Annotated in this window: 88 protein-coding genes (2 of these 88 running past the window's edge); 44 read left to right on the forward strand and 44 right to left on the reverse strand. The window is 72.8% G+C overall.

The window, feature by feature from the left end; translation table 11 throughout:
* Window positions 1–451, reverse strand: the 5' portion of a protein-coding gene (gene gpmI, locus WME98_RS31660) for a 2,3-bisphosphoglycerate-independent phosphoglycerate mutase (RefSeq protein ID WP_437945438.1). The gene continues 1,181 nt to the left of window position 1, outside the view; the window shows 451 of its 1,632 coding nt (coding positions 1–451); it begins with the start codon at window positions 449–451; the stop codon falls past the left edge of the window.
* A 234-nt stretch (window positions 452–685) separates the two neighbouring features.
* On the opposite strand from gpmI, the gene WME98_RS31665 reads away from it, so the two are divergent.
* From WME98_RS31665 to WME98_RS31675, 3 genes are all read left to right on the forward strand, one after another.
* Window positions 686–1,108, forward strand: a complete 423-nt coding sequence (locus WME98_RS31665) for a VOC family protein (protein ID WP_061623374.1) — start codon at window positions 686–688, stop codon at window positions 1,106–1,108.
* Window positions 1,109–1,143: 35 nt separating this feature from the next.
* Window positions 1,144–1,707 (forward strand): Uma2 family endonuclease, encoded by a 564-nt coding sequence (locus WME98_RS31670; RefSeq protein ID WP_020733487.1) that lies wholly within the window; start codon window positions 1,144–1,146, stop codon window positions 1,705–1,707.
* Between the two features lie 65 nt (window positions 1,708–1,772).
* A complete protein-coding gene (locus WME98_RS31675) occupies window positions 1,773–3,896 on the forward strand; it encodes a DUF2169 domain-containing protein (RefSeq protein WP_437945439.1) in 2,124 nt (707 codons plus the stop codon).
* 9 nt (window positions 3,897–3,905) lie between these two features.
* Here the strand turns inward: WME98_RS31675 and WME98_RS31680 are convergent, their stop codons facing one another.
* Window positions 3,906–4,571, reverse strand: coding sequence for a hypothetical protein (locus WME98_RS31680; protein WP_437945440.1), 666 nt, complete (start codon window positions 4,569–4,571; stop codon window positions 3,906–3,908).
* Between the two features lie 122 nt (window positions 4,572–4,693).
* Between WME98_RS31680 and WME98_RS31685 the strand changes: the two genes are divergently transcribed.
* Window positions 4,694–5,857, forward strand: coding sequence for a DUF2169 domain-containing protein (locus tag WME98_RS31685; RefSeq protein WP_437945441.1), 1,164 nt, complete (start codon window positions 4,694–4,696; stop codon window positions 5,855–5,857).
* Window positions 5,858–5,936: 79 nt separating this feature from the next.
* Here the strand turns inward: WME98_RS31685 and WME98_RS31690 are convergent, their stop codons facing one another.
* Genes WME98_RS31690 through WME98_RS31705 form a run of 4 tightly spaced genes read right to left on the reverse strand, consistent with a single transcriptional unit; the run spans window position 5,937 to window position 14,113 of the window.
* Window positions 5,937–6,389, reverse strand: coding sequence for a hypothetical protein (locus tag WME98_RS31690; RefSeq protein WP_437945442.1), 453 nt, complete (start codon window positions 6,387–6,389; stop codon window positions 5,937–5,939).
* A 16-nt stretch (window positions 6,390–6,405) separates the two neighbouring features.
* Window positions 6,406–10,620 carry a DUF6531 domain-containing protein gene (locus WME98_RS31695; RefSeq protein ID WP_437945443.1) on the reverse strand — a complete coding sequence of 1,405 codons (4,215 nt, stop codon included), beginning with the start codon at window positions 10,618–10,620 and terminating at the stop codon, window positions 6,406–6,408.
* A gap of 18 nt (window positions 10,621–10,638) precedes the next feature.
* On the reverse strand, window positions 10,639–11,649 hold the full coding sequence (locus WME98_RS31700) for a DUF2169 domain-containing protein (RefSeq protein ID WP_437945444.1): 1,011 nt from the start codon (window positions 11,647–11,649) through the stop codon (window positions 10,639–10,641).
* 43 nt (window positions 11,650–11,692) lie between these two features.
* A complete protein-coding gene (locus WME98_RS31705) occupies window positions 11,693–14,113 on the reverse strand; it encodes a type VI secretion system Vgr family protein (RefSeq protein ID WP_437945445.1) in 2,421 nt (806 codons plus the stop codon).
* Between the two features lie 190 nt (window positions 14,114–14,303).
* Here WME98_RS31705 and WME98_RS31710 point away from each other — a divergent pair, with 190 nt between their 5' ends.
* A complete protein-coding gene (locus tag WME98_RS31710) occupies window positions 14,304–14,780 on the forward strand; it encodes an RCC1 domain-containing protein (protein ID WP_437945446.1) in 477 nt (158 codons plus the stop codon).
* A 443-nt stretch (window positions 14,781–15,223) separates the two neighbouring features.
* Window positions 15,224–16,117, forward strand: coding sequence for a Uma2 family endonuclease (locus WME98_RS31715; RefSeq protein WP_437945447.1), 894 nt, complete (start codon window positions 15,224–15,226; stop codon window positions 16,115–16,117).
* A 40-nt stretch (window positions 16,118–16,157) separates the two neighbouring features.
* Here the strand turns inward: WME98_RS31715 and WME98_RS31720 are convergent, their stop codons facing one another.
* The 3 genes from WME98_RS31720 to WME98_RS31730 form a co-directional block, all read right to left on the reverse strand.
* Entirely contained in the window at window positions 16,158–16,763 is a 606-nt protein-coding gene (locus WME98_RS31720; protein ID WP_437945448.1) for a hypothetical protein, read from the reverse strand.
* A gap of 23 nt (window positions 16,764–16,786) precedes the next feature.
* Entirely contained in the window at window positions 16,787–16,954 is a 168-nt protein-coding gene (locus tag WME98_RS31725; RefSeq protein ID WP_437945449.1) for a hypothetical protein, read from the reverse strand.
* 897 nt (window positions 16,955–17,851) lie between these two features.
* Window positions 17,852–21,151 carry a S8 family serine peptidase gene (locus tag WME98_RS31730; protein ID WP_437945450.1) on the reverse strand — a complete coding sequence of 1,100 codons (3,300 nt, stop codon included), beginning with the start codon at window positions 21,149–21,151 and terminating at the stop codon, window positions 17,852–17,854.
* 404 nt (window positions 21,152–21,555) lie between these two features.
* On the opposite strand from WME98_RS31730, the gene WME98_RS31735 reads away from it, so the two are divergent.
* Window positions 21,556–22,026: an NUDIX hydrolase gene (locus WME98_RS31735; RefSeq protein WP_437945451.1), complete on the forward strand. Its 471-nt coding sequence runs from the start codon at window positions 21,556–21,558 to the stop codon at window positions 22,024–22,026.
* Between the two features lie 143 nt (window positions 22,027–22,169).
* On the opposite strand, the gene WME98_RS31740 is transcribed toward WME98_RS31735, so the two are convergent.
* On the reverse strand, window positions 22,170–22,646 hold the full coding sequence (locus tag WME98_RS31740) for an N-acetyltransferase family protein (protein ID WP_437945452.1): 477 nt from the start codon (window positions 22,644–22,646) through the stop codon (window positions 22,170–22,172).
* Window positions 22,647–22,948: 302 nt separating this feature from the next.
* On the opposite strand from WME98_RS31740, the gene WME98_RS31745 reads away from it, so the two are divergent.
* Window positions 22,949–24,085 carry a hypothetical protein gene (locus tag WME98_RS31745; RefSeq protein WP_437945453.1) on the forward strand — a complete coding sequence of 379 codons (1,137 nt, stop codon included), beginning with the start codon at window positions 22,949–22,951 and terminating at the stop codon, window positions 24,083–24,085.
* 182 nt (window positions 24,086–24,267) lie between these two features.
* On the opposite strand, the gene mdh is transcribed toward WME98_RS31745, so the two are convergent.
* Window positions 24,268–25,209, reverse strand: a complete 942-nt coding sequence (mdh, locus tag WME98_RS31750) for a malate dehydrogenase (RefSeq protein WP_437572033.1) — start codon at window positions 25,207–25,209, stop codon at window positions 24,268–24,270.
* Window positions 25,210–25,339: 130 nt separating this feature from the next.
* Here mdh and WME98_RS31755 point away from each other — a divergent pair, with 130 nt between their 5' ends.
* Both WME98_RS31755 and purS read left to right on the forward strand, forming a co-directional pair.
* Window positions 25,340–26,302, forward strand: coding sequence for a phosphoribosylaminoimidazolesuccinocarboxamide synthase (locus WME98_RS31755; RefSeq protein ID WP_437945454.1), 963 nt, complete (start codon window positions 25,340–25,342; stop codon window positions 26,300–26,302).
* A gap of 62 nt (window positions 26,303–26,364) precedes the next feature.
* Window positions 26,365–26,613: a phosphoribosylformylglycinamidine synthase subunit PurS gene (gene purS, locus WME98_RS31760; RefSeq protein WP_020733510.1), complete on the forward strand. Its 249-nt coding sequence runs from the start codon at window positions 26,365–26,367 to the stop codon at window positions 26,611–26,613.
* Between the two features lie 34 nt (window positions 26,614–26,647).
* Here the strand turns inward: purS and WME98_RS31765 are convergent, their stop codons facing one another.
* Window positions 26,648–27,571: a hypothetical protein gene (locus tag WME98_RS31765; RefSeq protein WP_437945455.1), complete on the reverse strand. Its 924-nt coding sequence runs from the start codon at window positions 27,569–27,571 to the stop codon at window positions 26,648–26,650.
* Between the two features lie 166 nt (window positions 27,572–27,737).
* Window positions 27,738–28,652: a hypothetical protein gene (locus WME98_RS31770; RefSeq protein WP_061629580.1), complete on the reverse strand. Its 915-nt coding sequence runs from the start codon at window positions 28,650–28,652 to the stop codon at window positions 27,738–27,740.
* Between the two features lie 295 nt (window positions 28,653–28,947).
* On the opposite strand from WME98_RS31770, the gene WME98_RS31775 reads away from it, so the two are divergent.
* Window positions 28,948–30,051, forward strand: a complete 1,104-nt coding sequence (locus WME98_RS31775; RefSeq protein ID WP_437945456.1) for a hypothetical protein — start codon at window positions 28,948–28,950, stop codon at window positions 30,049–30,051.
* Between the two features lie 141 nt (window positions 30,052–30,192).
* The gene (locus WME98_RS31780; protein ID WP_437945457.1) at window positions 30,193–32,835 is read left to right on the forward strand and encodes a HEAT repeat domain-containing protein; all 2,643 of its coding nucleotides are present in this window, start codon (window positions 30,193–30,195) and stop codon (window positions 32,833–32,835) included.
* 85 nt (window positions 32,836–32,920) lie between these two features.
* Here the strand turns inward: WME98_RS31780 and WME98_RS31785 are convergent, their stop codons facing one another.
* A complete protein-coding gene (locus WME98_RS31785) occupies window positions 32,921–33,553 on the reverse strand; it encodes a hypothetical protein (protein ID WP_437954041.1) in 633 nt (210 codons plus the stop codon).
* On the reverse strand, window positions 33,553–34,629 hold the full coding sequence (locus WME98_RS31790) for an AAA family ATPase (protein WP_437945458.1): 1,077 nt from the start codon (window positions 34,627–34,629) through the stop codon (window positions 33,553–33,555). Before WME98_RS31790 ends, WME98_RS31785 begins: the two co-directional genes overlap by 1 nt.
* A 79-nt stretch (window positions 34,630–34,708) precedes the next feature.
* Between WME98_RS31790 and WME98_RS31795 the strand changes: the two genes are divergently transcribed.
* A complete protein-coding gene (locus WME98_RS31795; protein WP_437611823.1) occupies window positions 34,709–35,161 on the forward strand; it encodes a hypothetical protein in 453 nt (150 codons plus the stop codon).
* Window positions 35,162–35,219: 58 nt separating this feature from the next.
* Here WME98_RS31795 and boxB read toward each other — a convergent pair whose 3' ends face one another.
* Both boxB and boxC read right to left on the reverse strand, forming a co-directional pair.
* Entirely contained in the window at window positions 35,220–36,659 is a 1,440-nt protein-coding gene (gene boxB, locus WME98_RS31800) for a benzoyl-CoA 2,3-epoxidase subunit BoxB (protein WP_437611825.1), read from the reverse strand.
* The gene (gene boxC / locus WME98_RS31805; RefSeq protein WP_437945459.1) at window positions 36,656–38,398 is read right to left on the reverse strand and encodes a 2,3-epoxybenzoyl-CoA dihydrolase; all 1,743 of its coding nucleotides are present in this window, start codon (window positions 38,396–38,398) and stop codon (window positions 36,656–36,658) included. The genes boxB and boxC overlap by 4 nt, the downstream gene beginning before the upstream one ends.
* Before the next feature lie 87 nt (window positions 38,399–38,485).
* Here boxC and WME98_RS31810 point away from each other — a divergent pair, with 87 nt between their 5' ends.
* Together WME98_RS31810 and WME98_RS31815 are read left to right on the forward strand one after the other, a co-directional pair.
* Window positions 38,486–39,364, forward strand: coding sequence for a helix-turn-helix transcriptional regulator (locus WME98_RS31810; RefSeq protein ID WP_437945460.1), 879 nt, complete (start codon window positions 38,486–38,488; stop codon window positions 39,362–39,364).
* Between the two features lie 29 nt (window positions 39,365–39,393).
* The gene (locus WME98_RS31815) at window positions 39,394–41,085 is read left to right on the forward strand and encodes a glycogen synthase (protein ID WP_437954042.1); all 1,692 of its coding nucleotides are present in this window, start codon (window positions 39,394–39,396) and stop codon (window positions 41,083–41,085) included.
* Window positions 41,086–41,178: 93 nt separating this feature from the next.
* On the opposite strand, the gene WME98_RS31820 is transcribed toward WME98_RS31815, so the two are convergent.
* Window positions 41,179–42,387, reverse strand: a complete 1,209-nt coding sequence (locus WME98_RS31820) for a DUF3829 domain-containing protein (RefSeq protein ID WP_437945461.1) — start codon at window positions 42,385–42,387, stop codon at window positions 41,179–41,181.
* A gap of 195 nt (window positions 42,388–42,582) precedes the next feature.
* Here WME98_RS31820 and WME98_RS31825 point away from each other — a divergent pair, with 195 nt between their 5' ends.
* The 3 genes from WME98_RS31825 to recN all read left to right on the forward strand — a co-directional run bounded on the left by WME98_RS31825 (window position 42,583) and on the right by recN (window position 47,923).
* Window positions 42,583–43,395 (forward strand): hypothetical protein, encoded by an 813-nt coding sequence (locus WME98_RS31825; protein ID WP_061624180.1) that lies wholly within the window; start codon window positions 42,583–42,585, stop codon window positions 43,393–43,395.
* Window positions 43,396–43,626: 231 nt separating this feature from the next.
* Window positions 43,627–46,191: a hypothetical protein gene (locus tag WME98_RS31830; RefSeq protein WP_437945462.1), complete on the forward strand. Its 2,565-nt coding sequence runs from the start codon at window positions 43,627–43,629 to the stop codon at window positions 46,189–46,191.
* Between the two features lie 70 nt (window positions 46,192–46,261).
* Window positions 46,262–47,923: a DNA repair protein RecN gene (gene recN, locus WME98_RS31835; protein WP_437945463.1), complete on the forward strand. Its 1,662-nt coding sequence runs from the start codon at window positions 46,262–46,264 to the stop codon at window positions 47,921–47,923.
* Between the two features lie 149 nt (window positions 47,924–48,072).
* Here the strand turns inward: recN and WME98_RS31840 are convergent, their stop codons facing one another.
* The 3 genes from WME98_RS31840 to WME98_RS31850 all read right to left on the reverse strand — a co-directional run bounded on the left by WME98_RS31840 (window position 48,073) and on the right by WME98_RS31850 (window position 51,178).
* Window positions 48,073–49,563 carry an FAD-dependent thymidylate synthase gene (locus WME98_RS31840; RefSeq protein ID WP_437945464.1) on the reverse strand — a complete coding sequence of 497 codons (1,491 nt, stop codon included), beginning with the start codon at window positions 49,561–49,563 and terminating at the stop codon, window positions 48,073–48,075.
* A gap of 206 nt (window positions 49,564–49,769) precedes the next feature.
* Window positions 49,770–50,588 carry a type I methionyl aminopeptidase gene (gene map, locus WME98_RS31845; RefSeq protein ID WP_061624554.1) on the reverse strand — a complete coding sequence of 273 codons (819 nt, stop codon included), beginning with the start codon at window positions 50,586–50,588 and terminating at the stop codon, window positions 49,770–49,772.
* Window positions 50,585–51,178, reverse strand: a complete 594-nt coding sequence (locus WME98_RS31850) for a hypothetical protein (protein ID WP_061624555.1) — start codon at window positions 51,176–51,178, stop codon at window positions 50,585–50,587. Before WME98_RS31850 ends, map begins: the two co-directional genes overlap by 4 nt.
* Window positions 51,179–51,539: 361 nt before the next feature.
* Here WME98_RS31850 and WME98_RS31855 point away from each other — a divergent pair, with 361 nt between their 5' ends.
* Window positions 51,540–52,391 carry a hypothetical protein gene (locus WME98_RS31855; protein ID WP_437945465.1) on the forward strand — a complete coding sequence of 284 codons (852 nt, stop codon included), beginning with the start codon at window positions 51,540–51,542 and terminating at the stop codon, window positions 52,389–52,391.
* Between the two features lie 196 nt (window positions 52,392–52,587).
* On the opposite strand, the gene WME98_RS31860 is transcribed toward WME98_RS31855, so the two are convergent.
* The 10 genes from WME98_RS31860 to WME98_RS31905 form a co-directional block, all read right to left on the reverse strand.
* Window positions 52,588–52,854 (reverse strand): NifU family protein, encoded by a 267-nt coding sequence (locus WME98_RS31860; RefSeq protein WP_020733528.1) that lies wholly within the window; start codon window positions 52,852–52,854, stop codon window positions 52,588–52,590.
* 178 nt (window positions 52,855–53,032) lie between these two features.
* A complete protein-coding gene (locus WME98_RS31865) occupies window positions 53,033–53,869 on the reverse strand; it encodes a hypothetical protein (protein ID WP_437336555.1) in 837 nt (278 codons plus the stop codon).
* Between the two features lie 98 nt (window positions 53,870–53,967).
* On the reverse strand, window positions 53,968–55,311 hold the full coding sequence (locus WME98_RS31870) for a hypothetical protein (protein WP_437945466.1): 1,344 nt from the start codon (window positions 55,309–55,311) through the stop codon (window positions 53,968–53,970).
* The gene (locus tag WME98_RS31875; RefSeq protein ID WP_437945467.1) at window positions 55,308–56,090 is read right to left on the reverse strand and encodes a hypothetical protein; all 783 of its coding nucleotides are present in this window, start codon (window positions 56,088–56,090) and stop codon (window positions 55,308–55,310) included. The genes WME98_RS31870 and WME98_RS31875 overlap by 4 nt, the downstream gene beginning before the upstream one ends.
* 104 nt (window positions 56,091–56,194) lie before the next feature.
* Window positions 56,195–56,677 carry a serine/threonine protein kinase gene (locus WME98_RS31880; protein WP_437945468.1) on the reverse strand — a complete coding sequence of 161 codons (483 nt, stop codon included), beginning with the start codon at window positions 56,675–56,677 and terminating at the stop codon, window positions 56,195–56,197.
* Between the two features lie 14 nt (window positions 56,678–56,691).
* Entirely contained in the window at window positions 56,692–57,663 is a 972-nt protein-coding gene (locus WME98_RS31885) for a DUF4349 domain-containing protein (RefSeq protein ID WP_437945469.1), read from the reverse strand.
* Window positions 57,664–57,823: 160 nt separating this feature from the next.
* Window positions 57,824–58,399 (reverse strand): CDP-alcohol phosphatidyltransferase family protein, encoded by a 576-nt coding sequence (locus tag WME98_RS31890; protein ID WP_061622798.1) that lies wholly within the window; start codon window positions 58,397–58,399, stop codon window positions 57,824–57,826.
* A gap of 136 nt (window positions 58,400–58,535) precedes the next feature.
* Window positions 58,536–58,970 (reverse strand): universal stress protein, encoded by a 435-nt coding sequence (locus WME98_RS31895; protein ID WP_061622799.1) that lies wholly within the window; start codon window positions 58,968–58,970, stop codon window positions 58,536–58,538.
* 214 nt (window positions 58,971–59,184) lie between these two features.
* Complete coding sequence (locus WME98_RS31900; RefSeq protein ID WP_437945470.1) at window positions 59,185–59,661, reverse strand: hypothetical protein; 477 nt, start codon at window positions 59,659–59,661, stop codon at window positions 59,185–59,187.
* Between the two features lie 8 nt (window positions 59,662–59,669).
* Window positions 59,670–60,026, reverse strand: coding sequence for a DUF4398 domain-containing protein (locus WME98_RS31905; RefSeq protein ID WP_437945471.1), 357 nt, complete (start codon window positions 60,024–60,026; stop codon window positions 59,670–59,672).
* Between the two features lie 815 nt (window positions 60,027–60,841).
* Between WME98_RS31905 and WME98_RS31910 the strand changes: the two genes are divergently transcribed.
* The gene (locus WME98_RS31910; RefSeq protein WP_437945472.1) at window positions 60,842–61,723 is read left to right on the forward strand and encodes a hypothetical protein; all 882 of its coding nucleotides are present in this window, start codon (window positions 60,842–60,844) and stop codon (window positions 61,721–61,723) included.
* 156 nt (window positions 61,724–61,879) lie between these two features.
* Here the strand turns inward: WME98_RS31910 and WME98_RS31915 are convergent, their stop codons facing one another.
* Entirely contained in the window at window positions 61,880–62,482 is a 603-nt protein-coding gene (locus WME98_RS31915; protein WP_437945473.1) for a TetR/AcrR family transcriptional regulator, read from the reverse strand.
* Window positions 62,483–62,588: 106 nt separating this feature from the next.
* Here WME98_RS31915 and WME98_RS31920 point away from each other — a divergent pair, with 106 nt between their 5' ends.
* The 9 genes from WME98_RS31920 to WME98_RS31960 all read left to right on the forward strand — a co-directional run bounded on the left by WME98_RS31920 (window position 62,589) and on the right by WME98_RS31960 (window position 73,663).
* Window positions 62,589–63,314, forward strand: a complete 726-nt coding sequence (locus WME98_RS31920; RefSeq protein ID WP_437945474.1) for an SDR family oxidoreductase — start codon at window positions 62,589–62,591, stop codon at window positions 63,312–63,314.
* Between the two features lie 4 nt (window positions 63,315–63,318).
* Window positions 63,319–63,918 (forward strand): 2-hydroxychromene-2-carboxylate isomerase, encoded by a 600-nt coding sequence (locus WME98_RS31925; RefSeq protein WP_437945475.1) that lies wholly within the window; start codon window positions 63,319–63,321, stop codon window positions 63,916–63,918.
* Window positions 63,915–64,877 (forward strand): NAD(P)H-dependent flavin oxidoreductase, encoded by a 963-nt coding sequence (locus WME98_RS31930; protein WP_437945476.1) that lies wholly within the window; start codon window positions 63,915–63,917, stop codon window positions 64,875–64,877. The genes WME98_RS31925 and WME98_RS31930 overlap by 4 nt, the downstream gene beginning before the upstream one ends.
* 261 nt (window positions 64,878–65,138) lie before the next feature.
* The gene (locus tag WME98_RS31935) at window positions 65,139–67,403 is read left to right on the forward strand and encodes a molybdopterin-dependent oxidoreductase (RefSeq protein WP_437945477.1); all 2,265 of its coding nucleotides are present in this window, start codon (window positions 65,139–65,141) and stop codon (window positions 67,401–67,403) included.
* A gap of 153 nt (window positions 67,404–67,556) precedes the next feature.
* A complete protein-coding gene (locus WME98_RS31940) occupies window positions 67,557–68,432 on the forward strand; it encodes a lysophospholipid acyltransferase family protein (RefSeq protein ID WP_437945478.1) in 876 nt (291 codons plus the stop codon).
* A 205-nt stretch (window positions 68,433–68,637) separates the two neighbouring features.
* Window positions 68,638–69,513 carry a 1-acyl-sn-glycerol-3-phosphate acyltransferase gene (locus WME98_RS31945; protein WP_437945479.1) on the forward strand — a complete coding sequence of 292 codons (876 nt, stop codon included), beginning with the start codon at window positions 68,638–68,640 and terminating at the stop codon, window positions 69,511–69,513.
* A gap of 628 nt (window positions 69,514–70,141) precedes the next feature.
* Window positions 70,142–71,245 (forward strand): fatty acid desaturase family protein, encoded by a 1,104-nt coding sequence (locus WME98_RS31950; RefSeq protein WP_437945480.1) that lies wholly within the window; start codon window positions 70,142–70,144, stop codon window positions 71,243–71,245.
* A gap of 34 nt (window positions 71,246–71,279) precedes the next feature.
* On the forward strand, window positions 71,280–72,437 hold the full coding sequence (locus WME98_RS31955) for a fatty acid desaturase family protein (protein WP_437945481.1): 1,158 nt from the start codon (window positions 71,280–71,282) through the stop codon (window positions 72,435–72,437).
* A 95-nt stretch (window positions 72,438–72,532) separates the two neighbouring features.
* Entirely contained in the window at window positions 72,533–73,663 is a 1,131-nt protein-coding gene (locus WME98_RS31960; protein ID WP_437945482.1) for a fatty acid desaturase family protein, read from the forward strand.
* 225 nt (window positions 73,664–73,888) lie between these two features.
* Here WME98_RS31960 and WME98_RS31965 read toward each other — a convergent pair whose 3' ends face one another.
* On the reverse strand, window positions 73,889–76,123 hold the full coding sequence (locus WME98_RS31965) for a cyclic nucleotide-binding domain-containing protein (protein ID WP_437945483.1): 2,235 nt from the start codon (window positions 76,121–76,123) through the stop codon (window positions 73,889–73,891).
* A gap of 857 nt (window positions 76,124–76,980) precedes the next feature.
* Here WME98_RS31965 and WME98_RS31970 point away from each other — a divergent pair.
* The 4 genes from WME98_RS31970 (at window position 76,981) to WME98_RS31985 (ending at window position 82,982) form a co-directional block, all read left to right on the forward strand.
* Entirely contained in the window at window positions 76,981–78,783 is a 1,803-nt protein-coding gene (locus WME98_RS31970) for a protein kinase domain-containing protein (RefSeq protein ID WP_437945484.1), read from the forward strand.
* Between the two features lie 102 nt (window positions 78,784–78,885).
* On the forward strand, window positions 78,886–79,878 hold the full coding sequence (locus WME98_RS31975) for a DUF362 domain-containing protein (RefSeq protein ID WP_437939444.1): 993 nt from the start codon (window positions 78,886–78,888) through the stop codon (window positions 79,876–79,878).
* A gap of 4 nt (window positions 79,879–79,882) precedes the next feature.
* The gene (locus WME98_RS31980; protein WP_437945485.1) at window positions 79,883–81,784 is read left to right on the forward strand and encodes a 4Fe-4S binding protein; all 1,902 of its coding nucleotides are present in this window, start codon (window positions 79,883–79,885) and stop codon (window positions 81,782–81,784) included.
* Window positions 81,785–81,836: 52 nt separating this feature from the next.
* Window positions 81,837–82,982 (forward strand): hypothetical protein, encoded by a 1,146-nt coding sequence (locus WME98_RS31985; protein WP_437945486.1) that lies wholly within the window; start codon window positions 81,837–81,839, stop codon window positions 82,980–82,982.
* Window positions 82,983–83,047: 65 nt separating this feature from the next.
* Here the strand turns inward: WME98_RS31985 and WME98_RS31990 are convergent, their stop codons facing one another.
* Window positions 83,048–84,781 (reverse strand): ABC transporter permease, encoded by a 1,734-nt coding sequence (locus tag WME98_RS31990; protein ID WP_437945487.1) that lies wholly within the window; start codon window positions 84,779–84,781, stop codon window positions 83,048–83,050.
* A 230-nt stretch (window positions 84,782–85,011) separates the two neighbouring features.
* Between WME98_RS31990 and WME98_RS31995 the strand changes: the two genes are divergently transcribed.
* From WME98_RS31995 to WME98_RS32010, 4 genes are all read left to right on the forward strand, one after another.
* Window positions 85,012–86,922: a protein kinase domain-containing protein gene (locus WME98_RS31995; protein WP_437945488.1), complete on the forward strand. Its 1,911-nt coding sequence runs from the start codon at window positions 85,012–85,014 to the stop codon at window positions 86,920–86,922.
* Between the two features lie 52 nt (window positions 86,923–86,974).
* Window positions 86,975–88,360 (forward strand): CCA tRNA nucleotidyltransferase, encoded by a 1,386-nt coding sequence (locus tag WME98_RS32000; protein WP_437945489.1) that lies wholly within the window; start codon window positions 86,975–86,977, stop codon window positions 88,358–88,360.
* A 379-nt stretch (window positions 88,361–88,739) separates the two neighbouring features.
* Window positions 88,740–90,065 carry a hypothetical protein gene (locus WME98_RS32005; RefSeq protein WP_437945490.1) on the forward strand — a complete coding sequence of 442 codons (1,326 nt, stop codon included), beginning with the start codon at window positions 88,740–88,742 and terminating at the stop codon, window positions 90,063–90,065.
* Window positions 90,066–90,372: 307 nt separating this feature from the next.
* Window positions 90,373–90,561, forward strand: a complete 189-nt coding sequence (locus tag WME98_RS32010; RefSeq protein ID WP_236644493.1) for a hypothetical protein — start codon at window positions 90,373–90,375, stop codon at window positions 90,559–90,561.
* Here WME98_RS32010 and WME98_RS32015 read toward each other — a convergent pair.
* The 6 genes from WME98_RS32015 to tsaA all read right to left on the reverse strand — a co-directional run bounded on the left by WME98_RS32015 (window position 90,549) and on the right by tsaA (window position 97,977).
* Window positions 90,549–91,853, reverse strand: coding sequence for a guanine deaminase (locus WME98_RS32015; protein WP_437945491.1), 1,305 nt, complete (start codon window positions 91,851–91,853; stop codon window positions 90,549–90,551). The genes WME98_RS32010 and WME98_RS32015 overlap by 13 nt on opposite strands.
* Window positions 91,850–92,461, reverse strand: a complete 612-nt coding sequence (locus WME98_RS32020) for an SH3 domain-containing protein (RefSeq protein WP_437945492.1) — start codon at window positions 92,459–92,461, stop codon at window positions 91,850–91,852. Before WME98_RS32020 ends, WME98_RS32015 begins: the two co-directional genes overlap by 4 nt.
* 90 nt (window positions 92,462–92,551) lie before the next feature.
* On the reverse strand, window positions 92,552–93,643 hold the full coding sequence (locus tag WME98_RS32025) for a formylglycine-generating enzyme family protein (RefSeq protein ID WP_437945493.1): 1,092 nt from the start codon (window positions 93,641–93,643) through the stop codon (window positions 92,552–92,554).
* 15 nt (window positions 93,644–93,658) lie between these two features.
* Complete coding sequence (locus WME98_RS32030; protein ID WP_437945494.1) at window positions 93,659–96,094, reverse strand: sulfatase; 2,436 nt, start codon at window positions 96,092–96,094, stop codon at window positions 93,659–93,661.
* 699 nt (window positions 96,095–96,793) lie between these two features.
* A complete protein-coding gene (locus WME98_RS32035; RefSeq protein ID WP_129573679.1) occupies window positions 96,794–97,267 on the reverse strand; it encodes a response regulator in 474 nt (157 codons plus the stop codon).
* A gap of 287 nt (window positions 97,268–97,554) precedes the next feature.
* Window positions 97,555–97,977, reverse strand: coding sequence for a tRNA (N6-threonylcarbamoyladenosine(37)-N6)-methyltransferase TrmO (gene tsaA / locus WME98_RS32040; RefSeq protein WP_437945495.1), 423 nt, complete (start codon window positions 97,975–97,977; stop codon window positions 97,555–97,557).
* 505 nt (window positions 97,978–98,482) lie between these two features.
* Between tsaA and WME98_RS32045 the strand changes: the two genes are divergently transcribed.
* The 6 genes from WME98_RS32045 (at window position 98,483) to WME98_RS32070 (ending at window position 103,971) form a co-directional block, all read left to right on the forward strand.
* Window positions 98,483–98,638, forward strand: coding sequence for a hypothetical protein (locus tag WME98_RS32045; RefSeq protein WP_437945496.1), 156 nt, complete (start codon window positions 98,483–98,485; stop codon window positions 98,636–98,638).
* A gap of 168 nt (window positions 98,639–98,806) precedes the next feature.
* Window positions 98,807–99,850, forward strand: a complete 1,044-nt coding sequence (gene trpD, locus WME98_RS32050) for an anthranilate phosphoribosyltransferase (RefSeq protein ID WP_437954043.1) — start codon at window positions 98,807–98,809, stop codon at window positions 99,848–99,850.
* Window positions 99,843–101,348 (forward strand): bifunctional indole-3-glycerol-phosphate synthase TrpC/phosphoribosylanthranilate isomerase TrpF, encoded by a 1,506-nt coding sequence (gene trpCF / locus WME98_RS32055; RefSeq protein WP_437945497.1) that lies wholly within the window; start codon window positions 99,843–99,845, stop codon window positions 101,346–101,348. Before trpD ends, trpCF begins: the two co-directional genes overlap by 8 nt.
* A 51-nt stretch (window positions 101,349–101,399) precedes the next feature.
* Window positions 101,400–102,593: a tryptophan synthase subunit beta gene (gene trpB, locus WME98_RS32060; RefSeq protein WP_437318684.1), complete on the forward strand. Its 1,194-nt coding sequence runs from the start codon at window positions 101,400–101,402 to the stop codon at window positions 102,591–102,593.
* Window positions 102,590–103,414, forward strand: a complete 825-nt coding sequence (trpA, locus tag WME98_RS32065; RefSeq protein WP_061626220.1) for a tryptophan synthase subunit alpha — start codon at window positions 102,590–102,592, stop codon at window positions 103,412–103,414. The genes trpB and trpA overlap by 4 nt, the downstream gene beginning before the upstream one ends.
* A 158-nt stretch (window positions 103,415–103,572) precedes the next feature.
* A complete protein-coding gene (locus WME98_RS32070) occupies window positions 103,573–103,971 on the forward strand; it encodes a hypothetical protein (RefSeq protein ID WP_437945498.1) in 399 nt (132 codons plus the stop codon).
* A gap of 49 nt (window positions 103,972–104,020) precedes the next feature.
* On the opposite strand, the gene WME98_RS32075 is transcribed toward WME98_RS32070, so the two are convergent.
* A complete protein-coding gene (locus WME98_RS32075; protein ID WP_437945499.1) occupies window positions 104,021–107,596 on the reverse strand; it encodes a POTRA domain-containing protein in 3,576 nt (1,191 codons plus the stop codon).
* Window positions 107,597–107,925: 329 nt separating this feature from the next.
* On the opposite strand from WME98_RS32075, the gene WME98_RS32080 reads away from it, so the two are divergent.
* Window positions 107,926–108,738 carry a phosphate/phosphite/phosphonate ABC transporter substrate-binding protein gene (locus WME98_RS32080; RefSeq protein ID WP_437945500.1) on the forward strand — a complete coding sequence of 271 codons (813 nt, stop codon included), beginning with the start codon at window positions 107,926–107,928 and terminating at the stop codon, window positions 108,736–108,738.
* A 17-nt stretch (window positions 108,739–108,755) separates the two neighbouring features.
* Here the strand turns inward: WME98_RS32080 and WME98_RS32085 are convergent, their stop codons facing one another.
* From WME98_RS32085 to ettA, 3 genes are all read right to left on the reverse strand, one after another.
* Window positions 108,756–113,174 carry a translocation/assembly module TamB domain-containing protein gene (locus WME98_RS32085; protein WP_437945501.1) on the reverse strand — a complete coding sequence of 1,473 codons (4,419 nt, stop codon included), beginning with the start codon at window positions 113,172–113,174 and terminating at the stop codon, window positions 108,756–108,758.
* Between the two features lie 103 nt (window positions 113,175–113,277).
* Window positions 113,278–114,399, reverse strand: coding sequence for an endonuclease/exonuclease/phosphatase family protein (locus WME98_RS32090; protein WP_437945502.1), 1,122 nt, complete (start codon window positions 114,397–114,399; stop codon window positions 113,278–113,280).
* A gap of 136 nt (window positions 114,400–114,535) precedes the next feature.
* Window positions 114,536–115,343: the 3' portion of an energy-dependent translational throttle protein EttA gene (gene ettA, locus WME98_RS32095; protein ID WP_020733565.1), read on the reverse strand. The gene runs 866 nt beyond the window's last position; 808 of the gene's 1,674 nt are visible here — the last part of the coding sequence; its start codon lies beyond the right edge, outside the window; the stop codon is at window positions 114,536–114,538.

Genomic DNA, 115,343 nt, shown 5'->3' on the forward strand with positions numbered 1-115,343 from the left:
GCACCTCGTGGAACTTCGCGAGCTTGAACAGCGCCAAGAAGTGATCGAGCGACGAGTGCACGCCGCCGTCCGAGACGAGGCCGAACAGGTGCAGCCGGCACTTGCGGTCCTGCGCGATGCGGAACGTGCGGTCGATGATCTCGTTCGAGCCGAGCTTGTTCTCGGCGATCGCGACGTCGATGCGCGAGATGTCCATCAGCGCGATCCTCCCCGCGCCGAAGTTCAGGTGGCCGACCTCGCTGTTGCCCATCTGCCCCACGGGGAGGCCGACGTCGGGGCCGCTCGTCCCGATCAGCGTCGTCTGCGCGTCGCGCTTGATCGCGTCGAGGTTCGGCATCTTCGCGAGGGCGATCGCGTTCTGGTCCTTTTCTTCGCGCTCGCCGAATCCGTCGAGGATACAGAGGACGAGCGGGCGGGGGCGTTGACTGGGAGAGGGTGCGGCTTCGCTCATGGCGGCGGAATCTACAACGAAGCCGCGGCGACCGGGGGGCTGCTCGGGCATTTTCGACCCGCCCCGGGGCGCCCCGGCCGGGGTCCCGGGGGCGTCCAGGGGCGGGCGGCGGCAGGCCCGCAGGCGGCGCCCGGCGGCGCGGAGGGGCCGGCGGGCGGCGCCGGCCCGGCGGCGGGCCTGTCCCGAGGCCGCCGCCTCCCCTACGATGGCGGGCGCCGCACAGGGAGGACCTCGATGACCCAGGCCCCGCCGTTCCACCTCGCCTTCCCGGTCTCGGACCTCGAGGCGACCCGCCGCTTCTACGTCGACGTGCTCGGATGCCGCGTCGGCCGCGAGGCCGACCGGTGGATCGATTTCGACTTCTTCGGCCACCAGATCTCGGCCCACCTCGTCGATGAGCCCGGCGCCGTGCTCCCCACGAACCCGGTCGACGGCAAGGACGTGCCGGTGCGCCACTTCGGCGCCATCCTCGAGTGGCGCGCCTGGCACGCGCTGGTCGAGCGGCTGCGCGGGCTCGGGGTCGCGTTCCTGATCGAGCCGCACATCCGCTTCGTCGGCGAGCCGGGAGAGCAGGCGACGCTCTTCGTCGTCGACCCGAGCGGCCACGCGCTCGAGTTCAAGTCGTTCCAGGACGCGCGTCAGATCTTCGCGACGTGAGCCGCTGCGCGCGGCGTGCGTGCTAAGTTCCGACCATGTCCGACGGTCGTCGCGCCACGTACCAGGATGTCCTTGACACGCCCCCCAACCAGGTGGCGGAGATCCTGAACGGCGTCCTCCACGCGACGCCGCGGCCGTCCCTGTCCTGCCGCAACGTCACGTCGGTCCTGGCCGGCGAGCTCTACCTCCCGTTTCGCCGGGGCATCAAGGGGCCCGGCCGGTGGGCGCTCCTGGTCGAGCCCGAGCTGCACCTCGGCACCGATCCGGACATCGTGATCCCCGACATCGCCGCGTGGCGCCGCGACCGGATGCCGCAGATCCCGATGCGGAACGCGGCCATCTTCCTCGCGCCCGACTGGGTGTGCGAGGTGATCTCGCCGTCCACCGAGGCGGTCGACCGCCGCGACAAGATGGAGATCTACGCGCGCGAGCTGGTGACGCACTACTGGCTCATCGATCCGCGGCTCCGGAGCCTCGAGGTCTTCCGCATCGACGGCGGGCGGTTCGCGCGCATGGGCGCGTGGGAGGGCGACGTCACCGTGCGCGCGGCGCCGTTCGACGCCGTGGAGATCGAGCTCGGCGTCCTCTGGCAGGAGTAGCGCCGGCGCGGCGCCGGGCGCATCGCGCGCCGTCACCGGCCGCCCGGGAGCGATAAGCTTCCGACGTGCGCGTCTCCTCGACCTGCCCGCTCCGCGTCGCGTCCCTCGTCTGGCGGCCTCGCCCCGAGGCCTTCGCGCTCACCGTGGTCTGCAAGGCGACCTTCGCGCTCGAGCCGGGGCGCTCGCGCCTCGCGCCCGCGCAGGAGGCGCCGTGGGAGGTGGACGTCCCGTGGGGCGACGACCCCCGGGCGAGCCTGTGGGCCGCGAGCGATCTCGCGCCGTTCAAGCGCCGCGTGGACGTGCTCGTGGTCGGCCACGCCCACGCGCCCCACGGCGAGCCCGCGGCCTCGCTCGTGGCGCGGCTCGCGATCGGCGCGATCGACAAACGGATCGAGGTGCACGGCCAGCGCGCGTGGACGGCGGGCGGGCAGCTCACGGCGGCCGCGCCGTTCGACAGGGCGTCGCTCCGGTGGGAGCGCGCGGCGCGCGGGCGCGACGGCTGGAACCCGGTGGGCATCCCCGCGAACGCGGCGCCCGACGCGCGCGGGCTCCGGCCGGCGCCGAGCCTCCTGCCGCCCGGCGCCGAGCTCCGCGGCCCGGCGGAGCCGCTGCCGCCCGCGGGCTTCGGGCCGATCGCGCCGTCGTGGCCCGAGCGGGCCGCGAGGCTGCGCCGGCACGCCGCCACGTTCGGCCACGACGCCTGGGCGGAGCGGCCGCTGCCGGAGGACATCGATCCCGGCTACTTCAACGCGGCGCCGCCCGACCAGCAGCTCGACCAGCTGCCCGCGGGCGAGCGGCTCGTCCTCGCGCACCTGCACCCGCAGCACCCCGAGCTCGCGACCGTGCTGGAGGGCGTGATCCCGCGCGCGTCGCTGCTCCGCGGCGACGCCGCGCCGCAGGAGATGCGGCTGCGCTGCGACACGCTGTGGATCGACGCGGATCGCGGGATCTGCACGCTGACGTGGCGCGGGGCGGTGCCGCTGCGGCACGCGGCCGAGGACGTGACGGTGGTGGTGACCGCGGAGCGGCCGGCGGCCGAGGCGGAGCTGGCGGAGACGCTGATGCCGGCGGTCGCCGCCAGCGCGCCGGAGCGGGGCGACGCCGGCGCGCCCGCGCCCGGGGCGACGGGCGGAGCTCTGCCGGCGGCGATGGTGAGCACGCTCGTGCCGGATCTGAGCGCGGCGGGCTCCTCCGGCGTGCTGCCGTTCGTTGCGCCGTCGGCGCTGCCCTTCGCGCCGGCGGCGCAGGGCGCGGCCGGGGAGGGGAGCGGCGCGCCCGCGCGGCCCTCCGGGGCGGCGCCGAGCGACCGGCCGTCGGCGCCGCTCCCGCCGGCGCCCGCCGAGCCGCGGCCGGGCGCCGCGGCCAGCGCCCTCGACGAGGGTGCGGACACCCTGGCGCCGCGCACGCTGACGCCGGGCACGCTGAGCGCGGGCCTCGTGCCTGTGCCCGCGGAGCCGCTGCCGTTCCAGGCAGCGCGCGCCGCGGCGGCGCCTGTCCCCGACCCGGGCATCGCGCCGCCGCCTCCGCCCCCGCTCTTCGGTCAGCCGCTGCCGAGCGCGCCGCCGCCTTCTCCGCCCCCGCTCTTCGGCCAACGGCTGTCGAGCTCGCTGCCGCCTCCGGCCGCGGCGCAGGCGAACGCACCGCCGCCCTCCGCGCCGCCGCCCTCCGCGCCGCCGCCCTCCGCGCCGCCGAGCTCGGCGACCGGCCTCGCGAAGGAGCCCCCGTCGCCGCTCGCCGCGCCCGCGCCCGCGCCGGAGCCGGCCGTGCGACCGGAGGACGTGCCGGTGGAGCGCTTCGCGGCGATCTCCGCCGAGATCGCCGAGCGGCGCGCGCCGCGGCCGGAGGTGCTGCGCGCGCACGGGCTCGGCGAGCGCGCCTGGGACGCGGTGGAGCGCCGCTTCCGGGCCCTCCTGGACAAGGACGCGCGCGCCGGCGGCCGGTTGCGCGCCGCGCACGACGCCGCCTACGTGGCGGCCGTGGAGGCGTTCCGCGGCCCGATCGCCCTGGAGGAGTACGCCCGGATCGCGGTGGGGCTGGAGCGCGGCGCGGCCGGCGAGGTCCTCGACGCGCTCGCCATCCAGCGGGCGGCGCTGATGCCGATCGTGCGGGTGTGGACGAAGAAGGCCGCGGGCAACATGGCGCTCTCCGCCGAGCTGATGGCGCTCCTGGACAAGCTGCGGACCGAGTGAGCCCGGCGCTCACCCCCCGGGGCGGGAGCGCTCGTCCGGCGCGCGCGGCGCCGCCTCTCCGGCGGCCAGTGCGGCGGGCTGCCCGGGGCCGCCGGCGAGCGCCTGGCGCGCGCGGAACTCCTCCCAGGACAGCGGCATCGGCGGATCCTCGGAGTTGAGCCGCACCCGCTCGCCGACGATGTCGACGTCGTCGTTGGCCCGGATCTCCACGCCGCCGGGCGACGCCTCGACCTTCACCTCGCGCGCCGTGGTGCGCGCGCTCCGGCCGGCCTCGCGCACCGCGCTGCCGCGCACCCGCTCGTGCAGGCTCCCGCCCACCTCGATGGCGGCGTCCTGCGCCGCCTGGATCTGCAGCGTGTCGCACGAGAGCGAGAGCGTCTTCGCGGCGGCGATCTCCAGCGACGCGCCGGTGAGCGACAGCACCGGCCCGTCGTCGGTCATCCGGATGGAGACAAGGATCTGCCCGGCCGCGGCGCGGATCTGGATCCGCTCGCCGGCGCCCTCCTCGGCGATCTCGATGGAGCGCCCCGAGGCGAGGGGCACCACCCGAGCGGGCGGCGCGAGCTCCGCGCCGGGCGCGGGCGCCAGGGCGCCGGCCTGCGGCGGAGGACCCTCCGGCGCAGGATCCTGCGGCGAGGGAGGCTGCGGGGGGAGAGGGGCGGGCGCGTCCGTCACGGTCGCATCGTAGCGCAGGGTCGGGCGCCGCGCGCGGTGAGCCGCGAGCGCGCGCCGGACCTCGCCCTTGCGTGCGCGCGTGGGCGGAGATACCCGTCGGACGCGACCCTGCAAGGAGCCCGATGAGCGCAGAGGCCTCCCCGCGTGTGACCCAGGCCGTGCGGTGCGCGAAGAGCCACGACGGCAAGGTGTGGATGGTCTGCGTGGCCAAGCGCACCTACTCCTTCGCGGGCGGCCGGGTGACGCTCGCGGACGAGCAGGCGCCGGTCGTCATCGACCCCGACATCGAGACCGACCAGCACGACCGCTACCGCACGCTGCGCGACGACATGGACCTGTTCCCGCCGAAGCCGGCCACCGACGTGGTGGTGACCGGCCGGGCGCACGCGCCGGGCAAGGTGCGCGAGCTCATGGTCGGCGTGGCCGCGGGGCGGAGCGCGCGCGTGCTTCGGGTGCTCGGCGAGCGCCGGGTGGAAGTCTCGCTCGAGGGGCAGGTGCGCTTCCCGGATCCGGCGCCGTTCGAGAGCGTGCCGCTGTCGTGGGACCTGGCCTACGGCGGCTACGACGCGTACGCCCACGACGAGCTCGACCCGCCCGAGCGCCGCAAGGGGCGGCGGGTCGAGCCCTCGCCGCGCGAGGAGGGCGTCTTCGCCTACCCGCGGAACAAGGTCGGGCGGGGGTATTTCCTCGACGTGGACCGGGACCGGGCCGACGGCGAGCTCCTGCCGCAGATCGAGGACCCGGGGGACCCGCTCGCGGCGTCGCGCTTCTTCGTGCAGGCGCCGCGGGCGTGGCTCGACGCGCCGGCCTCGGGCGGGCTCGGCTGGGTGGCGCACACCTGGTACCCGCGGATCATGCGGGGGCTCGGCGCCTTCCTGGAGCACGATCCGCCGGCGAAGCCGATCCGGGAGATGGCGTTCGCGGACGGGGCGGACCTCGGGGGGCCGTTCCGGAAGAACGAGGTGCTGCCGCGGTTCGCGCAGGGCGCGGCGCCGGGGCTGGCGACCGAGCGGCTGCGGGGCGACGAGCTCGTGATCCTGAAGTACCTGGTGCAGGGGCAGCCGGAGGTGCAGTTCGCGCTCCCCGGGGAGGCGCCGGCGCTGTCGGTGCGGCCGCCGGGAGCGCCGAAGATCTTCACGCCGGAGGCGGTGCTGCAGACCGTCCGCATCGACGGGGAGCGGCGGACGGTGTCGCTGACGTGGTGCGGGGCGGTCCGGCTCCTCGCGCCGATCGCGGAGGAGCAGCTCGCGGAGACGAAGCTCGGGGTGACGTGGGGGCGGTGGTGAGCCTCCGTGGCTCACGGTGCAGGTGACGGGGGCGTCGCCGCGAGCGCCTCGAAGGTCGCTGGGTCCGGGGCGTCGGTGATCAGGCGGCCAGCGGGTAGGCGATCCCCTCGAGTCGCAGGAGCGCCGGGCCGATCTGCAACGTCGACACGCTGTCGATGGCGTAGGCAGGAGCCACCAGCTCCTCGATTCGATGGGGCAGGAGCGTGTCGAGGACTTCCTGGATCAAGTACTTGGACAAGACTCGTTCCAGGAGCCCTGCGTCGAGGCGCAACAGATCCTCCAGGGCGGGCCAGTCGAGCGCCTGGAGAGCGCGGACCTCCTCCGACTCCGCGTCATAAGGAAGATCATCGATGAGCTCCTCCCGGAGCTGAGCGAGCTCCCTCCGCATCGCAGCAAGGAATCCGCCGGTCTCGGCCTCGATCCGGTACGCGTGCGCGGGGAGGCCGGGGCAGCCCTGCCCGAAGTTCATCGGGCGGCGGGTGAGCGACCCAGAGGCCGTGGGGTTTCCGTTCACGAAGCACCGCAGCTTCATGTGACATCCTCCAGCGTCAGCACCTGATCCTGCCGTCCACGATCCTGCCGTCGGGATGATACGCGATGTACCCGGATGGGACGAACCGCTCTCCGACGCGCCCAGGATCGGAACGGACGCCTTCTCGCATGAAGAACTCCTCTGGGCTCTCGATGACAGGAATGTTGCTGGTTCCGTTCCCCGGGACGATGCGCGTCGTCTCGATGCTCAGCGGGCCGAGCTCGTTGGCCTTGTCGATGACCTTGCCTGCCTGGGCCTTGGACAGCCCGCCGAAGCCCACGTCGAGATCGCTGTCCGGCCTGAAGTTCCCGCGTATCCTGCTTCCCCCGAAGACCGCGGACGAGTTGCGCTTGAAGGATTCGTTCATGATCAGACGCGCCTGATCTTCCGTGAGCCCAGGGATGTTCTTCACGGCGTGGTCGATCTGCTCAGGGGTCGGATCCAGCCCCAGCGTGTCGACGGCCCAGGTCGGCGCCGCGTTGAAGCCGAACGGGTCGCCTCCACCGGCGAGGCCCAACGGATCCGGACTGCACCACCTCCCCACCTCCGGGTCGAAGTACCGGAACCTCGTGAGGCAAAGCCCAGTCTCCTCGTCCGCGTACTGCCCGAGGAGGCGGAACGGCGACGCCACCCCTCGGCCGGCCTCGCCCTCGCGCCCCGGCCCAGCGAACGCCTCGATTTCCCGACCCCACGCCGAGTGCGCCGCCGACCATGCCACCCGCCCGTTCGCGTCGAGCAGCTCCTTGGGCACGCCGACGTGATCGTTGAGATAGCTGAACACCTCCCCCCGCTCGGACTGGAGCAGAGGCACGAACGTCCCTGGAGCGTGGACGAAGCAGCGGGATCCTTGCTCGCTGTCGATGTCGGCCGCCAGCACGTCACCGTCCCACAGAAAGCGCACCTCGCGCCGCCGATCGCCGCGCGCGTCGAAGACTTCCTTTCGCGTCCGCCGCCCGAAGGCGTCGTAGCTGAAGACGACCCTCTCTCCGGAGGGCAGCCGCACCTCTCGCAGGCGATCACGGCAGTCCCAAGCATAGTCCGTCCGCTCGGGCTCCTGCCCTTCCCCCTGCTGTACCTTCATGATCCGCCGCCCTCGCCCGTCGTAGGCATACCTCGCCCGGCAGGTGCGGAGGAGCAGGTCTCCCCGCCCGATCTCCCACGTCGCTCGTTGTGCGTCCGGCGCGCTCTGGTCGAGCCCCTCCAGCATCATCGACACCGCTCCGGCGGCGTCGTACTCGAAGACGTCGCGGTGTGACCCACGCCGAGCCTCGATCAGCTGTCCTATCGCGTCGTGGCGGTAGCTCGTCGCCCCCCAGCGGCCGTCCCTGACCTGCTCGACGCGGCCCAGCGGGTCGTATCGCCAGAGCCGCTGCACCGCCGCCGTGGGCGCGCCCCCTCCGGGCGCGCGGACGTCGGCGCGCTGCTCGATGATGCGGTCCATCGCGTCGTACTGGCTTCGGATCGAGACGCGCCCCTCCGCGTCGCCCCGCGACTTCTCCCGGCCGAGCGCGTCCCGCTCGATGACGAGCCCATGGCCGTCGTGCTCCACATGGACGAGATCGTTGAGCGCGTCGTAGGCATACCGCGTCGTCACCCCGTCGGGCATGACGCGCTGGACGCGGCGCCCGAGCGCGTCGTACCCGTAGCGCAGCGTCCCCCCGCCCTGCGTTTCCGACACGACCCGTCCGAGCGCGTCTCGTTCAAAGCGGGTCACGATGCGCTCCCCGCCCTGCTCCACCGCCGCGCCGAGCAGCCGCCCTGTGGAATCGCGATCGAACTGGATCGAGCCGTCCGTCGCGTCCTCCCGTACGACCTTGCCGAGCGGGTCGTGAGAGAACGACCGGAAGCCCCCGTCCGGGTAGTCGATCCGGGTCAAGCGCCCGCCCGCAGAATAGCTGTATCGGAGCACGCGCCCGTCAAAGGTCCTCTCCTCCGTCACCCTCCCGGCGGCGTCGTAGGTGAACTCGTACGCCTCATCTCTCGGGTTCGTGATGCGCTGGAGCTTCTCTCGGGCGGTGTACTTGAACGACCACGCGCGCCCGTCGGGCTGCTCGAACCGGGTGAGCACGCCCGTCCCGGCGTGCTCCAGCTCCGTGGTTTGCCCGAGGGCATCGACGATGCGGCAGAGGTTGCCGAGCGCGTCGTAACCCGACTGCGTTTCGGTTCCGTCCGGATACCGCACGACCAGCGGTCGACCGAGGCGATCGTAGGTCACCCTGCTCGTCCTGCCGAGCGCGTCGGTCCGCGATGCGACGCGCCCCAGCCGGTCATAGCCGTACAGCTTCCTCGAACCGCGCGCGTCGACCTCTTCGACGACGAGGTGCCGGCGGTCCACCACGAACGACACGAGCACCCCTTCATCGCCTCGGATCGCGCGCAGGTGTCCGCGCTCGTCATAGCTCAGCGCATAGCGCTGCCGCGACGGATAAACGACGCCTGTCAGCGACCCGCTGGCGTCGTGTTCGTACCTCGTCGCCAGCCCGTCGGGCCCGACGCACACGACCGGCAAATCATCCTCGAGCTCCCACTGGGTCACATTCCCCGCAGGATCGATCTCCCGGATCTTGTTCCCCCGCGCATCGTATTCGTACCGCGTCGCCTCGCCGGCGCCGTTCGCCTCGGCGACCACGTACTGGTCCTCGTCCACCTCGCAGGTCCTGAGGACGATCCCGTCCGGCGTCTCCTCGCGCACGACGATCCCGTCCTCGTTCCAGCGCAGGATCCGCGGCTCCTCGTTGCCGGTCAGCCACGTGATCCGCTGCTCCAGATCGACCCGGAGCTCGACCGTGTGCAGCCCGCCGTCGCCCCAGGTCTTCCTGCACCAGCCGGTCTCGGGATCGTAGTCGTAATAGAAGCTCACGCCGTTCTTCAGCGTGGTCTTCACCATGCGATGATCCTCGTCGTAGCCGTAATGCTCGGCGTGTCCGAGCGCGTCGGTCGCGCTCGCGAGCTCGCCCATCTTGGTATAGGCGTAATCGACCCACTGCTCGAGGATGCCCTCGGCCCAGACCTCGAGGCGGGCGATGCGGCCGCCGTGGCTCATCTTGACGCGGACCTCGCGGCCCGCCGTGTCGACGACGCGGTGGAGCCGCTCTCCCGCATACTCCAGCGTTATGGCGTTGCCGTGGGCGTCCTCGATCGCGCGGAGCCAGGCCCTGCCCTGCGGCGCGGCCGGCGCGAAACGTCGCGTGAGGCGCGACGCATGGTTGTAGACCGAGAAGCCGCCGCCCTGCTCGGCGCGCAGCGTCAGCCGGTCCGGCCGGTGGAACGCGCTCTCTCCCGCGGCGATGCGGGGAAAATAGACGTCGCGTCCCTGCTCGTCCCGGAGCGTGATGCGCTCCTCGTCCGCCTCGATCCATTGCTCGAGGCTGTGCGTCCACCCGCCCCGCCCCAGCGATGTTCGCTCGAGCGCGCGGGCCGACGAATAATGACGCTCCCAGAGGAGCGGGATCGCGCCGGGGAGCGAGAGGTCCACCTTGCGGTCCACGACCGTCCCCGAGGTGGCGTCCACCGGGTGCCCCGTGAAGAAGCACTTCGCGTTCTTCAACGCCGACGCCGCCTTGCCCTTGAGCGCGCGCGCCCCCTTCCCGAGGGCCTTCCCCGCCTTCCCCATCTGCTTGGTCGCCGCCCGCAGCCCCTTGCCGACGAGGTCCTTCCCCTTCTTGAACAGCGGCTTCAGCACCTTGCCGCCGAATTTCAGCAGCAGCCCGCCCGCGATCTTGGCCGCCCCCTCGAACAGCAGGTCGAGCACCAGGTCGATCGCCAGCGTCACCGCCCCCATCGCGAAGTCCCCGAAGGTCGGCGTCGTCTGCACCGTCCCCGGGTTGAGCACCAGCGAGGTCGGCCACCGGCCGATGTCCCAGCAGTCCGCGTTGAGCGACACCGGCCCGCCGATCACGCAGCAGGTCGCCTTCTCCCCGCAGATCTCCACCGCGCCGCGCGGCAGCCAGCACTTGTGCGAGCCGAACAGGATGTGGAGCGGCGTCAGCGCGTCTAGCGGATCCGGGACGATCCCGAGGTGCGGCCAGAGGAACTTGGGCTCGTGCTGGTGCGCCACCGAGGGCACGCCGTTGAACAGCACCGTTGGCTTCTGCTTGTCCCCCAGCGTGAAGGGGTGCAGGAGCACGAGCTTCAAGAACTTCATCGGCGCCGGCGGGAAGATGTGGAACCCCTGGTGCATCTCCAGGCCCACGATCAGCCAGCCATTGATGTCGTGGAAGTTGTGCGCCACGTCCGCCCCTCTCCTGCCTCACCCGCGCGGGAAGGCCTCGGTCGCCTCGAGCCGCGCGCGCCGGTGCTCCAGCTGCACCAGGCCGTAGCTCACGCTGGCGCGCCAGAGCAGCCGCACCTCGGCGGCCTCGGCGTCGATGTCGACCGCGTCGAGCGCCGGCACGAGCCGCTCGGACGCGCCGCCCACGGCCACCGTCACCGCGACGGGCGGCGCCGGCGCCTCGAACACCAGCGCCTCCCCGCCGGGCCGCATCCCGCCGAGCGCGATCCGCGTCCCGGGCGCGATCGCGTCGAACGTCGTCCGCGGCGCCGCTCGGCTCGCCAGCTTGCTCGCGCCGCTCTGGTCGAACTGCTGGTCGTGCCACACGTGCGCCGCGCGCAGGCCGCCCCAGAGCGGGTAGGGGGCGAAGCAGACCGGCTCGGGGCGGTCGTTCCAGCGCCGGATGAGCTGCTCCGGGTGCTCCAGCTGCGGCAGCGGCTGGTCCTGCGCGCGCGCCGCGTCGGTGATGAACCCTTTGCCCTCGAAGTTGTGCGGATACCCGCTCTCGTGCTCCGGGACGAACGCCTCGCCGCCGCCGTCGTCGTCGCCGAGCGACACCACCCGCGCCGGCTCCTGCACGACGCCGCCGTAGGCGTTGCGCCAGCTCATCTCGACCCGCTCGAACGCGAGCGGCGCGCTCGGCGCGAGCCCTCCGCCGACCGAGCGCTGCCACACGCGCTGCCCGTACGCCACGATCGCCGCGTCGCGATCGCCCACCCGCAGCACCGCCGTGGCCTCGCGCGCGCGCCCCTCCCTCGGGTAGACGAACCCCGTCGCGCACACCGACGCGACGCTCTTCTGGAGCATCCCGTCGTGCGGGTACGGAAGCGCCGGGTCGAGCAGGAGCGGCCGCTGGGCGGGCGCGAGGGCGAGCCGGCCGCCGGCGATCCGGTACGTGATCGCGGCCAGGAAGATCGCCGTCACCCGGTCGTCCTGCTCCGCGTTCGGGAGCATCGCCGCGGGCAGCGGCGTGTCGTTCGAGAAGCGCATCGCGGCCGTCGGTCTCGTCAGTTCCGTAGTTCCGTCAGTCCCGTCAGTTCAGCTTGATGAGCCCCGCCGTCACCTGGACCATCCCGCCCCCGTCCATCTCGATCGGCGAGCCGTTCACGGTGACCTTGCCGCCCTTGATGGCGATCTCGCCGTCCTCGATGACCACCTGGCCGCCCTTGATCAGGATCTGGCCGCCCTTCAGCTCCAGCGTCGAGCCGTTCACATCGAAGAGCGACGTGTCGACCTTCATCGTGCTCGACGCGTTCACCGCGAGGGTCGTCGACTTGAGCGCCTGCACCCCGTCGGCCTTGATCTCCTGCGACGGCGCCTCGATCTTCTGGCTCGCCGAGGACTTCAGCCCCTGAGGCCCGGTCGCCGCCACGGTCTGCTCGCCGCCGACGTTGATCTTCTGGCTCGCGGCGACGCTCACCTCGTGGGTGGCCAGGTACGACGTCGTCTGCGCCCCGGTCACGGTCACGCTCCGGGTCCCGGTGACCGTGAGCGTGTCGTTGCCGGTGACGTCGCCGGAGCGGTTGCCGGTGACCTTCTCTTCCTGGTTCCCCGTGATGCTCGCGCTCTGGTTGCCGGTGACGGTGAGGGTCTGGTTCGCCGCGACGGAGACCGTCTGGTTCGCGCCGATGGTCACGTTCTGGTTCGCGCCGACGGTGGTCGACTCGTTCGCGCCGATGAGCTCCGAGTTGTTCCCGCCGACCATGGTGCTGCGGTTCGCGCCGGTCGACTCGTTGCGGTTGCTGCCCACGGACGAGCCGCTGTTCGCCGCCACCTGCTCGCTCCGGTCGTTGCCGACCTCGCTGTTCCAGTTCATCGGCGTGTGCAGCAGGATCTGCTGGCTGCCGGCGGTGTCGTCGAAGCGCAGCTCGTTGTGGGTGCCGCCGCCGGGGCTCGTCATCGTCTTGAAGGTGCTCACGGTCGGCGCGCCGCCCGGCGGGCGGTTCTGGCCGTTGTAGACGCGGCCCACGACGATCGGCCGGTCCGGGTCGCCCTCCTCGAAGTCGACGATCACCTCGACGCCGACGCGCGGGTGGAACACCGCGCCCTCGCCGACGCCGGCGAACACCTGGTTCACGCGCACCCAGCACGAGGACGGCTCCTTCGCGAGCCGCTCGGCGTCCTGGTCCCAGTGGAACTTGACCCGCACGCAGCCGATCTCCGCGCCGGGCGGGCCGCCCACGTGGATCTCCGCGCCCTTCGCGCTCGGCTCCGCGGTGACGAACGCCGTCTGCGTCCCCTGCACGCGCGGCTTCGGCGTGACGCGCGCCGGCCGGAAGCGCGACTCGGCGACGCTCCCGTTCTTGCCGCGCCGCGCGCACTCGAACCGCGCCGTGAACGGCACGCCCTGCAGCGCGAAGCGCCCCGAGAGCTCCGGCGGCAGCGTGCCTTGCTGCTCGCCGCGCGACTCGACGCGGGTCACCAGGTACTCCCCGTCGTACCGCGCCATCGGGTGGTCCAGCGCGAACACGCTGCCTGCGCCGAGCATCCGCGCCGTGCCCTCGCCGACGGCGTAGCTCGCCTCCACGGTCAGCCGATCGAGCTTCGCCTGGGCGAGCGGCCGCCCCTGGTCGGGCGTGTCCGGGTAGCGCCCCGGGTACTCGTGGTCGACGAGCGCCTCGCCGTCCTCCTGGGCCGTCGTGGTGACGGCCATGTCGAGCGCGGGCTTCTTCCAGTTGTAGTCGACGAGCGACACCTTCTTGGGCCGGAGGCGCGCCCCGAGCTTCATTGTGGCGATCTCGCGGCCGAGCACCCCCGGGCCGAGCGGGGCGAAGGGGGCGAGGCGCGCCCTGCCGCCGTCGGCGTCGGCGAGGACGAGGAGGCACGTCTTGTCGCCGTGCTCGAAGTGGTAGCTGATGCCCTCTTCCTCGAGGAGGCGCGACACGAACGCGAGGTCGCTCTCGTTGTACTGCACGCAGTAGGGCCGCGTGGCCACGTCGTCGATGCGGGCGGGGTCGGTCACCCGCCATGCATAGAGCTCCCGCGCCGTCTGGAACGTGACCGCGTCGCCCCCGTCGGGCTCGATCGAGGCGCCGTCGTCGCGGTGCAGCGACGAGTCTCCCTGGAGCACGGCGTCGATGATCTGGCGCGTGGTCTTCTCGAGGAAGATCCGGCAGCGGGTGCGGTGCATCGAGCGCGCGAGCGGCGGCGAGAGCACCACGCGGTAGAGCATGCCGTCGTAGATCGGCGCGAGCTCTTCCGCCTCGGTGATGATGCCGTGCACCACGCGGTAGGCCGGCTCGGAGTGCGTGGTGAGGCGCAGGGTCGCCCGGGCCCCGATGAGCTCTTCGGGGTCCACGACCGGGGCCGGCTCGTGGGCGGCGAGCGTGAGCTCGTAGCGGTACAGGCTCGAGATCGCCTCGCTGCCGCGGAGCTCGACGACCTGCAGGTGTCGCCAGGGCCCAGCTGCTTCCGAGGCGCCCTCCCAGGCGAAGGCGAAATCGACGTCGTTCACGGCGCGGACCTCCCGTTGAAGGTGGGGTCACCCTAACCTGTCCGGGCGCCGGCTGGAACTGGGGGCAAAGTCACGGCGTTGCCGCTCGATGGGCCGAGGTCGGCCCGAGCGCGGCGCGCCGCGTGCGGCGCGATCGGCGTTCACCCGTCGGAGCGGACGCAGCGCGTGAGCCGCGCCGTCGAGCGTCCCCGTGACCATCGCCGGCCTCACCAGCGTCGCGATCACGGCCGCGGGCGCCTTGCACACGTGCGCCGCGCCGGCGACCGGCGTGGCCTCCTGCTGGGGCGAGGGCGCGCAGTTCCGCCTCGGGACAGGCACCGTGAACGTCGAGGCGGCGCCGCGCGAGATCCCGGACCTCGCGGGCGTGATCCGGCTCTCGCTCGGCGCGAGGCACTCCGGCGCGGTGCTGGCCGACGGACAGGTGCTGTTGTGGGGCGACAACACGAAGGGGCAGCTCGGCAACGGGACGCAGGACCCGGCCTTCACCCCGCAGCCGCTCGAGCTGACCGACGTGATCGAGCTGGCCCTCGGGGCGGACCACAGCTGCGCGCTCAGGCGCACGGGCGAGATGCGTTGCTGGGGAGACAAGCGGAACGGCGAGCTGGGCGACGGGACCAACGAGCCGCGGCTCGTGCCGACGCGCGTCGATTGGCCGGTGCGGCCGTGAGGGTGGCGTCGCTCATCGCGACCGGCTGCGGGCAGCTGCTCCCGCGGCTCGCCGTGACGATGGACGGAGGTGACGCGTAATACGCATCCTCGCGTCCAGCGGCGTGCGAGCGTCGCGTCGACGGGCGAGCCGGCTTCTGCATTACGAGCTGCGGTCGAGCGCGAGCCCTCCAACAGCCCTTCCGACGGGGCCGGCGAGCCGCCCGCCACCGTCGCCCTCCGCGACGTCGCCGCCCCGACGTCGAGGCCCAGGTCGCCCGCGACAAGGTCTCGCTCTCGGGGATCCCGCTCTCCGCCCTTGCAACGACGCTGCGCGCCCTGGCGGGCGTGACGATTCCTCGGTAGCTTTCTCCACGGCTCGTCCAACGCTGCTCCGCGCCGGAAGTGCTCCCGCCGGATCGAAAAACCGACATCATCGCGTGCGCCTCCCCGGAACAAGGAGGTATGAAACATCCCATGAGCGCGCCGCCCCGTTCCCCCGTGACCGCCGACCAGCTCCGCCCTGGCGATCCGTACGAGCTGTCCGAGGGACGCCTCGTCGAGTGCCTGCCGACCGGGCGGCGCGGCGGTCGGAGCAACCTGGTGGGCGGCGAGGTGCTGGACACGGATCCAGCGGTCGAGTCCGCCGGCGTGGACATCGGCATCTCGCCGAGGCCGGAGATGCTGCGGGCGCCGGACATCGTGGTGGGGAGCATCCCCGACGAGCCCGGGTGGGCGACGGCTGCGCCGCCGCTCGCGGTCGAGTACGCGGACACGGGCCAGGACGAGGCGGAGCTGCAGCGCAAGATCGAGGAGCTGCTGGCGGCAGGGACGCGCTGGGTCTGGGTGGTGCGGCTGCACGGGACGCGGCGGGTCGAGGTGCATGAGGCGGCGCCCGACGCACCCGAGCCCGACGCGGCGGCATCCGCGACGCATGCGGCGCCAGCGCCGCTCCCGGCTCGCGCGACGCCTCCGCTGGCGCCCGCCGCGCGAGCGGCAGCGCGCGCCTGGCCGCAGGTGCGGCAGCCGGCGCGCGTCGCGGTTGCCGGCGAGACGCTCGAGGCGCCCGGGGTGCTCCGGAACGCGGTTCCGGTCGAGGCGCTCTACGACCGGCGCGCCGCGCACGAGGCGACCCTGCGCAACCTGCTGCAGCGCAAGGGGTACGACGGTCTCGACGCGGTGCTGGACGAGGGCCGGAAGCAGGGGCGAGCCGCAGGCCTGCGCGCCGCCGTGCGGGACCTGTGTGAGCTGCTCGGCATCACGCTCTCCCCGGATCGCGAGGCGTCGCTCGGCGCGATGGACGAGGCCGCGCTAGGCGCGCTGCGTGAGCACCTGAAGCGCGACCGCCGCTGGCCGTGACGATGAACCAGGCCGAACCCCGGGCCGTTCCGCTCCGCTCCTATCTGTAGAACGCCACGTCGTCGATCCAGAGTTTGTATGGGCTGCGCGCGCCGAAGCGAAACTGGATGCCCCAGACCTTCGTCAGATCTACCGCCGCGAACGCCTGGCCCCACCCTGACTGCTTGAGCTCGGAGAACGCTACCTTGTACTGAGTCCAGCAAGGCGTCACCGTGACTATCTTGGTGAAATGGTCGTCGCACTTGGTGCAGACGCCGCCTTTGTTCCAGGTCTGCACGTCGACGACGTCCACGAGCACCTTCGTCGAGGAGCCGTTGTCAGCACGGGCGAAGAAGGTGATGCCACGGAACTCGGAGGCGTCGTAGACGCCCGGATTTGTCTCCGTCTCATTGCTGTTCAGACGAAAGCCGAAGAGGGCTCCCCAGTCGGTGAACTTGTCGTCCGCCTCGGAATACGCGGCGGACAGGCTGCTGCCGCGCGGTGGTTCGATGGACGTCATGAAGAACGTCTCGTTCCTTCCGGGCTCTTGCGTGCCGAGTCCATCGCTTCCCACGAACCAGGCCCCTCGCCGGGGGGTCTCGGCATCGTCGATGGGGATGATGGTGCCGTCGCCGTCCTCCATATCGTCGATCAGCGACAGGTCCATGGGTTCGCCCGTCGGCGGCTCTTCTACGCAACCAGCTCCAGCGCCTCCGCCTCCGCCGTCACCGCCCGCGCCCCCGCCTCCGCCTCCGGTCCCCGCGCCTCCGCCTCCGGTTCCCGCGCCCTCGCCTCCGGCGCCCGCGCCTTCGCCTCCCGCGCCCCCGTCGCCGTCGCCTCCCGCCCCTCTGTCTTCACCTCCCGCGCCCGCGCCTCCGCCATCGAGCCCGAGCCCGTAGCTCTTGTCGAAGCCGAAGATCTGGGCACACCCAAGCCCGAGCACCGCAATGGCGCACCCGCCGGACCACCGCGCAAAAGCCAGCATGCTGTTCAGGGTCATGACACCGCTCTCCGAGATGCATCAACAAGTCACGACGTTGGCGACGCGCACCGCACTGTGAAGCGCCGCGGCCGCGACGCGAGCTGCCGCGGCAAAGAACCGAGACAGCGTGTGACGGCACCTTTCCAGGCCAACCCCGCCGAATCGAAGCAGCTCGGCGATGCTGGGCGAGAGTCTCCTACATGAGATGCCGATATGCGGAGCATCCCGCCATCGGCTGCGGACAACTCGCTTCCCACGTGTGCCAAAGAAGTATCTCCATCATGGCAAATATCATACGAAGATTTGCGAGACTACCCGTTTCACCTCGAAAGAGCGCGCGGGGGCTCTTTCATCGCGCCGCGTAGCGCCGCATAGCGCCGCGATGCGATCGGGTACCGCCGAGAGGTGCGCTCCTGCCGGAATGGAGAAGGAGCGCTAGAAGAGCGAGGCGCGAGGCGATCACGAGACACGAGACGATGCGCGCCTCCGCGCGCACGAACCCGTCGAGCGCGGGCGCGACGCACGCGCTATGCTGTGCAGCTTGCGATCGACGACTGTCCGGCGCTGGGTGAGCGCCGGATGCGGCGAAGGGGAAGCCGACGTCCTGAAGGCCTCCGTCGATGTGCATCGCGGTGAGGTTCTGCCGCGCCACCTCGCGCTCCGTTCACGTGACCTCGGGGCCGCCGAAATCCACGACCTCGAGATTCGCCCGTCCACGGTGGATGACGCTGATCGCGCGCTCCGTGGGCACGGCGACCGTGTTGCTGCGGTTATCAGCACACCTGCCAGATCGTCACGGTGCGCGTCGCAGGCGCGGATCGGTTTCCTCCGGAGTCGATCGCCTGGAGCGTGATCCTGTGCGTGTCGCCGAAGCATTCCCCCGAGTACAGCCGCGCGACCACGCGGCTCCCCCTCCCGAGCTCCGCCGGCTGATCGTTCGTCCGGTCCGTGGTCCAGACCAGGCTCTCGCCGCTCAGGGGGCCGTCCTCGATGTCCATCGCCGAGCCGACCAGCGTCACGTCCTTGAACCACCTGGAGCGCTCGCTGTCGTAGCCGTCCCACGGTTCGAGCTCCAGGTCTCCGGCGGGCGCCACGATGCTCGCGGCGGGCGGGTCGTCCGTGCAGGTCCTCGCGGAGATGAGCACGCTGTCGAGCGGCGCCGAATCGTCGTAAGCGAGGAGCTCCACGCGAGAGGTCCCCTCCGCGAACGACGTCGTGAGCGACCTGCCCGTCCCGTGGCTCGCGCCGTTCGCGCGCCACCGGATCCGCGCGTCCGGCACGACCACCGAGCCGAACCCCGGAAACAGGACCTCGGCCATCAAGGTCATCTCCTCGTTCGCGCAGACCTCCACCGCGCTCGCCGGCTGGGTGATGCGCCCGACCGGCCGCGCCGGGATCGGCGCGGAGGCGGTGACCTTGTAGACGTTGTCTTCGCCCATCGCCGCCCCCACGGCGAACTCGATGCGCTCTCCCGCCTCGGCGACGACGCGGTACGTGCGCTGCGTCGACGTAGCGCTGACCGCCAGCAGCCGGCCCTGGACGATCGTCACATGACCGTAGGCGGTCGCGTCGGGCATCTCCAGCGTCACCGTGACCTCCTGCGGCGCGGCCGGGGAGGCCGGCAGCTGCAGCCGGTAGAAGTCGACGTCGGGGGCCGCGGTCACCGGTCGGTCGGTCGGCAACGTCAGGATGGTCCCGCTGACCGATCGCCCGAAGGGCAGCGGCGTCGCGGTCTCGGCGGTGTCGTTCCGCGCGAGGAGCTCGCTGAAGTTCAGCGACGCATCGGAGAACCCCAGGGCGGCCACGTCCGGCACGTCGGCCGCGGCCATGACCGCGGCGAGCGGGTTCACCAGCTTGCGGCGCCGATCGGGCTGGTCGGCGTAGCCGAGCGCCGTGAGCTCGGCGTTGCTGAACGTGTTGTCCGGCGACAGCAAGATCTCCTTGATGCGCGCGACGATCCGGGAGCGCTCCGCCGCGCTCAGGCCCTCGGATCGCGGGTTCAGGCGGCGGTTCGCCGCCTGCATGTTGGCGATGACGCCGGCGATGAACGGGGCGGCGGCGCTCGTGCCGCCGAGCTCGCGGCGCACCCGCGGAGCGTCGATGTCGTCGACGCCCTCGGGCGCGAGGTACGCCGTGCGGATGGGGGCCCAGATGTCGACGCGGTCTCCGTAGAACTCCGCGTTGTCGAGCCCCGCGCCGACGGCGCCCGCCACGATCGCCTCGGGGATCATGGCCGGGACGATGCCCCAGCGCTCCGTCCTCGGGTCGCTCAGGTCGACGAGGTCGCGCACCACCGCGGGGAGCGACCCGCGCGACAGCGCGTTGCCGGCGATCGTCACCACGGGGACGCCCGCGGCGGCCGCGCTGCGGACGCCGGCGCTGATCGGGCCCTTCAGGTCGCCGAACGAGAGCGTCGCGACGCAGGCCGCGGTGGCGACGGCGGCCGAGCCCACCGCGGCGGCGCACGCGATCGCGCCGACGATCGGGATCGCGCTGGCCGCCGCGCACGTGGCCGCGGCGGCGGCGTGCGCTCCCGCCAGGACGACGCCGCAGATCCCGAGGCGGCCTTCCGGCGCGCAGATGTCGACGTCGGGGCCGAGGTTCGTGAGGATCCGGCACGGGTACCCGCCGCTGATGTTCACGACCGAGGCCCCCTGGGACACGGCGAGCCTGACGCCGCGCCCGATCTCGAACGCGTACGCGGCCGCGTCGTACTTGTAGAGCATCGGGACGGCGACCTGGCCCGCCACGCCCGCCGCGCCGACGCCGTTGTTCACCTTCGCTCCGATCGTCGCGACCACGCCGGTCCCGTGCCACGATCGCTTGCCGAAGAAGCTGTTGCCGACGGTCGGCGGCCCCCACGCGGCTCCGGGCCCGCAGCGGACGCCGCCGAACCAACCCGCGGTCATGTCGCACGCGACGACATCGCCGCGGTCCGGCCAGCGGAGATCGTCGGTCGGCGCGAACCCCGTATCAAGGACGGCGACGTTGATCCGCTCCTCGTCAATCTCCCACAGCGCGTTGAACGCCCACACCGCCGGCACGTTCTCCACGCAAGGCCGGCTCGCGTCCCCCGGCACGCAGGGCAGCGGGCTGCCTCGCGCCGGGGTCATCTTCATCGAGTGCGTGAGGTGCCCCTCCTCCGTCGCCGAGATGACGGGCGCCCCCTGCAGCTGCAAGCGCGGGTTCACCCCCACCTGGTAGCCGTCGAGCTGCAGCTTCATGGCGAGCGAGGCGATCTGCAGCGCGCCCGCGTCGCTGGCGTACAGCGGATCGTCTTCCCCGAGCAGCGCCCGCAGCGCGGCCGCGTCCGAGGCCCGCTCGCGGCTCGGGTCGACCTCGACGAGCACCGCGTCGCGGCCCCCCTCCTCGTCGCTCTCGAGCGTCGCCTTGACGCTCCCGCCCGTGTCCCTCAGGAACGCCTCGAGCTCGTCGCCGTCGGCCGGGTAGAGGATGAGCTCCCGCGTCGCGATCTGCACGGGCAGCCCTCCCCTGGGGAGCAGGGTGCCGTGCGGCTTCGCGCCTGCGCGGCCCTCGTCGTCGCTCATCGCGACGCCGGCGTCGACGGTCGGCGCCGCCGCCGCGGGGTCCGCCAGCAAGGCGAAGTCGAAGACCACGTCCTCCTCGAGCGCGCCCTGCGGCGCCCGCGTCTTGTCGACGAAGTACTGCGCATAGAACAGCTTTCCGGGCCGCGCGCTGAGCACGCCGTCGTTGAGCGCGCCGCCCCCGTCGGCCTGGACGCGCAGGGGGGCCGTCGAGGCGAAGCCGGCGCGCGAGGCGACGAGCTCGAGGAGCTCCACGTCGCCCGTCTCGGGCGCCGCGAGGGCGATCGTCAGCGGCCCGGGGCCGAGGTCGACGCCCCCCGGGTCGAGCGTCGCCGACAGCGCGTCGCCCGCATCGTACACGACGCGGTCGAGGCGCAGCGCGAGCCTCGGCGGCCGCTCGACCTGGGAGAACGTCGCCTCGCTCGGCGGGCTCGGCGCGTCGCCGCGGCGCTCGCCGCCTCCGGCGCTGCAGGCCGCGACGGCCCCGCACGCCAGCGACATCCACCTGAAACACGGGCGCTTGAGCATGGATTCCTCCTCCTCCGGTGAGCTCGGCATTCGCGGAGAGCGCAGAGAGGCGCTGGGGCGTCCGCGAGGGCGGCGGGCGGCGACGCGGGCCGGCGCCGCGTCGACACGGCGGTTCCCGCGATGCGTTGTCCGACGCGGCGCTCCGCGCACGGCGTCGAGCCGTGCGCCGATCGCTCCGTCACAGGCGGTAGGAGCAAACGCGGTGCCGCCCGCTCGTGCCTCGATTTCACGGCCGCCGCCGTCTTCAGCGCGACGGCGGCGCCTAGAACCTCGCCTCGCGCGGGATCCGCGTCGAGGGCGAGCGCCTCCGCGGGGCAGCGGCCCGTCGTCGCGCCGCCCTGCGCCGCGGCGCGTGCATCTTATTTCGAGCGGCCTTTCCGGATAAGCTGTCGGCCGGAGCGATCATGTCCCGCACGCCGATTCCGACCTGGTGCTTCGCCGTCGTGCTGGTGAGGCTCCAGCAGCGCTTCTTGCTGGTGCACGAGCGCAAGCACGGCCAGCTCTGGTATCTGCCGGCGGGCCGCGTCGAGCCCGGGGAGACGTTCGCCGAGGCGGCGCGGCGCGAGGCGCTGGAGGAGACGGGCGTCCCGGTGGAGCTGGAGGGCATCCTGCGCGTCGAGCACAGCCCGAGCCGCTACGAGTCGCGCTTCCGGGTCATCTTCCTCGCGCGCCCTGCGGACGGCACGCCGCCGAAGAGCCAGCCGGACGAGCACTCGCTCGAGGCGCGGTGGGTCACGCTGAAGGAGCTCCGGGCCTTGCCGCTGCGCGGCCCCGACGCGGAGTCGTACTGCGCCGACGTGCTGGCCGGGGCGCAGGTGTTCCCTTTGTCGCTGCTCGGGGCCGAGGGGGAGCCTCTCCTCGTGGGCGGGCGGTGAGCGGGCGCGCGTCGGCAGGCCGCTGAGCCGGCGCCCCTGTTGCCGAGGAGCGCGGGCTCTCTCGTCTCGAAGTTGAAGCACGACTTGCCCTGCATGCGCTCCTTGAGCTCCGGGCTGATCCGCCGACAGCTCGACCGACGAGATCACGTGAGCTTCAGCTTCATCCCCTCGTGGCTCGCCACGAAGCCGAGCCGCTCGTAGAACCGGTGCGCCCGCCGCCGCACCTTGGTCGACGTGAGCTGCACGCGGAAGCACCCCCGCCGCCGCGCCTCGTCGATGACCCATCGCATCATCGCCTCGCCGACCCCGCGGCTGCGCAGGCTCGGATCCACGATCACGTTCTCGACCTGCGCCACCCGTCCCCCGAGGTACGCCACGTGCTGGATGATGGTCAGCTGGAATGCGCCGGCGACGCGCCCCTCGACCTCGGCGACGAGCAGCGCGTTGTTCGGATCCTCCGCGATCGCCGCGAGCGCCTCGCGGTAGCGCGGATCGAGCGGTGGACCGGGGTGATCCGTCTTCAGGATGCCCTCGTCCTGGATCGAGAAGAGCTGGACGACCGCCGGCAGGTCTGCCTCGGTGGCGCGGCGGATGGTCGGTGCGAGCTGCGGCTGACTCATGCCCGGCATTCTGCCTCATCCCGAGCCGGCGCAGGGCGCTGTGCAGCGCCCGCCCGCTCCCGGCGCCCGCATGACGCGCTCGCCTCGAGGAGCTCGGCGACGCGCCGCGTGAAACCATCCTCGCGGACCGGCCACGGCGCGCGAGCACGCGAGCAGGAGAGAAAGTGGCGTTGAATCGAACTACAGGCTCTCTCTCTTCTCTATGTCTCTGGGATTCGCTTCGTGGCCGTGTGCCGTCTGGACACGAGCGATCAAGCCGTGCAGAGTCACCGCATCACGAAGTCATCCGGAGGACAGTGTCGATGCGCGTAGTCAACACAGCCAGCATCCCCGCGATAGAGTCTCTCAAGGCGGATGAGCGCACCCTGCTCGGGCTGTTCAGGGATATCCGGAAACACGAGGAGCTCTCGGCTTTCCTGCCCGAGGCGTGCCGCCTCTCCCTGAGATGGGTGCGCCTCGCCCCGGGTCAGCCGATCAGGCCTCGTCAGCTCCCCGGCAAAGGCATGATCGTCATCACCGACGGTTCGGGCGAAGTCATCGGAGGCTCGGTCCGGAGGGTCCAGGCGGGAGACGTCGTGCTGGTGCCTCCCGGCGGGCTGCAGGGGCTCATCGGCGCGGCGCCGGACGGGCTCTCCGCGATATCCATCCACTTCGAGGGAGAGGACGCCGGCTGGGACACGCCGTGCCTGTGCGCGACGGCCGCCCCGGGCGGCGCTCCCCCGGATCGATCGGAGTCTCCTCTGGATCGCCTCGTCGAGGAGAACGAGGCCCACGCGCGGGAGTTCGCCGGCAGCCCCCTCATGCAGCTCATCCGATCGGAGCGCGCGCTCGGCGACGACGTGAAGCGACGGATGCTCGGCGCGCTCCAGATCTGGTCGAACGCCTTCCAGAAGGTCCTGTGTGCCAGGGTCGTGTTCGAGTCGCACCCCGCCGCGATCACGATCGCCGAGCGTCATCTGGCCGAGGAGGTCGGTCACAACCGGCGGCTCGCCCGGATGCACGGCCCGCCGTCCTCGCCGTCCTGGGACCGGGGCATCGCCGCGGCGTCGTCGTGGTTCATCGAGCGGATGGGCTCGGCGTCCACCGAGGAGCGGACCGTCCTCATCCACTTCGTCATCGAGCGCTGCGCCGACATCCTCCTCAGCGCCGCCCAGCAGATCTTCCCCGACTCGGACTATTTCGCCACGCACGCCGAGGTGGACGCGGAGCACTTCAGGCTCGGGTACGAGCTCCTGAAGAGCCTCCCCGGCCTCGACATCGCCCCGCTCCGGGGCGCGCTGATCGAGGGCTGGCAGATGATGAACCTGATCTGCCAGCGCATCAGCGACATCGCCGAGCGCGGCTGCGGCGCGGCGGCGGAGCTCCCGGCGCCCGACGTCGTCGCCGGCGACATCTCGCGCGGGCGCGCGGAGCTCTCGATGGCTCCCGCCGCGGAGTGAGCTGCGGAGATCTCGGATGTGAGGAGAAGATCTGCGGAGCGAGGAGAAGAGAGGAGCCACGGAGGCGCGGAGGACACAGAGGGAGAGATGAGAGCTTTTCTCTCATCGATGTCCTTCGTATCTTCTGCGCTCTCCGCGGTTTCTCCTCGTTCGTGAGCCCGTGATCGCCCGTGGACCCGGCGTCAGCTCGCGGCCTTCACCACGTCGGTGATGCCCTGGACGCTCTTCGCGCTCTTCGCGAGCATCTCTTTCTCTTCCGCGGTCAACGGCAGCTCGACGATCTTCTCGACGCCTTTGCCGCCGATGACGACCGGGACGCCCATGTAGATGTCCTTGTAGCCGTACTCGCCGTCGAGGTACGCCGCGGCCGGGAGCAGCCGCTTCTGGTCGAGCAGGTAGCTCTCGGCCATCACGACGGCGCTCGACGCGGGCGCGTAGTAAGCGCTCGTCCCCATCAGCTGCACGATCTCGCCGCCGCCCTTGCGGGTCCTCGCGATGAGCGCGTCGAGCTTCTCCTTGCTGATGAGCTCGGTCGCGCGCACGCCGTTGATCGTGCACGCCGACGGGATGGGCACCATGTCGTCGCCGTGGCCGCCGAGGACCATCGCGCGCACGTCCTTCACCGACACGTTCGCCTCGCGCGCCAGGAACAGCTGGAAGCGCGCGCTGTCGAGCACGCCCGCCATGCCGAGCACGCGCTCGCGCGGGAAGCCCGTGCGGCGCTTGAACTCGTAGACCATCGCGTCGATCGGGTTCGAGATGACGATCACCAGCGCGTTCGGGCAGTGCTGCTTCGCGCCGTCCGCCACGCTGCGGATGATCGGCAGGTTCGTCGCGACGAGGTCGTCGCGGCTCTGGCCCGGCTTGCGCGGGATGCCGGCCGTGATGATGAGGACGTCGGCGCCGGCGCAGTCGGCCCAGTCCGAGGTCCCCTTGATGGACGCGTCGTAGCCGAGCACGGCGCCGTTCTGCTCGAGGTCGAGCGCCTTGCCTTTCGCGAAGTCGGTCTTCTGAGGGATGTCGAAGAGCACGACGTCCCCGAGCTCCTTGCGCGCGATGAGGGCCGCGAGCTCCCCGCCGATGTTCCCGGCGCCGATGAGGGCGATCTTCTTTCGGTTTGCCATGGGCGGCCCCTTTACCACCCCCCCGGCCGGAGACCAACGGGGGTCCCGGCCGGGGCGCGGGGGGAGGAACTCGGCCGGGGTCTTCGGAAACCTGTCGACTCGGCCCGCGAGGCCGGGTAAGCCGCGCCCCATGGTCACCGAGGACGATCTGCGCACCGCGCTCGGCCGGGTGCTCGAGCGCACCTCGCTCGAGGGCCCCTTCGCCCGCTACGAGGGCAAGGTGCGGGACTGCTACACGACGCCGGACTGCCGGCGCCTGCTCGTCGTCACCGACCGCATCAGCGCCTTCGACCGCGTGCTCGGCACGCTGCCCCTGAAGGGGCAGGTGCTGAACCGGCTCTCCTCGTTCTGGTTCGAGCGCACGCGGGGCGTCGCGCCGAACCACATGATCTCCCAGCCCGACCCGAACGTCCTCGAGGCGATCGAGTGCACGCCGCTGCCGGTCGAGATGGTGGTGCGCGCCTACGTGACGGGCGTGACCTCGACCAGCATCTGGACGCACTACGCGCGCGGCGAGCGCGTCTTCTGCGGCCACCGGCTCCCCGACGGCCTCCGCAAGAACGAGCGCCTGCCGCGGCCCATCCTGACGCCGAGCACCAAGGCGCCGAAGGGCGGGCACGACCTCTCCGCCTCGCGCGAGGAGATCCTCGCCCTCGGGACGATCGCGCCGCGCGACTTCGACGCCGCCGCCGAGATGGCGCTCGCGCTCTTCGAGCACGGCGCCCGCTTCTGCGCGGACCAGGGGCTGATCCTCGTCGACACCAAGTACGAGTTCGGCAAGGACCGGAGCGGGAACATCGTCGTCATCGACGAGATCCACACCCCCGACTCGTCCCGCTTCTGGTTCGCCTCGTCCTACGACGAGCGCTTCGCGGCCGGCCAGGACCCGGAGTCGTTCGACAAGGAGTACGTGCGCCGCTGGCTCGCCGCGCGCGGCTTCCAGGGCGACGGGCCGATCCCGCCGATCCCCGACGAGGTCCGGATCGAGGCGTCCCGCCGCTACATCGAGGCGTTCGAGCGGATCACCGGCGCGGCGTTCGTCCCCGACCTCGAGGACCCGGCCGTGCGCATCCCGCGCAACCTGGGAGTGTAGGTGGGCGCGGCCTCGCCCGTGCCCGTGCTAGCGTCGCGCAGAGAGCGCTTGGAGCAAAGCCAGTGAAAGCCGTCGTCACCGTCCGACTGAAGAAAGAGGTCCTCGATCCCCAGGGCGACGCCGTGAAGCGCGCCCTCACCTCGCTCGGGTTCCCGGGCGTGAAGGGCGTGCGCGTGGGCAAGATCATCGAGATCGAGCTCGACCCCTCGCTCGGCAGCGCGCCCGATCTCGAGGCGCGGCTGAAGAAGATGGCGGACGAGATGCTGGCGAACACCGTCATCGAGGACTACGAGGTCACGCTCGCGCCGTAGCCCCGCCGCCGCGCGCCGCGGCCGCGGGCGGCGCTCACGCCTCGGGCGCGACGAGCTTCTTCGCCCAGAGGATCGCGTCCTTGCGGGCGCGGCCGACGACGAGGTGGCGCGCCAGCACGGCCGAACGGCGGAAGCCGTTCGCGAGCAGCGCGGCGCACAGCTCCTGGTCGTCGGCGGGGGCGAAGGTGAACGTGCTCACGGCCTTCTCCTCGACGAGGCGCTCGCACAGGGCGCCGATGGCCGCCGTCGTGGCGAGCCGCTCCGACTCGTGGCGCGGCGAGGTGAGGAGCTCGAGGAACGAGTTCCCGAAGCATGACTGCATCTCCCACGCCGCGTGGAGGGTGAAGCCGCCCCGCGCGGACAGCGCGTAGCCCGTCCGCACGGCGTCGCGCCCGAACGGCTCGAAGCCCGTGAGCGCCCGCCCGGCCCGCTGCGCCGCCGCGACCGCGCGCCGCAGCTCGGCGGCGCTCGCCGGCGCGATCTTGATCGCGGGCATCGGCCGCCCCTCGCCTTCCCGGAGCAGCCGCCTCGCGCGGGCGATGGTGCGCTCCGCGAGCAGGACCGCCGGCGACCCCGCCGTGTCCTCGCCCTCGGCGCCCTCCTCGCCGTCGCTCTCCTCGCGGAGCTGCGAGGACATCTGCGACACGACCGCCCCGAGGATCCACGCGTCGCTGCGCTTGTAGAAGCCGGGGATCGAGCCTTCCCGGACGAACCCGAGGCGGGTCCAGGTCGGCACCTCGTCGCGCTCGACCAGGGTGAAGATCTTCTCGACCCCCTCGCGCTTGGCGGCCGACAGGACGAAGTTCCGCTTCGACGGCGTCGGCCCCGCCCGGAAGTCGATGATGCGGAGCGTCCGGTGCCGTCGGTTGACCAGGAGACAGAGCGAAACAGCGTCGTTTCGGAACAGGAGCTCGTCGACACCGCTGCTCGACGTCGAAGACAAGTTTCTCGCTGCCATACCCCTCGTGCTCGGCGCAGGCGTGATGCCTCAGGTCACGCGGTCATTGCAGAATTGCAAATTGCAGATCTGAAACGCCCCCTAGCAGCCGGGGCCCACAGCGTCAACGATGTCGGTGAGGCCGTTGAATCGGGGGAGGGGGGAGGGGGGAGGGCGCGGAGAAAGGTCAGGGGGCCGCGGCGAGCCGGCCGGCGTCGGCGGGCTTGACCCCGAGCGCCACGAGCGCATCCTTGAGCTTGGAGCGCTGGAGGGAGATGCGGGTCGGCATCCCTCCGGAGATCTTGAAGGTCTCGAGGAAGTTCACCCCGCTGTCGAAGCGGGCGGCGAAGGTGACGCTGTCGTTGTCGACGACGACGGAGATGGGCGCGCGCTCCTGCCCGATGAGGAGGAGCAGGGTCTTGTCGTAGGGCCCGCCTCGCTGGGAGGCGTCGACGAGGACCAGGCCCGGCTCGACGCGCTCGTAGCGGAGCGCGATCCGGCGGGTCTCGGCCTCCATGACGGCGAGCTCGGCGCCGGCCGCGTCGATGGGGGTCCAGAGCGACGGGTCGGAGAGGCCGGACGCGAGGTGCCGGACGATGAGGCCGAAGAGGGCCTGGTCGCGGGGGCGGGCGCGGAGGGCGCGGTCCATGCGGGTGGCCACGGGCCCCGGGACGCCGATGCGGGTGTCGATGGCGCGGGCGTCGTCGTCGCAGCCGGGGTAGGGCTCGACGCCGCCGCGCATCCACTTGGCGCCGCTGGCGAGGCCGTCGAAGTCGACGTGGCAGACGAGGGTGTCGACGCGCCCGGCGCGGGCGACGACCTCGGGGGTGATCATCTCGGGGCAGGCGCCGTGCTCGGCCTTTGTCGACAGGACGAAGCGGGGGTCGCCCGCGAAGCGCGCGTGGTGGGCGCTGTCGTGGTGGTCGACCCAGGCGGCGAGCCGCGGCCCGAGCTCCTGGATGAGGGGGAGGGTGACGGTCTCGAAGCTCTTGCCCCCCGCCTCGGAGGCGAAGGCGATGTCGAGCACGGCGACGTTGCCGCGCAGATCGCGGGCGCGGGGGAGCTTGCGGGGGGAGGCGAAGGCGAGGTCGAATCCGTGCATGGCGTCGCTTCCGGGGAGGCGGGCACCGCCCCGCCGGGCTGCCCGGCGCGAGCCGCGTCGGGCGCCTTGCTCCATACACCCGAAATGGCGTAAGCGCTGCGGCGGAGGACCTTTCTCGGGCGGGCCCTGAATGATCCGCTAGGATGATCCGACCAACGGCAGGGATGGCTCGGCGCTCCCGGGCGTTCCAGCAGTGCGCCGCCGCGGAGGCTGGCGGCTCAGGCAGACGCGACAGGAGGGGACCGCGCCCGGGATCGCCGCGAGCGGGGCTGCCCGTGTACGTCGGAGGAAGTGGATGAGAAGCGACGTTCTGGGACTTGGTCTTCTGGCTCTTGGGGGGATGCTCTGCGGCGCCGGGCTCCCGGGCGCGCCGGCCGTCTCCGAGGCGAGGGCAGAGCCCGCTCAGGTGGCGGTGTCGGCCGCGCAGGCGACGGGCGCGGCGGTGCAGGCGGCGGGGGCGGCCGCGCCGGTGGTGACGGGGCCCGCCTGCAAGCTCAAGGGGACGGCGCCGGTGGGCAAGGGCGCCCGGCTCTACGACGCGCCGAGCGGCGGCCGGACGATCGCGAACTTCACCGGCGCGCTGGTCCCGATGACGCTGAGCGCGATCCCGGCGGACCCGCCTTCGGGCCGGGCGCGGCTGAGCACGTCGGACAGCGGGCCGGCGCTGCGGATCGACGGCTACGTCGCGCCCTCGGACGTCGCGGTCTACACGACGCGCGACATCCCGGTCGTCCAGGGGCACATCTGGATCTCGAGCGCGCACAAGGTGAAGCTCGTCGCGGCCACGGGCGACTCGCTGCGCGCGGAGCTCTCGATCTCCGGGTCCGAGGGGCAGACGGCGAGGGCCTCGGCCTCGTGCGACGCCTTCTCGCTGCAGCGCGGCGTCCCCGCCAAGATGGAGGTCCCCGGCAGCGCCCGCGGCTACCTGATGAAGACGTCGACGATCGAGCTGTTCGATCGCCCGAACGGCGACGTGATCTTCACGCTGAAGATGCTGGAGGGGACGGCCCAGCTCTTCTGGAGCACCGAGGCCAAGAACGGGTTCGTCCACCTGATGTCGCGGGGCGACCTCACGATCGACGCCTGGGGGCGCCTCAAGGACCTGGAGGCGCTGAAGAAGGGCGAGATGATGGACCAGTACATCCCGCCGACGACCGCGGTGGCCGGCGCGCAGCTCGCGCTCGACAAGGCGCCGCCGATCGTGAAGGCGACGCGGTCGATCCCGGTGCGCGCGCGGCGCGACGAGAAGGAGAAGCCGGTCGGCGAGATCGAGGCCGGCGCGGAGATCTACCTGCTCGAGACGGTCGCGGGCTGGACGAACGTGCTCCCGAAGGCGCTCGGGATGACGCCGCCCGACGAGGGCGGCTTCTGGATCCCCGCCTCCGAGACGCCGAAGTAGCGAGGGCGCGCGGGCCTGCGGCGGAGCGCGGGGGGCCCGACCGGACGACGCGCCGCAGCGCGGTCAGGGGCGCTGCGGCGCCCCGCTCGAGGCGCTCAACTCTCGAGAGCTCGGCCGCTCGAGGCGACTAGGATGGCGCGCATGAGCCGTTCGCCGTTTCGTTCCCGGCGGCCTCGCGTCGGCGCCGCCGTCGGGGTGATCGCAGCCTCTTCGACCCTCCTCGGCAACGCCGCGGCGCAGGTCGCGCCCGTGGTGCTCCCGCACGCGGCGGGCCAGCAAGCGCTCGCCGTCCGCGTCGATCCCGGCGGCATCACCGCCCGCGCCTGTCCCGCGAAAGCCGCTTGCGCGCCCGACGGCGGCAAGGTCCTCGCCGTGCCGCCCGAGGTCGCGCCGCTGCTCGGCGGCGCGCGCGTCGTGCCGATCGCGCTGGCCGACGGCAAGCACCTCGCGAAGATCGAGGCGCCGGCCGCGGGAAAGCCGGCTCCCGCGAGCGCGCCGGGCGCCGCGGGCGGCAGCTGGGCGATGCTGGTCGCCGCGCCGCTCGCCGGGAAGGGGACGGAGCCGATCGTGCTCTGGAGCGGCTGGACCGGCGTCGCGACCGGGGAGCACGGCGAGGGGCGGAGCGACGCGGTGGTCGTGGAGCCGCTCGGCAGCGGCAGCCGCGTGCTCGTCGGGCAGCTGCGCGAGGACGTGACGATCTGCGGGCGGCCGGCGCTGGTCGGCGCGAGCGAGGTCGATCCCCGGACGATGACGCTCCTCAAGGGGGCGAGCTTCCAGAACCTCCCGGCGGAGGAGCGCCGCGCCGCGGGCAAGCTTGTCGCGGAGCGCCGCGAGGCCGACGCGGCGGCGCCCGCCTTCCGGCTGCTGCGCCCGACCGCGGCCTCGAGCGCGGTCGGCAAGCGCTTCGCGGAGATCGCCGACGGCGACCCGAAGACCGCGTGGTCCGAGGGGAAGGCGGGCGCGGGCCGGGGCGAGTTCGTGTCGTTCTCGTCGGCCGACGAGGTCGGGATCACGGGCCTCGGCCTGCGCATCAAGCCGCAGGACGGCGTCGACGGCGGCGCCGCGCCGCGGACGCTCTTCGTGGCGACGCCCGATCGGCTCTTCCAGGTGAGCCTGCCCGAGGACGCGTGGCTCAAGGAGCCCGCCGGCTACGAGGTGAAGCTCCCCGAGGAGATCAGGGCCTCGTGCCTCGCCGTCGTCCTCGACGAGGCGTACGCGCCGCGGGGCGCGGGCGACCGCGGCGCGCCGTCCGGGCCGGAGGTGCGCGTCACGATCGCCGAGATCACGGCGCGCACCGCGTTCGACGGGCAGGGCTCGGGGGCGCTCGTGGGCGCGCTCGCGGGCGGCGGCGAGCGATCCAGGGCGGCGGCGGCGCTGCTCGCGCGCAGCGGGCCGGAGGCCGTCGACGCGGCGATCGCCGGTTACGACAAGCTCGACGCGGCGGGCAAGCAGCTCGCTCGCGGCGTGATCGACACGGCGCCGTGCGTGGTGCAGATCCCGTTCTTCACCGCGCGGCTCGCGTCCGGCGCGGCGGCGGCCGCGTCCGGCGCGGCCGCCGCGCGGTCCACGTCCGCCGCGCCAGGGCGCGCCCCTCGCGCGGCGGCGCCCGAGCCCGATCCGGAGCTCCACCACGCGCGCGATCGCATCCGCCGCTGCGGGCGCGCGGCCGCGCCGGCGCTCGCGGAGATCGTGAAGGGGGGCGCCGCCACGGCCAAGGTGGCGGCGGCCCGCGAGCTCGCGCTCGTGGCGCCGGCCGAGGCCATCCCGGCGCTGCTCGACGCCCTCGCCGGCGCGCGCGGCGCGACGCGGCGGGATCTCCGGTCCGCGCTCGCGCTGGCGGCGCGGAGCGAGCGGGCCGCGCCCGTGGTCGAGGAGGAGGTGCAGCTCGATCGGCTCCGCGCCCGCCCGGAGGGCGCGCAGCTCGATCTGCTGCGCGCGCTCGGGCCGGCGCTCGGGCGCGTGAAGGGCGGCGGCGCGGCGTTCCAGGCGCTCGCCTCCGCGGCGCCCGCGCCCTTCGAGCGGCGCTACCTGCTCCAGGCGCCGGCCGCGGCGCTCGCCCGCGTCGGCGAGGCGCCCGCGGAGGCGTACCTCCGCGCGTCGCTCCGGAAGGACGCGGACCCGCACGTGCGCCTGCGCGCCGCCGAGGTCGCGGCGGAGGTGCCGGCCCTCGCGCCGGACCTGCTCGCGGCGGCCTCCGATGCAGACGTGCGCGTGCGCGAGGCGGCGATCGTGGCGCTCTCGCGCGCGGCCTCCGCCGGCGCGAAGCTGCCGGCCGGCGCGGCCGAGGCGCTCGCGGCGCGGCTCGCCTCCGACCCGTGGACGTTCATCCGCGGCGGCGCCGCGCTCGCGATCGGCGCGATGCCGGCGACGCCTGCGGGCGACCGGGCGCTCGTCGGGGCGCTCGCCGACCCGTCGCCCGAGGTGCGCCGGCACGCGCTCGACGGCCTCGGCGCGCACCGGGCCACCGCGCACATCGAGGCCGTGCGCGATCGGGCGGAGGACAAGGAGGAGGACGTCGAGGTGCGCGCGCGCGCGATCCTCGCGCTCGGGGCGATGTGCGACGCGAGCTCGGTCGACCTGTGGACGCGGCTCGCGCTGCGGGCGAAGGCGCCGATCGGCGAGCGCGATCAGCGGCTCGGCTCGGCGGCCCTCGCGGCGCTCGGGGCGGTGCACCCGGCGGATCTGCCCGCGCGCCTCAAGCCGCTGCTCGACAAGGACACGCCCCACGGCCTGCGCGAGACGGCGAGGGCCGCGCTGGCTGCGGCGCCTCAGTGCCGCCGGTGAGGCCATCAGGCCGGGCGCACGGCCGACGGCGCGACCCACGACGCGGGTGATCGGGCGTCGAGCGCCCGCCCGCGCGGAGCTCACCTCATCGCGCGCCGCGGCCGGCCCGCCGCGGCAGCACCGCGCGGGCGCGCGCGAGCCACTCCGCGAGCGAGGTGGCGTCCGGGGGCACCGCGTCGAGGTCGGCGTCCTCCGCGACGCGCACCATGGCGGCGCCGTCGTCCGGCATCATCCCTTTCGCCGCGAGCATCGCCTGCGCCCGGAGCGGCGACAGCTCCTCGGTCGCCTTCTCGCCGAGGAGCGCGAGGATCCAGCCCTCGAGCGCCGGCGCGGCCACGCCGCCGATCACCTCGGGCGGCGACGAGAGGCTCGACGAGACGCGGCGGATGCCCTCGGCGATCGCCTCGCGCCGCGCCGGATCGCGGTCGATGTCGCGGGAGAACGCGAGGACGTCGCACCCGGCCTCCTTCGCGTCGAGGGCCGCGCCGAGCACGTGGTGCGTGTCCTCGTGGGCCGCGCCGCGCGCCTGGTACTTCCGGATGCTCTTCCACTCGCGGGCGCCGCCGACGACCCACCCGTTCGGCTGGACGCGCGAGAGCAGCGTGAAGAGCACGCCGGGGTGCTTGTCCGACTGGTAGGCCGGGGCTCCGGCGCGGCTGCCGAGCTCGTTCTCGCCCTCGCCGACGAGGAAGATCCGGGTCCTCTCCAGCGGCTTCATCACGGCCGCGCGCCTCCTCCGAGGAGCGGCGCCTCGTCCGCGCCGTTGGCGTAGCTGAGCCAGAGCTCGCCGAGCGCGTACACCCGCGCCCGGTCCTCGAAGCCCGGCGTGTGCAGGATGCGCGTGGCCCTCATCCCCTGCTCGCCGGCGCGGGTGATGACCGTGACCTCCTCGGGCTGGAGCTCGTTCACGACGAGCGGGCTGTGCGTCGCGAGGAGGACCTGGGTCTTCTCGGAGACGAGCCGCAGCGCGCGCATCACGTCGGCGATGCGCGCGGGGTGGAGCCCGTGCTCGGGCTCCTCGACGAGGAGCAGGGGCGTCGGATCGAGGTGCGGCAGCGCCGCGAACGCGAGGTAGTAGAGCATGCCCTCGCTCATCAGCGCCGCCGGCACGACGGCGCCGCCCTCGAGCTTCACCCCGATGGCCTTCGTGGTGGAGCTCGGGTTGGCGAGGTGGATGCTGCGCACGCTGGGAAAGAGGCGGGTGAGCTCCGCGTTCAGCTCGATGTAGGCCGACAGGTCGCGGCTGATGACGGCGTCGTAGAGGGCCGGCAGGCCGGTGCCGCGCTCGTCGGCGAAGCAGAGCGGATGCCCGTCGGGGATCAGCGGGTGCGGGGCCCGCAGCGCGTCCGGGTCGAAGCGGAGCGTCTGCGTGCCGCGCAGGGCCTGGACGATGTCCGGGGCGGGGCGCTCGGGGCTCGGACCGCCGCTCGCGTCGTCGTCCTCGTCCGCGTCGTCGAGCAACGAGGGGGGCTCCAGGTCCCTGGGGAACGACGTCGAGCGGACCCGCCCCGCGGCGTCGAGCTCCACGCGCCACGTCGTGGTCGCCGCCGACACCTCGAACACGGCGCCGCCGAGCGCCCTGCTCGCCGGGGCGCCGCGCCCGAGCGGGTCCGGCGCCGGCGCCCCGAGCGCCCGCTCGAGCACGGAGGAGAGGGTCCGGAGCGCTCGCAGCACGGTGCTCTTGCCGCTGTCGTTCGGCCCGATGAGCGCGTGCAGCGGCGTGAGCTCCAGGGTCGTATCCTGGACGCAGCCGTAGCCCTGGATACGGAGCTGCTCGACGTAGGGTCGGTCCATCGACGTCGACGCCAGCATACCCGCGCGCGCGCCGGCAAGAAACTTGGCCCATCGTCGCCGGCCCCTCTACGCCGCGGTCATGCGCCGCCTCCCGTCGATCGCGGTCCTCCTCGTCGCGCTGGCCGTGCCCCTGGCCGGCGGCCTCGGCGCGCGGCACGCCAGCGCCAGCGTCGCCTACGCGTCGCCCTACACATTCGAGCAGACCTTCGGCACGGCGCTGCGCCTCGTGCGCGTCGATCTCGGCTTCAAGATCGTCGAGAAGGACGTCGCGAGCGGCTACTTGCTCTTCGAGTACAGGAGCCCGGAGAGCGGCGGCAGGGCGACGCAGGGCGCGATCGAGGTCGTGAACGGCCGCGCCGGCGTGCACGTCGCCGTGCAGCTCCCCGCGATGCCGCAGTACCACGAGCAGGTGCTCCTCGACGCCCTCGTGAAGAAGCTCGCCGCCGAGCACGGCGATCCTCCGAAGAAGGCGCCGCCGCCGCCCGCCGACTCGGGCGCGCCGCCCCCTCCCGACGCGGGCGCGGCCCCCTGATCGCTTCGTCCTTGCTCCCGCGCGGACCGCAGGCCCTCCGAGGGCCGGGCAGCTCGCCCTAGCCGCTGCGCCGCACGTACTCGAAGTCGACGGGCTTGCCCTTGAGCCCCTTCGCCGGCGCCGCGATCCAGTTCGCCATCTGCTTCGGATCGAACACCGGCTTCTCCATCAGGCTCTTCACGTACGCCTCGTCGCTCGCGGTCGGCAGCCACGCGTCGCGCTGGCGCTCCCACGCCTCCTTCGAGAGCGGGTTGCCGTCGACGTCGAAGTGGAGCCCCGCGTAGATCCCCGAGCTCCGGTGGAACCGCCGGCTCGGCAGCCTCAGCCTGAACGGCACGCCCGCCTCCTCGATCACCCGGTTCATCTTGTCGATCCCGCGCTGCGAGTCGCTCACGTACTCGTCGCGCAGCACCTCGTTCATCGCGTTGCGGAGCGGCACCTCCTCGCGCCGCCACCCGGCCACCGCGCCGCCCGCCGCCGCCACGGGCACGTCGAGCCGGTACACGCCCTCGACGGCCCGGTGATCCTCGTACGACTCCTCCTTCGCGCGGCCCTTCACGCTCGAGGCGAAGAACGACGCGGCGTTCGAGGAGATCTCCCCGCCGAACAGATCGAGCGACAGCGAGTACCAGAGGTTCAGGTACTTCTGCATCGTCGGCAGATCGACGCCGCCCTCGGCGCGCGCGTCCTCGTTCTTGTTGCGCTTCATCAGCTCGCACGTCCGCTGGACGACGCGGAGCAGGCCCGTCTCGCCGACGAACATGTGGTGCGCCTCCTCGGTCAACATGAACCGCGTCGTGCGCGACAGCGGATCGAAGCCGCTCTCCGCGAGCGCGAGCAGCTGGTACTTGCCGTCGCGATCCGTGAAGTAGGTGAACATGAAGAACGAGAGCCAGTTCGTGCACGGCTCGTTGAAGGCGCCCAGGATCCGCGGCTTGTCCGGGTCGCCGCTCCGCCGCTCCAGGAGCGCCTCCGCCTCTTCCCGCCCGTCGCGGCCGAAGTGGCTGTGCAGGAGGTACACCATCGCCCAGAGGTGCCGCCCCTCCTCGACGTTCACCTGGAACAGGTTCCGCAGGTCGTAGACGCTCGGGCAGCTCTGGCCGAGCAGCCGCTGCTGCTCCACGCTCGCCGGCTCCGTGTCCCCCTGCGTCACCACCAGCCGGCGCAGCATGTTCCGGAGCTCCCCGGGCACCTCCTGCCACGCCGGCTCGCCCAGGTGATCGCCGAAGCCGATCTTCCGGTCCGGCACCCGATCCGCGAGGAAGATGCCCCAGCGGTACTCGGGCATCTTCACGTAGTCGAAGTGCGCCCACCCCTCGTGGTCGACGCTGATCGCCGTGCGCAGGTAGATGTCGTCCGCCTGGAAGCCCTCGGGCCCCGTCTCCCGCCACCAGTCGAGGAACTTCGGCTGCCACGCCTCGAGGGCGCGCTGGAGCTTCTTGTCCGACGCGAGGTCGACGTTGTTCGGGATCCGCTCCGAGTTGATGACCGCGCTCACGTCCGCCTCCAGTCGAATTCGGGGCGCTCCGGGCGCCCGTACATGGTCAGCGCGCCCCGCTGGCCCACCGCGTTCGGGCGCTGGAAGATCCAGTTCTGCCAGGCCGACAGCCGGGAGAAGATCTTCGTCTCCATCGTCTCCGGCCCGCAGAAGCGCAGGCTCGCCTCCATCCCGGTGAGCGCGTCGGGCGACAGGCTCACGCGCTCCTCGATCGCGAGCCGCACCTCGTCGTCCCAGTCCATCGCGTCCGGCGCGAAGGTGCAGAGGCCCTCCTCCAGCGCCTCCTCGGCGGACAGGAGGCCCGTCCGCTCCTTCAGCGCGGCCACGCGCTCCGGCGCGCCCAGGAAGCGCGACGCGAGCCGCGTCAGCCCGTTCGACATCGCGAGCGGACCGAAGTTGAGCGAGCCCAGCGCGACCGTCGCGGGAGACGCGCGCGACGCGTCGTCGTCTCCCCCGTCCAGCATGTAGGACCGGTCCGCCGCGAGGGCGAGCTCGAACAGGCTCCCCGCGAAGCACGAGCCCGGCTCGATCAGCGCGAACACGCTGCGGGCCGTGAGGTCGAGCCGCTTGAGCACGCGCCGCATGTGGAGCAGGACCTCCTTGACGAACCAGTCGTCCCGGGCCGCCCACAGCGCCTCGTCCGCGGCCCGCACCGCGTCCGGCGAGCCGGCCGTCCGGAGGAGGACGAGGCCCACCGTGGGGTGGTTGAAGCGGAGGTCGAGGAGCGCGTCGTCGAGCTCGCGGAACGCGCGGAGCGCCCACAGGTCCGCGCCCGCCCGGCGCATCCCGGCGGCGTCCGACGGCCCCTCGCCGTCCGGCCCGAGCACGCGGATCTCCGCCGTCCGCGCGGCGCGGTCGACCTTCAGCGACACGTGGCGGTAGTCGCAGGTCGACACGTCGCCGTCCTCGGCGCGCCGCGGCTCGAGCGGCGCGAGCTTCACCCCGGGCCCGGGCCGGTCCGGCGTCGCCGCCGCGAGCTCCGCGGCGCGCTGGGCCACCGCCTGATCGAAGCGGCTCCGCGGGATCGCGCGATCGACGAGCCCCCACTCCTGCGCGCGCTTGCCGCGCACCCCCTCGGCCAGCGTCGAGAACACGTCCGCGAGATCGCGCCGCACCTTGCGCTTGTCCACGAGCCGCGTGAGCCCCCCCGTGCCCGGGAGCACGGCGAGCAGCGGCGTCTCCGGGAACGACACGGCGCTGCTCCCGTCGTCGCAGAGGAAGATCTCCTCGCACGCGAGGGCGAGCTCGTAGCCGCCGCCCGACGCGACGCCGTTCAGCGCCGCGAGGTAATGCTGCCCGCTCTCGGAGCACGCCTCCTCCAGCGCGAGCCGCGTCTCGTTCGTGAACTTGCAGAAGTTGACCTTGAACGCGTGCGACGACGACCCGAGCATGTAGATGTTCGCGCCCGCGCAGAAGATCCGCGGCTGCGCGCTGGTCACGACCACCGCCTTCACCTCGGGGTGCTCGAAGCGCAGCCGCTGCACGATGTCCGCGAGCTCGATGTCGACCGCGAGATCGTAGCTGTTCAGCTTCAGCTGGTAGCCGGGCCGCATCGGCGCGTCCTCGTCGACGTCCATCGCGACGCGCGCGATCGCCCCCTCGAACGAGAGCTTCCAGTGCCGGTACCGGCCCGGCGCCGCGTCGAAGCGGACGGGCGAGCCGTCGGCGGACGAGCCCTCTTCCCGGGCTCGGGGCTGCGGCGACGGCGCCGCGGAAGGAGAAGAGGTGGTCGCTTCCATACCGAGAGCCCACCACCGCGACGGGCTTCAGTCAAGCAGTATAGTTCTTGATGACCCGCTTATCATGAAATATATTGCAGTGTAGAGATGCCACCCCGTCAGACATCGCCTCGGGAGCTCCCCGGGCAGGGCCCGGAGGCCGGCGCGGGCGACGCCGGCGCGCCGCCGATCCTCGCGCACCTCGCCGGGCGGCTCCGGCAGCGGCGCCAGGAGCTCGCGCTCACGCTGCGCGAGCTGGCTGAGCTCGCCGGGGTGAGCGAGCGCTTCCTGGTCCTGCTCGAGAGCGGGCGGGCGAACGTGTCCGTGGTGAAGCTGGAGGACATCGGCCGCGCGCTCGGCACCTCGGCCGCCGCGCTGCTCGCGGAGGGCGAGCTCGCCCCGGAGGAGGCGCCGCGCGGCCCGGCCTCCGGCGAGGCGGGGGCGGGCGGGGTCCTCGTCGCGCTGCTCGGCCTGCGCGGGGCCGGCAAGACCACGATCGGCGGCCGCGCCGCGGCGCGGCTCGGGGTGCCCTTCCTCGAGCTCGACGGGCTCGTGGCCGCGCGCGCGGGGATGAGCCTCGCGGCCCTGTTCGAGATCCACGGAAACGCCTACTACCGTCGCCTGGAGCGCGAGGAGCTCGCGCGGCTCGCCGACGCTCGCGCCCACGGGATCATGGCCACGGGCGGGGGCCTCGTGACCGATCCGGCGACCTTCGAGCGGCTGCGGCGCTGCGCGGTGACGGTCTGGCTGCGGGCGAAGCCCGAGGACCACTGGCTGCGCGTGGTCGAGCAGGGCGACGCGCGCCCCATGGCCAACCGGGCCGACGCCATGAAGGAGCTCCGGGCGCTCTTCCAGGCGCGGCGCGCGCTCTATGAGCAAGCCGACTTCGTGGTGGACACGTCGGCGCTCGGACTCGCCCGCTCTGTCGATCGCGTGGTCAAGATCGCTCGTGAAGCTGGTAGAAGGGACGCGACGCGCTCGCCTTGAGCGGGGGCGCGTTCCTCCCTCCCATGTCCATGCCGCGCATGAAAATTCTCTTCGTGGTGTCCGAATGCGTCCCCTTCAGCAAGACCGGCGGCCTCGCCGACGTGGCGGGCGCGCTGCCGATCGCGCTCGCCGCGGCGGGCCACGACGTGCGCGTCGTGATGCCGGCCTACCGGGTCGCCAAGCGTTACCTCGCCCGTCAGATCGAGCGCGCCGAGCAGCAGGCTCCTGGCAGCGGGGCGGTCGCCGCGCCGGCGGTGGCTGCGGCGGCCGCCGGCCCGTCGGCCGACGTTGTCGAGGCCGCTCCCCCGGCGGATGCCGCGGCGGCGGCCGCCGCGCCGGCCGCCGCGCCGGCCGACGCGCCGGCGCTCGCCGCTCCGCAGGGCGGGGACGTGCCGGCGCCGGCGGAGCGCTTCATGCCGCGCCGGCTGCCGGAGCCGCTCGGCATCCCGCTCGGCACGGGCGAGGTGTGGACCGCCGTCTGGGAGACGCGCCTCGATCCCGAGACCCCCGGCGCGCCCGCGCCGCGCGCTTACCTGCTCGAGCACGACGTGCTCTACGATCGCGACGGCATCTACGGGGACGCGCACGGCGAGTTCGGCGACAACCTCGCCCGCTACGCGCTCCTGTCGCGCGGCGCGCTGCAGCTGTGCCACGCGCTCGGCTTCTGGCCGGACGTCGTCCACGTCCACGACTGGCAGACCTCCCTGGTGCCGCTCTACCTCAACGTCCTCGAGCACCGGTCGCCGCTCGCGCGCGCCGCGTCGGTGCTGACGATCCACAACCTCGGGTACCAGGGCTGGTTCAACAAGCATCAGCTCCCCACGACGGGGCTCGGCTGGGATCAGTTCCACAGGTTCTGCCTGGAGGCGTACGACAGCATCAACCTGCTCAAGGCCGGCATCTACAACGCCACGCTCGTCTCCACGGTCTCGCCCAGGTACGCGCAGGAGATCCAGACGTGGGAGGGCGGCGAGGGGCTCGACGGCGTGCTCCGGGATCGCGGCACCGACGTGATCGGCATCCTCAACGGCATCGACGATTCGATCTGGAACCCCGCGACCGACCCTCACATCGCGGCGACGTACTCGGCCGAGGACCTGAGCGGCAAGCGCCTCTGCAAGGCGGCGCTCCAGCGCGAGATGGGCCTCGAGGAGCGCCCCGACGTCCCGCTCCTCGGGCTCATCAGCCGCCTGGCGACCCAGAAGGGGATCGACATCCTCGCGGGCGCGCTCGACCACATCCTCTCGCTCGACGTCCAGCTCGTGGTCCTCGGCTCCGGCGAGCGCTGGGCCGAGGACCTCTTCTCGCGGATCGCCGGCTCGAGCGACCGCTTCCGCGTCTACGTGGGCATGAACGAGGGGCTCGCCCACCGCATCGAGGCGGGCGCCGACCTCTTCCTCATGCCGTCGCGCTACGAGCCCTGCGGCCTGAACCAGCTCTACAGCCAGCGCTACGGGACGCTGCCGGTCGTGCGCGCCGTCGGCGGCCTCGACGACACCGTCGAGAACAACGTCACGGGCTTCAAGTTCGAGGAGATGTCGTCGATGGCGCTCGGGAACACCGTCGCCTGGGCGGTGCACCTCTACCGCGCCGACCCGGCCTACTTCCGGACGATGCAGCTGCGGGCGATGAAGAAGAACTCCGGCTGGGCGCAGGCGGCGCGGCAGTACGAGGCCCTCTACCGCCTCGCCATCTCCCGCCGCACCGGTCGCCCGTTCTGATCGCGCCCGCGCCCCCGACAGGAGGCGCGGCGCGATCGGCGGCCGCGCGGCCGCGGGCGCGCCTCCCTTCCGGGGAGCGCCGCCCGGGGCGCGCTACTCCTTCTGCGGCTCGGCCGCGGGCGCGGCGGGCGCCGCCGGCTGCGCGGCCCCGGCGGCCTCGCGCGTCGCCGCCTGGCCCTTCGCCATGAGCGAGCGCGAGAGCGCCCGGTGCTTCCCCTCGACCACCGACACGAAGCTCGTGACGACCGGCAGGAACAGGGCGGGGGAGGAGATCCCCTGGTCGGTCAGCTTCGGCTCGGCCGCCTTCACGTCGCGGACGAAGCCCTCGAGCGCCGGGGTCATGATCTTGGCCCACGGGTCGGTCTGATGGCTCGTGCCGTGGGTCTTGAGCGCCGCCGTCGACGTCTCCACCTTCTGGAGCGCGGTCTTCGCCGCCGCGGGGTCGACGTTCTTGCTGGCGAGGATCACCATGAGCGCGCGCGCGTCCTCGAGGGCCGTGATCGCCGCCTTCTGGCCCTCGTCCGCCTTCGAGAGGTCGGGCAGGTGCGACGAGTGCCACGCCGACACCGCGAGGCCGAGCTTGTCGGAGTGCGCGTCGAGCTTCTGGAAGTCGGCGATGAGCTTCGCGTGAAGCTCCTTGCCCTTCGCGAAGCTGTCCTTCTTGTACTCCTCGCGCTGGTAGTAGTTGGCCGCCGTGGCGATGTTCTTCGCGAGCTCGGTCGCGAACGGCGCGTACTCGGCGAGCGCCGCGTCGACGTCCGGCATGGCCGGCTCCTTCAGGCTGAGGGCGACGGTGCAGGCCCGCGCGTTGCGCTCGTGCGGGGCGCGCGCGCTGAAGTTGAACGGCCGGCGGTCGTCCTTGCCGGGCGGCGTCGGCCCGGCCTTGGCGGCGCCGGCGGCTGCGCTGCCGGACGCCGCGGCCGCGGCCGCGCCGGGCACGGGCGGCTTGGCGGGGAGCAAGCCCTTCGGGGCGTCGCCGGCCTTCGCCTGGTCCTCGGTGCCGAACTTCGGGATCTTCTTCTCGCTGGGCTCGTCCTTGCCGAGGCTCGCGAGGTACGCGTCGCGGGCCTGTTTCAGCGAGAGCGTCCCGAAGTAGCAGACGTCGACGCGGTACTCCTTCATCGACTGCGGGTCGACCTTCGCGATCGGCGACACGGGCGTCCGCAGGTTCTTGCCCTTGTTCGCCGCCGCGGAGCTTGCCGGCTGCTCCGGCTGGGGGGGAGGCGGGTCCTCCTTGCAGCCGGCGACACCGCTGGCGACGAGCACGAGCGCGATGGAACAGAGAGACCTGACGGAAATCATTCGAAGTGCCTCCTCGGCTGGCGCAGGAACGGGCGCATCATGCCTAAGCCGGCGGCGCTTGCAACACCGGCCATGGGCGGGAACGTGCGGCGCTGGTCGGGAAAAACCCGGCTCCGGCCCCAAACACGCGGGCTCTCCGGGTTCTTCCTCGCCTCCGCTGTAGCTGATGGAACGATCCGGGTCTAAGGTCGCCGCGTGAAGCTGCGAAGCCTGACCCTGGACGAGCTCACCATCGACGACGAGCGCTCTTTCCGGCACGTCGCGCTGTACGACGATCTGAAGCAGGTCCTCCGGCGCGACGGGTACCGCTTCCGCGTGCCCGAGGGCGAGGCGAGCTGGGACCGGGTCGTCTTCCTGAACCTGACGTTCTGGAGCCAGAGCGAGCAGGGCGACCTGATCGCCAGCGATCACCTCGCCGCGGACGTGGTCGCGCACGTCGCGTGGCACCACCTCGCCCACCGCGCCCTCACGGCCGCGAGCGCCGGCGCTCCGCCCAGCGCGGAGGCGCTCCTGCTCGCCGAGGCCATCGCGAGCGCCTTCGATCTGTACCTCGTCGGGCGCCTCCTTGGGCACGCGCCGAACGCCGAGTTCCTGGCCACGCAGGTGCCGGCGATGGCCGAGGCGGCCGAGGCCGCCGGGCTCTCCGACGACGGCTTCGAGGCGCTCCTGGAGAGCGTGTCCGCGGATCCGGAGCGCGCCTTCGAGGACCTCCGCGCCCTGCTCTTCGACGTGACCACCGCGCTCCTGCCCTGCGATCGCCTGAGCCGCGCGGCCGAGGTCCTCTCCGGCTTCGACGCGCACCGCTTCGCCCCGCTCCTCCACCACTACGAGCTGTCGAACTGGATCCTGTCGACGCGCGCTCCCGGGTCGCCGCCCGCCCCCGATCCGGTCGCCCGGGCCGTCGACGCGGCCCTGCGGAGCGCGCCGGTCTCGCTGGCGTGGTTGGAGCAGCGCTGGGTGCGCCCCCCCGCGCCGCTCCCCGTGCGCGCCGGAACACCCTCCGGCTGAGGGCCGAGCCTCGCGGAAGGTCCGGGTGGAGGGGGAGCCCCGCGGAGCGGAGCGGGCGAGCCCGAGGGCGGCCGCCCCGGTCAATTGCCAAGAAGATTGCGCGCCCAGACGAGCTGCGCGATTCTCTTCATCAAGGTGCAACTCGCCTGCTCTGTCTGCAGGGCCTACGTGGAGATCGGGGTAGGACGCGAGATGCGTCCGTCGTTGCCGTTTGTCTGCAAATCCTGCCGCATGCAGAGCAAGCAGTCGGCGTCCGACCGGGGCGAGCCGCGGTCGTCCCCCTCGATCGTTCCGAGCTCCGCGAGCGGGCGCGACCGGCGCGAGCCGCCGAGCGAGCCGGAGCGGGCGAAGCCGTCCTCCGGGCGCGCGCTCGAGCGGGAGCCCGCGCTGTCCAGCGACCTGCTGGACGCCGAGACGACGCTCCCGGGCGCGGGCATCCAGCGCAGGGCGGCGCCGGCGCGCGACCCGGAGCGGCGCGCGGCGTCGGCGGCGTCGGCGCCCCCCGCGCGGCGGCGAGGGCTCACGCTCGCGGAGCGGATCGCGCAGCAGGAGCTGGAGGACGCGCCGGCGTCCAGCCCGAGGCCGCACGCGCTCGACGCGCTCGACGCGGCGGCGGAGGCCTCGCTCGAGCACGCGGTGGTGACGCCGGACGGGGGGCTGGGGCGGCGCGAGGTCCAGATGCGTCCTCGCACGTTCGCCGGCGTCTCCTGGGACGACGCGCGCCGCAGCGTCGCGGCGCCGCCGGCGGCCAGCCGGAGCCCGTCCGCGCTCCCTCCTGCCGACTCCGATCCCGTCTCGATCCAGGACCTCGCGCAGATGCTCTCTCCCGGGGTCGAGCCGCCCTCGCTCTCCTTCGGGGCGGACGCCGCCGAGGACGAGCGCGCGAGCCAGCCCGCGCCAGCGCCCGACGCGCCCCCGAGGCCGCGCGCCGTCCCGCGGACGCCGGTCCCGGTCCGCCCGCCGGCGCGGCGCGAGCACCGCATCACGGCGGCGCCGGCGGCGATGCGACCGCGGTCGGCCGCGGCCCCGCGCGCGGGCGCCTCCCCGCGGCCCGTGGCGCCGCCGTCCGAGATGCCGCCGGCGCCGCTGTCCGAGCTGCCCCCCGCGCCGCTGTCGATCGACGAGGGCCGGCCCTCGTCGCACCGCTCGTCGCCCGAGCTCCGCCTCCAGGACGTGCAGGCCATGGCGGCGCTCGCCCCGCAGCCCCTGCCGTCCACGCGCCGCGCCCGGTCGGGCCCGGGCCCCGCGGCGCCCGCCGACGCCTCTCCGGCGGATCTGGCCCTGCTGGGGTCGCTCGCTCCATCGCCGACCGCGGGCCCGCCGCCGTTCCCGAGCCCGCCGCCGACCGCGGGCCCGCCGCCATTCCCGAGCTCCCGGCAGACCGCGGGCCCGCCGCCGTTCCCGAGCCCGCCGCCCGCCGCCGAGGCGTCGCGGCGAGAGCGCGGCAGGCCGAGGGCGTCCGGGGCCCCGGGCGCCGCGGAAGGGCTGCGCGAGCAGGGAAGCGACGAGCGCCCCTCGCGCGAGCCGCCGGCGCGCGCGAGCAGCGCCCCCAGGGCGACCGCCCGCTCGGCGGGCGACCGGATCAGCCAGACCGACCTGCGTGGGCGCGCCGGTCGCAAGGAGGACTCGGGCCTGATCGACCTCCGCAGCATGGCGCCGCCGCCCGGCGCGGAGGACGGCGCGCGCCGCAACGAGGACCGGGCCGACGACGAGATCCTGAGCATTAGCGGCGGGCTGTTCGAGGGGGCCGCCGCTGAGCGCAGCTCGTCCCCGTCGTTCCCGGCGCAGCCCGTCGAGCCCGACCTCGTCGCCGTCGAGGGGAACACGTCCGCCGAGGACGCCGGGGAAGAGGCGCCGCCGCGCACCTCGAGCACCGCCGGCCCTCTCCTGCGCGTCCTCTCGACGCCGGCTGCGCGCCAGTACCTGGCGATCGCCGGCTGGGTGACCGTGGTCTTCGTCGTGTTCGGCGCGGCGCTGTACCTGGCGCAGGCCCGCGGCCGCTCGTCCACCGCCGCGGCGGATCACGCCGCGCCGGCGAGCAGCAGCGGCGCGCTCGCCGCGGCCCCGCCGGAGGCGGCGGCTCCGCCCGAGGTGGCGCCGCCGCCCGCCGCCCCTGCCCCTGCCGACCAGGCCGCCGACCGGGAGCCGTCCCTCGACGACGAGCCGGTCGCGGACTCGCCGTCCGCCGCCCTCGGCGCCGCCGCCGAGGCGCCGGCCGCATCCGCCGCGGCCATGCCGACGGGCGAGCCGGCCGCGCCGCCGCCGTCCGAGCCGGCGAAGGCGGGCATTGCGCCCGGGCCGGCGCCTTTGCCGAGCGCCGCGCCCGCGGCGGCCGCTGCGCCGGCGACGACCGCTGCTCCGGCGACGGCCGCTGCGCCGGCGGCGGTCGCCGGCCCGCAGGCCGGCGAGGGGTCTCAGGCGGCCGAGAGGCCGGCCCGGGCTGCGGCGCCGAGCGCGCCCGAGCGCGCGAAGCCGGCGGCCAAGCAGCCGCCGGCGACCTCGGCGCTCCTGCCGGCGAAGGACGAGCCGGCCCGCTTCGATCAGAGCGCGGCGACGAGCGCGCTCGCGTCCGCGGCCGCCGCCGCCGCCGGGTGCACCGGCGAGGGGCTCACGGGCACGGCGCGCGTGGCCGTCACGTTCGCGCCCTCGGGCAAGACCATGTCGGCCCGCGTGGAAGGGGGCGACCTCGTCGGGACCGCCACCGCCGCGTGCATCGCCGCCGCGTTCCGCAGCGCCACGGTGCCGCCCTTCGAGGGCATCCCGGTCACCGTCATGAAGCAGGTGAAGATCCGCTGACGACGGGCCGAAAGCTTCCTATCCTCCCGCCGCTGTGCTGGTCGCCCTTCGGGTCAAGAACTTCATTCTGATGGATGCCCTCGAGCTCCGGCTCGAACCTGGGTTCAACGTGCTCACCGGCGAGACGGGCGCGGGCAAGTCGATCGTCGTGGGCGCGCTCTCGCTGGTCCTCGGCGGCCGCGCGAGCGCGGAGCAGGTCCGGCCCGGCGCCGACGAGGCCGAGATCGAGGCGCTCTTCGACGTGCGCAGCTCGGATCGCGCGATGGCGATGCTCGACGCCGCCGGCATCGCGAGCGACGGCGAGCTCGTGATCCGCCGCGTCGTCCAGGCGACCGGCCGCTCGCGCGCCTACCTGAACGGCCGCCTCTGCACCGCGGGCGAGCTCCAGGCGTTCGCCCCGGAGCTCGCCGACGTCGCCTCGCAGCACGAGAGCGTCGCGCTCACCGATCCGTCGACGCACCTCGGCTACCTCGATCGCTTCGGCCGCCTGGTGCCGGCGCGCAGCGAGCTCGCGGCGGACGTCGGCGAGCTCGAGGCGCTCTCCGCCCAGCTCCGGGCCGCCCGCGAGCTGGAGCGCGGCCGCGGCGAGCGCGAGGCGTTCCTCTCGTTCCAGCTCCAGGCCATCGACGCGCTCTCGCCGCGCCCCGGCGAGCTCGCCGATCTCGCGGCCGAGCGCAACCGGCTCCGCCACGCGGGCCGCCTGCACGACATCACGCGGCGCGCGGCGTCCCGCCTCGATCAAGGGGACGACGCCATGTGCGACGAGCTCGCGCGCCTCGCCTCGGAGCTCCGGGCCGCCGCGGAGATCGACCCCGCGCTCGACGACGTCGCCCGCGCCGTCGACGGCTGCTGGACGGAGCTCAGCGAGGCGGCCCGCCAGATCGCCCGCTACGCCGAGCGCGCGGAGGCCGATCCGGATCGCCTCTCCGAGATCGAGGACCGCATGTACCGCCTCGAGGGCCTGCTCCGGCAGCACGGCCCGACGCTCGACGACGTGCTCGCCGCGCGGGCGCGCCTCGCGGCCGAGCTGGAGCACCTCGCGGGGGTCGAGAGCCACGTCGCGGAGCTCGAGCGGCGGCGCGACGCGCTGCTCGCCGTCGCCGCCGAGCGCGCCCGCAAGCTCTCGGCGAAGCGGCGGAAGGCCGGCGAGAAGCTCGGCGCCGCGATCTCGGCGGAGCTCGCCGACCTCGGCATGGGCGGCGCGCGGGTGGTCGTGGACATCGAGCCGCACGGCGGCGACCGCGCCGAGCTCGTGGTCGACGGCGCCCGCCTCGGCCAGGACGGCATCGACCGCGTCGAGTTCCTCATCTCGCCCAACAAGGGGATCGAGCCTCGCCCGCTGCGCCGCATCGCCTCGGGCGGCGAGCTGTCGCGCGCGCTGCTCGCGCTCAAGCGCGTGCTCGCGGAGTGCGGGCCGGCGGGGCTCTACGTCTTCGACGAGGTCGACAGCGGCGTCGGCGGCGCCGTCGCCGACAAGATCGGGCGGGCGATCGGCGACGTGGCGCGCCACCACCAGGTGCTCTGCATCACGCACCTCGCGCCCATCGCGGCGTTCGCCAGCGCTCACTTCGTGGTCGCCAAGGAGAACGCGGGCGGCATCGCGAAGAGCTCGGTGACGCGCGTCGACAAGAAGGATCGCATCGCCGAGGTGGCGCGGATGCTGTCGGGCGCGAAGGTCACCGGCGCGTCGCTCAGGGCCGCGACGGAGCTCATCGAAGCGGCGCGCCTCTAGAGCGGCGGGCACCCGCTTCGGATACGGGCCCACCTCGACGTTTTCGGTGCTCAGCGCACCGGAGTGCGCTTGCGCGCCGAAAACGCCGATCTGGGCCCGTCTCCTGTGCGGGTGACCGCCGCTCTGCGACGGCGTACCCAAGGCGCGGATCAGCTCCGCGCGAGCGCGTAGTCGTTCAGATCGACGCGGATCATGTCCTTGAGCCACGGGTGCACCGTGATCGCGGTGCGGTACAGCCCCTGGGCGATGCGCCGGTAGCTCGTGTGCCCCTGCTTCGCCGAGCGGAGCTCGATCACGTGGAAGAGCTCGCGCAGGTTGAGCGTCCACAGGGTCCGCACGCGGAAGCCGAGCGGCACCGCGTACTGCGCCTCCAGGGGGTAGCGCTCCTCCATCGCGTGCCAGGCGTCGCGCGCGGCGAGCATCGCGTCCTGGTAGGCCTCGGCGTGGCCGAGGTCCGACAGGGCCTGCGGAGTCTCGAAGCCGAGCCGGCAGGTGAGCCGCTGCGTCGCGGGCGTCAGCATCCGGTGGCGCTGCAGGTCGCGGTACGCGCCGTAGTCGAGCATCAGCTCGAAGGTCATCGTCGACGCCTCGAACGCGCGCGGCGGCGCGTCGTAGGGGCCGCGCTTCGCGCACGCCGCCTGCGCGATGGCGATGAGCTCCGGCAGCGTCGCCCGGCGGAGCGCGTCGCCGAGGTTGTAGGCGTGCACGCCCGGGTCGCTGCCCTCGTACGCGAGCGCCAGCGCGATGCGCTCCAGCGCGTCCTTGTCGTAGCGCACGAGCCGGACGGGCTGGTTGATCACCATCGTCGCGCTCACGCCCTCCTCCGGCGGCGTGTAGACGCGCTTCATCGCCTCGGCGACGGTGGCTTGCAGCCCCTTCCGAAGCTCGTTCGGCGCGGCGTACTTCACCAGCGTCGGGGTCACGGCGAGCGCCGCCGCGTGCATCTCGCGGGCGACCCTGCGCACCTCCTCGAGCGGGTGCGACAGCATCTTCGTGAGCAGGATCTCGAGCGCCCGCGCGTTCGCGGTGAGCCCGATGTTCGTCCGCGTCCCCGCCGGCAGGAGCCCGCGCAGGAGATCGCACGCCTGCGCGCGCAGCGCGCCGCGGTAGGCCGCGTCCGACATCTTCTCGGGCTTCGGCTCGCGCGCGCTCAGCCGCTCGGTCACCTTCGGCACCAGGTCGAGGTAGGTCGCGAAGAGCCGCTCGCTCGCGGCGCGGTACCTCGCGCCGTGCTCCGGATCGAGCTCCGGCAGGTCGACGAACGAGTGCTGATCGAAGACGACGTAGCGCGTGCTCTTCTCCGTGTAGGAGCCGAGCCGCAGGTCCTCGATCACCTTGGAGGCGACGATGCTCACGTTCTCGATCGCGAGGTGCACCACGGCGTGCTCTGCGACCGACGCGTGGCCGTAGCCGACGACCCACTTCTCGTGGAAGCTCCGCGCCTTGTCCGACGCGAACGCGAGCCCTCGGTGCGGCCGGTCGCCGGCGCCGGGGGCCACGTCGAGCTCCTCGTCGCCGAGCAGGCGCGCCAGGTTGGTGCGCAGATCGTCGCGGCTGCGCGAGTAGTACGCGAACAGGACGGCGATGACTTCTTCCGGCAGACCCGACAGCGAGAAGACGTCAGCCGTCAGGCTCGACACATACGGCGCGATTCTGGCACGCGACGCTTCGTCCAAGGCCATGCCCTGCTTCTACCCCTAATCCTCGGCCGATCGGTCGAGAAAACTCGGTTTCCACTCGTCGGCGCCGGTCCACCTCGGCCCTCTGGCCGCGGCCGGCCGGCGCGCGGCGCCCTACGTTCGCGGGGCGCGGCGCGCCCCACCTTGGCGCGGCGCCGGCGCGCGCCTCAGAGCGCCCGCGCCTCGGAGACGGCGAACGGATCCGGGAAGATCTCGCTGTTCGCGAGCGGCCTGCTCCGCCGGGTCAGCACCTCGCAGCCGGTCCTCGTGACCACGATGGTGTGCTCGAACTGCGCCGACAGCGAGCGATCGGCCGTCAGCGCGGTCCACTTGTCCTCCTGGATCTCGACCTCGTACGTGCCGAGGTTGATCATCGGCTCGATCGTGAAGCACATGCCGGCGCGGAGCCGGGTGCCGCTGCCGTACTTGCCCACGTGCGAGACCTGCGGCGCCTCGTGGAAGCGCCGCCCGATGCCGTGGCCGACGAAGGCCCTCACCACCGAGCAGCCCTCGGCCTCGGCGAACTCCTGGATGGCGGCCCCGATGTCGCCGAGGCGCGCCCCGTCCCGGACCTGCGCGATGCCGAGCTGCAGGCTGCGCCGCGAGACCTCGGTCACGTGCTTCGCCTCCGGCGACGGCTTGCCGATGTAGAAGGTCGCGGAGGTGTCCCCGTAGAAGCCGTTGTAGATCGTGGTCACGTCCACGTTGATGATGTCGCCCGGCTCGAGGACGCGATCGCACGGGATGCCGTGGCAGACCACCTCGTTGATCGAGGTGCAGACGCTCTTCGGGAACCCGTGGTAGTTGAGCGGCGCGGGGTAGCCGCCGCGGCGGAGGGTGTCCTCGTGGACGAAGGTGTTGATGTCCTCGGTGGTGATGCCGGCGCGGATCATCTCGCCCACCCCGAGGAGCGTCTCGGCCGCCATCTGGCAGGCCACCCGCAGGGCGTCGACTTCCTTGACCGTCTTGATGCTCACGTTGCTCACGGCGCAGACAGCTCCCCGAGGACGACGGCCTCCTTGACGGCCGCGGCGACCTCCGCTGTATCAGGTGAAAGGTGCCAGTGGATCTCCGGCTCGCCGTCCACGCCGGCGAAGCGCCGGATGAAGGCGATGAAGATGAGCCCTCGGAGCCGCGCGTCGATCGCCTTGGCGATGGCGAACGCGCGGCTCTGCGGGCGGATGTGGAGCTCGAACGTCCGATCCGGCACCCGGGGTGTAGCTAGGGGAGGGTAGCCGACCTGGATCCCGAGGTGATAGGTGCTCTGGTCTCCGATCGAGTCGACGGTCACCGTGCTCACGCGGACCCGCGCGACGACGTCGGCCGTCTGCGCCCTCTCGCGGAGGAACGGGTCGGACCTGGGGGAGGGGCCGTCCAGGGAGAAGCCCACGGCGGCGGGCTCGATGTTGTCGTCGAAGACCTCGCGCGCGTGCCCCTCCCACGCGGGCGCCCCGCCCAGCGCATCGGCGGACGTCGCGGCGCGCTCCTGGTCGGCGACGCAGCCGCCGGCGGGGCCAACGGTCGCCAGCGCGGCGAGCGCGAGGCGAAGCGGAGCAGCACCGGTGGCGGAAATCATCTTTGGGACCGGAGCTCGTAGCACGTCGGCTCGCCCCTGTCAGGACCCCACACACATCGGCCACAAGCGCTGTTGAGGCCGTTTTCCCTCGTCGTTCTCCCTGTACCGCGCGCCGCGCGGTGCTTCGTGCGCCCAGCGTTGAATCGTCTCGTCGTCCTGTGTTCGTCCTTCACCGGTTTCACGGCTTCCATCGACGGGGCGGAGCCGCCGTCCAACGTCAGCGGGCGGCCCCGGTCGGCGGGGATCCTATTCTCCTGTCCTACCGCAGGTGCTAGCGTTCCCGGGCTTGCCGGGCTGGGTTCCTAACTTTTGCGATTGCAGAGCGCGCAGGGACAGGGCCTGCGCCGGCTGGAGGAAGAACATGAAAGCGAAGAGGCTCCTGGGAGCAGCGTTGGCCGTTGGGCTGGGCCTTGCGGCGATCACGAGCACGACCGTGGTGGCTGCCCAGCCGAAGGGGAAGAGCGGGGCGCCGGCCGCGGCCCCTGCCCGGCCTGCCGAGCCGCCGTCGACGAAGAAGACGATCGCGCTGACCCCTGCCGGGCTCGCGTGGGGGATGAGCACCAAGCAGGTCGCGGCGTTGATCGACAAGATGCTCGATGAGGCGTACGTGCCGCGGTACAAGGCGACGTCGCCCGGCGTGAAGATGAAGGCGCTCGACGCCGAGCTCGCCGAGGAAAAGAGCGCGTTCCGCCGCAGCCGCATCGACTTCGGCAAGCTGCCGACGGGCATCGACGCGACGCCGCTCAAGGGCGAGTACACCTACCTCAACAAGGAATCGATGATGACGCTGGCCCGCGCCGACGGCGGGAAGCGTTACTTCTTCTTCATCCAGGACAAGCTCTGGAAGATCATCGATGAGCATGGGCTGGGCGAGGGCAACCCGCGCGGCAAGGACTACCAGTCGGCGGTCATCAAGCTCGCGACGGCGTTCGGGGTGCCTGGCCGCGTGACCCCGCCCGAGCCGGAGAAGGGCCGCTACGTCACCGAGGTCGACTGGAAGGACGCGGCCACGCATTTCCGCGCGATCGAGCGCAGCGAGAGCGAGATCGCCTTCGCCTACGAGGACCTGGTGACGCTGAGCAGCCTCGATTCGCTCCGTCCCAACAAGCCGGTCGACGCGAACGCCATCGACCCCGCCGTCGCCTCCGCCGTCCGCAAGGACGAGCCCCCCCCGGCCCCCCCTCCGACCGACAAGGCCGGCAAGAAGAAGTAGCCCTCTCCGTTCTTCCCCCTCGGAGCCCCTCCCGCGGGCTCCTCCTTCCGCCCCCTCCCATCTCCAGAGCCACGCTTGCGGCGGTCGCCCGCACAGGAGACGGGCCCAGATCGGCGTTTTCGGCGCGGAGGCGTACTCTTGTACGCCGAGCACCGAAAACGTCGAGATGGGCCCGTATCCGAAGCGGGCGCCCGCCCTACGAGATGAGGGAGGCGCCGTCGGGGACGCGCATTCCGTTGGTCACGACGACCCGCGCGGACGGCGCGACCGCGAGCACCGCCGGCTCGATCACCGCGCGCGCGGTGAGCATCGCCCCGGGGCAGCCCGAGCATGCGCCGGCCAGGTGGAGCGTCAGGTGGTCGGGCTCGACCGCCACGATGTAGAGCTCACCGCCGTCGGCTCGGACGAGCGGCGCGATGACCTCGCGGCAGACCTTGAGAAGCTGATCGATGGAAGCCGGCATGGGGGTGAGCTCGCAGCGCGAGCCAGCTGCGAGCCTAGCACGGCAGCGCTCGATCGCGGGAGATCGCCCCGACCCCCCCGCGCCGGTCGCCCTGGCCGCGGCCCGGAGGGCCCGCGCCCGGCGCTCGCCCCCACAGCCTGCCCGGCGCTCGCCCTCGCCGGTTGCCCGGCGCTCGCCCTCACAGCGTCGAGACGAGCGCGGCGACGCCCGCGTCGGCGGCGAGCTCCGGCGTGCGCTGCGCCGCGGCGCCGAAGGTGCGCCCGGCGATCTCGACCGTCCCGCTCCACGGGCCCGAGGCGGTCTTCGACGGCAGGTCGAGCTTCTCGAGCGCCTCGGTGTTGACATCGGGCGTCACCGGTCCTCCGTAGGCCTTCGCGCCCTTCCACGCGAAGACGTAGAGCAGCGGCGTCGACTTCAGGCCGTCGCGCTTGGCGATCTCGGCGATGTCGCGCTTGGCCGCCTCCTGCAGCCGGTACGCGTAGGCGCGGAACGACCAGCCCGTGACGAAGAGGCCCTTGAGCTCGCCGTCGCTCGCCTTGACCGGGTGCACCGCGACCCACTGGAGATCGGGGCCGTTCCGGACGCCGCGCATCTCCTGCATCTCCCCGAACGCCTCGACCAGCCCGCTGCCCGGCGCCAGCACCTTCCTGAGATCGGGGAACGAGGCGAGGACGGAGCGGTTGGCGAGCATGTCCGGATCGGCCTCGCTGCGCAGCACCGTGCCGCTCGGATCGGCGAACGAGAAGAAGGTGCTCTTCGCGAACTCGAGCTCCTTCACCGAGGCGCGCGCGCCCGCGATCGCCCGCTGGAGCCCGAGCAGGTTCGCGCCCGGGTCGGTGTCGATCAGCGCCGCGAGCTTCTGCGAGCCCGCGGGGAGGCCCGTCCGCACCTGGCCGACGTCCTCCGCCACGACCGGCGCGAGCTTGGCGCAGAGCTCCGCGGCCTGCTTCTGCGACGTCTTGCCGTCCTCCTGACATGCGCTCGCGAGGGCGGCGACCAGCGCACACGTGAGCACGACGGGCTTGTTTTCGCTTCGGGCGAGGGTTGAAGAGCGCATCATCGAGAACGACTCTCCACGGGGAGCGGAGTTCCGTCGGCCGGGACCATCGCTCCTCAAAGGGTTTCCGGGGTTACAAAGACGATCTCGACCCGGGCGTTGCGGCCGCGCTCGCTGCCGCCCGGGTCGACGACCGGGGCCGCGGAGCCCGCGAGGAACGGCGCGATGCGCGGGGCCTGAGGGGCCGCAGCGGCGCTCGCGCCTTGCGCCGGGTCGAGGGCGCGGACGATGGCATCGGCCCGCGCGGCCCAGGCGGGCTCTTCCCTGGCGCTGATCTCCCGGTCCGTGTGCACGACCACGGCCACGGGGAACGCGGGGTGCGCGGCGGCGACCCGCGAGAGGTCGCGGAGGCGCGCCTCGCCGGTCTTCGTGAGGGCGTTGCCGGCGAACAGGCCGCGCAGCGTGACCACGACGCCGCGATCGTCGCGGGCGGGCGACCAGGTGCCTGCGGCCGAGAGCTCTGCGAGCAGCGCGTCGCCGGCGCCGGGCGCGCGGGTCACCGGCGTGGCGGCGCGGCGGGCGGCGGTCAGCGCGGCGAGGCAGCCTGCGCGCGCGCGGGAGGCCTGGTCGATGGGCGCCGGGATGGCGCGGCCGGCGACGCCCGCCTCCGCGAGATCCGCGTCGAGCTTCTTGATCGCGGCGGTCGCCTCGTCGAGCTGCGCCGCAAGGCTGGCGCTTCCGGGCTGCGCGGCGGCGGGCTGCACGGCGGCGGGCTGCGTACCGTCGGGCTGCGCGGCGCCGGGCTGCGTACCGTCGGGCTGCGCGGCGGCGGGCTGCGCGGCGCCGGGCTGCGCGGCGCTGGGCTGCGCGGCGCCGGGCTGCGTACCGTCGGGCTGCGGATTCCCCGCCGGCGCCGGCGCGGTCAGGAGGCGCGCTGCGCCGCACAGCAGGCGGGCCTGGAGCGCGAGCGAGCGCGCCGCGGCGAGGCGCGCCTTCTCGCGATCCGCGTCGGCCTTGCCCGAGGGGACCACGGGCTGCGCGTCGCGGGCGACCTTGATCCGCATGTCGAGCGCGTCGACCTCGGCCGCGACGCGCGCCTGCTCCGCCTCGAGGCCCGCGAGGGACGCCTCGCCGGCGGAGCGCTGCGCCTTCGCCTCGGCCTCGGCCGCCTCGGCCCGGGCCACCCGCGAGATCGCGTGCGCGTGCGCGTGCGCGGCGACCGCCTGCTCGCCGAGGATCTGCGCCCCGGCGCGATCCTTCTCGTCGAGCGCGGCGAGCGCGTCGCCGCGGAGCTTCTCCGCCCGGGCGAACGCGCCCGGCGCGTACCGCTTCGACTCGGCGGCGGCCGCCCCGGCGCGGACGTGATCGAGCTCGTCGAGCACCGCGGGCCGCGGGATCGGCGCGCACGCGGCGAGGACCACCCCCGCGACGGCGACGGTTGCGAGGCGGCGCGCGCTCACGGCGTGCCCTCCTTGCCGGCCGGCGCCGCCGCCTTGCCGGCGTCCCGGCTGCCCTTGGCCCCGGCGCCCTGCGCGGCGGCCGGCGCCCGCTCCGCCCGCGGCGTGGCCCCCCTGGTAACTGCCTTCTTGCCGGCCTCGATCCGCTGCGCTTCCACGATGGTCGCCGCCCTGGTCGCCTCGCGCGCCTCGGCCTCGATCCGCTCGAGCTCCGCCGCGGCGCGGCCCCGGCGCGCCTGCGTCTCTTCGAGCAGCGCGCGCGCCCGCTCGAGCTTCGTCTCGACCTCGCGCGCCTGCTTCGCCGCCTCTGCCGCCGCTGCCTCCACCGCGGCGGCGCGCAGCACCGCCCTCGCCGTCTCGGCCCACTCGAGGGCCACCGCGTCGAGCCGCCGCGCGTTCGTCGCGTCGCCCGCCGCGCGCGCGCCGTGCGCTCGCTGGAGCGCCCGCTTCGCTTGCGTCACCGGCTCGGCCACGACCTTCGCGGCGTTCCTCGCGGGCCCTCCATCCGCCCTGCCGCCGCCGTCGGCCTTGCCGCCGCCGTCGGCCTTACCGCCGCCGTCGGCCTCGTCGCGGGCGGCGGGCGGGGGCGCCGTCGCGACGCTCCCCTCGATCTCGCGGAGGATCTGCGCCGCCTTGGCGCCGTCGCCAGGCGGCGGCGCGGGCACCGTGGCGAGCGGCCTCTCTCCTTCGCCATGCGCCAGGGCCTCGCCGCTGCCCAGCGAGGCCGCGAGGGCGAGGAGCAGCGCTTGGCTCGACCGGCGCCGCCGCGCGTCGCAGAGCATGGGGCGGGAACGCACGTCCGCCAGGTAGCAAACAGGGCTTCCGCGAGCAAGCGCGGCGGCCGCCGGCCGAGAACGCCGCGCGGCGGCCGCGGGCAGCGCGCGGATCAATCCGGCAGGAAATTGCGGATGGACCAGTCGATCTGCTGCTGGTGGCGCTCGACCAGGTCCTTCTTGCCGCCTGCCTCGTGGAGGAAGACGTGATCGTCGTCGACGAAGACGGTGAGGTAATAAAGGTGCGCCTCCTTGCCCTCGTCGTGCCCGAAGCGCAGCTGGACGCCCGGCAGGCCGCTCCGGCTCTTCACGTCGGCCTTGCCGAGCAGCGCGTAGCCGCCGCCCTCGCGCAGCCGCTTCTCGACCACGCGGGACCAGAACGCGAGGTCGCCCTCCGGATCGTTGTCGAAGGCGCGGACCCCGAGCACCAGCCCCTCGGCGGTGGTCGCGCGGTACTCGTCGTCGCCGTAGCGATCCCCGAGGTCGACGAAGCCCGGCGGGGTCGCGGGCACGAAGGGCCGGCCGCAGCCGAGCGGCGCCGCGGCGCCGGCGAGCGAGGCGATGAGGACGAAGGCGTGGCGGAGGGAGTGGATCATCGGAAGCGCCCCGGTCACAGGTTGAGGAGCCGCGAGAGGCCGAGCTCGTTGAGCCAGTCGATCGGGAGCCGCGGGCCCGACGGGGTGATGGTCTCCGTCGAGCGCGGCTGGAACGAGACGGTGAGCGTCGAGAACGCGACCCGGTCGCGCAGGAACTTGAGGCGCCCCTCGAGGCGCTCGAGCTCGCTCGTGACGCGCGCGAGCTCGCGCTCCAGCTGGATCGACTCCTCGACCTTCGCGGCCTTCTCGAGGAGCTTCTCCAGGCGGTCGCGCACGACCCGCGCGTTGCGGATGCGGACCCCGAGATCGAGGAACTCCTCGGTGACGTCCTCCGCGACCACGTTGCGCTGGAGGACGTCGCCGAGGCCCTCCAGGCGCTTCAGCGCCTCGTCGAACCTGGCGGCGGGGACGCGGATGGTGATCGCCCGGTCGTCGCGGCGGGCGAGGAAGCCGCCGAGGTCCCGCGCGAGTTCCTCGACCTTGCCGAGCGACGCGCCCACCTCGAACACCGCCATCGCGACCTGCGCCGTGTAGACGAGGAGGGGCGCGGGCGCCGCGCTCGCCTCGGCGGCGCCCTGCTGCGCGCCCTGCGGGCCGGCGGCGGCCGGCGCCGCGCCGGGCTGCGGCGCAGGGCTCGTCGGCGCCGGCCTGCTTGTCGCCGCGGGCTGCGCGGGGCCGGGCGCCCCCCGCCCGGGCGCCGGCGCTGCCACGGGCGCTGGCGGCGCGGCCTTGGCGAGCGCGACCGAGCTCGTCGACGTGTCGACGTCGATCGCCGCCTCCTCGCTGATCCTCACGGCGGATATCTCCCTCCCCGTGGTCGGATCCGGCGGCGGCGGGGCCGGAGCCTGCGTCGCCGCGTACATCGGGGCGCTCCCGGGGTACATCGACGCGCGCGCGGCGTCGCCCGCCTTGGAGCTGCTGGATGCGCAGGCGACGGGGCCTGCGAGCACGGCAAGGAGAGCCCAGGCGGGCAGCGTTCTTCGCATGGTTCCTCGGAGCGTGGAGCCGGTGACAGGCGCAGAACGCGCCGCCCCGGCCGACCTTACACCATGGCGAGGCGCCCGCGCCGTGGCGCGCGGCGCGCGCGCTCGCCGGGGGCCGGGCAGCGCGGCAAGACCTCCGGCAGCCGAGGAGGGGCGCGGCGAGCTAGCCGCCCGCCTCCGGCGGGCCCTTCGCCGCTCCTGGAGCGCGCCGGAGCTGGCGCGCCCAGTACGAGACGCCCGCCGCCGCGCCCGCGCCCGCCGCCGCCGCGAGCGCCGCCGGCAGCGCCCCGGGGAGCGCGATCGCGGCGAAGACCGCCCCGAACTGCACCGCCGTGGCGAGCTTGCCGGGGATGTTGGCGCTCGCGGTCGAGAGGCGCGCGCCGCGGAAGCGGCGGCTCACCGCGATCCAGAGCGCGAGCGGCAGCTCGAGGAGCTCGCGGGCGAGCAGCGCCGGGATGCCCCAGAGCGGGAGCGCGCCGCTCTGGAGCAGCGTGGCGACCACGGCGAGCGCGAACACCTTGTCCGCGATCGGATCGACGATCGCCCCCGTGCGGGTCACCTGGCCGGAGCGGCGGGCCAGCCAGCCGTCGAGCACGTCGGTGAGCCCCGCGCAGCAGAGGACGGCGAGGGCGAGCGCGGGGCGCGTGGCCACGATCGGGAACAGCGCCGCGAGCGGCAGCCGGGCCAGGCTCATGAGGTTCGGCGGGAGCGCGAGATCGCGTGCAGACAGGGTCGACATGCGAGGAGCTCCATGCGGCGCAGGCGCGCCGCGTAAGGGGGTGGTCCTTGCTCACGTCGAGCGCGATCGAGCCCGCCGCGCCCTGGCCGGCGGCACCGCCGGCCGCCCTAGAGGAGACGCACGCGCGCGTGCGCGATCAGCTGGGCACGCGCACGGTGAGCACGGGGACGCTGCTCTTCCGGATCACCTGCTGGGCGACGCTGCCGAGGAACAGGTGCGAGATCCCCCGGCGGCCGTGGGTCCCCATGACGATCATCGCCGCCCGCTGCTCCTCGGCGGCGGCCAGGATCTCGGTCGCGGGATCGCCCTCGCGCAGCGCCGTCTCGAGCCCGCCGGTCTGCGCCGAGAGCTGCTGGACCGCGCGCGACGCGGCGGCGCTCACCTCGGCGTGGAACCCGGGCATCAGCGCCGGCTCCAGCCCGGGGTACGTGTAGACCGGGAGCTGGTAGACGTGCAGCAGCACGACCTTCTGCCCCAGCCTCTGGCCGAGGTCCTTCGCGAGCTCGACGGCCTTCATCGACGCCGCCTCGAAGTCGACGGGGACCAGTATCACGTTCGCGCCTTCCTTCATCGCGCTCTCCTCGCACGCGGGACCGAGCGTCCCTTCGATCGTGGACCTTCGACCGCTGCCCGCCCCCCGGGACGCTTTCGCCGCCGGCGGAGGCGTGCCGCGCGCATCTTGGATCCAAAAACCGGTCAGTCCCAGGAGAAACTGCTCCGCCGAGGGGGAGCTGACGCCCGGGGCGGTACGCCGCGCGCGACGCCGCGCGGGACCGCGGCCGCGATCACCGGGCGGGTTGCTGGGGCCGTGCGCGCGCGCGGTCGACGTCGGGCTCGAGGTCGACGTCGTCGGGAAGAGCGGGGGGAAGATCGCGCGCCGCGGGCTCAGGCGCGCCGCTCGCGCCTCGCGCGCGGAGCTCTTCGAGGGTCTCCCACGTCTTCCGCGTCTGCCGCGCCCGCGCGAGCGCGCTCTGGTTCGCGCGCACGAGCGACGCGAGCAGCGAGCACTGCGCCCGCCGCCGCGCGACGTAGGCGGCGTCGCGCGCCGCGGCGGAGCGCGGGCGCTCGCGCGCCTCTCGCTCGGCGATCGCGAGCGCCTGCTCCGCCTGCTTCAGCTCGGCGACCGCGAGCGGCGAGAGCGGGTTGTCCTGCGCCTGCACGACCGCGGCTCGCGCGGTGGCGAGCTCGGGGGGTGGCCCGGCCGCGCCCCGCGCGCAGCCGGCGAGCGAGAGGGCCATCGCGAGCGGAGCTCCGGCGCGCATGCGGCCTCCTACCGTGCCCCCTCGGCGAGCGTGCTCGCCTGGTCCAGCGTGCGGCCCGCCGCGTCGCGCAGCCCCGCCTCCCTCACGATGAGCGTCGAGAGCTCCGCGTCGACCTCGGCCCGCCGCAGCAGCCAGCGGGCGGCTTCCAGGTCGCCCACCGACAGCCGCCGCCTCGCCTGGGCGAGCTCGCTCCGCGCCAGCGCGAGGTGCATGGCCGCGCGCCGGTCCGCGCCCGCGCCCTCCTGCGTTGCCCCGCGGATCGCCGCCTCGGCGCGGGCGAGCTCGGGCGGCGGCGCCGGCGGGCGGATGGCGGCGCACCCGGCGAGCTCCAGAGACACCATCACGAGCGCGATTCTGGCGAGCATTTGCGTGGATTCCCGATCTTGCAGCGCTCGAGTGCAACCGTTGCTCCCGGCGCGCGTCCGGGACACGGCAGTGCATCGAACAGGCCAGTAAGCGCCCTGCGCGCGAGCTGCTCGTTGCGGTGGGGGCGTTCCGCTGCGTGGCGCTGGCGGCACCATGCTGCTGGCCCTCGTGGTCGCGCGTATCGCCACTTGCGCAAGGGATTGCGTACTTGCGCATCGGACGACGATGGCCTTCGGTCCCGCGCTCGAACACGCGCACCTCCCGCAGCGAGCGGCGCTCCGGAGTCGACAGCTCTCGCCGTAAACTTCCAGGAGGGCAATCCGAGCGGAGCGGTGACGACCGCGGCGCGCTGCTCGTCGCGAGGTGCCAGGGACACGATCTGGATGGTCAGGGACAGGACGCGCGCCGCCAGGGACAAGTGCCCGAACCGAGCGCGACAGGCAGCGTCCTCGCCAGGGACACGGAGCCAGTCGCCAGGGACATGCGGTGAGCCGCCAGGGACACGGAGCCGGTCGCCAGGGACAGGAGGTGCGTCGCCAGGGACACCCCGGCGCGTCTTCGCGTGTCCCTGGCGCGGCGCCCCCTGGGCACGGCGCTTGAATCTCCGTCGCCCTGTCGCGCAGCTCCCGCGTCCCGCGCGCTTCGAACTCCATCCTGGGCTGCTTGCGGGGCGAGAAAGATCGAGAGTTACGCGATCGGGTCCTTGATTCAGGTCCTTGAGAAGAGGGGAGCCCCGCCAGGGCTCTCCGGAATGGATGCCCGGGATGGCGGGGCCGGACGGGATGGCCGGCGCCGCAGCCCAGGGGAGGTCGACATGACGAAGAAGAGTGATATCGAGCGGTGGTCCGACGTCGTGCAGCAGATGAACGCCGCCGAGCTTCCGGCGAACACGGTGCCCTTGCACGTGCTCCTCGGGGAGGCGGTGGACGTGGCGAAGTTCTTCGAGAAGTACTGGAAGACCCAGGTCGACGCCCAGAAGCGGGTGACCCGCCTGGGCCTCGAGTCGGCGGTCCCGAAGGACAGCAAGAAGGGCGACGCGGCGCGCCTCGGGCCGAAGACGGCGGAGGAGATCCTCTCGCTCCAGCGCGCGACGCAGGAGGCGCAGACGCGCTATCTCCTGACCGTCGAGAAGAACAAGAGCCCGCGCGAGCGGGGGAAGTTCCTGCTCGGAGAGATCTGGGCGACGCTGAGCTTCTATTTCGACGACGGCGTCGAGGACGAGCGGGACGAGATGCTCGCCCGGATCGACGCGGCGCACGCGGGGGATCCCGACACGGCGGACGCGCTGGCGAGCGCGCTCCACGACTACGCGACGCTCGGGGAGAAGCACCGCGACGCGCTCGACGGGCTCGGCGGCTTCAAGGCGGAGTACCTGGACGAGGCGCGCGCCGTGGCGGCCGAGCTGCGGAGCCTGCCGGCGCAGGCGGAGGCGATCTCCCGGCAAGCGCAGGAGGCCCTGCTGCTCCGCAACAAGCTCGCGGCGCTGCTGATCGAGCGCATGGGCCTCGTGCGGTCCGCGGCGCGCTTCGTGTTCCGGAGCCAGCCCGAGATCGTGCGCGAGGTGACGAGCGCCTACGAGCGCCGCAAGCGCGCCGCGGCCCGGCGATCCAAGGCGCAGCCGAGCCCGGCGGCGCCCCCGGCGCCTTCACCCGCAGCGCCCTCGCCGGCGGCGCCGGCCGCGCCGCTCGACGGCTGAGCCGCCGGCGCCTCCGTGGGGGGGCGGAGCTTTTCCGTCGGCGAGGGCCCTGTGGGACGCTTGCGTCATGAGCCGAGCCGCGCGCTGCGAGCGAAGGTACAGGGCGGCCGGCCGCCGCGGCTCTCGCTCCGGTAAGCGGCCGGCGCCGCGGCGAGATCAGCGCGACGACCCCGGGACGGCCCATCGCACGCACGCGCGCAGGATCTCATCGCTCACCGGATGACCGCGGAGAGCGCGCGCGAGCGTGAGCCCGCCGACGCAGAGCGCCATCGTCGCGAGCGCGCGCTCCCGGGAGGTCGCGGCGCCGTGCGCAGGCGCGCGCGCCTCGATCTCCCGTACCGCCGCCTCGAACGCCTCCACCACCGCCGTACGGGTCGCCTTGTCGGCGCGGGTGAGCTCCGAGAGGGTCGACGGCAGCGGGCACCCCTCGGCGATGCCGTCGCGGTGCGCGGGGGACAGATAACGCCGCACCGCGCGCGCCAGCCACGCCTCGCCCTCGCTCCCTTCCAGCCCACGGAACCACGTCGCGCGCACGTCCACGAGCGTTGCCTTCAGCACCTCGGCATCCAGCGCCCGCTTCGATCGGAAGTGCGCGTAGAAGCCGCCCACCGTGAGGCCCGCGCCGCGCATCACGCGAGGGACGCTCGCCGCGGCGAGGCCGCCCCGCCGCATGAGCTTGCTCGCGGAGGCCACGATGCGCTCGTGCGTCGCCGCCTTCTGCGCCGCTCGCTGCGAGGGCGCGGTGCTCTTCCTTGTCATACGCTACGAATGAATGATATGAAGGCCATCATATGAAATCAAGGACACGCCCTCGATGCCTGTCCGGGTCGAAGGAGCAGGGCGAGGAGACGACCGGAGGGGTGCCATGAGTGACCGTGTTGCATGGATCGTGGGCGCCGGCGACGGCACGGGCGGGGCCGTCGCGCGTCGCTTCGCGCGGGAGGGCTTCGTCGCCTGCGTGTCGCGCCGCAGCGCGGACAAGCTGCAGCCGCTCGTCGACGCCATCGCCGCGAGCGGCGGCCGCGCGCACCCCGTCGGCTGCGACGCTCGCAAGGAGGACGAGGTCGTCGCGACGGTCGAGCGCATCGAGCGCGAGGTCGGCCCCATCGAGGTCTTCGTCTTCAATGTGGGCGCGAACGTGCCGTGCAGCATCCTCGACGAGACCTCCCGCAAGTACATGAAGATCTGGGAGATGGCCTGCCTCGGCGGGTTCCTGACGGGGCGCGAGGTGGCGAGGCGGATGGTGCAGCGCGAGCGCGGCACCATGCTCTTCACCGGCGCGACCGCGAGCGTGCGCGGCTCGGCGGGCTTCGCGGCGTTCGCCGGCGCGAAGCACGCGCTGCGCGCCCTCGCCCAGAGCATGGCGCGAGAGCTCGGCCCGCGGGGCGTCCACGTCGCGCACGTCCTCATCGACGGCGCGATCGACACGGCGTTCATCCGCGACAACGTGCCCGCGCTCTACGCGAAGAAGGATCAGGGCGGCATCCTCGACCCGGACCACATCGCGGAGAACTACTGGCACCTCCACGCGCAGCCGCGCGACGCGTGGACCTTCGAGCTCGATCTCCGGCCGTGGATGGAGAAATGGTGAGGCGATGGCGAAGGCGGTGACGTTCTACTTCGATTTCGGCAGCCCGACCTCGTACCTCGCGTGGACGCAGCTCCCGCGCATCGCGGAGGAGACGGGCGCGACGATCGACTGGCGCCCCGTTCTGCTCGGCGGCATCTTCAAGGCGACGGGGAACCGCTCGCCCGTCGAGATCCCCGCGAAGGGGGCCTACATGCTCCGCGACATGCAGCGGTTCGCGGCCCGGTACGGCGTGCCGTTCACGATGAACCCGCACTTCCCGGTCAACACGCTGACGCTCATGCGCGCGGCGGTGGGGGTGCAGCTCCGCCACCCGGAGCGCTTCCTGCGCTTCATCGAGGCCGTGTACAAAGCGCTCTGGGTGGAGGCGAAGGACATCGGCGATCCGGCCGTGGCGGCCGGGGTGATCCGATCGGCTGGGCTCGATCCCGGCGAGGTGATGGCGCTGACGAACCACCCGGAGATCAAGGAGAAGCTCCGCGCCGAGACCGACGCGGCGGTCGGGCGCGGCCTGTTCGGCGCGCCGACGATGTTCGTCGGCGACGAGATGTTCTGGGGGCAAGATCGGCTCGATTTCGTGCGCGACGCGCTCAAGGATGCGGCGTGACGTTGCCCGCGCTGCTCCGCGGCCGCCTGCGCCTTCCGGTGATCGGGGCGCCGCTCTTCATCCTCTCGCAGCCCGCGCTCGTGCTCGCGCAGTGCAAGGCCGGCGTCGTCGGCGCCTTTCCGGCGCTCAACGCGCGCCCGCCGGAGCTCCTCGAGGCGTGGCTAGCGCAGATCACCGCCGAGCTCGCCGCGCACGACGCGGCGCACCCGGGCTCGCTCTCGGCGCCGTTCGCGGTGAACCAGATCGTCCACAAGTCGAACGATCGCCTCGCGCGCGACCTCGATCTGTGCGTGAAGTACAAGGTCCCCATCGTGATCACCTCCCTCGGCGCGCGGGAGGACGTTAACGCGGCGGTGCACTCGTACGGCGGCATCGTGCTGCATGACGTCATCCACGTGGCGCACGCGAAGAAGGCGCTCGACAAGGGCGCCGACGGGCTCATCGCGGTCGCGGCCGGTGCGGGCGGCCACGCGGGGACGCTCTCGCCGTTCGCGCTCGTGCAAGAGATCCGCGCGTTCTTCGACGGCCCGCTCGTGCTGGCGGGCGCGATCGCGAACGGCCGCTCGGTCCTCGCGGCGCAGGCGATGGGCGCCGACCTCGCGTACATCGGCTCCGCGTTCATCGCGACCGAGGAGGCGAACGCCTCTCCGGACTACAAGCAGGCCATCGTCGACGCCTCCTCGGCGGACATCGTCTACACGAACCTCTTCACAGGCGTGCACGGCAACTACCTGAGGTCCTCCATCGTCCGCGCCGGGCTCGACCCGGAGAACCTGCCGGAGAGCGACCCCTCGAAGATGGACTTCGGCTCGGGCGGCAACGCGCCGGCGAAGGCCTGGCGCGACATCTGGGGGTGCGGGCAGGGCATCGGCGTCCTCCGCGACGTACCGCGCGCGTCGGCGCTCGTCGATCGGCTCCTCCGCGAGTACGAAGAAGCCAGGCAGCGCCTCCTCGCCTGATCCGCGCGGCGGCGCCTCCGCGTCCGCTTCGGGCATGAGGCGGCGTCTCCGCGTTCGCGCCGGGCGTGCGGCGGCGCCGCCCCCCGTGCGCTCTGGGGGCGATCGGCGTCGTGGCTCCACCTCGCGGAGGCGCGAGGCGCGCACGCCGATCCAGGTCGCTCGCGCGCTTCCACCGTGGCTTCACCTTGCCGGTCACATGGGACCCTTCATATTAAGGTCATCATACGGGAGCGATCGCCTGCCCTTCCGAAGGAGACCGACGTGACCGACGGCTGGAAGAAGACCGCGTGCATCCTCTGCAGCCAGAACTGCGGGATCCTGGTAGAGCTCGATGGCCGCCACCTCGCCCGCGTCCGCGGCGATCGCGAGCACCCGGCGTCCCAGGGGTACACGTGCGAGAAGGCGCTCCGGCTCGATTACTACCAGAACGCGCGCGGCCGCCTGACGTCCCCGCTCCGCCGCCGTCCGGACGGATCGTTCGAGGCGATCGGCTGGGACACGGCGATCCGTGAGATCGCCGAGCGGCTCCGGGCGCTCCGCGACGCGCACGGCGGAGAGTCCATCTTCTATTACGGCGGCGGCGGGCAGGGGAACCACCTCGGCGGGGCGTACAGCCGCGCGACGCGCGCGGCGCTCGGCTCGACCTACGCCTCGAACGCCCTCGCGCAGGAGAAGACGGGCGAGTTCTGGGTCGATGGGCAGCTCTTCGGAAAGCCGCGCTGCCACACGTCGGGCGACTTCGAGCACGCCGAGGTCGCGGTGTTCGTCGGGAAGAACCCGTGGCAGTCGCACGGGTTCCCGCGCGCGCGCGTCACGTTGAAGTCGATCGCGGCCGACCCGGCGCGCGCGCTCGTGGTGATCGATCCGCGCCGCAGCGAGACGGCGCAGATAGCCGACTACCACCTGCAGGTGAGGCCGGGTACGGACGCGTTCTGCCTCGCCGCGCTCCTCGCGGCGCTCGTGCAGGAGGATCTCGTCGACCACGCCTTCCTCGCCCAGCGGGCGTCCGGGTACGAGGCCGTGCGGGACGCCCTCGCCGGGGTCGACGTCGCCGCGTACGCCGGGAAGGCGGGCCTCTCCGAGCAGCTCGTGCGCGACGTGGCCCTGCGCCTCGCGCGCGCGAAGAGCGTCGCCATCTTGGAGGATCTCGGCGTGCAGCAGGCGCCGCACAGCACGCTGAACTCGTACCTCGAGAAGCTCCTCTACCTCCTCACCGGGAACTTCGCCAGGCGCGGCGCGATGAACATCCACTCGCGCTTCGTGACCCTGGTCGGCGGCAGGGACGGCGACCGCGCGACGCCCGTCACGGGGCACCGGGGCATCACGGGGCTCGTGCCCTGCAACGTCATCCCCGACGAGATCCTCACCGATCACCCGAAGCGCTTCCGCGCGATGCTCGTCGAGAGCGCGAACCCCGCGCACTCCCTCGCGGACAGCCCGCGCATGCGCGAGGCGCTCGCGGCGCTCGAGTGCCTCGTCGTGATCGACGTCGCGATGACGGAGACGGCGCGCCTCGCCCACTACGTCCTCCCCGCGGCGTCGCAGTACGAGAAGTGGGAGGCGACGTTCTTCAACCTGGAGTTCCCGGAGAACTACTTCCAGCTCCGCGCCCCGCTCTTGCCGCCGCTCGAGGGGACGCTGCCCGAGGCGGAGATCCACCGGCGGCTCGTGCGAGCGCTCGGCGCGCTCTCGGACGATGACGGCGCGAGCCTCAGGGCGGCAGCCAGGGAGATCCCGACCGCGGGCAGGCTGCCGTATGCGATGGCGTTCTTCGCCGAGGTCGCGACGCAGCCGCGGCTCATGCCGCTCGCGCCCGTGCTGCTTTACGAGACGCTGGGCCCGACGCTCCCCGACGGCGCGGCGGAGGCCGCGGTCCTCTGGGGCGCGGCGCAGACGTGCGCGATGTCGTTCCCGGAGTCGGTACGGCGCGCGGGGTTCGAGGGCGACGGCCCGGCGCTCGGGGACCAGCTCTTCGAGGCCATCCTGACGCGCCGCTCCGGCGTGACGTTCACCGTCGACCCGTTCGAGGAGACGTTCCGTCGCATCGAGACGAAGGACGGCCGCATCCACCTCGAGGTCCCCGCGCTCCTCGGCGAGATCGCGCGCCTCTCGGACGAGAACCCTGCGACGAGGGACCCGGCGTTCCCCTTCGTGCTCTCCGCCGGGGAGCGCCGCTCATCGACGGCGAATACCATCTACCGCGACCCTGCGTGGCGGAAGAAGGACGGGCTCGGCGCGCTCCGCCTCTCGCCGGACGATGCGACGCGGCTCGGCATCGTCGACGGCGGGCGCGCCCGCATCACCACGCGCGCGGGGAGCGCCGTCGCGGTCGTCGAGATCACCGACACGATGCAGCCTGGCCACGCGTCGCTGCCGAACGGCCTCGGGCTCGACTACCCCGACGAGGCGGGGCGACCCGTGGTGCACGGGGTGGCGCCCAACGAGCTCACGTCATCGGCGGATCGCGATGGGTTCGCCGGCACCCCGTTCCACAAGCACGTCCGCGCCCGGATCGAGGCGGCGTGAGCGCAGGCGCCGGCGCGTCCATCCCGGGAGGATCCGTCGAGCTTTCAGCCTCTCCCGCGCCGTGGTAGGCGTCCGGGGCGCTCTGCCGCACGGCGGCATGAGCGTCCGGATCGTCGACGGGAAGCGCCGTGTGCACGCGGGAGGGGTCGCAGGATGGATGAGGTTTCAGAGGACGCTTCGCACACCCAGAACGCCGGTGCGTCGCCATCGGATCCCCGGTCCTCCGCGAGCGCCGAGCGCCCGCGCGCCCGCGATCTCACGACGTGGAACAAGCTCGTGTTCCCGTCGCTCCGGGCGCTCATCAAGCTGGGGTACTTCTCCTTCAGCGTCGAGGGCGCGGAGCGCGTGCCGCAGCGCGGCCCGGTCGTCTACGTCGCGAACCACGCTGGCTGGTTCACGATCGACACGCTCTTCATCGGCCTCACGTTCACGGATCACGTGCACGTCGACTACGACCGGCTGCCCTGGGTCGCCGTGCAGGATCAGCTCTACCACTTCCCGACGCTCGGAGACTTCTGGGCCAAGGCAGGCGGGTTCCCGTCGTCCTGGCTCAAGAACCCCCGAGCCATCCCCCGCGAGTACCAGGCCTTCTGGATCTATCCGGAGGGCACCGAGGGCAACTGCAAATCCTTCTTGCACGCCTATCAGATGCGGAAATGGCGGACCGGCTTTCTACGCCTCGCCATCGCGCGAGGCGCGCAGATCGTGCCGGTGGCGATCGTCGGCAGCGAGGAGTGCATGCCCTCCGTCGCGCCGCTTCGCTTCCTGAAGCCGATCCTGGGGACGATCTATCCCCTGCCGCTCACGATGGTCCCGCTCCCCTCGCGCTGGAAGTTCATCTTTCACGACCCCGTGGACATCCGCGAACTCGGGCTCGGGCGCGAGGGGGCCGAGTCGGAATCTGCGAAGCAGCGCCTGGAAGAGGTCGCGGAGAGCATCCGCGGGCGCGTCCAGCGCACGCTCGATGAGGAGACGTCGCACCGCGCGCTCGTGCGGCTCTCGAGGCTCGTCACGCGGTCGCTGGGTTGACGACGGCCATTCTCGTCTTCGGGTCATGAGCCCCTGATCGTCAGCACGCGAGGGGGCATGTCGCCCCGGTCGCAGCGGACCGAGCGTGCGAGCTCTTGTGAGCGAGACCGCACCGTGGTAGCGATTCCCAGGTTCCGGCGCGGGGCGGCACGAGGGCTCGGATCCTCGACTCCGCGGGCGCCGACGAACGCTGGGGAGGTGCAGGATGGATCAATCGGTACAGCAGGCCAGCGGCGCCCGGCGCCGCGGCGGGGCGCCGGCGGCTCGATCGCGCAGGCCGGAGGCTGAGCCGTTCAGAGAGCCGGATCTCACGACGTGGAACACGTTCGTGTTCCCCGCGCTCCGGGCGCTCATCAAGGCAGGATACTTCTCTCTCTCGGTAGAGGGCCTCGAGCACGTGCCGCGGGGCGGGCCGGTCGTCTATGTCTCGAACCACGCCGGATGGTTCACGATCGACACGCTCTTCGGCGGCCTGACGTTCGCGGATCACGTGGGCATCGACAGGATGCCCTGGGCCGCCGTTCAAGATCAGCTGCTCGCCCTCCCGATGCTCGGCCCGTTCTTCGGCAACGCAGGCGGATTTCCAGCGTCCTGGCTGCGGAAGCCCGAGGTGATCCCCCCGGAGATCCAGGGCATCTGGATCTACCCGGAGGGCGCCGAGGGCAACTGCAAGTCGTTCGTGCACGCCTATCGGATGCGCCAGTGGCGGACCGGCTTCCTCCGCCTCGCGCTCTCCCGCGGCGCCAAGATCGTGCCGGCGGCGATCATCGGCAGCGAGGAGTGCCTGCCCTCGCTCGCGCCGGTTCGCTTCCTGAAGCCGCTCATCGGGACGATGTTCGCTTTGCCGCTCTCGCCGGTGCCGCTCCCGTCGCGCTGGAAGTTCATCTTCCATGAGCCGGTGGACCTCGGCGGCACGGGGCTCCGCTTCGAGGATGAGGACACCCCGGCGCAGAGGAAGCGTCTTCGAGACCTCGCCGCCGGCCTTCGGGAGCGCGTCCAGCGCACGCTCGATCGGGAGACTTCGGACCGCAAGCTCGCGCGCTTCTCAAAGCTCGTACAGCAGGCGCGCTCCATCGGGTGAAGCCCAGGATTGCGCGGCGAGATGTGTAGCCCGCGTGTCGTTCATGTTTCATCGCGTGCTCAGGTGCACTCCATGGAGCGACGCCAGCGCGATCCCGTGCCAGCGAGCGAGGCAGTCGAGAGCAGCCGCGCGCCGCGCCTGGTTGAGCCTGGCATTGCTGTAAAAATCACTTTGTGCTCCTGCGTACTTCTGATAGAGCGGAGAACGGGCCGTGTGATGCGGCCGTGAGAGGGCAGGGGGAGCGCTGCGCGGATCGACCGTCGACGCGCCTTGTACATACCTTGCGTGGTCGTCGCGTCATGGGAGCACCTGCATGGCGCTCCGGTGTTGCTACACGCGAGGCGTGACAAGCCGCTGAACCGGACACGGCGGCGACGCTGGTCGTCGCAGCTGGATGCGGCAGTGTTTGTGCTGCCGGTCGTGTGAGCGCCCTGACCGGGGGGCAAATTACGGGCAGGGGGGATGTCAGGCAAGGACGTCTGGGGCGGCCAAGGGCTTCGCTGCGTCTCGCAGGTGTCTCGCCGGCGCTGGCTGGCGGAGCGCAAGTCGACGATCGGCAGCGCACGCCAGGCGTATTGAAGGAGAGGATAGACCCGCCATGATTCTCGAAACACAAGCGAATCCGGCTGTGAATGGCAAGCGAAACGGCGCTGTCTCCGACGATCACCGTGACCTCGAGGCGTTCGCGAGGGAGGTCGACGCGCTGATCGAGAAGTACAAGAGCAAGATCGGCCACGAGGACGTCGACTTCATCGAGCGCTGCTTCGATTACTGCGACAAATCGGAGATCGTGGGCAGGCTCCTCATCCACTTCAGCCTCGATCCGTTCACCTGGCTGCTCGGCTCGACGTTGCTGGCCTACCACATGGGCAGCAGGGGTGCCTTGATGCACATGGTGCACCATGGCGCGTACGACAACATCCCCAACGTGCCCAGCCGGTTCGTCTCGGAGAAGACGAAGTACAACAGCGCCATCGCGCGCCCGCTGTGGAAGGTCTTCCACGTGCGGCACCACGCGTACTCGAACCAGCCGGAGAAGGACCCCGACTGGGGCTACGGGCTGCTCAGGTGGTCGGGCGAGACCAAGTGGTATCCGTTCCACCTCTTCCAGGTGCCGGGGATGGTGCTCACGACCATCGGCCCGTTCGGCGGCATCATGGGGTGGTACGCCGTGTTCCAGAGCGGCTTCATGGAGTTCTTCGTGCCGAAGGGCCTCATCAGCGCCGGGCGCTTCTACGACAAGCACGACTGGGAGACGTTCAAGAAGAGCTTCGCGTGGATGATGGAGGGGCTCGGCCCCTACCTCGCCAAGAATTTTCTGATCTACCCGGCGCTGGGCGGCATCTTCTGGCCCAAGGTGCTGCTCGGGAACACGCTCGCCCACTTCATGGCGGGCACGGTCGCGTGGCTCCACACGGTCTCCGCGCACATCGGCCAGCCGGTGTTCGAGAAGAAGCCCGGGAGCAGGGCCGAGTGGTACGTGCAGCAGATCGAGGGCACGGCCAACCTGAAGGTGGAGAGCGAGATCATGCGGATCTTCACCGCGGGCAATCACCAGCAAATCGAGCACCACGTGTACTCGAAGTTCCCGGTGAGCCGGCTCTGGGAGATGGCCCCCGAGCTCGAGGCCCTCTGCAAGAAGTACGGGGTCCGGTACACCTCCGAGAGCTGGGCGCAGCGGACGAAGAAGGTCTTTAAGACGCTCCTGAAGTACAGCTTCCCCGTCTCGTGATCCTCGCGCCCAGGCGCGCGCTGCCCCCGAGGTCATGATGGACACCGATTGCGCTCCCGTCTCGCACCACAGCCGGGCGTCTCATGCCCCAGAGCAGCTCGACCCGAAGGAGCGCCTGCGGCGCTTCGGCGAGGCGATCGACGCGATCCGCGCGCGCGTCGAGGCCGAGCTGGGCGAGGAGGACGTCGACTACGTCCGCCGGGTCGACGCCTTCTCCCGGGCGATGGAGATCGCCGGTCGCGCGCTCATCCACGTGAGCCTGGATCCCGTCACCTTCTCGCTGGGCGTCCTGGCGCTCTCGGTCCACAAGCAAATCCAGGCGCTGGAGATCGGGCACACCGTGCTCCACGGCACGTACGACAAGATCGCGGGGGCGGAGGCGTTCCGCGCCGAGGGGTTCTCGTGGGACCTGCCCATCGATGAGGAGTCGTGGCGCGACAACCACCAGCGCCACCACAGCTACACCAACATCGCGGGCAGGGACCCGGACATCCACCTCGGGCCGGTGCGGCTCAACGAGCACACGCCCTACTTCGCCCTGCGCCACCGAGGGCAGCTCCTGTTCCTGCTCGCGGTGCTCGCCCCGAGCTTCTGGCCGCTCGTGAACCTGCAGGTCACCGGGGTCCACGACCTGTACCTCGGCAACGGCAGGGGGCAGCGCTTCGACCTGCTCCCCGACGCGTCCTGGGAGAGCGTCAAGCTCGCCCACGTCAAGATGCTCCGCAAGTATGGGCCGTATTACCTGAAGAACTACGTCTTCTATCCTCTCCTCGCCGGGCCGATGGCCGGCAAGGTGCTCCTCGGCAACTGGCTCGCCGAGACGCTGCGCGATCTGTACTCCACGGCGACGCTCCTCTGCAGCCACGTCGGCGACGACGTGCAGAGGTACGAGGAGGGGACCCGCGCGAAGAGCCGCGGTGAGTGGTTCGCGATGCAGGTCGAGTCGACCCACAACTTCGAGGTGAGCCTGCCGATCTCGATCCTATGCGGCGGGATCGACCGGCAGATCGAGCACCACCTGTTCCCGCGCCTGCCGACGAACCGGCTCCGCGAGATCGCCCCCGAGGTGCGCGCAGCGTGCGAGGCGCACGGCGTCGCTTACCGCTCGGAGCCCTGGGGCCGCAGGCTGAAGAACGTGCTCTGCCAGATCCACGCGCTCAGCTTCCGCGATGTCGTCGCCGCGATGGCGTGACCCGGGCTGCGCGGCCACGCAGCGCGTCGAGGCGCTCCAGGGGGTTCGCGGCGCCACCTCTCCGTTCGCACCCGAGAGAAAGGACAGACCTGCTCATGGAACCGACGGCACAAGCGAGCTCGGCGACGTATGGAATGAAGAACGGCGCAGCGCAGGAGCCGCGCGATATCGAGGCGTTTGGGCGGGAGGTGGATGAGCTCCTCCAGAAGTACAGGAGCAAGGTCGGCGAGGAGGACATCGCCTTCGTCGAGCGCTGCTTCGACATCAACATCAAGGCAGAGGTCGCGGGCAGGCTCCTCCTTCATTTCAGCCTCGACCCGTTCACGTGGCTGCTCGGCTCGACGCTGCTGGCCTACCATATCGGCCAGAGGGGGGGCCTCATGCACGCGATCCACCACGGGATGTACGACGGCATCCCCGGTATACCGAGCCGGTTCACGTCCGACAAGACCACCTACAACTGCCCGATCTCGGGCCAGCTATGGCAGCGCTTTCACGCGAAGCACCACGCGCACACGAACAACCTGCACAAGGACACCGACGTCGGGTACGAGGTCCTGCGGTGGTCGGATGAGGTCCCCTGGCAGCCGTTTCATTTGATCCAGCTACCGGCGATGCTGCTCACGTCGCTGTTCCCGTTCGGCGGCCTCATGTTCTGGTACCCCTTTTACCAGAGCGGGCTCCTCGAGTACGCCTTCCCGAAGCGCTTCCGCACGTCTGCGCCGTTCCATGAAAAGCATGACTGGGAGACGTTCAAGAAGATCTTCGGGTGGGCCATGGAGGGCTTCCTCCCCTATATGGCCAAGAACCTCCTGCTTTACCCGGCGCTCGGCGGCATCTTCTGGCCGAAGGTGCTGCTCGGGAACGTCGTCGCCCATTACTTGGCGAGCGCCGCCATCTGGCACCACGTGCTCACGCCGCACATGGGCCAGCCGGTGTACGGGCGAAAGCCACGGAGTAAAGCCGAGTGGTACGTCCAGCAGATCGAGGCGACGTCCAACCTCAAGGTGGAGAACGAACTCCTGAAGATCTTCTGCGCAGGCAACCACCAGCAGATCGAGCATCACGTGGCCCCGAAGCTCCCGATGAGCCGGCTCTGGGAGATGGCCCCTGAGCTCGAGGCCATCTGCAAGAAGTACGGGGTTCGCTACAGCTCCGAGGGCTGGAGGGAGCGCACGAAGAGGGTCGTTTCGCTCCTCCTGCGCTACAGCCTTCCCGGGGGATGAACGGCGGTGGACTTCACGATACAGCGGGGCAAGGCTCCGCGGATCTCCCCGGCCCGGGCGCGGCCGTTCTGACCAAAGGTCCTGCTCGGCACGGGGGCGCTCCTGTGTCCCTTGCGGCGCAGCGTCCCCTGTACGTGACCAGCCCGCCGCGGCCGGGGAGGCCGGGCGCGGCGGGGGGCACGGACCGGGAGCGGTGACGGGAGCGCGTGCCGCCGCCCGCGCGCGTCAGTAGTCGCGGTTGCGCAGGAACGCCTTGTACTTCTGCTTGACGAGCTCGACGAAGCGCGGCAGCTCCGGCTCCGCCGCCGCGGCGATCTTCTTCGCGGCGGCGAAGTCGATGAGGTTGAACTCGCCGAGCGCGGACGGCGCGAACGTGAGGTGGGCGGCCGCGGCCTGATACGTGCCCGACTCGCGCATCATCAAGAACATGGACCGGAGGGTGTCCTGCATCCGCCCGAGCGGCGAGATCTGCGACAGGAACACGGTGAGCGGCGTCTTGTGGACCTCCCGCGCGCGCCGGCTCGGCGGCGGGATCACGTTGGACGCGATGATGAAATCAGCCCCTTCCTCCACGAGGCAGTTCACCGGCACGTTGTTCGCGATGCCCCCGTCCACATAGCGCACCCCGTCGAGGATCTCGGGGACGACGGCCGCCGGGACCGCGGAGCTCGCGAGGGTCGCCTGGAAAGCCGGACCGTGGCGGAAGACGCGCGCCCGGCCGGTCTGGATGTCCACCGCGACGGGGAACGTCGGGAGCGGCAGATCCTGCAGGTACTGGTGCGCCATGAGGCGGTCGAACATGCGCTTCAAGGGCTTGCGCGTGATGGGCGCGGACGCGAACCGCCACGCGAACTCCGGCCCTGCCTCGAGCAGCTCGTTCAGCCCTTCGACGCCCCGGCTCCCGTACAGGACCGCGACGACGCTGCCCATGCTCGTCCCCGACACCATGTCGATCGGGATACCCGCCTCGGTCAGCGCGCGCAGGAACGGCACGTGCGCATAGCCCCACGCGGCCCCACCCCCGAGGGCCACCCCCACCGACTGGTGCGTGAGCGTCCGCGAGAGGCGGTGCAGCGCCGACCGGCTCGCCGCCGGCAGCTCCTGGATGCGCAAATCCGAGCCCGACGCGGCGTCGATCAGGAGGCGGATCGAGCCGCTCCGCACCATGTGCACGTCCGCCTTGTTGTTCGACGGCCGCACCTCGACGTACTGCACGGGCGATAGCTGGGGTGTCTCGAGAGGGAACGCCTGCCGCAGGTCGTCCGTGAAGTAAACGGTCGACGAGACGCGCCGATCGATGAGCTTGTCCCACACCGGCCCGGAGAGCCATTCCACGGCGTTGTCGATCCCGGTGAACAGGAGCACGTACCGGCTGCCCAGCTTCCGCACGTGCTCGTCCAGCGCGTCGAGGGCGCGCGCCGGGTCTCTCGGGAGCTGCAATCGCTGGCCCGCGTCGGCGACGGCCGCCCCTCCTTCGGGTACAACCTCCTGGATCGCCACGCGGTTCTCCCCGATCGCCGAGAAAGCGGACCGGAGCAGCGAGGCGACGTCGCGCGTGCCATAGCGCGTGCGGTTGACCACGAGGATGACATCCTGCGGCTTCGTCGGCGCCTTGCTCGACCCGGCGCGCGCGGCGATGGCTTGGCGGAACGAGCCGCAGGCGCGCTCGAGCGCCTCGATGTCGATGCGGTCGATGGCCAGCACCTCCGTGTCGATCTTCGCCTCGGCAGACTCCGTGCGCGGGACCGACGCGAGGAGATCCCCTTCGCCGAACACGCCGCCCCGGCCATGCTGCGTGAGCGTCTCCCGCTCGCCCTCCGGCGTCGCCCGGGTGATCTCCACCTCGCCGCTGACGACGAGATAGCAGCAGCTCGCCGGCGTGCCCTCCTCGTAGATGAACGCCCCCGCGGGGAACGACATCAGCGTCGTCTCTTGCAGGAGCCGGTGCCGGAGGACCGCGCTCGTGTTGCGCAGGAGGGGAGCGTTCCGCAGGATATCGGACAGCTCGGTCAGACGGCTGTCCTTCGAGAGGCGGATGGAGAGCTGCTCGCGCAAGCCGGGCGCCGTGGCCTCGGCGCGACGGAGGGCCTCGTCGCTCCAGCTCGCGACCACGGTGTCTCGCTCGGCGCCGTAGTTGAAGATGTTCGGCTCTCCGATGAGCAGGTTGCCGCCGAAGACGCCGCCGCGGGCGATGATCGTGATGACCTCCCGCAGGAGCTCGCCCAGGAAGACGGACACTTCTCCCTTGAGGATGAGGTGGAGGTGCTGCGCCCTCTTCCCTTCGTGGCCGATCACGTGCTCGGCCGCGACGCGCTCGATGCGGGCTGTGCGGAGAAGCGCATTGAAATGCTGCCGGCTCAGCCCGCGGAAGCTCGGGGCGATCGACATCACCTCCAGGAGCTCGGCCTCGTCCGCCGAGCTGGTCGATGAGGGCTGCACCCTGCTTTCTGTGTGGTTCATCTCTACCGTGCTGAGCGTCATGAGATACTCCCGTTTCGGAGGTTGACAGCAAACGAAGGCTGTGCCGAAGCGCGCGACCGGCGTCTCCTCGCCTTGATGAGGTGTGGACCAGCCGCCCCCGCTCACGTGCTCCCGGCAGTCCGAGGTCAACGGCCCTCTGAGACCAGGAAGTGGCGCCATCCTAAAGGATCGACCCGGGTTCTGGAAGAGGGGGTGACGAACCGCGTTGAATCGATCGTGGACGGAACCGGAGAGGCCGATGTCCGGCAATGTTTGTCCATGGGATAGGATCCGAGTGACATCCTGAATCCACGTCATTGTCCAGTACGACCTTGGTCCCATGGCGTGGCCATCGTCATTGTGGATGAGGCCGACTGGCGCTCGCGGGGCGGCGACTCGCGGCTCGCCTTCAGGGGTTGGCAAGCGGCTTGTGCCGGCACGCGCTGGCGCAGCCGAGCGGCGACCCCGCGCGCGTCACCTCGCTCGTCGCAGCCGCGGCGCGCGGCGTGTGGTGGAACGTGGGCGCGATGGCCAGCGCCGGCTCCTTACTCCTGCGCCTCCTGCGCTCGTCGCTTCCGCTACCCGGCGACCGCTCCTCCGCTGGCCGACCCGGGGACCGCCGCGCCACGATCGTCCGCGGGTTCGCCGTCACGGTGGGCGCCGTCACGGTGGGCGCCGTCACGGTGGGCCGACCTGGCTCGCCTGGATGACGCGCCGGCGGCGCCGACGGCGAGCGCACGGGGAGGGACGACCTGGCGCTTTCGCCCGGCTCCGCGAATAAACTCCCGGCGCCGGCCGTCTTCCGCTTGCCGGCTTTTTTCTCTGCGCTCGCCGCTTCCGCTACCCTGGCAACCGCCGTGCCGCCCGCCGATCCGAGCCTCCGCACCACGATGGTCCATGCGTTCGCCGTCACGGTGGCGGACCCGTCGAGCCTGGTGCGCACCACCTCGCGCGGGGGCACCGACGACCCCGGAGCCAGCAGCCGCGGCCCCTCGATCCTCCCCGACGTCGGCCAGATCGTCGGCGGGCTCTACCGCCTCGGGCGCCTCCTCGGGCAGGGCATGTTCGGCAAGGTCTACGTCGCCCAGCGCGTCGACGTCCCCGAGCACCAGGTCGCCCTCAAGCTCATGCCCCGCTCGCTGTACGCGATGCGGAACGTGGAGCGCGAGCTCGTCATGCTCGCCACCGTCGGCCACCCGCACGTCGTCCAGCTGAAGGACCACGGCATGAACGCCGAGTACGTGTGGCTCACCATGCCCGTCTACGAGGGCGAGACCCTCGCGCAGCGCCTCGAGCGCAGCCCCCTCGGCATGCGCGAGGCGCACGACATCTTCCTGGCCGTCGCGCGCGGGCTCGAGGCGCTCCACGCCGCAGGGCTCCGCCACCAGGACGTGAAGCCCGACAACATCTTCCTCGCGAGGTTCGCCGGCCGCGTCCACCCGATCCTGCTCGACCTCGGCGTGGCCGCGGAGCGCGAGGCCTCGTTCTGCGCGGGCACGGCGCTCTACGCCTCGCCCGAGCAGATCCGCGCGCTGAACGGCTTCCCCGGCGTCGTGCCGCTCAGCGAGAAGATGGACACGTACGGGCTCGCCACGACCCTCCTCTACTCGCTCGTCAACCCGCGGGACTTCCCGGGCGAGTCCGCGCAGACCCGCACCGAGCTCGCCGCGTCCCACGACGTCCGCGCCGACAAACCGCTCGCCGACAACGCGCTGCCCGACCTCACCGGGCGCCCGCGCCAGATGTTCCAGGACGCGCTCCGGCGGTGGCTCGCGATCGACCCGAACGAGCGCCCGTCGATGACCCAGCTCGCCGAGGAGCTCGACGTGCTGCTCGAGCCGGAGCGCGAGGCCGAGCGCGAGGCCGAGCGGCTGCGGATCAAGCAGAAGACCTCCTACCTGCGCGTGCGCATCGCGGCCGGCGCGATGACCCTCGTCGGCTGCGCGGTCGTGCTGCTCGGCTTCTCGAAGCGCGAGACCCTGCGGCTCGCCAACGAGCTCGAGCACGCCCGCCAGAAGGGCGCCGAGTCGTTCGACAAGCTCGACACCTGCGTCGCCTCCCACCAGATCGCAGAGGCGGAGAAGAACGCGTGCCGCACCGCCCGCGAGCAGGATCGCGTGGAGTTCAACGAGACGCTCGCCACCCTCCAGAAGAGCGGCTCGATGACCGAGGCGGAGCACGCCCGCCAGATCCAGTCGCTGCACGCGACCCAGGCGGCGCGCCTCAAGGCCTGCGAGGACGACGCCGCCGCCGCGCAGAAGGCCGCCATGGCGGACCGCGAGCGGCTCGCCGAGGCCGAGAAGGCGCGCGCGGCGATGGCCGTCGAGCGCGACGAGGCCAAGACGCTCGCCGAGCAGCGCGCCGCCGAGCTCGCCGTCGCGACGCAGCTGCGCGCCGCCTGCGACGCGGAGCGCGCGAGCTGCGCCGCCGAGCGCGACCGCCTGAGGGCCGAGGCGGCCGATCCCTACGACGCGCCGCCCTCGCCGGGGAAGCCGGCGGCGCCCGCCGCGAGCGGCGCGCTGCCGCAGCTGCCGCCGCCGCCGGCGAGCGCGGGCGCGCCCCCCGCGGCGGGCGCGTCCCCCGCAGGGGGCGCGTCCCCGGCAGCGGGCGCGACGGCGGCCCCGGCGGCCTCGCCGCCGTCCACCGCCGCTCCTCCCTGATCACCGGCGCTGGAAGGCGGCCCACGTCGTCGCCGCCAGGCCGCCTCTGCTTGTGGCAACCGCCCGGGGAGGCTATCCGTAGGGCCAGGGAAGGCGAGGTCCATGGGTGACATCTCTCGACGTGAAGTGCTGCGTCGGCTGGGCGCAGCGGGCCTCGTCCTCGGGGGCGCGGCCGGGGTCGCGGCGGCCCGGTGGGACCGCGGCGGCACCGCCGCCGCCGCCGCCGAGCGCCAGCAGACGCGCGACTACCGGCTCCGCGACGCGCCCGCCGGGGTGCCCCAGCTCGTCGTCGCCCGCGCCGGCGCCGAGGCGCTCGCCGGGGGCGCGCCGGACCCCGCCGCCCTGGTCCGCAAGGCGGTCGACGCGCTCGGCGGGATGCGCCGCTTCATCTCGCGCGGCGACGTCGTGGTCGTGAAGCCCAACATCGGGTGGGACCGCACGCCCATCCACGCCGCCAACACGAACCCCAAGGTCGTGGCCGAGGTGGTGCGCCTCGCCTACGACGCCGGCGCCAAGAGCGTCATCGTGACCGACGCTTCGTGCAACGAGCCGAACCGCTGCTTCCAGCGCTCCGGCATCTGGAAGGCCGCGTACGACGTCGGCGCCGAGGTCGTCATCCCCGCCGCGCACCGCTTCCGCGGCATGCGCCTGAAGGGCGAGGTGCTCGACGACTGGCCCGTCTACACGCCGCTCGTCAACGCGGACAAGGTCATCAACGTCCCGATCGCGAAGCACCACAACCTGTCGAAGTACACCGCGGCGATGAAGAACTGGTACGGGGCGCTCGGCGGCCGGCGCAACCGCCTCCACCAGAACATCGACGTGTCGATCGCCGACCTCGCGACGTTCATCCAGCCGACGCTCACGATCGTGGACGCCGTCCGCGTCCTCATGCGCAACGGGCCGCAGGGCGGGAACGTCGCCGACGCGAAGGACATGCACACCGTGATCGCGACGACCGACCAGGTCGCCGCCGACGCGTACGGGTGCCAGCTCATCGGCCGCAAGCCCGAGGAGATCCCGTACCTCAAGATGGGCCACGAGCGGGGCCTGGGCACGATGCACTGGCAGAACCTGCGGCTCGCCGAGGTGTAGTATCATGGCAAACTCCGATCCGACGCCGGCCGGGCCGGCGCACCGTCCCTCGGCGGCTGCAGCGGCCGCGGCGCCCGCGAAGGCGAGCCCCCACGGCGCGACGGCGCCCGGCGCGCCCGCAGGACCCGCGCGCGTCGCTCCCTGGACCGCGCTGCTGCGCAAGGCGCGCGCGATCGTCCGGCCGGGCGCGAAGCGGCGGCCCGGCTCGGGGCTGCCGGCGCGCAAGGCGATCCAGGTGCTCGTCTGGGTGCGCCGCGCCGTGCAGGCGGGCTGCCTCGGGCTGTTCCTCTACTTCCTGTTCCAGACCGGCTTCCGCGGCTCGTTCGCCTCGTCCGAGGCGCGCGTCCGCCTGCCGCTGCCCGTCGAGGGGTTCCTCCTCGCCGACCCGTTCGTCGGCGCGATGACCCTGCTCTCGACGCACACCGTCTACCGCGGCCTGCTCTGGTCGCTCGGGATCCTCGCGCTGACGCTCGTCTTCGGGCGCGTGTTCTGCGGCTGGATCTGCCCGTTCGGCACGCTCCACCACTTCTTCGGGTGGATCTTCCCGTCGCGCTACGGCAAGGGCGGCAAGCGCGTCGAGGCGAACAAGACGTACGCGCGGCAGCGGGTGAAGTACTACCTGATGTACGCGTTCCTCGCGGCGAGCATGGCCGGCAGCGTGATCGGCGGCCTGTTCGATCCGATCTGCGTGGCCGTCCGGGCCATCGGCCTCGCGGTCATCCCGGCCGCGCAGTACGTCGCCGCCGTGGTGACCGGCTCCGCGGCCGCGACCGGGAGCCGGCAGGTGCAGGTCGCCGCGGACCAGGCGCAGGACTTCCTGGCCGCGAGCGTGTGGCAGACGAAGCAGTTCTACTTCCACCAGGCGTGGTTCGTCGGGATCCTGTTCGTCGCGATCCTGTTCATGAACCGCTTCATCCCGCGCTTCTGGTGCCGCGTGCTCTGCCCGCTCGGCGCCTTCCTCGGGGTGTTCGCCCGCTTCGCGCTCTTCGGGATGCAGAAGGATCACGCGAAGTGCACCGACTGCAACCTGTGCCTCGTGCACTGCCAGGGCGCCGACTCGCCCCAGGGCGGGGTGAAGTGGCGGCAGGACGAGTGCCACATGTGCCTCAACTGCGAGAACGCCTGCCCCGAGGACGTCATCAAGTTCCGCTTCCTGCCGAACCGGAAGAGCGCCCTCGTGACGCCCGACACGGGCCGCCGCACCGCCCTCGCGACCGCCGCCGCCGGCGCGGTGATCATCCCGACGGCGCGCATCGCCGACGTGCTCGACGCGAACTACGACCACCGCGTCATCCGGCCGCCGGGCTCGGTCGAGGAGCGCGAGTTCCTGGAGCGCTGCATCCGGTGCGCCGAGTGCATGAAGGTCTGCCCGAACAACGCGATCCACCCGGCGTTCTTCGAGGCGGGGATCGAGGGGCTCTGGACGCCGATCGTCATCCCGCGCATCGGGTACTGCGAGCACTCGTGCGTCCTCTGCGGCGACGTGTGCCCGACCGGCGCGATCCAGAAGATCACCGAGGAGCAGAAGATGGGGATCGGCCAGAAGCCGATCTCGATCGGCACGGCGTTCTACGACCAGGGGCGCTGCCTGCCGTGGTCGATGAGCGTGCCGTGCATCGTCTGCGAGGAGTTCTGCCCGACGTCGCCCAAGGCGATCTGGGTCGAGGAGGTCGACATCCCGAAGCGCGAGCCCGTGCCCGCGGAGCACGGCAAGGAGCCGCCGATGAAGATGGTCCACGTGCAGCGCCCGCACGTCGATCCGTCGCTCTGCATCGGCTGCGGCGCGTGCGAGAAGGTCTGCCCGGTGCAGGACAAGCCCGCGGTCTACGTCACCAGCGTCGGCGAGACCCGGTCGAAGACGAACGTCATCCTCCTTGAGGACACGGATTACAACAAGGCATCTTGACCCGGGCGCGCGCCTGCTCCGCGCGGCGGGAACACGGCAGGAGGCAGCTCGGGTGCGCACGCTTCGCTTGTTCGGGATCTTCTCGCTGGCCGCGCTGTGGGGCGCGCCCGGCTGCGGCGAGCCGTTCACGGCGGCCGAGGCGCCGGCCGCGTCGTCGTCGAGCTCGGGGGGCGGCGGAGGCGGCGGAGGCGGCGGCGACGGGGGCGGGGGCGGGGGCGCGACGTCGTCGTCCTCCTCGGCGGGAGGAGGCGGCGAGGGCGGGTGCGCGGCGTGCAAGGCCGGGGAGTTCTGCACGGCCAGCGACACGTGCGTGCGCTGCGCCGACCGCGTCGGCGCGCTGTCGTTCGTCGCGCCGACGGCGATCGAGGTCGACGGGGCGAAGCCCGCGTTCCCGCGCGTGCGCGAGGAGCCCGGCGAGGGCGAGGGCGCGGCGACGCAGCGGCTCGTCTACGTGGCCACGTTCGGGTCGAGCGACGCGCAGATCGCCACGGCGACGGGGCGGCCCTGGACGGCGGGCGAGGTGGTCGAGAGCGACGCGGTCAACTCGCCGCAGTCGGAGTCGGGCCCGCTCCTCCTGCCCGTCGACGCGCGCTCGCCGAGCACGGACTTCCCCGAGGGCTCGCTGCTCTTCGATCGCGTCCTCGCGGGGCCGGGCAGCCTGCCGCTGGTGTTCGTCGCGGACCGGCTCGAGGCGAGCCAGGCGGCGACGTTCGACGCGCTCAACCTGGACGGGGGGAGCCACTCGGTGGCGGTGGCCCACGGCGTCTGGCCCTACCGGTACTGGTTCATGAACAAGCACCAGGAGGGCGGGCAGATCACGAGCCGGCTCCTCACGATGCTCGCCGGCGACGCGGAGGCGCGGGAGCTCCACATCGTCCTGCCCGGCGACTGCCCGGCGCAGGGCGACGACCTCGCGCCGTGGGTGACGCCCGACGGGAGCTTGCTCTTCTTCCAGACGCTGTACAGCGCGCGGGGCGACTGCGCGCAGGCGTCGGTGCTGCGGAGCTTCTATGTGCGGCTCGGGGCCGACGGGCTGCCCGTGCCCGGGGAGAAGGCCAGGATGCTGCTGGCGAGCCTCAAGCCGGAGATCGCCGTCATGACGCCGTCGCTCTCGCCCGATGAGTGCACGCTCTACGTCGCGTCCGACCTGGACATGGTCGACCGGCGGCAGCGGCTCTACGCGGCCTCGCGGCGGTAAAGGGGGCTCGGCGCGGTGCCCGGCCCTCGGGGAGAGGGCCGGGGAGCGCGGTCAGGCGGGGGAGATCACTGCGCGCGGAAGCCCTCGGCGGGGCGCAGGCGCCCGGCGTACAGGCTCGGCGCGACGGTGGCCAGGAGGCAGATGAGGATGGCGACGTCGCCCGTGATGGCGAACGCCTGCGGGGTCGCGTGCACGGGGAGGCGGGAGATGAAGTAGACCTTCGGGTCGAGCGGGAAGCCGTAGACCAGGAGCCCCTTGCACACCGCCACGCCGAGCAGGAGCCCCAGCGTGGTGCCGGCGAGGCCGATGATCCCACCCTGGTAGAGGAAGATGCGGAGGATCTCGGAGTCCGTCGAGCCCATCGCCTTGAGGACCGCGATCTCCTTCTTCTTGTCGAGCACGACCATGATCAGCGTCGCGATCACCGTGAACGCGGCGACCACGATGATGAGCCCCAGCACGACGCTCATGAGCAGCTGCTGGACGACCAGCGCGGTGAAGAGCCCGTGGTTCAGCTCCTCCCAGTCCATCGTGTAGTAAAGCCCGTTGCTGAGGAGGTTCGTGATCTCGCGCGCGATGTTGCTGGCGTTGTCGATGTCATCGACCTTCATCTCGACGCCGGTCACCGTGTCGCCGTGATCGTAAAACGCCTGCGTCTCGTAGAGATCGGCGTACGCGAGCTTGGTGTCGTACTGCTCGAAGCCCGCCTCGAAGAGCGCGATGACCCGGAACTGCTTGGCGACCGGCGGCTTGATGGCGCCGTCCGAGAACGAGAAGCCGATGGTCGGCGAGGTGACGGTGACGCACTCGCCGATCTCGAGGGACAGGTTCTTCGCCAGCCCGGCGCCGATGACGATGCCCGGCAGCTTGGCGACCTTCTCCTTGTCCGCGCAGGGATCCGGATCGACCTCGGGCGGCAGCTCGTCGTCCTCGGGCAGCTTGCTGCCGTACCCGCCCTCCGGCTCGATCGACCCCTGGGGGGCCCCCTCGGCGATCGCGAGCTCGGCCTCCTCGGCGCCAGCACCCTCGGCGACGTCGAGCTCGGCCGGCGGGGGCGCAGGCTCGGCGCCGGCGTCCCGCGCGGCCGCCTTGCGCTCGTCCTCCAGGATGCGCTCCTCGTACGCCTTCAGCAGATCGAGCTCGCCCGCGTCGGGCTCGAGCGCGCCGCGGGCGCCCTTGTCCAGGAGAGGAACGTCGGGCAAGGACGGCGACGGCGGCGGCGCGCGCTCGGCGGGCTTCGCCCCGGGGCGCCGCAACCCGCTGAGATCGCCGCCCGGGAGGACGTACCGAGGCAGATCGAGCACGGGCGCGGCGGCGCCGTCGGCGCCCACACCGAGGCTCCTGGCCGGGTCAACCCCCTTCACGAGCACGTTGGTCGCGGTCGCGTCGCCGTGCGTCAGCATCATGGGGTTGATGCTGAAGGGCGCCGCGCCGATGACGCCCGGCACCTTGGCGACCTGATCCATGACCGATCTGTATTCCCGAAAATCCGTGGAATACTTGATCACCAGGACGTGAGCGTTGACCCCGAGGACCTTGTCGCGGAACTCCGTCCGGAAGCCGCCGGTCACGCTGATCACGGTCGCGAGCGCCGCGACACCGAGCGCGACCCCGAGGATCGCGAACGTGGTGCCGACCGAAACGAACGCCCGCTTCTTGGAGCCGAGGTACTGCAGCGCGACCCGGATGGTGTAGCGCTGCGTCGCGATATCGTAGATCAGCGCCGCGAGAACCAGAAGAACGACGACATTAAGGGCAATCCAGGCCGAGTAGAGCGCGACCTTGAGGGGGTAGCTCATCGCGCAGCCCTCCTAGCAGAACGCGGCGCGCGCGGCACGGTGCCCGCTGCGCCGCAGCGGGCAGAGCGGCGCTGTGCCCCGACGCGGCGGCCGCGCCCCGGCGTCATCGGTCGCGCCGGCTTTCGCGGGCGACGTCCGCAGGCCCTCGCTTCCCGGACCGAACACCTGCTAGGATCCGACCCTGCCGCTGATGCCGGCATGTGGCGTGCACCTCTGCCCGCGAGCCTTTCATGAGCGCCACCAAAAACGAGCACCACACCGCGCGCAGCAGAGTCTTCGAGGAAGAGGCAGGCGCGCTCGATGAGGCACCGGCGTCGCGCCCCACCGGCGCGGCTGGCGGCGCTCGCTCGTCCGGGGTCGGCACCGCGTTCGCGCCCGCCGTGGCGCCCGAGGGCGCGGGCGACGACGTGCCCGTGGACGTCGAGCTCCGGCCCTCGTCGAGGCCCTCCAGGTCGGGCTGGGTCGAGGGGCCGGACAGCGAGATCCCGCCGAGCTTCCGCGCGCCGCCGCCGCTGCGCCAGAAGACCCCGCGGCTCGGACGGCAGAGCGAGCCGGACGCGGACGAGATGAGCGGCAGGACGAGCGCGGCCCCGATCAGCGAGGCGGAGCCCTCCCTGGAGATCCCGCCGCCGGACGAGGTCGAGCCGCGCGAGCGGCGGCCGCCCGGCGCGAAGGATCCGTACATCGGGACGACCTTCGATCACCGGTACAAGATCGAGCGGCTGCTCGGCGAGGGCGGGATGGGGTTCGTGTACCTCGCCCGCCACAAGGTCATCGACAAGCGCGTCGCCGTGAAGGTGCTCCGCGCCGAGCTCGCGCGGGACCGCGAGATCTTCGAGCGCTTCGTGCAGGAGGCCCGCGCCGCGTCGAGCATCGGCAACCCGCACATCGTCGACATCTCCGACTTCGGCGACCTGCCGGACGGCTCCACGTATTTCGTCATGGAGTACCTGGAGGGCGTGAGCCTGGCGCAGCTCATCGACTCGCCGAACGAGCTGCCGATGGACCGCATCTGCCACATCGCGCTGCAGCTGTCCGCGGGCCTCGCCGCCGCGCACGACGCGGGCATCATCCACCGCGATCTCAAGCCGGACAACGTGTTCGTGGTGCCGCGCGGCAGCGATCCGAACTTCGTGAAGATCCTCGACTTCGGGATCGCGAAGGTGTCGACGAGCACGACGACCAAGCTGACGCGCGCCGGGGCGGTGTTCGGGACGCCGCACTACATGTCGCCCGAGCAGGCCGCCGGCGCGCCGATCGATCACCGGACCGACATCTACTCGCTCGGCGTGATGCTCTACGAGCTCGTGAGCCGGCAGCTGCCGTTCAACGCCGACAACTTCATGGGGATCCTGACGCAGCACATGTACAAGGCGCCGGTCCCCATCCGCGCGCTCGTCGGCGGCCCGGACTGCCCGCCGGGGCTCGAGGCGGTGATCCTGAAGTGCCTCTCCAAGAAGCCGGAGTCGCGCTACCAGTCGATGAGCGATCTCCACGACGACCTGGAGCGCGTGCGGAGCGGGGGCGTGCCCGGCGCGGTCGCGGAGATGATGGCGCGCTCGGGCGGCTTCAACGTGCCGCACGACTACTTCAAGACGTCGAAGGTGATCGTCCCGGCGACGCCGCCGTCGCCGCCGCGCTCGCCGTGGCCGCGCTACGTGTGGGTCGCCGGCGCGGCGGCCGCGGTGGGGATCGTGACCGCCATCTTCGTCATCGGCGCGAGCGGGTCCGCGCGGGACACCGCCCCGCAGGCGCAGAAGCCGCCGGTCGAGGCGCCGGCGGTCAGGCCGGCCCCCGCGCCGCCGCCCGCCGTCCAGAAGACGGTGGTCGCGCTGGCCGCCGTGCCGGAGACGGCGGTCGGCTACCGCAACGGCGTGGAGCTGAGGCTGCCCGCGAGCATCGACGTGGAGCAGGGGCAGACGGTCACGATCGACATCCGCGCCGAGGGGTACCACACCAGCACGGTCGTGCTCGATGGGACGGAGCAGAGCAAGCTCGTGAAGCTCGTCGAGGTCGACGAGAAGGGCGGCGCGAAGGTGAGGCCCGGCGGGGCGCCGCGCCCGCCGCCGCAGACGACGGCCAAGCCGCCCAAGGGCTCGGACGTCCGGGACCCCTGGGCGAACCAGCACCAGAAGAAGTGAGCGGCTGCGCGGCGCGGGCCCCGCTCTCCGGGCGCCGTGATAAGCCGCGGGGGTGACCCAGATAGCTCACCTCATCGACCTCGTCCCCGAGGACGTGCTCGGCATCTGTCGCCGCCTCCGCGAGCGCGGCAAGCGCGGCTGGATCGTCGGCGGCTGCGTGCGCGACCTGCTCCGGGGCGAGCCCGCCAAGGACTGGGACGTCGCGACCGACGCGCGGCCGGAGGAGGTCATGGCCGCGTTCCGGAAGGTGATCCCGACCGGGATCCAGCACGGGACCGTGACCGTGATGGTGCGCGGCGTGCCGTACGAGGTCACGACGCTGCGGGGCGACGGGACCTACAGCGACGGGCGGCGGCCGGACCGGGTCGAGTTCGTGGACGACATCACGGCCGATCTCGCGCGGCGGGACTTCACCATGAACGCCATCGCGCTCGATCCGGTCGACGGGCACCTCATCGATCCGTTCGGCGGGCAGCGGGATCTCGAGGCGAAGGTCATCCGCGCGGTGGGGGACCCGGGCGAGCGCTTCGCCGAGGACGGGCTGCGGGTGCTGCGCGCGGCGCGGTTCGCGGCGACCCTGGAGGGGGCGCTCGATCCCGAGACCGAGCGCGCCATGGGCACCGCGCGGTCGCACCAGACGTTCCGCTGCGTGAGCGCGGAGCGGGTGCGCGACGAGTGGCTCAAGGCGATGCGCGCGCGCCGCCCGAGCGTGGCGTTCGAGATCATGCGGCGCACGGAGCTGCTCGGGATCACCTGCCCGGAGATGATGGAGTCGGTCGGGTGCGAGCAGAACCGCTGGCACGCGTACGACGTGTGGGGGCACGCGATGGCCTGCCTCGACGCGTGCAAGCCGGAGCCGATCCTCCGCGTGGCGGCGCTGATGCACGACATCGGCAAGCCGAGGACGCGCGAGTTCTCGGACAAGACCCGCGACTACACGTTCTACGAGCACGAGCGGGTCGGCGCCGAGATGGCCGAGCCGATCCTGTCGCGGCTGCGCTTCTCCAACGACGAGCGGGCGCGGATCGTGGCGCTCATCCGTCACCACCTGATCTGCTACGACGACTCGTGGACCGACGCCGCGGTGCGGCGGTGGCTGCGGCGGGTGACGCCGGCGCTCGCGCCGGATCTCTACGAGATCGGCGTCGCCGACGCGCTCGGCAAGGGGCGCGAGGTGACCGAGGACATCGCGACGATCGGGCGGCTCCGGGCGCGGGTGGAGGCGATGCTCGCCGCGGGCGCGGCGCTGTCGGCCAAGGATCTCGCGGTGAACGGCAGCGTGCTGATGAGAGAGCTCGGCATCCCGCCGAGCAGGCTCGTGGGGGAGATCCTGGAGCGGCTCGTCGAGCTCGTGACGGAGGAGCCCGAGGCGAACACGCCCGAGCGGCTGCTCGCGGCGGCGCGGGAGCTCGTCGCCGCGAAGGCGGCAGGCGCGTAGGGTTGTAAGGGGGGAGCTGTCGACGAGGCTGCCCGGCCCTGCGCTGGCCTGCTCGGCGCGCTCCGCGTGTGCACGAGGGTGGTATCGGCGGGACGCGCGGACCCTCCTTGTCGCGCGTCGCGCCCGTCCACCCGCGCTCGGCCATCTCCTCGCTCCTTAGGGGAGCCTCTCCCAGATCGCGAGTCCATCGGTCGCAGACACGGTACATGAGCCGACAACGGTGGTCGGTTGTCTACCTGCCGTCAGCCTCGATTATTTCATGCCGATCGCATCCATCCGGACGTGTCTCGTGTAACATCCGTTGCTGCGCACTGTCGCGCCCCCCATTGGGAGGTCCATTTTGAAGCTCTCGACGAAGACGCTTGTTGGGCTGATTGGTTTGGGTTTGCTTGCGGCGGCGGCATCCATCGGTGGATGCTCCGGCGGGGGTGGTGAGGCGAGCTCCGGCAACAACGGCTCTGGCAGCGGCAGCGGCGGCGGGGGCGACGATACGACCGGGACCGGGAGCGGGATCGGGGACGGCGGCGGGTTCGATTTCGATGGAGGGACCGGGGACGCGTCGCTCAACGAGGACACCGCGTGTGTCGCGACGAAGCTGCAGGCCGATTACGAGCAGCGGCCGGCCGACATCATCTTCCTCATCGACAACTCCGAGAGCATGACGGACGAGATCAACAGCGTCCAGCGGAACATCAACCAGAACTTCGCCTCGATCATCGAGCGGAGCGGCATCGATTACCGCGTCATCATGATCTCGAAGCACGGCAGCTCGGATCTGGAGCAGTCGGTCTGCATCGAGGCGCCGCTCGGCAGCGGGAGCTGTTCGCCGGTCCCGACGACCCCGAACACCAACCCGCCGCACTTCTACCAGTACAGCCTGGAGGTCAGCAGCCTCAACTCGCTCTGCCTCGCCATCGACACCCTGAAGGGCGCGATCCCGCCCAAGGGCGAGACCACCTCGCCCGGGTGGTCGCAGTGGCTGCGGCCGGACTCGCTCAAGGTGTTCGTCGAGATCACCGACGACGGCGTCGACTGCTCGTCGATCTCGCTCGGCGCGGACCCCGCGAAGACCGACGAGGGCGACATCGCGCTCAAAGACGTCGACGACGATGACATGGAGACCCTGGCCGGAGGCACCAAGTCGGCGGAGACCTTCGACGCGGCCCTGATGGCGGTCGCGCCTGAATACTTCGGCACGCCGAGCGCGCGCAACTACATGTTCTTCAGCTTCGTGGGCATCGTGGAGAACACGCCGCCGACCGCGCCCTGGCCGCCGGAGGAGCCCGTCACCTGGGAGCAGTGCCGGCCCGGCTCGGTCGACCCCGGGACGACCTACCAGACGCTCAGCGTGATGACCGGAGGGCTGCGGTACCCGATCAACCAGGACGACACCTACGACGCCGTGTTCCAGGCGATCGCCGACAGCGTGATCTCGGGCGCGAAGCTGTCGTGCGAGATCGAGGTGCCCAAGGCGCCAGGCGGCCACTCGATCGATCTGGAGACGGTGCAGATCGAGTTCACGCCGAGCAACGGCGGGCAGAAGCAGACCTTCTCTCAGGTGAAGACCCCCGAGGAGTGCAAGCCGATGTCCTTCTACATCGACGAGGGGATCATCCGGCTGTGCCCGGACACGTGCGCCATGGCGGTCCAGGACAACACGGCGGGCATGAACCTGCTCTACGGCTGCTCGGTCAACCCCAACTGAAGCGAGGAGGCGCTCCCGAGCGCATCGCGCCGGGAGCGCCGGCCCGAGGCGCCGCCCGGCCGGCGAGCGTCGGCGCGTCAGCCAGGCGCGGGCAGTGCTCAAAATTGAACATGAAGGCGGGAAGGCGGGAAGAAAAGATCAATGATCTTCCTGCCTTCCCGCCTTCATGTGAACTCTCTCCGGGCAAATTTGAGCACTACCCAGGCGCGCGGACCGCGGGAGCCGGGCGCCGGGGCCTGCTACCCTGCGAACGCAGATGCGGGTCGATGTGGCGTGCCGTGCCGGCCACGGCGGAAGCGAGGAGCCCGTGGCGTTCACCCTGGGGGAGCGCCGCGTGCGGGTGACCGAGATCCTCGACCGGTGGCCAGGGGGCGATCACCTCTACTTCAAGGTGCGCGGGGACGACGGGGCACGGTACATCCTGCGGCGCGATTTCGAGATCCTCGTGTGGGAGCTCGAGGTCTACGAGGCATCCACGGACACCTACGGCGAATGATGGGGGTGCGCTCCGAGGCGGCGGACGTGGACGGGACGGCCGCGGACGAAGGCGCGGTGGACCGCGGCGGTCTCGGGGGCGAAGACGAGGTGATTCAGGAGCTCCGCCTCGCCGAGGAGATGCTCGGGGAAACGGACGGCGATGAAGTCGGCCTCCTTGCCGGCCTCGAGGCTGCCGATGACCCGGCCGAGCCCGAGGGCGTCGGCCGTGCCCTGCGTGGCCATGACGAAGAGCGCGGACGGGAGGAGGCGGTCGCCCAGACAGAGGGCATTGTCGAAGGCGCTCGACATGGTTCGGCGCATGTCGAAGCTGCGCCCGGCGCCGACGTCGCTGCCCAGCCCGACCGAGACCGCGCGGTCGCGCGCGTCGGCGAGGCGCATGCGGCCGCTGCCCAGGAAGAAGTTCGAGTCGGGGCAGTGGACGACCGACGAGCGGGCCTCGGCGAGGCGATCCCACTCGCGCGGCGTGAGGTGGATGCCGTGCGCGAGCAAGGCGCGCCCGGTGAGCAGGCCGACGCGGTCGTAGACGTCGATGTAATCGCGCGCCCACGGGTGCTCGCGCAGCGTGGCCTCGCCCTCGGCGGGCGTCTCGGCGACGTGCGTCTGCACGAGGAGGCCGTGGTCGTGAGCGAGGAGCGCGGCCGCCTCCATCAGCCCGCGCGAGCACGACAGCGCGAAGCGAGGGGTGATCGCGAACTCGAGCAGCCCGCCGCCCGCGCCGTGCCAGCGCTGCACGAGATCCCGGGCCATCGCGATCGCGTCGTCGCGAGGGACGCAGAGCGCCTCGGGGCAGTTCTGGTCCATGAGCGTGAGGCCAGCGATGCCGCGCAAGCCGGCGCTCGAGAGGGCGTCGAAGAGCTGGTCGGTCGCGCCGGCGCACGAGCTGGAGAAGACCACGCACGTCGTCGTGCCCGACGCGGCGAGGCGCGCCGTGAACTCGCCCGCGACGAGCGCGGCATAGCCGTCGTCGCGGAAGCGCGCCTCCTCGGGGAAGACCGACCGCTCCAGCCAGTCGAGCAGCGAGCCGCTGGCGCTGCCGATGATGCGCGTCTGCGGGAAATGGACGTGCGCGTCGATGAAGCCCGGCATCAACACCGATGGCCGCAAGTCCAGCACCGGGCCGCGGAAGGCGCCCGGGGCGAACGGCGCTGCCTCCACGATCCGGCCGTCGCTGCCGACCACGAGCAGCGCGTCGTCCAGGTAGCGGACCGGAGCGCCGTTCGTCGCCGCGGCGAGCGGGGTGAGCAGGCGACCGCGGTAGGCGCGCGGCGACTCCGGCGGCCGCGCGCTCATCGGATGGCGATCTCGCTCCGGCGCGCCCAGCCCATCACCATGTTGCCCCCGTCGTGCTTCATGACGAGCGCCCACGCGCCCGACTCGCGCATGACCATCACGAGCTCCCCCGCGGCGACGGCGCCGATCCGGGCGCCGTCGGCCCGCGGCTCCTCGAGCAGCGTGATGCTGCGTGAGGCGATGCCCGCCTGGAGGCGCCCGGGCGCGTCCGGATCGTCCTCCTCGCCTCCGGCAGGGCCGTCGTCGTGCGGCGACCGCGGCTCGTCGGCGCCAGGGTCGTCGTCGAAGGGGAAGCGGGCGCGGGCCTGCGCGCGGCCCGCCCCCGGGGAACGCCCCTCCAGGAGGTGCGCGAACCGGCCGGCGCTCTGCACCGGCGAGCGATCGTCGGCGATCGCGCGCAGCACGAGCGGCGCCGTCGGGAGCGCCGCGACGGCGGTGGCGGCGAAGAGCGCGAGCCCGGTCAGCCGATCGAGCCGGCGCGCGCGCGGCGGCGCGGGCGCGGCGCCCGGCGGCGGCTCCGCCCGGGCAGCGAGGTGCGTGCCGGCGTGCGCGGCGCGCACGTCGCGGGAGCCAGGAGAGGCACCCTGTCCGGCGGGGGAGTCGTCCATCAGCGCAGAGGATACGCGCTGCGGCCAGCGCGGTCGACTGCGCGGCGGCGCGCGGCGCCGCGGCCGCGGATCCGCCGGCCGGCGAGCGCGTCAGCGGAGCTCGCGCGGCAGCGGGGCGGCGGCAGGGTCGCTGGAGGCGGCGCGGTCCGCCGGCGCGGCGCCCGCTGCGCCCGGGTCCGCGCAGCAGCGGAAGCCCTGCTGGTAAAACATGTGGTTCTCGTCGTGCGAGCGGGTCGAGGGGCGGCAGCGCGTGCGGACCGGGCCCCAGTAGCCGCCCTTCAGGATGGAGGGGCGCTCGCCTTCGCGGACGGAACGGGTCCACTCATCGATGTTGCCGGTCATGTCGTAGACGCCGAAGGGGCTCCGGCAGCGGGGCTGGACGCCGGACGGCATGCCCTGCCAGAGCCGATCCATCTCGCCCATGGCGGCAGGGCCGCCCCGCGGGCGCAGCGCGGTCTCGATGTACGGGCGCCACGGCTGGTCGACGACGCACGCTTCCGGGTCGCGGACGTAACCGTACGGGTAGGGGCGCGCCTCCTCACCCTCGCAGGCGAAGGTCCACTCGGCCTCGTCGCAGAGGCGCTTGCCCTCCTCGGCGCAGAGCTCGCCCGCCTCGTAGAACGAGACGAGGATGACCGGATAGACGCCCTTCTGGTTGGGGTACTCGTAGCGATCGATGCAGAAATGCATCGGCTTCGTGTCGAGATCGCTCGACATCGCGAGCCACTTTTCGCGATCGAACTCCGCGCATCGCTCCGGGTAATCCCTGCTGATCCAGTGCTTGCAGGTCGTCCGCTGCATCTCGTCGATGGAGCGCAGGTCGCCCTGGGCCCTCGGCGTGGGGTCGAGCTTCATGGGGCCGGAGACCTCGACCATGCCCGTCGGACAGACGCCGCGGTTGCCCTCGATCTGGTCGGTGGCCTCGCGCGACTCGGCGGGGGACGACGCGATCTGCCAGTGGCGGTCGCGCACGAGGCGCCACTCGAACCGGAGCCGGCGCGGCAGCGCGCCCGTGATGGCGCCCGTGGCGAGCGTCGGCGGCACGGCCGGCGCGTCGGCGAGCCGCAGCACGAGCAGCGCGAGGCCGGCGACGCCCAGCGCGAAGCCGGCGGCGACGGCAGCGCGCAGCGCCCTCGCGCGGGGCGGCGCGGGCTTCCGCGGCGAGTGGGCGTACCTGTGCATGCTCCCTCGCGTAGATTACTGCGCGGGGGACTCGAAGGCAGACAACTTTTCGCGGAGCCGCGCCACGTCGCCCTCGCGTTCGTCGGACAGGTCGCGGGTCTCCCGGGGATCGCTCGCGAGATCGAACAGGAGCATCCGGTCGCGCTTCTTGCGCTTGAGGACGAGGAGCTTGAGGTGACCGTCGACGACCGCCGCGCGGCGGGCGGTGCGGGCGAACACCGGTCCGCGGGGCGCGCGGTCCGCGCCGGCGGCGATGGCGGCGAGGGAGCCGCCCTCGACGGCCGCGGCGTCCGCGCCGCCGAGATCGAGGACGGTGGGCGCGATGTCGATCGTGCTCACCGGGTGCGGGTAGCGGCCGGGCGCGGCGCCGGGGAGGGCGACGACGAGGGGGACGCGGATCGCCTCCTCGTAGAGCTCGACCCCGTGGCCGACGGAGGCGTGCTCGCCGAGGCCCTCGCCCTGCGCGCCGTGGACGATGATCGCGGTGCGGCCGGCGCGGGGGCCGCTGGCCACGGCGTCGAGCAGGGCGCCGAGCTGCCGGTCGACGTAGGCGATCTCGCCGTCGTAGGCGGCCGTCCTGCCGGCGCCGAAGCGGATGCCGGGGTGGCTGACGTAGCGCTCGTGGGCGTCGAAGAGGTGGAGCCAGAGGAAGACCGGCTGGGCGCGCTGGGCGTAGCCGTCGAGGAGCTCGATGGCCTTCTTGACGGCGAGGTGGCCGGTCGCCTCGCGCTCGGGGTGGGCCTCGCCGTAGACGGTCTCGAAGCGGTCGAACCCCTGGTCGAAGCCGCGCTCCTGGCTGATCCACGTGAACGAGCTGACCGCGGCGGTGAGGTAGCCGGCGCGCTTCATGCGTTCGGCGAGGGTGTCGTTCTCGGGCAGCAGCGTCGGCCACGCGCGGCGGTCGCGCGCCGCCCGGTTGAGGCGGCGGCCGGTGACGAGGGGCGCGATGGCCCGCTGCGTCTCGCTCGAGGCGGCATAGGCGCGCTCGAACAGCACGCCGCGCGCCGCGAGCTGGGCGAGCCGGGGGCTCGTGTCGCGGCCGTAGCCGTAGGCCGACGTGTGGTCGGCGCGCACCGTGTCGAGGGTGACGAGGAGGATGTCGGGGCGCCCCGGCGCGGACGTCGCGGCAGCGGCGGGGGCTGCGGCGGCGGTGGCGGGGGCCGCGGCGGTGGTGGCGGGGGCCGCGGCGGTGGCGGCCACCACGGCGTCGGCGGGGGTGGTGGTCCTGGTCAGGACGGCCGGGACGACCGCGCCGCGATCGTCGCGCGCCGCGGGCGCGGCGGCGGCGCGCGCCGGCGCGGCGGGAGCGGCCGAAGCGGCCGGCGGGGCGCTGGCAGGGGCAGGGAGGCCCGCGAGCGCCCGGGCAGGCCGGGAGGCGTCGCCCTGGGCCGCGGCGCCGCAACCCTGGTCGATGCCGTCGCCCGGGATGTCCGGCGCGCCGTGGTACCGGGTGGGGTCGCCCTCGTCGCAGTCGAGGCCGCCGAAGTGCGCGCCCATCCCGTCGCCGTCGCGGTCGGTCCACCGCTCGAGCGCGCCGAAGAGGGTGGCCGCGAGGCCGCCGCCGGCGCGGACGGCCTGGCCGAGCGCGGGGAACGACTCGACCCGGGCGGTCGCGGTCATGAGGACCAGGGCGGCGAGCGGGACGCCCGCGAGGCTGGCGACGCGGCCGACCGCGGCGCTGAGGTCGACGCTGGAGACGAGCGCGGTCGCCACGAGCGCGATGGCGCCGTCGACGATGGCGGCGCGCACGGCGGCGCCGGCGTCGCCGGCGGTGCTGCCCGCGAAGGCGGCGAGCGGCGCGAAGGCGGCGACGAGGGGCAGGGCGCCGATGGCGGCGCCGGCGACGGCGAGGATCCACGGCTTGACGCCGCGGGCGGCGAGGCGGTCGCCGAGCGCGACGAGGCGCTGGGTGAGGAGCGCCGCGGCGGCGACGCCGGCGAGGCCGAGGACGCCGAAGGTCGCGCCGGCGAGGCCGCGGTGGTGGGTCGTCGCCTTGAGGAGGGCGGCGAGCGCGGCGAGCACGGGCACAGCGACGCCGATCCAGAGCGCGACGCGGAGGACCGTGAGGCGCTCGCCGCCCGCGCCGACGATGCCGCGGAAGCCGCGGCCGGCGGCGCGCGAGAGGATGATCGCGAGCGTGACGAGCGGGAGCAGGACCGCGGTGCCGACGAGGAGCCCGTCGAGGAACGACGCGCCGGCGCGGGCGGTGCGCAGCGCGGTCGGGACCGCGGAGAGCGACGCGACGCCGAGGCCGAGGACGCAGGCCTCGCCGAGGCGGGTGGTCCAGGCGCTGCGGCGCGGCGGCGGGGGGGCGGACCGCGCCGGCGGGGGGACGGACCGCGCCGGCGGCGCGCTCGGGCGGGCGGGCGGACCGCTCGGGGATCGCGGCGGGACGCTGTCATGGGCGCCGGCGGCGCTCGGCGGCGGGGGACCTGGTTCGGCGGTGATCATGGGCACACTGGGGGAGGGCCGCGCGGGCGCCTCGCGAGGGCCTGTCGCGCCTGGCCGCGAGGTCGTGCGCCCTGCAGAACGGGGGCCTACCATCGGCGCACGGAACCGGAAAGTATCCTGCGGGAGCGGATGGGCTGGGGGCGGCGGGGAAGGGGGCGCTCGGGCGTTACGCTCAACCCGGGTGGGGAGCTCAACCTGGGTCGGGGAGCTCAACCTGGGTCGGGGAGCTCAACCCGGGTCGGGGAGCTCAACCCGGGTCGGGGAGCTCAACCTGGGTCGGGGAGCTCAACCCGGGTCGGGGAGCTCAACCTGGGTCGGGGAGCTCAACCTGGGTCGGGGAGCTCAACCCGGGTCGGGAGCTCAACCCGGGTCGGGGAGCTCAACCTGGGTCGGGGAGCTCAGCTTGGGTCGGGGAGCTCAACCTGGGTCGGGGAGCTCAACCCGGGTCGGGGAGCTCAACCCGGGTCGGGAGCTCAACCCGGGTCGGGAGCTCAACCCGGGTCGGGGAGCTCAACCTGGGTCGGGGAGCTCAACCTGGGTCGGGGAGCTCAACCTGGGTCGGGGAGCTCAACCCCGGTCGGGAGCTCAACCTGGGTCGGGGAGCTCAACCTGGGTCGGGGAGCTCAACCTGGGTCGGGGAGCTCAACCTGGGTCGGGGAGCTCAACCTGGGTCGGGGAGCTCAACCCCGGTCGGGGCGCTCAACCCGGGTCCTCCGGCGCCGGCCGCGCCGCGATCACCCGGCTCATCACCCCTCGCAGCGCGTCGAGGTCGAACGGCTTGTCGAGCACCGCGGCGGCGCCGAGGGAGCGCGCCAGCGCGTGGGTGGAGCTCTCGCCGAAGGCGGTGATCAGGACGATGGGCGGCCGGCGCCGCACCGCGGACAGGCCCGCGAGCACCTCCATGCCCGTGAAGCACGGCATCTGGATGTCGCTGACGATCGCGTCCACGTGCGCAGGCGGCTCCCGGCCAGAGAACCAGGGCAGGAGGTAATCGAGGAGCTCCAGGCCGTTCTTCGCCTCGACGACCTCGAAGCCGTCACACTTCAACGTGGACGCCAGCAGCGCCCGCATCTCGTCGTCATCCTCGGCCACGAGCACCCGGCAGCCCGCGCCGTACCGGTCGGCGGGCGGAGGGGGCGGCGGATCGCCGACCCACGGGTCGATGAGGCTCATGCACAGCTCCTTCCGCCAGCCATCCCGTGCCGACGAGGCCGGCGAGCACACGCGCTTTGCACGTCGTATGCCTCGTGCCGCCAGGGCCCGGGAGCCGGCGCGAGCAGGGGAGTTTTGCCCCACCCGGGGAGGTTCGGGACGCCCTGCGTGGACCGGCCGTCACCGTCGACGCAACGGAGCCGACGGCGCCGATCGATCGCGGGCGCGCGCCGGCAAGCTCGCGGATCTCGACGCTCGCGCCCGGCTGGAGGTCGATCGGGCACGAGGTGCGTTCGACGTGCGGTCCCTCACTTCAGGACCGGCTTGATGTCGACGACCGGCGTTCCGTCGATGGCCTCGAGGGGCCCGACGCGGAGGCGTTCGCCTTCGATGGCGCGCACGACGACGGGGTGGAGGCCGAGCGGATTCGGTCGGTCCGGCGATCGCGTCGCGAAGACGCCCGTGAGCGGGTTGCTCGTGTCAGAGCGCGGGTGGACCTGGAGGACGTCGCGGCGCGCCTCGTGAAGCCACGTGATGAGGAGGATCTCGTCGCCAGCGACGAGGCCTTTCAGCGCCTCCGCCGCCCACGGGTGCACCTCGACCCAGGCGTCGGGCGCGCCCTCCGAGCCCTGCCTGGGCGCCTCGCCGCGGCCCTTGAGCGCGGACCGGATCACGCCGATCGGACGCAGGTGAGCTCCTTCCGACGCCGCCTCCATCGCCACGCTGCTCATGTCCCAGGGAGGGAAGCGAGGCGGCTCGAGGATGTCAACGGAGAAGCGCGTTGCTCCTCCACGGGTCGGGCGGGGCTCATGTCGACGTATGCAACACCTGAATCCGAATCGACCAACCGGGACAGCGTCGACCATCGAGTTGCGTAGTCGCTTTGAGCAGCCTGAGAGTGTTTTGGTCGTCTCGGTTGTCCGCTGGCTCGTGTTCGATTGAGCCCGACGCGCGTTGCGGCCACCGCGGCGCCGTGAAACGTGCGCATCCACCACGTCCCCGACGGGAGCTGTCTCGCGCGCCCGCGCCCGGACCCCACGGACGTCCGTCGCGCCTCTCGGCGTGGCTGGGCGCCGTTGCGCGCGGCTGGGTAACCGCGCGCGGGAACGCGGGAAGGAAGACAGACAGCCCGGCGGGAGACGGGCAGGTCGACAGACAAGACCGGCAGAACCAGCGAAGCGGAAACCGCCGCGAACCCGCTTGACCCCCCGCGTGACCGCAAGCTATGTTCCCCGCATGCCCAGCGCGTTCACCGCGTCCTCCGCTCGCTCCGGCTCCGAGGCCTTCGTCCTCGGCGTCGCGTCGCACGCGGCCGCCCGGGTGAGCTCGCGCGTGGCCGGGCTGCGCTGGTGGCGCTGGTGCTGTACCAAGGCGGGCCCCAGCGACGGGTAACGCGCCCCCCTCCGGGGAGGCCGACCTGAAGTAAAGAAGAAAGAGGGCCCGCCGAACAACGGTGGGCCTTTTCGTTTTTGTCCGCTATGCAGGGCGCCGCGGTCCGACGCTTGAATCCCGAGGAGCAGTGTCTGCCGGAACGACCGTGAACATGAGGAGCGAACCATGATGCATGCAGTGATCGACGCGCTCTGCGCGGGGGTGGACCTCTCCGCCGAGCAGGCGGAGGCGCTGTTTCGCGACGCGTTCGCGGGAGCGCTGAGCGAGATCGAGCTCTCCGCGCTGCTGGTCGCGCTCAAGGCGAAGGGCGAGACACCGGTCGAGGTCGCGGGCGCCGCGCGCGCGCTCCGGGGGGCCGCGGCGCCGTTCGCGCGGCCGGCCTACGCGTACGCCGACTGCTGCGGCACCGGCGGAGATGGGCAGTGCACCGTCAACGTGTCGACCGCCGTGGCGTTCGTGGCCGCCGAAGCGGGGCTGCCGGTGGCCAAGCACGGCAACCGCTCGGTCTCGTCCCAGTGCGGCTCGGCCGATGTCCTCGAGGCGCTCGGCGCCCGGCTCGACCCGGCGGCCGAGGTCTCGCGCCGCGCGCTCGACGAGGTCGGCTTCTGCTTCCTCTTCGCGCCGCAGTACCACGCGGGCATGCGCCACGCGATGCCGGTGCGCCGCGCCCTCAAGGTGCGCACCATCATGAACCTGCTTGGCCCCCTCGTGAACCCGAGCGCGCCGCCGATCCAGGTGATGGGCATCTACGACCCCGCGCTCGTCGGCCACGCCGCCCGCACGCTCGGGATGCTCGGGTGCCAGGCCGCGCTCGTCGTGCACGGCGGAGGCCTCGACGAGATCGCCCTGCACGCGCCGACGCGCGCGGCGCGGCTCCGCGACGGGGTCGTCGAGGAGCTCACGATCGACCCGTCGGACGCCGGCGTCTCGCCCGCGCCGCCCGAGGCGCTCCGGGGTGCCGGCCCGGCCGAGAACGCGGCGTGGCTCCGCGACCTCCTCGCCGGCCGCGGCGAGCGGGCCCACCGCGAGGCCGTCGCCATCAACGCGGGGGCGCTGCTCTGGATCGGCGGGCGCGCCGACAGCCTGCGCGAAGGGACGGCCTCCGCGCTCGAGGCGCTGAGCTCGGGCCGCGCGGCCGAGCGGCTCGCGCGCTTCGTGGCGCTGAGCCGGGAGGCGTCTCAAGAAGCGCGCAAGGAGGCGAATCATGGCTGAGCAAGGCAATGTGCTCGGGCGCATCGTGGAGCGGAAGCGGGCGGACGTGGCAGAGCGCGAGCGGCGCACCCCGCTCGCCAGCCTCAGGGCGAACGCCCCGCCCACCTCGCGGAGCCTCCGGCGCGCGCTCTCCGCGCCGGGCGCGCGGTTCATCCTGGAGTGCAAGAAGGCCTCCCCGTCCGAGGGCGTGATCCGGCCGGACTTCGACCCGCACGCCGTCGCCGCGGCCTACTACGGCGTCGCGGACGCGGTGAGCGTGCTGACCGACGAGCCCTTCTTCCAGGGCAGCTTCGAGATCCTCCAGGCCGTGCGCGCGGTCCTGGACGTCCCGATCCTCTGCAAGGACTTCGTCGTGAGCCCCTACCAGGTGGTCGAGGCGCGGGCGCACGGCGCGGACGCGATCCTGCTCATGATGTCGGTGCTCGACGACGCGACCGCGCTGCTCTGCCTGGGCGCCGCCGAGGCGCTCGGCATGGACTGCCTCGTCGAGGTCCACGACGAGGCGGAGCTCGACCGCGCGCTCGCGCTGCCCGCGCCCGTGATCGGGGTCAACAACCGCGATCTCAAGACGCTCAAGGTCGATCTCGCCGTCTCGGAGCGGCTCGCCCCGCGCGTGCCGCGCGACCGGATCGTCATCGCCGAGTCGGGCGTCGAGTCGCGCGCCCACGTGGAGCGGCTCGCGCCCTCGGTCGATGGATTCCTCGTCGGCACCTCGCTCATGCGCAGCCCCGACATCGCCGACGCCGCGCGCGCGCTGGTGAACGGCCGGGTGAAGGTCTGCGGCCTGACCCGGCCCGGGGACGCGCGCGAGGTGGAGCGGCTCGGGGCCCGCTTCGGCGGCCTCGTCTTCGCCGAGGCCTCGCCGCGGCGGGTGACGCGCGAGCAGGCCGAGATCGCGATCGCCACCGCCGCGGGGCTGCCGTTCGTCGGCGTTTTCCTGAATCAACCCGCGGACTTCGTCGCCGATACGGCGCGCGCGCTCGGGCTCCGCGCCGTGCAGCTGCACGGCGACGAGGACGCCGCGTACGTCGAGGGGCTGCGGCGCGCGCTCCCGGAGGGGTGCGAGGTCTGGAAGTCGGTCCCGATGGCGCCGGCCGGCGCCGCGGGCGCGGCCGGCGGGCCCGGCGCCGCGGGCGAGGGCGCGGCCGGTCAGCCGGGCGCCGCCGGCGCGGGCGCCGAGGTCGAGCGCCGCGCCGATCGGCTCGTCTTCGACACGCGCACGGCCGAGGCGCGCGGGGGCACCGGGCGGACGTTCGCGTGGAGCGCGCTCGAGGGCCACCCGGCGCGGGGCCGGAGCCTGCTCGCGGGCGGGCTCACGCCGGACAACATCGCCGCGGCGCGCCGGGTGGGGACCTGGGCGCTCGACGTGAGCTCGGGCGTCGAGCGCGCGCCCGGCGAGAAGTGCGCCGAGCTGCTCGCGCGGCTGTTCGACGCCGCGCGCGGCCCCTCGCGCCACGACCCTGGCCCCGCGGCCCCGGCGGACCGCGCGTCCCCCTGAACCGCATCTTTTACAACGCACCACGCACCATCGACGATCGAGGCAATCACCATGCAGCAAAGCGGCCGCTTTGGCGCCTTCGGCGGCGCCTATGTCCCGGAGATCCTCGTGCCCGCGCTCGAGCAGCTCGAGCGCGCGTACCTGGAGGCGCGCGGCGATCCGTCGTTCGCGGCGGAGTTCAACGCCTTGCTGACGACCTACGCCGGGCGCCCGACGCCGCTGACGCTGTGCCGCAACCTGACCGGCGACCCGCGGGTGAAGGTGTACCTCAAGCGCGAGGACCTGCTCCACGGCGGCGCGCACAAGACGAACCAGGCGCTCGGCCAGGGGCTGCTCGCGCGGCGCATGGGCAAGCGGCGGCTGATCGCCGAGACCGGGGCCGGCCAGCACGGCGTCGCGACCGCGATGATCGGCGCCCTGCTCGGGATGCCCACGCGCATCTACATGGGCGCGAAGGACGTCGAGCGGCAGCGGCTCAACGTCTTCCGGATGCGCCTCATGGGGGCGGAGGTGGTGCCGGTGAGCTCGGGCACCCAGACGCTGAAGGACGCCCTCAACGAGGCGCTGCGCTACTGGACCGAGAGCTACGAGGACACGCACTACCTGATCGGGACGGTCGCCGGGCCTCACCCGTTCCCCACCATCGTGCGCGACTTCCAGTGGGTGATCGGCCGCGAGGCCCGCGCCCAGATCCTGGAGGTCGAGGGGCGCCTCCCCGACGCGGTGGTCGCGTGCGTGGGCGGCGGCAGCAACGCGATGGGGATCTTCTCGGAGTTCATCCCGGACAAGGGCGTGGCGCTCGTGGGCGTCGAGCCCGCCGGACACGGCCTGTCGACCGACAAGCACGGCGCGACGCTGCTCAAGGGCCGGCCGGGCGTGCTGCACGGGTCGGAGACCTACATCCTCCAGGACGAGCACGGGCAGGTCGCCGAGACGCACTCCGTGTCGGCGGGCCTCGATTATCCCGGCGTCGGGCCGGAGCACGCGCACCTCATGACGTCGGGCCGGGCGACCTACGTCGCGGCGACCGACGACGAGGCGCTCGACGCGTTCCAGCGGCTCGCGCGCAGCGAGGGGATCATCCCGGCGTTCGAGTCGGCGCACGCGATCGCGCACGCGCTGAAGATGGCGGCGGAGGCGGCGCAGGCAGGGCGAGAGGCGGTGCTCGTCGTGAACCTGTCGGGCCGCGGAGACAAGGACATGGAGCAGGCCCAGAAGCTGCTCGATCCCGGGAGGTCGGCATGAGTCGGGTGGCGGTGAAGACGCGCTACGATGGCGCATTCGAGCGGCTGCGGCAGCGGGGCGAGGGGGCGTTCGTCCCCTTCCTGATGCTCGGGGATCCCGACCTCGCCACCAGCGCGCGGCTGCTCCGCGCGGCGGTGGAGGGGGGCGCGGACGCGATCGAGGTCGGGATCCCGTTCTCGGATCCGATCGCGGACGGCCCGACGGTCCAGGCCGCCGCCGTGCGGGCGCTCGCGGCCGGCGTGCGGCCGCCCGACTGCATCGAGCTGCTCTCGCGGTTCCGGGCGGAGGCGCCGGAGGTGCCGGTCGGCATCCTGACGTACGCGAACCTGGTGAAGCACCGCGACCTCAAGGGCTTCTATGCGTCGGTGGCCGCGGCCGGGGTCGACAGCGTGCTCGTCGCCGACGTGCCGGTGAGGGAGTCGGAGCCGTACGTCGCGGCGGCGCGCGCGGCGGGCGTGGCGCCGGTGCTGATCGCGCCGCTCAACGCCTCGGAGTCGACGCTGGAGCTGCTCGCGGAGCGGTGCGCCGCGTACACCTACTGCGTCACGCGCAAGGGCGTGACGGGGGCGGACGAGCAGCTGCGCCTCAGCCATGGGTCGCTCTTCGAGACGCTGCGTCGGTTCGGCGCGCCGCCCGCGATCCTCGGGTTCGGCATCTCGAAGCCCGAGCACGTGCGCGACGCCCTCGCCGCCGGGGCGTTCGGCGTGGTCAGCGGGTCCGCGGTCGTGCAGCGGGTCGCGGCGAACCTCGGCGATCCGGAGGCGGCCGCGCGCGCCGTCGCGAGCTTCGTCCGCGAGATGAAGGCGGGCACGGCGCGCTGACCCTCGGTGGGGTCGAGCCGTGCGGTCGGGTCGAGGCCCGCCGCGCGGCTCGCCGCGCCGCCCGCCCCGCTCCCTGCAGCGGCCGCGCGGTTCGCTGCACGTCGCTTCCGCACCAGGGCGGCCAGCTCCAGGATGGCCGTCGCGCCCAGGAGATCGCCATGCGGCTCACCGCGAACACGACCGCCTTCCTCGCCGCTGCGGCCATCGGCGCCGCCGCGGCGCACCTCGAGGCCACCGTCGCCCTGCTGGCAGCGCCGGACGCGCCGGACGTCGACCGAGCCCCCGCGACCGCGTCCTTTCACCTCACGACCGGCCCCGTGTCGATCGCGCTCCACGCGGCCGCGCTCGGCGGCCACCGCGACGGGTGGCCGCCGGGCACGCCGGCTCGCGCCCACCTGGCCATCGGCGTGGCGATCCCGGCCCTCGGCCTGCGCGCCGTCCACCGCGTGAGCTACGCCGCGCCGGCGCGCAGCGGCGACCGCGCGCCGATCCGCCTCGTCGAGGCGCTCGCCAGCGGGCGCGTCCGCGCGTGGCTCTCGTGGCAGGCGGCGACCTGACCTGGCGGGCGCGCGGCGCCGCGCCGCACGTCGCGCGCGGCGCCGCCTGTCAGAAGAGCCCCACGGAGAAGTGGAGGGCGCCGTCGATCTCGTCGAGCTCTTCGCGCGGGGCCAGATTGAAGCCGTAGTCGAAGGCCAGGGGGCCGATGGGGGTGTTCACCCGCAGGCCGGCGCCGAGCCCGTAGCGGAGCAGCCGCGGGTCGAGGTTCACGTTCTTCGCGCGGATCCAGAGGTTGCCCGCGTCGAGGAAGATCCCGAGCTGGAGCAGATCGGTCAGCGGAATGCGCAGCTCGGCGCGCGGATTCACCATCACCGTTCCGCCGCGGGGGATGTCGTCCGTCGAGACCTGGACGTCATCGTCCTCGGGGTCCTGATTCTTCGACAGCGCGTCTCTCGCCTCCTCCAGCCCGTCCTCGGGGTAGAGCGACTCGGCCAGGTGCGAGCGGAGCGAGTCGACGCCGCCCATGAAGAACAGGCGGTCGGGATACGTGCCGCTGTTGGCCACGAGCGGGTGGATGTAGCCGCCCGACAGGCTCAGCGCGAGGACGGGCCCCCGACGCGCGAGCGGGATGTAGCCCGACACGCGGCCCGTGAACCGCAGGAAGTGGCTCTCGGGGAAGTCCGACTGGGACTCGCCCGAGGCGAACACGTCGAACGCGTCGACGTGCTCGACCCCGCCGGAGAGCAGGAATCCCCGGGTCGCGGCGAAGGGGGTGTCGCGGGTGTCCCAGGACGCGTCGAGCCGCTGCGCCAGGGCGATCGTGCGGCCCTCGGGCATGCGCAGCTGATTGAGGATGTCCCGCTTCTCGGTGCCGACGGCGCCCTGGAAGAAGCCGACGTCGTTCAGCTCGGTCGAGACGGCGAGCTGCGTCGTCACGGCGCGCCGCGGGCGGTAGGTGAGCGCGGGGATGAGCGCCTGCTTCGTGAAGCCGAAGTCGAGCTGGTTGTCGCGCACGTCGATGCCCGACAGGGACAGGCTGACGAGCGGGCCGAGGCCGATGTCCGGGAGCGTGACCGCGATCGTGTTGCGGCGCTCCAGCTGATCGTCGTCGTCGAGCTCGTGGTAGTGGCGGCGCGCCGCCGGGTCCACGACCATGAACTCGAACAGGTAGCTGAGCTGGACGCGCATCGTGAGGCCGATGGCGAGGCCTCCGATGTTGCGGTGTCCGTACTCGAAGGCGAAGCGCACGCCCTCGCCGGTCGAGAACCCGATCTGCGGGTTCAGGTATTGCGGCAGCTGCTCGACCACGTGGATGACGACCCGCTTGTTCTTCTGCGGGACCTCCGGGTCCTCCAGCGAGATGGACACGCTGGAGAAGGGGCCGAGCGTGGCGATGCGCTCCTCGCTCAGGCGGGCCTGCGACTGCCGGAACGGCGCGCCCTCGCGGAGCAGCACGCGGCGGAGGATCAGCTGCTCGTCGGTCCGGACGGCGCCCTTGACGACGATGCCGGTGACCATCACCCGATCCCGCTCCGACACGATGAACCGCGCGCGGGCGCGCGTGCGGTCGGGCGAGGGCTCGATGGCCGTGCGGACCTCGGCGAACGCGTACCCGAGGTCGCGGTAGGCATCGAGGATGCGCAGCCGCGCGGCGTCGAGGTCGAGCGTCGAGAGCGGCCGGCCGACCTTCAGGTCGGCGACGTCGCTGAGCCAGCGCTCGCTGAACGGCCGCTCCTCGGCGCAGAAATTCCGATCCCGCTCGCTCAGGCCGGGCTGGCCGCAGAAGCCCTTGTTCCCCTCGAAGGCGAGATCGTAGAGCCGCGTCTGCGGACCGGGGTGGACCGGGATGCGGAGGGTCACCTCGGGGGCGCACGCGATGTGCCGCGCCGGGTCGGGCCGGCAGGTGAGGGCGGCGGGGACGGGCGGCTCGGGGAGGGGGAGGCCCAGCGCGTCGGTGCGGCACTGGGCCGTGACGCGCTCGGCGACCGGCTCGGGGATGCAGGCGCCCGGCGGGGAGCGACGCGAGCAGGTGGCGCGGAGCACCGAGACCGGACCGACGACGGCGTTCAGGTAGCCCTTGCTGAAGTAGAGGTCGCGCAGGTGCTTGAGGGCGCGCTCGTAGGTCTCCTGCGCGTACGTCATCGCCGGGATGAGCTCGACCGGCTTGGCCCGGCCGCCGGCGCCGCGGGTCGGGCCGAACAGGTCCGAGATGCCGCGCGGGTCGGGCATCGAGAAGGCGTCGGCGCCGGGCAGGTCCTCCTCGAGGAAGCTCTCGATCTCGCGGCCGAGGTCGTCCGGACTGAGGTCGCCGGTGAGGCAGGGGAAGACGCGCTTCGTGACGCGCACCTGCTCGTGCTCTCGGATGGTGAAGGTCAGGTAGCGGACCGGATCGTCCGGCTTGCCGCCGAGCGACGGGGTGACCTTGGCGTCGAGGAAGCCGCGGGCGACGTAGAACGCGGTGAGCCGGTCGGCGAGATCGTCCGGCTTCGTCTCGGTGGTCTCGCCGAGGCCGAGCGCGTCCTCGAGGGCGTCGTTATCGAAGGCGCGGTTGCCGTCGAAGGCGGGGACGATGCGCGCGCCCGGGTTGAGGTAGACGTAGAGGTAGTTGTTCGGGCCGACCGCGAGGACGCGGTGGGAGACCTCGGCGTCGTGAAAGCCGCTCCGGCGGAGGAGCTCGGTCATCTCGCGGTCGGCCTCGGCGAGGGCGGGCTCGTCGACGCGGGCGCCGACGCCGAGGCCGTAGCGCTCCTTGAGCGAGCCGAGCTCCCGGTGCGCGCGCGGGTCGGCGACGAAGACGCGCTGGGAGACGACGCGCGGGGCGCCGGCCTCGATGTCGAGGGCGAGGAGGATCTGCGACCGATCGTCGGTGTCGACCGCGCGGACCGTGACCCTGGCGGCGGGGTAGCCGTGCTCCGCGTAGAACGCGCGGACGCGGGGGCCGATCTCGGCGAGCGCCGAGGCGGTGATCTCGCCGTTCTCGGCGATGCCGGCGGCCTCGAGGGTGTTCTGCCGATCGAGCGCGCCGCCGGCGATCTGGATGGTGGCGATGAGCCGGCGCGGAACGACGAGGATCCGGAGCGCGGCGCCGTCCGGCAGGAGGTAGGCCTCGGCCGACGCGCGGGCGAAGTTGCCGGAGGCGAGCAGCTCGCGCATGGCGCGGCGCGCGGCGTCGGGGCTGAGCGGCTCACCGAGCTCGACGCTGGTGACCGGCGAGACGATCACCCAGCGGTCGCCCAGCGCGGCGACGTCGATGCGGACGATCGGCTTGCCGACGAGCTCTCCGAGGGCGAGCGGCTGCTGGAGCGACGGCACGTCGGTGGCGTCGGTGCGGGCGTTGCCCGGGGGCCCGGCGCGCTCCGCGGGGCTGGGCTGACCCGGGTTGAGCTGACCCGGGTTGGGGTTCGGCTGGGCCGGGTCGACCTGACCCGGGTTGAGCTGACCGGGGTTGAGGTTCGGCTGGGCCGGGCTGACCTGACCGGGGTTGGGGTTGCTGACCCGACCCGGGTTGGGGTTGGGGTTGGCCCGACCCGGGTTGACCGGAACCTGGTTCGAGCCGCCGGCGTCCTCGTCGTCCACCTGGGCCACGCGCACGGGCGCCTGCTCGGCGCGCGCGGGGACGGCGATCACACCGAGCGGCAAAAGGCCGAACGCCAGGGGAATGAGGACGGAGCGAAAGCGAGCCATCAGGCGCGGAGCGCCGGGGCACGAAAACGAAATGAACCGGCGCCGGCGTGCACGAGGAGCGCAGCGTAGCCCGGTTGGGCCGCGTTTTGGCAAGAGGCCGCCCGCGCGTCGACGTCGCCGGCGCGCCCCGCCCCGGCGACGTCGACGCGCGCCCGTCCCCCTCCGCCGCTCGCCGCGCCCCGTTCGCGCCCCAACACGGGACGCGCGAGCTCCAGCGCCCCGCAGGCCCAGGCCCCACCCGATCCACGCCTCGAGGCGCCGATGTGCCAGACGCGGGGCTCTCGGCGGGCGGACCTCGTGCTAGCGTCGCCGCCCGTGCGAGGCACCGGATGAAGGACCTGGCGATGCTTGTCGGCGCCGTGGCGCACGACCTCAAGGTGGTGACGCTGTGGGAGAGCCTGCGCGAGCACTTCCGCGAACATGGAATCCTGATTGATTTCGCGCTCTTCTCTACCTACGAGCGCCAGGTAGAGTCGCTGATCCGCGGGCACATCGACGTCGCCTGGAACAGCGCCATGTCGCACGTGCGGGTCAAGCGGCAGACCGAGGGCCGCTCCCGCTCGCTCGCCATGCGCGAGGTCGACCGCGACTTCCACAGCAAGCTCCTCGTCCGCCGCGACGCCGCGGTCGGCGCGCTCAGCGACCTCGAGGGCAAGGTGCTCGCGGTGGGGAGCGCCGACTCCGCGCACGCGCGCATCCTGCCGCTCCACTTCCTCCGGCAGGCGGGGGTGGCCGTCGACAAGATCCAGCTCATGCCGTTCGAGGTGGACCTCGGCAAGCACGGGGACACCGCGACGAGCGAGGTCCAGGCGCTCGCGGCGCTGCACGAGGGCAAGGCGCAGGCGGCCGCGGTCGGCGACGCGGTGTGGCTGGCCGAGCAGGCGAACGGCCACATCGACCTCCGCCGGGTCGACGTCCTCTGGACGACGCCGGCCTACGACTTCGCCATGTTCGACGCGCTGCCGGCGCTGCCCGAGGCGAAGGCCGAGGCGTTCCAGCGCGCGTTGCTCGCCATGACCTGGAAGAACCCGAAGCACCGGCGCATCTTCGAGCTCATGGGCCACAAGCAGTGGGTGTCCGGCCGCGACGACCGGTACGGCGCGCTCGACGCGGCCACCGCGGCGCTCGCCGCGGCCACCTGACGGCCGCCGCCCGGGCGTCACTCGAACTCGAGCCGCCACCGGAGGTCGGCGCCCAGGTTGCCGACCGGCGAGCTCGAGGCGTCGTTCGCGTTGTCGTACGACCCCTGCACGCTCATGCGATCGCTGAGCTTCACCTCGACGCCCGCGCGCACCTGGCTGCCCTGCGAGAGCCCCGTCGTGACGTTGGCCCGCACCGCGTCCGTGATGCGCTTGCCCAGGGTCACCGTCGGCTCCGGCGCGCCGTTCTTCGACGAGTAACCCGTGCCGAACCGGAACTCGTCGATGATGGGGACGATGGTCTTCACCGCCTTGTCCGCGCCGGTCAGCGACGAGAGCGCCTCGAGGCCCACCGTCTCGCCGAGCGACGACACGACCCCCTGGTTGAGCTCGGCGCGCGTCATCCCGAGCGTCAGGAGCAGGACGATGTCCTCCTGGCTGAGCGGCGGATCGCTCGTCAGGTTGAGCTGCAGGTTGTCGGCGTCGCCCTGCGCGTGCAGCTTGATGCGCCAGTGCCCGCTGGCGTTCGCGCCGGCGCCGATGCTCGCGGCCGCCGGCGCCTCCGCGCCGGCGGCCGGATCCGCCGCGGCGCTGCTCATCGCCGTGTAGCGGCGGTACTCGCTCTCGGCGCGCACGTCGACCTTCGGGGCGATGCGGAACGGGTCGTCGAAGCGGACGTAGCCCTCCCGCACGTTGAACTCGGTGCTCCGCAGCATGAGCTTCGAATCGGGCAGGATGCGCAGCGACCCGCGCGCGCCGAAGCGCTGGTTCGTGCCCGAGAGCTCGAGCCCCGTGGGCGAGACCTCGAGCCGCATGTCCGCGAGATCGTTCGAGAAGTGGAGCGGGTTCGGCGAGAGCACGACCACGTTGAACCGGACCGCGTCGGCGGCGGGGTCGTAGGTCTGCACCGTCGTCCGCTGGCGGCCCGTGAGGTCGCCGAGGTCCATGCTCATCAGGATCGGGCGCGTGTAGTTGAACGACGTGAGCGTGATCCTGCCCTCGACGTGCGGGAGGTTCTTCTCGCCCGACCCGTCGTCCTCGACGCCGGGCTGGAAGCGCGCCGTGAGGTTCGCGTTCGCGGTGAGGTTCACCCCGTCCGCGACCGGCAGCTTCACGCCGGTCGCCACGATCGAGGCCGTCGCCATGCCGAGGTTCAGGCCCCGCACCGGCATGTTCCCGACCGCGCTCACCGTGCCCGTGCCGACCCGCGCGGTCGCCCGCGTGAGCCGCACCAGGTCGTCGTCGATCGCGATCTCCACGTCGATGTCGTCGAGCGACACCGGCAGCCCCACGACGTCGAGCTCCCCCTCCTTGAGCGTCGCCGAGCCCGCGTAGCGCAGCCCCTGGAGGGGACCCGTGATCCGGACGTCGGCCTGCACCGTCCCCCGCGCGTGCCGGATCTGCGGGATGTCGGCGCTGAGCCTCGCCAGCTTCGTCGGGCTGACCCGGATCCCGACGTCGAGGTCCGGCGCGGTGAACACCCGCTTCACCTCCCCGGACGCGGTGAACGCGGCCGACAGGCGCGAGGCCGTGTGCGCCTCCATGTGGAGCTCCGGCACCGTGAGCGCGTTGCCCGCGAGGCGGATCGGCCCGCTCGGGGCCGTGAGGTGGACCCCCTGGCCCTCCCGCTCGAGCTTCAGCGCGCCCACGGTCAGCGTGAGCGCCGCCTGCTTCGGATCCGCGAGCGGGAGCCGCTCGATGTCGAGCGACGCCGTCAGCGTCCCCTTCGGCGTCGCCGCCGAGAACGCCACGCCCGGGATCAGGTTCGCGAGGGTGCCGAGGTCGAGCGCGTCCATGCGCACCCTGCCGTCGACGATCTTGCGCTGCTGGCGCGTGACGCGGACCCCCTCCAGCGCGACCTGCCCGCCGAAGAGCGAGCCGTTCGCGACGAAGGAGCCGTCGGGCAGGTCGCGGTCGAACTCCGCCGGGTCGAACGGCGCGCCGATCGGGTTGCCGCAGATCGGCGTCCTGCCGAGGACCTTGGGCGGCTTGTCCTGGGGCACGATCGTGAGCTCGACGCGCGACGGGGGCAGGCTCGCGTGCGAGCGCCGGATGCCGATGCGCGAGACGTGGACGTCCGCGAAGCCGGCCATCCTGCTCACGGTGCCGCCCAGGCTCGCCACGAGCGACACCGAGCCGTCGAACAGCGAGCCCGCCGGCCCGAGCGCGTCGATGCGCGTGAGCGGGAGGCCGCTCGCGATGACGCTCCCCTTCAGCGCGCCGCCGTGCGCGATGGACACGCTCGCCAGCACCGAGCCCGTGCCCTTGCGCAGCGACGCCGAGCGGACGTCGAGCCGCATCCCGTCGCCGCCGGCGGCCTGATCGTCCCAGATCAGGTTGACGTCGACCTCGCCCTCGTCGAAGCGCTCCTCGAGGAGCTCGATGCCGCTGAGGCGCATCCCGGCGCTCACGGCGAGGTAGCCGCCGCCGCAGCGGTCCTCGGGGCCGCCGAGCGCGAAGTGGGCCCGCGCCGTCCCGCTCGCGGTCGCCTTGTAGGCGACGTACCGCGGATCCTTCTCGAGGCGGAGGATCTCGAGCAGGTCGCGCGCGGCGAGGTGCGGCGCCTCGCGCGTGTCCACGGCCGCGTCCACGACCACGACCCCCGACGAGCTGTCGAGCGGGCGGCCCTTCGGCAGGTTGCCCGCCGGGTCGAAGTCGACCTTGAGCGAGGGGACCCGCATGCGGCTCGCCCCGTGCCGCACCCGCGCGTTCTCGAGCGTCAGGGCGAGCGGCTCGAACGCGACCGGCGACGGCTCGAGGTCGCCGATGGGGAACCCGGCGAACACGAACTTCTCGATGCCGACCTCGCCCTTGAGCTTCGGGTGCGCGTAGGAGCCGTGCATCGAGGCGCTCATCGACGCGACGCCGGCGAGCTCGAGGTCGGCGAGCGGCGAGACCTCGGCGAGATCCACGCGCGAGCCCGGGTGGACCTCGACCCCGAGCTGGTCGTTGAAGCCGAGCGAGACGGTGGTCCGGAGGTGCGAGCTCGGCGTGTCGATCGAGAAGCCGGAGAGCACGACGGCGTTCGGCCGCACCTGGAACGAGCCGCGGACCGAGCCCTCCTTCACGCCCATCAGGCGCTGGCGGGCCGGGTCCTTGGTCGGGCGATCGAAGATGTCGAAGCCGCGCGTCTGCACGGCGAGCGGGCCCTCGAGGGAGAGCGGGACCAGCGTGCCGCCGAAGCGGTCGAACCGGCCCTCGCGCAGCGTCCAGGCGACGTGCGCCTGCGGGTGCACGCCGAGGTCGCGCAGGAGGCCGGGCAGCTCGATGTTGGCGAGGTCGATCGGCCCCGCGTGGAGCGGCACGCCCTTCTCGAACGGCTTGACCTCGGCGCTGGAGATCTTCAGCGTGCCGTCGGCCCAGGCGATGTCGGCGTCGGAGAGCTGCACGGCGTCGGGGGTCGTCGAGAGCTTGCCCGACAGGCGCGTCACGAAGACCCTGCCGTCGAGGCCCGGCTGGTCGAGCGCGAGCGTCCCCTTCACGCGCGGCAGCGCGAGGCCGAGCGGCGCGGCCGCCGCGTCGTACTCGGCGTCCACGTCGATCGCGACCGAGCCCGACGCGGGCGGCAGGTTGACGAAGCGGTGCACGATCGGCACCGGCAGGCGCGCCCGCACGCGGCCCTCGATGCGGTGGGGCATGCCCCCGCCGAGGCCGACGACGCGGAGGGCGCCGAGCTCGAGCTCCACCCGCCGCCAGTCGCCGCCCTGGAGCCCGCACGGCGGCGCGGTGCCGGGATCCGGATCGAAGTCGGCGGCGCCCTCCAGGATGAGCCGGCGGACGAGCGCGCGGTCCGGCTCGACGCTGATGCGCGTGTCGAAGCGGCAGATCACGTCCTCGTCGACGCTGTCCTCCTCGGCCTCGCGGCCGGGCGCGGGGTGCGTGTGCACCACCGAGGCGAAGCCGGAGCGCATCGCGATCTCGAACACGTTCGACGGCTCGGCGGAGACGTCGACGTCGACCTCGCGGGCCTGGACGCGGACGTTGTCGATCGTCAGGTCGACCCGCGCGTCGGTGATGGCGACCGACGAGAGCGGCGCGCGGTCGAGCCCGCCGCCGCCGCTGCTCTTGCCGGTGTCGGGGAGCTTGAAGTTGCGGAGCTCCCCGTCCTTCACGACGGCGCGGACGCGCGGCCCGATGATCTCGACGTCGCCCGCGTCGATGCGCCCCGCGAGCAGCGAGAACAGGCGCGGGCGGATCGCCACGCGCTCCAGCTCGAGGAACGGCGCGCCGCCGTCCGAGGAGTCGACGACGAGGCGGTTCAGGCCGACCATCAGCGGCCAGGCCTGGACGCGCACGTCGTAGCGGGCCGTGATGCCGAGCTTGTTCTCCAGCAGCGCGGCCGTCTCGAAGGCCGCCCAGGCCCGCACCGTCTCGGTCCGCACGAGGAAGCCGACCGCGAGCGGGATCGCCCCGATCACCGCGAATACGACGCACAGCACGCGCACGGCGAGGCGCCCCCAGTCCCTGCGGGCTCTCGGCGGGGAGCCTTTTCTCCTCGTGCCGTGCATCGGGGCGCAGCTTAGCTGATGCGCGGTCGAACGCTTACGTGGGCGGGGTGATCCTGTATCCGGAAAAGATTGGCGCGTGGTCGCTCGCGTCCTCGATCGACGGCCCGTGGGGGATCCGGATCGAGCGCGGGTCGAGCATCCGCCAGAGCAGCGGGTTGACCATCTGGTGGTCGATGAGCTCTAGCTGTCCGCGGAAGTCATACGTCCACTGGTCCGCGGGCGGCGCCGCGGCCGCGGCGTCCTCGAACGCGCCCGGGCCGGCGCCGGCGACGGCCTGGACCGGGGGGGAGCCGGGCACGTCGTTGAAGTCGCCGAGGACGGCGATCACGGCGGTGGGGTGCTCCGCGGCGAGCGCGTCGGCGATGGCGCGGGTGCGCTGCGCCTCGGCGAGGCGCCGGTCGGGGTCGTCGGGCGCCGCCTTGGCCTTGAAGTGGACCCCCAGCAGGATGACCTTGCGGCCGCCCCGGGAGAGGTGGAGCTCGAGGCAGTCGCGGGTGAACGTGTAGACGGGCCCCGATGTTCCGCGCAGCGTGAAGCGGTCGTCCCGGTGCGACACGATCTTGTCGAAGGGGATCTTCGACAGCGCGCCGACGTCGATCCCGCGCGGATCGTACGCCTCGACGAGCGCGGCGTGGGGGTACGCCCCGCCGAGCTCGATGCGGTTCAGGTCTTTGAGGACGCTGAGGTGCTCGACCTCCTGGAGCACCGCCACGTCGGGATCGAGCTCCTCGAGCACCGCCGCGATCGCCTCGCGCTTCTCGCGGTACTCCGCGGGGCTGAGCACGATCTCGGCGTCGCCCTCGGTGTCGTCCTTGTCGTTGAAGAAATCCTTGGTGTTCCACGTGACGATCGAGAGCGGCGCGTCCGGCGGCGGGTCGACCGGCCCGGCGCTGCCGCCCGCTCCGCCGGCGCCGTGGCCGCCGGCGCCCCCGGCGCCGCCCTCGGCCTGGCCGCCCGCGCCCTCGGCTCGGCCGCCCGAGCCGCCGGCGCCGTGGCCGTCCGAGCCACCGACGCCCGCGCTGCCGGCGCCGCCCGCGCCGCCCTCCGCCGCGGCACCGCCGCCGCCCGCGTGCGACGGGGACGCCACGAACGGCGAGCGGGTCTCGGCGGCGTCCCGGCAGCCGGCCACGGCCGTCGTCGCGACCGCGGCGGCCACGCCGAGCCATGCGCACCACGCGCCAAGGGGGCTCCGGACCATGGGGGGAAAGAGCTAGTGCGGGCGCCCGCGTCACGCCAGCTCGGAACCGTGCTCCGGGGCTGGTGCGCCGCGGGCGGCCGTGCGCTGCGCCACGTCAGCTCGCGGTGAGCTTGCGGTAGCGGATCTTGCGGGGCTCGGCGGCGTCGGCGCCGAGGCGGCGCTTCAGGTCGGCCTCGTAGTCGGCGTAGTTGCCCTCGAACCAGACGACCTTGCTGTCGCCCTCGAAGGCGAGGATGTGGGTCGCGATCCGGTCGAGGAACCAGCGATCGTGGCTGATGACCACGGCGCAGCCGGCGAAGTTGAGCAGCGCCTCCTCGAGCGAGCGGAGCGTGTCGACGTCGAGGTCGTTCGTGGGCTCGTCGAGCAGGAGGACGTTGCCGCCGCGGCGGAGGAGCTTGGCGAGGTGGAGGCGGTTGCGCTCGCCGCCGGACAGGTCGCGGACCTTCTTCTGCTGGTCGCTGCCGGCGAAGTTGAAGCTCGCGACGTAGGCGCGCGAGTTGACCTCGCGCTTGCCGACGAGCAGGCGGTCCTCGCCGCCGGAGATCTCCTGCCAGACGCTGTTGGTCGGGTTGAGGGCGTCGCGCGACTGGTCGACGTACGCGAGCTCCACGGTCTCGCCGATCCGGAGCGCGCCGCCGTCGGGCTGCTCCTGGCCCATGATCATGCGGAAGAGGGTGGTCTTGCCGGCGCCGTTCGGGCCGATGACGCCGACGATGCCGCCGCGCGGGAGCGAGAAGGTGAGGTCGTCGATGAGGACGCGATCGCCGAAGCCCTTGCGGAGGTGGTCGGCCTCGACGACTACGTTCCCGAGGCGCTTGCCGGCGGGGATGGCGATCTCGTTCTCCTCGACCTTCTTCGACTTGTCCTCGGCGAGGAGCGACTCGTAGGCGGCGAGGCGGGCC

It is taken from the genome of Sorangium sp. So ce296, assembly GCF_051529605.1.
GTDB classification, from domain to species: domain Bacteria; phylum Myxococcota_A; class Polyangia; order Polyangiales; family Polyangiaceae; genus Sorangium; species Sorangium cellulosum_D.

What these genes read in the sequence shown, in the direction of transcription:
- WME98_RS31720 (WP_437945448.1), bottom strand. Translation starts at nt 16,763, where the DNA reads ATGGACCTGTCGCTGATCGACGATATGGAGGACGGCGACGGCACCATC.
- WME98_RS31820 (WP_437945461.1), bottom strand. Translation starts at nt 42,387, where the DNA reads ATGATTTCCGTCAGGTCTCTCTGTTCCATCGCGCTCGTGCTCGTCGCC.
- WME98_RS31945 (WP_437945479.1), top strand. Translation starts at nt 68,638, where the DNA reads ATGGATCAATCGGTACAGCAGGCCAGCGGCGCCCGGCGCCGCGGCGGG.
- WME98_RS31880 (WP_437945468.1), bottom strand. Translation starts at nt 56,677, where the DNA reads ATGATCCACTCCCTCCGCCACGCCTTCGTCCTCATCGCCTCGCTCGCC.
- WME98_RS31850 (WP_061624555.1), bottom strand. Translation starts at nt 51,178, where the DNA reads ATGATTTCCGCCACCGGTGCTGCTCCGCTTCGCCTCGCGCTCGCCGCG.
- trpA (WP_061626220.1), top strand. Translation starts at nt 102,590, where the DNA reads ATGAGTCGGGTGGCGGTGAAGACGCGCTACGATGGCGCATTCGAGCGG.
- WME98_RS31920 (WP_437945474.1), top strand. Translation starts at nt 62,589, where the DNA reads ATGAGTGACCGTGTTGCATGGATCGTGGGCGCCGGCGACGGCACGGGC.
- WME98_RS31975 (WP_437939444.1), top strand. Translation starts at nt 78,886, where the DNA reads ATGGGTGACATCTCTCGACGTGAAGTGCTGCGTCGGCTGGGCGCAGCG.
- WME98_RS31960 (WP_437945482.1), top strand. Translation starts at nt 72,533, where the DNA reads ATGGAACCGACGGCACAAGCGAGCTCGGCGACGTATGGAATGAAGAAC.
- WME98_RS31830 (WP_437945462.1), top strand. Translation starts at nt 43,627, where the DNA reads ATGCAGAGCAAGCAGTCGGCGTCCGACCGGGGCGAGCCGCGGTCGTCC.
- WME98_RS31665 (WP_061623374.1), top strand. Translation starts at nt 686, where the DNA reads ATGACCCAGGCCCCGCCGTTCCACCTCGCCTTCCCGGTCTCGGACCTC.
- WME98_RS32075 (WP_437945499.1), bottom strand. Translation starts at nt 107,596, where the DNA reads ATGGCTCGCTTTCGCTCCGTCCTCATTCCCCTGGCGTTCGGCCTTTTG.
- WME98_RS31810 (WP_437945460.1), top strand. Translation starts at nt 38,486, where the DNA reads ATGCCACCCCGTCAGACATCGCCTCGGGAGCTCCCCGGGCAGGGCCCG.
- WME98_RS32030 (WP_437945494.1), bottom strand. Translation starts at nt 96,094, where the DNA reads ATGATCACCGCCGAACCAGGTCCCCCGCCGCCGAGCGCCGCCGGCGCC.
- trpCF (WP_437945497.1), top strand. Translation starts at nt 99,843, where the DNA reads ATGGCTGAGCAAGGCAATGTGCTCGGGCGCATCGTGGAGCGGAAGCGG.
- WME98_RS32015 (WP_437945491.1), bottom strand. Translation starts at nt 91,853, where the DNA reads ATGAGCGCGCGGCCGCCGGAGTCGCCGCGCGCCTACCGCGGTCGCCTG.
- WME98_RS31890 (WP_061622798.1), bottom strand. Translation starts at nt 58,399, where the DNA reads ATGTCGACCCTGTCTGCACGCGATCTCGCGCTCCCGCCGAACCTCATG.
- WME98_RS31910 (WP_437945472.1), top strand. Translation starts at nt 60,842, where the DNA reads ATGACGAAGAAGAGTGATATCGAGCGGTGGTCCGACGTCGTGCAGCAG.
- WME98_RS31915 (WP_437945473.1), bottom strand. Translation starts at nt 62,482, where the DNA reads ATGACAAGGAAGAGCACCGCGCCCTCGCAGCGAGCGGCGCAGAAGGCG.
- WME98_RS31780 (WP_437945457.1), top strand. Translation starts at nt 30,193, where the DNA reads ATGAGCCGTTCGCCGTTTCGTTCCCGGCGGCCTCGCGTCGGCGCCGCC.
- boxC (WP_437945459.1), bottom strand. Translation starts at nt 38,398, where the DNA reads ATGGAAGCGACCACCTCTTCTCCTTCCGCGGCGCCGTCGCCGCAGCCC.
- WME98_RS31995 (WP_437945488.1), top strand. Translation starts at nt 85,012, where the DNA reads ATGAGCGCCACCAAAAACGAGCACCACACCGCGCGCAGCAGAGTCTTC.
- WME98_RS31715 (WP_437945447.1), top strand. Translation starts at nt 15,224, where the DNA reads ATGAAACATCCCATGAGCGCGCCGCCCCGTTCCCCCGTGACCGCCGAC.
- trpB (WP_437318684.1), top strand. Translation starts at nt 101,400, where the DNA reads ATGCAGCAAAGCGGCCGCTTTGGCGCCTTCGGCGGCGCCTATGTCCCG.
- WME98_RS31775 (WP_437945456.1), top strand. Translation starts at nt 28,948, where the DNA reads ATGAGAAGCGACGTTCTGGGACTTGGTCTTCTGGCTCTTGGGGGGATG.
- WME98_RS31860 (WP_020733528.1), bottom strand. Translation starts at nt 52,854, where the DNA reads ATGCCGGCTTCCATCGATCAGCTTCTCAAGGTCTGCCGCGAGGTCATC.
- WME98_RS31700 (WP_437945444.1), bottom strand. Translation starts at nt 11,649, where the DNA reads ATGCGCTTCTCGAACGACACGCCGCTGCCCGCGGCGATGCTCCCGAAC.
- WME98_RS31875 (WP_437945467.1), bottom strand. Translation starts at nt 56,090, where the DNA reads ATGCTCTGCGACGCGCGGCGGCGCCGGTCGAGCCAAGCGCTGCTCCTC.
- WME98_RS31765 (WP_437945455.1), bottom strand. Translation starts at nt 27,571, where the DNA reads ATGGCAGCGAGAAACTTGTCTTCGACGTCGAGCAGCGGTGTCGACGAG.
- WME98_RS31670 (WP_020733487.1), top strand. Translation starts at nt 1,144, where the DNA reads ATGTCCGACGGTCGTCGCGCCACGTACCAGGATGTCCTTGACACGCCC.
- trpD (WP_437954043.1), top strand. Translation starts at nt 98,807, where the DNA reads ATGCATGCAGTGATCGACGCGCTCTGCGCGGGGGTGGACCTCTCCGCC.
- WME98_RS31925 (WP_437945475.1), top strand. Translation starts at nt 63,319, where the DNA reads ATGGCGAAGGCGGTGACGTTCTACTTCGATTTCGGCAGCCCGACCTCG.
- recN (WP_437945463.1), top strand. Translation starts at nt 46,262, where the DNA reads ATGGATGCCCTCGAGCTCCGGCTCGAACCTGGGTTCAACGTGCTCACC.
- WME98_RS31730 (WP_437945450.1), bottom strand. Translation starts at nt 21,151, where the DNA reads ATGCTCAAGCGCCCGTGTTTCAGGTGGATGTCGCTGGCGTGCGGGGCC.
- WME98_RS31685 (WP_437945441.1), top strand. Translation starts at nt 4,694, where the DNA reads ATGAGCGCAGAGGCCTCCCCGCGTGTGACCCAGGCCGTGCGGTGCGCG.
- WME98_RS31965 (WP_437945483.1), bottom strand. Translation starts at nt 76,123, where the DNA reads ATGAACCACACAGAAAGCAGGGTGCAGCCCTCATCGACCAGCTCGGCG.
- WME98_RS31690 (WP_437945442.1), bottom strand. Translation starts at nt 6,389, where the DNA reads ATGAAGCTGCGGTGCTTCGTGAACGGAAACCCCACGGCCTCTGGGTCG.
- WME98_RS31885 (WP_437945469.1), bottom strand. Translation starts at nt 57,663, where the DNA reads ATGCGAAGAACGCTGCCCGCCTGGGCTCTCCTTGCCGTGCTCGCAGGC.
- WME98_RS31955 (WP_437945481.1), top strand. Translation starts at nt 71,280, where the DNA reads ATGATGGACACCGATTGCGCTCCCGTCTCGCACCACAGCCGGGCGTCT.
- WME98_RS31795 (WP_437611823.1), top strand. Translation starts at nt 34,709, where the DNA reads ATGCGCCGCCTCCCGTCGATCGCGGTCCTCCTCGTCGCGCTGGCCGTG.
- tsaA (WP_437945495.1), bottom strand. Translation starts at nt 97,977, where the DNA reads ATGAGCAGCGTGGCGATGGAGGCGGCGTCGGAAGGAGCTCACCTGCGT.
- WME98_RS31790 (WP_437945458.1), bottom strand. Translation starts at nt 34,629, where the DNA reads ATGGACCGACCCTACGTCGAGCAGCTCCGTATCCAGGGCTACGGCTGC.
- WME98_RS31740 (WP_437945452.1), bottom strand. Translation starts at nt 22,646, where the DNA reads ATGAGTCAGCCGCAGCTCGCACCGACCATCCGCCGCGCCACCGAGGCA.
- WME98_RS31905 (WP_437945471.1), bottom strand. Translation starts at nt 60,026, where the DNA reads ATGCTCGCCAGAATCGCGCTCGTGATGGTGTCTCTGGAGCTCGCCGGG.
- WME98_RS31735 (WP_437945451.1), top strand. Translation starts at nt 21,556, where the DNA reads ATGTCCCGCACGCCGATTCCGACCTGGTGCTTCGCCGTCGTGCTGGTG.
- WME98_RS32035 (WP_129573679.1), bottom strand. Translation starts at nt 97,267, where the DNA reads ATGAGCCTCATCGACCCGTGGGTCGGCGATCCGCCGCCCCCTCCGCCC.
- WME98_RS32020 (WP_437945492.1), bottom strand. Translation starts at nt 92,461, where the DNA reads ATGGACGACTCCCCCGCCGGACAGGGTGCCTCTCCTGGCTCCCGCGAC.
- WME98_RS31815 (WP_437954042.1), top strand. Translation starts at nt 39,394, where the DNA reads ATGCCGCGCATGAAAATTCTCTTCGTGGTGTCCGAATGCGTCCCCTTC.
- WME98_RS32025 (WP_437945493.1), bottom strand. Translation starts at nt 93,643, where the DNA reads ATGCACAGGTACGCCCACTCGCCGCGGAAGCCCGCGCCGCCCCGCGCG.
- WME98_RS31755 (WP_437945454.1), top strand. Translation starts at nt 25,340, where the DNA reads ATGGTCACCGAGGACGATCTGCGCACCGCGCTCGGCCGGGTGCTCGAG.
- WME98_RS31980 (WP_437945485.1), top strand. Translation starts at nt 79,883, where the DNA reads ATGGCAAACTCCGATCCGACGCCGGCCGGGCCGGCGCACCGTCCCTCG.
- WME98_RS31940 (WP_437945478.1), top strand. Translation starts at nt 67,557, where the DNA reads ATGGATGAGGTTTCAGAGGACGCTTCGCACACCCAGAACGCCGGTGCG.
- WME98_RS31855 (WP_437945465.1), top strand. Translation starts at nt 51,540, where the DNA reads ATGAAAGCGAAGAGGCTCCTGGGAGCAGCGTTGGCCGTTGGGCTGGGC.
- WME98_RS31745 (WP_437945453.1), top strand. Translation starts at nt 22,949, where the DNA reads ATGCGCGTAGTCAACACAGCCAGCATCCCCGCGATAGAGTCTCTCAAG.
- WME98_RS32045 (WP_437945496.1), top strand. Translation starts at nt 98,483, where the DNA reads ATGCCCAGCGCGTTCACCGCGTCCTCCGCTCGCTCCGGCTCCGAGGCC.
- WME98_RS31785 (WP_437954041.1), bottom strand. Translation starts at nt 33,553, where the DNA reads ATGAAGCCGCTGGAGAGGACCCGGATCTTCCTCGTCGGCGAGGGCGAG.
- WME98_RS32070 (WP_437945498.1), top strand. Translation starts at nt 103,573, where the DNA reads ATGCGGCTCACCGCGAACACGACCGCCTTCCTCGCCGCTGCGGCCATC.
- WME98_RS31895 (WP_061622799.1), bottom strand. Translation starts at nt 58,970, where the DNA reads ATGAAGGAAGGCGCGAACGTGATACTGGTCCCCGTCGACTTCGAGGCG.
- WME98_RS31990 (WP_437945487.1), bottom strand. Translation starts at nt 84,781, where the DNA reads ATGAGCTACCCCCTCAAGGTCGCGCTCTACTCGGCCTGGATTGCCCTT.
- mdh (WP_437572033.1), bottom strand. Translation starts at nt 25,209, where the DNA reads ATGGCAAACCGAAAGAAGATCGCCCTCATCGGCGCCGGGAACATCGGC.
- WME98_RS32080 (WP_437945500.1), top strand. Translation starts at nt 107,926, where the DNA reads ATGAAGGACCTGGCGATGCTTGTCGGCGCCGTGGCGCACGACCTCAAG.
- WME98_RS31770 (WP_061629580.1), bottom strand. Translation starts at nt 28,652, where the DNA reads ATGCACGGATTCGACCTCGCCTTCGCCTCCCCCCGCAAGCTCCCCCGC.
- WME98_RS31900 (WP_437945470.1), bottom strand. Translation starts at nt 59,661, where the DNA reads ATGCGCGCCGGAGCTCCGCTCGCGATGGCCCTCTCGCTCGCCGGCTGC.